Raw genomic sequence first — 97,768 nt, 5'->3', positions numbered from 1 at the left:
GGCATCCCGAACCTCCCGGCGCAAAGCGCGCCAAACTGTTCGCGATGTCCTCGCACACCTGTTCGCGATGTCTCCGGTCCAAACACCCCCTTGAGGGGGAGATGGCCGGCAGGCCAGAGGGGGGTACGCCGGAGCAATCATCGTCACACCTGCAGAATCGAGGAGACAAGCAACTGGGTATAAGGCGCGCGCGGATCGTCGAGGACGCGGTCGGTGAGGCCGCTTTCGACGACGCGGCCGTCCTTCATCACCATCATGCGCTGCGACAGCAGACGTGCCACTGCAAGGTCGTGGGTGACGACGATGGCCGCCAGGCCGAGATCGGTGACCAGGCCGCGCAACAGATCGAGCAGGCGCGCCTGCACCGAGACGTCGAGGCCGCCGGTTGGCTCGTCCATGAACACCAGCCGCGGCCCGGTGACGAGGTTGCGGGCGATCTGCAGGCGCTGGCGCATGCCTCCGGAAAAGGCGCGCGGCTCGTCGTCGATGCGGTCTTCGTCGATCTCGACACGCGACAACCAGTCGACCGCGGTGGCGCGGATTTTTCCATAGTGGCGGTCGCCGACCGCCATCAGCCGCTCGCCGACATTGGCGCCGGCCGACACCGTCATGCGCAGCCCGTCGGCCGGGTTCTGATGGACAAAACCCCAATCGGTGCGCATCAGGAAGCGGCGCTCGGCCTCGCTCATGCGGTAAAGTTCGCGAAACTGGCCGCCGCGCATCCGGTAGCTGGCGGTGCCGGAGCTGGGCAGCAGTCGAGTTGACAGGCAGTTGAGCAAAGTCGTCTTGCCGGAACCGGATTCGCCGACCACCGCCAGCACTTCGCCCGACCAGAGGTCGAATGTGACGTTCTCGCAGCCGACGCGCGAGCCGTAGAATTTGGACAGCGCCGAAACGCGCAGCAGCGGTTCGTCTGTCATTGCGCCGGCTCCGTTTTTCCTGGGGCAAGATGGGTCTCGGGCGCGAGATGGCCGCAGTGGCCTTCCGCGCGCCGCCTCTCGCAATAATCGGTATCGGAGCAGACGAACATGTGGCCGCCATGGTCGTCGAGGATGACCTCGTCGAGATAGACGTTCTCGGCCGCGCACAGCGCGCAGGGCTGGTCGAAGGTCTGCACCTCGAACGGATGGTCCTCGAAATCGAGGCTGACCACATCGGTGAAGGGCGGCAGCGCGTAGATGCGCTTTTCGCGGCCGGCGCCGAACAATTGCAAAGCCGGCGAACGGTGCATCTTCGGATTGTCGAATTTCGGCGTCGGCGAGGGATCCATCACATAGCGGCCCTCAACCTTGACCGGGTAGGCGTAGGTGGTGGCGATGCGGCCATGCCTGGCGATGTCTTCGTAGAGTTTTACATGCATCAGACCGTATTCCTCCAGCGCATGCATCTTGCGCGTCTCCGTCTCGCGTGGTTCGAGGAAGCGCAGCGGTTCGGGGATGGGCACCTGATAGACCAGCACCTGGCCGGCACTCAGCGGATATTCGGGAATGCGGTGGCGCGTCTGGATGATGGTCGCCTTGGCCGTCTCGGTGGTGACGGCGACATTGGCGACCTTCTTGAAGAAGGCGCGGATCGAAACCGCATTGGTGGTGTCGTCGGCGCCCTGGTCGATGACCTTGAGCACATCGTCCGGGCCAATGATCGAAGCGGTGACCTGCACGCCGCCGGTGCCCCAGCCATAGGGCATCGGCATTTCGCGCGAGGCAAACGGCACCTGGTAGCCGGGGATGGCAATGCCCTTGAGGATGGCGCGGCGGATCATCCGCTTGGTCTGCTCGTCAAGATAGGCGAAGTTGTAGGTGGCGATGTCCGCTGGTTGTGCACTCATTCCGCTGCCTCCCTCTTTTCTTCGGCCTTGCCGGCATTTTCGCGGGCATCATGCTCGGCGCGCATGCGGCGCACGAGGTCGAGCTCGGCCTGGAAGTCGACATAATGCGGCAGCTTCAGATGCTCGACGAAGCCGGTCGCCTGGACATTGTCGGAATGCGAGATGACGAACTCCTCGTCCTGCGCTGCGGCGATGACATCCTCACCCAACTCCGAGGCGCGCAGCGCGCGGTCGCATAGCGCCATGGCCATGGCCTTGCGCTCGCTCTGGCCGAAGACGAGGCCATAGCCGCGGGTGAATTGCGGCGGCGCCTTGGCCGAGCCCTTGAACTGGTTGACCATCTGGCATTCGGTGACGCGGATGCTGCCGAGCGGCACGGCAAAGGGCAGTTCCGGCACGTCCAGTTCCAGTTCGACCTCGCCGATGCGAACCTCGCCGACGAAGGGATGGTTGCGCGCGTAGCCGCGCTGGGTGGAATAGCCGAGCGCCAGCAGAAACCCCTCGTCGCCGCGCGACAGCGCCTGCAGGCGGATGTCGCGCGCCATCGGGAATTCGAGCGGCTCGCGGGTGATGTCGCCGAGGGTATGATCCCCAGGCATGTCGCCGTCGGGCTCGATCAAGCCTTCGCGGGCGAGGATGGCCGAGACGCGCGGCATGGCTTCCGCCTCGCCTGCGCGCTGCTCCGGTTCGGCGACATCGCCGCCGGCGGCGAGCTCGGGATCGAGCAGGCGGTGGGTGTAGTCGAAAGTCGGGCCGAGCAGCTGGCCGCCGGGCAGGTCCTTGTAGGTCGCCGACACCCGTCGCTCGACCAGCATCGTGCCGGTGTCGATCGCCCTTGTGTAGCCGAAACGCGGCAGCGTCGTGCGATAGGCGCGAACCAGGAAGATCGCCTCGATCATGTCGCCGCGCGCCTGGACGATGGCGAGTGCCGCCAATTCCCGGTCGTAGAGCGAACCTTCGCTCATCACCCGGTCGACGCCGAGCGCCAGCTGCTCGACGATCTGGTCGAGGCGAAGTGCGGGCACCGAGCGGTCGCCGCGCCGGCGGTCGGCGAGCAGTTTGTGGGCGTTGCGAATGGCCGCTTCGCCACCCTTTACCGCGACATACATCCTATGCCTCCATCGTCTTGATGCGCGTCGTGCGCGGCAGGCAGGCAATTGCTTCGGACGTGGCGAGGATGATGTCGACGCCACGCGGAAAACGCTGGTTGTTCTGCTTCCATTGCTCGACGAAATGGCGCGGCATTTGCGCCGGCGCGATCGTCGCCGTCTTCTCGATGCCCGGGCCTTCGAGCAGCAGCGGAGCGCCGGAGACAAGATCGCTGACCTCGAGGATCAGCGTCGTGGAGCGATCGGGATAATCCTGGGTGCCTTGCGAAAACCCGTCGAGCGCCATCATCTCGGCCGGCGTGGCGATCAGCGCGAAATGCGCGTCGGCCGGGGTGTTGGCCAGCGGCGCGCCGGTATGAAAGCCAAGCCAGGATTTCACCGTCGCTGAAGCCTGCAAGGCGTGGTCGAGCCAGAGCGGCGTGTCGTTATCGCACAGCGCCAGCGCAACGGCCCCGGCGGTGGCCGACAGCGGCACCGGGGGGTGGGCGAGGGCCGGCAGCGGCTGCACACTGCCTGGCCGCGCCATCGCGTCCATCACGGCACGGAATACGATCTGGGCATTGAATACCGGATCGGCGAAGCCGCCTTCAATGGATTGAGTGGCGATATCCATCAGTCTTCTCCGCGCACCATGGTGAAGAAATCGACCTTGGTCGCCGCCGTCTCGGCGCGGCGCTGTTCACGCGCCTTGGCCAGTGCCGCCTGCAATGGCGCAACGATCCTGATCTCGACCTCATTGCGGTGGGCCGGGTCCTGCCACAGCGCATCGGCGATCGCCGCCAGCCTTGCCTTCTGCTTGTCGCGACCAAGTGCGTAGCAGTGGCCGACATGGCCGGACGCAAGCCGCACCGTGGCACGGGTGACCGTCGCCTCGCCGACATTGAAAGGGGCACCACCGCCGCCGATGCGGCCGCGTACCGTAACCAGGCCGGTTTCGGGGCCACGCAGAAGTTCCGCTTCGCAAGGCAGGCCGGTTTCGTCCCACAGGCGGACGATGTCTTCGCCGGCCGATTGCGCCAGCGTCGCCATCACGGCCTTGCGCTCGGCCTGCTCTCGCGCTTCCCGTCCTCGCATGGCCGTACTCCTCGTTTGCGTGAATTTGTCTATTGATATAGACAACTATACAAATTATACTCGTTATCTAGCGCGTGTCCATGACGGGCACGTGACACCGGCCAAAAGATCGGCGCAAAGAATTGGGGCGGGAGATGATCGGACAAGCCAACCGCATCGAGCGGCGCAGCGGTGTCGCGCTGTGGCGGCAGATCGCCGACCAGATACTGCATTCGATCGCCGTCGGCGATTTTCCCGAGAATGCCGCGCTGCCGCCGGAGATCGCGTTGGCCGGACGCTATGGCGTCAACCGCCATACGGTGCGTAGCGCTATCGCAGCGCTGGTGCAGGAGGGCGTGCTCAGGGCGGAGCAGGGGCGCGGCACCTTCGTGCTGTCGCGCAAGCGGCTGTCTTATCCGATCGGCGCTCGCACCCGCTTTTCCGAGGGATTGCAAGGACAGGCGTCCGAGCGGCATATCACCTTGCTCGCGTCATCGGTCGAGCCGGCCAACCGTCGTGTCGCAGAGGGCTTAGGCCTTGCGACGGGCGCCGATGTGATACGCCTGGAAACGCGCGGCGAAGCCGATGGAATGCCGGTGTCCCGCGCTGCCGGCTGGTTCGATGCCAAGCGCTTTGCCGGCATCGATGCCGCCATGGCGGAAACCGGTTCGATCACCGCATCGCTGGCACGTTTCGGCATCGACGACTATCTCAGGCAATCGACCGTGCTGTCGGCGCGCCATGCCGATGCCGCCGACCTTGCTGACCTCGACCTGCAGCCCGGCGCCATCGTGCTAGTGACGGTCGCCGTCAACGTCACGCCCGACGGTCAGCCGATACAGTTTTCGGAGTCGCGCTTCCCGGCCGAGCGGATCGAGCTCAAATTGTCGGCGCTCTGAGATACGGCAGCCCTGGCATCATCCGACTTGAATGACGGCCTTGATCAGGCCGGACTTCTCATGCGCCCAGCGGGCGAGGTCGTGCGGCGTCTCGCCAAGCGTGGTGCGGTGGGTGACCAGCTTTGCCAGCGGCAGCGCGCCGTTGCGGATCGAGGCGGCGACATGGTCGAAATCGGCACTCAGGGCGTTGCGGCTGCCGATCAGCATCATCTCGCGCTTGTGGAATTCGGGATCGGAAAAGGCGATGTCGTCCTTGACGACGCTGACCAGGACCAGCGCCCCGCCGTGCGCGACATGGGCGAAGGCCGACTGCACCGACCGGGTGTTGCCGGTGGCATCGAAAACCACGTCGAAGCCGTCGCCGCCGGTTGCTTCCCGCACCAGGTCGGCAGCAGCGCCCCGCGAGCCGTCGAGGGTCGCGAAGCCGAGTTCGCTTTCGGCGAAACCCAGCCTCTCCGCACTCATGTCGAGCAGCATCACGTCTAGCCCGGCGATGCGGGCGAACAGCGCCGTGCCGAGCCCGATCGGGCCTGCACCGATGACCAGTGTGCGCGCACCTGGATCAGCGAGCGAGCGCCGCACGGCATGGGCGCCGATCGCCAGGAATTCGACGGCGGCGGCATCGGCCAGTGACAGGCCGTTTGCCGGATAAAGATTTTGCGCCGGCACCAGGATCTGCTCGCACATGGCGCCGTCGCGGTGGACGCCGAGCACCTCGATCCTGCCGCAGCAATTCGGCTTGCCTTGCCGGCAGGCGATGCATTTGCCGCAGGCGAGATAGGGATTGACGATCACCGCTTCGCCGACGGCGAGATCGACGTCCTCGCCAACCTCGATCACGGTGCCGGAAACCTCGTGGCCCATGATGCGGGGATAGGCGAGGAACGGGTGCTTGCCTTCGAAGATGTGATAGTCGGTGCCGCAGATGCCGACATGGCTGACGGCGACCAGCGCCCAGCCGGCGGGGGGCGCGCCAGGCGCCGGACGATCTTCGAGGACAAGTTCGCCGGGCGAGCGGCAGACGACGGCTTTCATGCTTCAATCCAGTCGGTTCATGGCACTGCCGGCCCTGCTGTGGCGAGGCCGGCGATTGTTGGGAGGCGGTCTATTTGCCGCGGCGGCGCAGCCCGTCGAAATAGACGATGACGATGATCAGCACGCCGGTGATGATGCGCTGCCAGAAGGCGTTGACGTTGAGCAGGTTGGCGCCGTTGTTGATGGTGGCAAGGATGAAGGCGCCGAGCAGCGGTCCGTGCACGGAGCCGACAGCGCCGAACAGCGAGGTGCCGCCGATCACCGAGGAGGCGATCGCCTGCAATTCCCAGCCCTCGGCCTGCGTCGGATTGCCGATGCCGATGCGCGACGCGAGCAGCACGCCGACGAAGGCCGCACACAGGCCCGACAGCGTGTAGGCCATGTAGATGGTGCGCTGGACGTTGACGCCTGACAGGCGCGACGCCTCGGCGTTGGAGCCGACCGAGAACAGATAGCGGCCCCAGCGGCTGTGGTGCAGGAAGATGTAGGCTGGGATGCCGACCAGGATCACCATCCAGAACAGATTGGGGACGCCGGCGAAGGAACTGCGCGAGAACGTCTGGAAGGCGTCGTTGTTAATCGAGATCGAGTTGCCGTTGGTCATCAACAGACCGATGCCGCGCAGCGAGGTCAGCGTTGCCAGGGTGATGATGAAGGGCGGCAGGCCCATCTTGACGATGCCGAACCCATGGAACATGCCGATGGCGACGCCGACCAGCAAGGTGATCAGGATGGCGAGGAAAACCGGTGTGCCGGCGTTGATCAGCATCGCGACGATGACGGTGGCGAAGCCGACCACGGCGCCGACGGAAAGGTCGATGCCGCCGGTGATGATGACGAAGGTCTGGCCGACCGCCAGGATGGCGATCATCGACCCTTGCCGCAACAGGTTGGAGATGTTGTTGGCCGAGGCGAAGCTCGGCGTCGCCACCGACAGGATAATCCATAAAAGAACCAGCAGCGCCAGCAGTGTCAGCCCGAACAGGGCGTTGTAGTTGCGTTTCGGCCTTTCGGCAGCGATCGCCTCGGTGCTCATATCTTCCCTCCCGGTTTTTCTTGTTTCTCGGCCAGCGCCTGGGTGAGGATCTCCTCGTGGTCAGCGGTACGAAAGCCGTGCGTGGCCACCAGCTTGCCGCGCCGGAACACGTGCAGCGTGTCGGCGAGTTCATAAACCTCGGGCAGGTAGGACGAGATCAGGATGATGCCGGCTCCCTTGGACAACAGCGCGCCGAACAGGCGGTAGATCTCGGCCTTGGTGCCGACGTCGACGCCGACAGTCGGCTCGTCGAAGATGAATAGCTTGGCGCCATGGGCGAGCCATTTGCCGATGACTATCTTCTGCTGGTTACCGCCGGACAGGCTGGAGGCCAGCGCGCCGCGCGTCGGCGTCTTGATGCGCAGGTCGGCGATCTGGCGATCGGCTTGCGCCTTTTCCTGCGCGCGGGAGATCAGCAGATTGCTGGAGATGCGCTTGTAGATCGGCAGATTGAGGTTGAGTCCGACCGGCAGGTTGAGGCAGAGGCCCTGGTCGCGGCGGCTTTCCGGGGCCAGCGCCATGCCGAGCCTGATCGCGTCGTGTTCGGAATTGACCTTGACCTCCTTGCCCTCCCAGAGGATATGGCCGGCCGATTTGCGGTGCCGGCCATAGAGCGTGGTGACGAACTCGCTGCGCCCGGCGCCGATCAGGCCGTAGAGGCCGACGATCTCGCCGGCGCGGACGGACATCGAGACATTTTCGAAACCCTTGCCGGACAGGTTCCTGGTTTCGACGATGGTCGCGCCGGGGGTGAAATGCTCCTTGTGGTAGACCTGCTCGATCGAGCGGTTGATCATCATCTTGACCAGCTCGGCGTCATTGGTCTCGGCAATGTTCCTGGTGCCGACCAGCGTGCCGTCGCGCAGCACCGAGACGCGGTCGGCGAGCTCGAACACTTCTTCCATGCGATGGCTGATGTAGATGATGGTGACGCCTTCGCCCTTCAGCCGGCGAATCAGCGTGAACAGCTGGTCGGCCTCCTTGCGGGTAAGATAGGCGGTCGGCTCGTCGAAGATCAGGAATTTGGTGCCGCGCACGGTGGCGCGGGCGGCGGCGATCAACTGCTGCTGGCCGATGGTCAGGTCACCCAGCATGACATGCGCCGGCAGGTCGAAGCCGAGATCGTCGATGATCTTCTGCGCCTGCCTGATCATCGCCCGCTGCTGCAGGATGCCGAAGCGGGAATCCTCCTCGCCGAGGAACATGTTGGCGGCGACGGTGAGATGGCGGCACAGGACGACTTCCTGATGCACGGCATTGATGCCGAGCGCCATCGCCTCATGCGGCGTTGCCAATGCGGCAGGTTTGCCCTCCCAGATGACGTCGCCGGAGGTGCGCGGCATGACGCCGGTAAGAAGCTTGATCAGGGTGGATTTGCCGGCGCCGTTCTCGCCGACGATGGCGTGGATCTCGCCGGCCTTGAAGGCGAGATCGACCGGCTTCAGCGCATGGGTGCCGGGATAGCGCTTTTCCAGCCCGCGGAGTTCGAGGATGGTCCTGCCCGGTTCCAGCGTTGGGGCCGGATGGAGTTCCTGCGCCGTCGACATCATGACAATCCTCCCAGATTGGCCCCCAAAGATTGGCCTCGCGATTGGCACGAGTGGGATGTTTCCGGGGCGAAAAGGCCCCGGAAACAGTTCACTTGCGGCTATGCTCAGTCGAGCTTCGGGTTGAGCAGCGCGTCGATCTTCGGATCCTTCATGTTGGCCTTGGTAACCAAATTAGCGCCCGTGTCGACATTGGCCTCGACCTTCTCGCCCTTCGAGGCGGCGAGCGCCGTCTTGATGCCGTCATAGCCCATCCGGTACGGATCCTGAACGACGAGAGCCGAAATGACGCCGTCGTTGAGGAACTTGATCAGCTTCTCGTCGCTGTCGAAACCGACCAGCCCGACCTTGCCGGCAAGACTGTTCTCGGCGATCGCCTGACCGACGCCCTGCGCCATGATCAGGTTGGAGGCGAAGATGCCCTTGAGGTTGGGGTTGGCGGTGATCAGGTCGGTGGCGATGTTGAGGCCGGTGGTGGCTTGGCCGTCGGCGTATTTGTCGGCGACCAGCTTGAGGCCCGGATATTTGGCAGCGAGCTGTTCCTTAAAACCCTGGGCGCGCTGTTCGAGCGAGCCGGCGCCCGGAAGCGCGGTGATCAGGGCGACGTCGCCCTCGACCTTGCCGCCATTGGCTTCGCCGATGGCTGCGGCAAGGCCGTCAGCGGCAACGCGGCCGCCCTGGATGTTGTCGGTGGTCAGGAATGAGGTGAAGGCCTTGGAGTCGGCGCCGGAGTCGATACCGATGATCTTGACCTTGGTGGCGGCCTCGTCGATCGGCTTGCCGAGCGCCTTGGCTTCGGTCGGCGCAATGACGACGGCCGCCGGGTTGCCGGCGACGGCATTTTCAAGGATCGAGATCTGGCCGTTGACGTCGGTCTCGGCCTGGGCGCCGAGCTCCGGCACGTTGACGCCGAGGTCCTTGCCGGCCTTGCGGGCTCCCGCCAGAACGATCTGCCAGTAGAAGGACGTGGTGTCCTTGACGATGATCGGAATGGTTGCGTCGGCCGCGGATGCCGGGGCCGAGTGCATCACGCCGGCAAGCATCGAGGCGGCTGCGAGTGCCACGAAGGCGCGGCGGTTGAGAATGCTGGTCACGAATTTCATTAGGAGTCCTCCCTAAGTCGCCCGGTGAATGTTACGGAAGCTCCATTCGGATGGCGCGGCCCAAACGGAACTTTATCAATAAAAAACATTTACCGCATTTTGATAGTGCATCACCTCGGTCGGCGCAAGCGATGTTTGATGGCCGCTCGAATGGCTGGGCGGGAAAGCTTGCTCCCTCGGAACTCCGCTGCCAATCTCCTCCAATATGTCGCATGGAATATTAATTCCATCGTCCAGTCAATATGGAATGTTCATTCTTTTTCGGGAGCGTTGGAACTGTGACGCCTGGCCATCACGTCCGGCGTTCGCGAGTATTGCGCATGTCCGGCTTAGAGCGTCGCTCCGAGATGCCAAGGCACGAACTCGTTGTCGCCGTAGCCGAACTCCTCGCTCTTGGTCTTGCGGCCCGAAGCCGTCTCGACGATCAGTTCGAAGATCTCGCGGCCCATGCCGGCGATGGTCTTTTCGCCCGAGGCGATGACGCCGCAATTCACGTCCATGTCCTCTTCCATGGTGTGGTACATGGTCGAGTTGCTGGCGACCTTGATCGACGGCGTCGGCCGGCAGCCGAAGCAGGAGCCGCGGCCGGTGGTGAAGACGATGACGTTGGCGCCGCCCGCCACCTGGCCGGTGGCCGAGACCGGGTCGTAGCCGGGCGTGTCCATGAACACCAGCCCGTGCCCGGTGACCTTTTCGGCATAGCCGAAGACGCCGTTGAGCGGCGTCTGGCCGCCCTTGGCGACCGCGCCGAGCGACTTTTCCAGGATGGTGGTCAGGCCGCCGCGCTTGTTACCCGGTGAGGGATTGTTGTCGATCGATGCGCCATGCTTGGCGACGTGGTCTTCCCACCATTTCACATAACCGTCGAGCTTGGCGGCGATCTCGGGGGTTGCGGCGCGATAGGCGAGCAGGTGCTCGGCGCCGTAGATCTCCGTTGTCTCGGAAAGGATGCCGATGCCGCCGACGCCGGCCAGGATGTCGACCGCGGCACCCAGCGCCGGATTGGCGGTAATGCCGGACATGCCGTCGGAGCCGCCGCATTGCAGGCCGACGACGATCTCGCTGACCGGGATCGGCTCACGCTGAAGCTTGCCGACCTCCTCGGCGATCTCGGCCAGCACGACCAACGCCTTCTCGACCGATTTGCGCGAGCCGCCGGCTTCCTGGATGTTGAAATGACGTTTTCCCGCGGCAACGCCCTTCTGGCCGTAGAGGGTGAGCTGGTTGACCTCGCAGCCGAGCCCGACCATCAGCACACCACCAAAATTCGGATGACGGGCGTAGCCGGCCAGCGTGCGGTGTAGCACCATCATGCCGTCGCCGGTGGCGCTCATGCCGCAGCCCTGGCCGTGGACGATCGGGACGAAGCCGTCAATGCCGGGATATTGCGGCAAAAGCGTGCGGTTCGCCGCGTCGGCGATGGCGTGGCAGACGGTGGCCGAGCAATTGACGCTGGCGAGAATGCCAATGAAGTTGCGCGTACCGGCGCGGCCGTCGGCGCGGCGGTAGCCCATGAAGGTGCGGGCGCGGTCGGCCTCGGTCGGATGCACTGCCTCGCTCGGCGGCACCACCGGCAAACGCCCGCTTTCGAAGACCAGATTGTGCGAATGGACATGCTCGCCGGGCGCGATGTCCTGCGTGGCGCGGCCGATCGCCTGGGCGTATTTGACCACGGCCTCGCCGGCCGCAATCGGCTTGATCGCCACTTTGTGGCCCGGCTCGATCACTGCGGCGGCGACGGCGCCGCCCGGCAGCACGGTGCCGATCTCGATGCGGCCATTGGCGACCGCGACATTGTCGGCGGGAGACAGAAGAATGCTGTTTGCGGCGTTCACGGGAGCTTCCTGGGTGTGTTCCTGGGTGCGCGAGCGGATTGACACGCGGCTCTTAACATATAATGTCTTTTATCGTGAAAAAACATTTTTGCGTCAATTGTTTTTTCGCCAGAGCGCGACGCGTCTTTTGGATGCGAGAAGTAGGCTCTACAACCAAAACTAGCGTTGCGCATGATGTTTTCCGAAAAGGTACCGGTTTCATGCGCGAGAAACGCTTCACACTGGCCGCAAACGCCGATGCGCCACGGGGCAGGGGATGTCGAAGAGCAACAACGTTTACAAGGACGCCTATAATCGCGGTCTGAGGCTGCTCGACGAAACCAGGAGCCTGCCTTCGGAGCCGGAGCTGGGTACGCTGCTCGGCGTCAGCCGCACGACGGTCCGCACTATCCTTGCGCGCATGGAAGAAACCGGGCTGATCGACTGGAACAAGCGCAGCAAGACGGTCCTGCGCGAACCACGACCGGACGATTTCTTCCCCGAGGAAGAAACCGACACGCTGGCCGAGATCATCGAGCGCTCCTTCATGCGGCGGCTGCTTGCCAGCGGTGCCGAAGCCGGCATGCAGATCAACGAGCTCGAACTGGCGCGTGAGATCGGCGTCGGCACCACCAGCGTGCGCGAATTCCTGATCCGCTTCTCGCGCTTCGGGCTGATCGAGAAGCGCCGCAACAGCCACTGGGTGCTGAAAGGCTTTACCCGCGCCTTCGCGCTGGAGTTGACCGAAATCCGCGAGATGTTCGAACTGCGCTCGGCCGCAGCCTTTGCCGCTCTGCCCGAGGACAGCCCGGTGTGGACCGACCTCGACCGCCTGGAAGACGAGCATCACCGGCTGGAGCGCGAGATCGCCGTGCGCTTCAACGAATTCTCCGAGCTAGACGAGCGCTTTCACCGGCTGATCCATCGGGCGTCGCACAACCGCTTCATCGTCGATTTCTACGACGTCATCGCCATGATCTTCCACTACCACTACCAGTGGAACAAGGCGCAGGAGCGCGAGCGCAACGAAGTCGCGGTCCAGGAGCATCTCGCCTATATCGCCGCGCTCAAATCGCGCGATCTCGCCAAGGTCGACGCCGCCTGCCGCAAGCACCTGAAATCGGCCCGCCAAACGCTGCTGACGTCCATTCCCGAGGGCAGGCAGCCGCAACGCGCGTGATTGTGTTGTGTTGCCGCAGCAACGTTTTGGCGATTTTCCGGCCGCCGGCTCCGTGCTAGAGAGCTGACGTTGCTGCGTGAAGAGGCTGGTTCTTGACCATACGCCGGAGACGATGGAGCATGCCGGTCGCGTTCGCCGCGGCGTGGCTTTTCATGCTCCAGTCGATATTCGGCGCGTTTGCTTCCGGCGTCGCGCCGAACGCCTCGCAATTCGATGCTTTTGGCAACACGATCTGCACCCATGACGGTGCGGCGCAACTCCCCGCCGGCGATCCGCATCAGCAGCACATGCCGGCTTGCTGCATGCTTGGCTGCAATCTCGTTTCGGCGGTCTACGCGCCGCTGGATGCAGGCGGGAGCCTGGCTCGCAGCCTTTCCATCGAAACCATCGCCTTTTTCCTGCCGGCCTTCCGGCATCGCGATTTCGCCCGCGCCCGCACTCCGTCCAATCCGCGTGCACCACCGGCGACGGCCTGATCCGTTCTGGTTCGCGCCGCGCAACGCTTTGCCGGCGCGTTTATCGACATCGTTCGCGACCGGCCATCGGCGCGATCCCCTAAAGTCCACGGAGCAATCATGTCTCACTCTTTTCGCGCTGCCGCATCCAGCCGCAGGCGCTTCTCACTGGGTAGTTTCGAGCAGCGTCTCGGCATCGCCCTTTGCGTTCTTGCCCTCCTGTTCGCCAGCGCCCAGACGGTGTTGGCACACGAGTTCAAGCTTGGCGATCTCGAGATCGGGCACCCCTGGTCGCGCGCCACACCAGCCGGCGCCAAGGTGGCCGGCGGCTACTTCACCATCACCAACACCGGCAGTGCGGCGGATCGCCTGCTGTCGATCACCTCCGACATTTCGGCCAAGGCCGAACTGCACGAGATGGGCGTCAGCAATGGCGTCATGACCATGCGGCCGGTCACCGGCGGCCTCGAAATCCCGGCTGGCGGCAAGGTCGCGCTGGCGCCTAACGGCTATCATTTGATGTTCATGGATTTGAAGCGGCAGCCCAAGGAGGGCGAAACGTTCTCCGCCACGCTGACCTTCGAAAAAGCCGGGCCCGTGCAGATTGAATTCGCCGTGCAAGGCATCGGCAGCGCGGCGCCCCAGGACGACGACTGACTTGGCCGCTTCGAGAGGTACCATCATGAAGAAATCTCTTTTGCCCGGCTGCGTGCTTCTTGTCCTCGGGACCAGCGCGGCCTTTGCCCACATCACGCTCGAAACGCCGGAGGCGGCGGTGGGCTCGACCTACAAGGCGGTTCTTCGGGTGCCGCATGGCTGCGAGGGCAAGGCAACGACCGCCGTGCGCGTGCAGATCCCGGAAGGGGTGCTTTCGGTCAAACCGATGCCGAAGCCGGGTTGGACGCTGCAGGTCAAGAACGGCAAATACGAGAAGTCCTATCAGCTCTACGGCCAGGCAGTGACCAGCGGCGTCAAGGAGGTCGACTGGAGCGCCGGCAGCCTGCCGGACGAATTCTACGACGAATTCGTCTTTCGCGCGACACTGGCGGCGGATCTGCCGGCAGGCCAGATGCTGCATTTCCCGGTGGTGCAGGAATGTGACGGCGTTGCCGATCGCTGGATCGAAATTCCGGCGGCCGGGCAGGCTGAGGACGCGCTGGAATTTCCGGCGCCCGGCCTCAAGCTGCTGCCGAAGAAGTGATCCTTACGCGGCGCGCTCTATCCGAAAGAGCGCGCCGCTGTCTTTGTGGCGGTGACATGAGCGCGGCATCCATCGTGCGAACGGCCTGCACAACCGGCCGGCTTGCCATCGGCCTGCTGGCCGCGATTGTGCTGCTTGCCACCATTGCCGCGCCAAACGCAGCCTTCGCCCATGCGGCGCTGATCAAGGCCGAGCCGGCTGACGGTGCGGTGCTGGCGCAGAGCCCGTCGCAGATGTCGCTGACCTTCAGCGAGCCGGTTTCGCCGCTGGTGCTGACACTGGTGCGGCCCGACGGGACGTCGATCCCGCTGAGCTCTTTCCGGCTCAGTGGCCAGACTGTCGAGATCGACAATCCGCAGGCGCTGACGTCGGGCACGCATGTGCTGAGCTGGCGGGTAATCTCCGCCGACGGCCATCCGGTCGGCGGCTCGGTGCTGTTCTCGGTCGGTGCGCCGAGTGCTGCGCCGGCCGCCTCCGAAGCTGTCGACCGGGCGCTTCGAACGGCGATCTGGATCGGCAAGGTTTTTCTATACATCGGCCTGTTTTTCGGTGTCGGCGGTGCCTTTGCGCTAGGCTGGCTGGCGCAAGGCGGCCGATCCGGCCAGAACATGATCGTCGCCGCGATCCTGTGCGGGCTGGCCGCCGCACTTTTGTCGCTCGGTTTCCAGGGGCTGGATGCACTCGGCGCCCCGCTTGCCCGGCTGGCGCAGCCGGTCATCTGGCAGACCGGGCTTGGAACCAGCTTCGGCTGGACGGTGCTGATCGCGCTGATGGCGCTCGGCCTGAGCCTATTATCGCTGGTCATGCCGCCCGCCGACGCAAAGCCGCTGGCCTTGGCCGGACTGGTTGGCGTTGGCGCAGCACTTGCCGCCAGCGGGCATGCCAGTGCCGCCGAGCCGCAATGGCTGACCCGGCCGATGGTGTTTCTGCACGCCACTGGTATCGCGATTTGGTCCGGGGCGCTGGCGCCGCTCGGTCTTGCCTTGAAACGGCAGCCGGACAAAGCCGGGCCGTTGCTGCGCCGGTTTTCGCGAGCGATCCTGTTCGTCGTGGCCGTGCTTGCGGCAGCCGGCATCGTGCTCGCCGCTATCCAGGTGCAGACGCTGCCGGCGCTGGTCCACACCGCTTATGGCCGGCTGCTGCTGATCAAGCTGGTGCTGCTCGTCTTTCTGTTCACGCTTGCCGCCGTCAACCGCTTTAAGCTCACGGCCCCGGCCGAGGCAGGAAATACCGAGGTCCAGAGGCGGCTGGCCCGCTCGATCGCCATCGAGGTGCTGATCGTGGTGGCGATCTTCGGCGTTGCCTCCGGCTGGCGCTTCACGCCGCCGCCGCGCGCGCTGGCTATCGCCGCCGCACAGCCGGCATCGGTCCATATCCACACGCTGCAAGCGATGGCCGACCTCAGCATTGCGCCCGGCCACGCCGGGCCTGTTGCCGCCTCGATCTTCATCATGACCGGCGATTTCGGCCCGCTCGACGCCAAGCAGGTGACGCTGGTGCTGTCAAAGCCCGATTCCGGCATCGAGCCCATCAAGCGCCCGGCGACCAAGCCCGGCGACGGCACCTGGCGCGTCGACGATCTCGTCATTCCGGTCCCCGGCCGGTGGACGGCGCGGCTCGATATCCTGGTCTCGGATTTCGACATGGTGAAGATAGAGGCGCCGATCGACATCAGGCCGTGACGAGAGCGCTGGCCCACGCAAGACAATTCGGCGAGGCGGTTGACGCGGCCGCGAACCCCCGTCAATCATCGTCATCAAGAATGGGCATCCAACCCAATCGCCGGCTCAAACCAACAAGATCCGAAAGCAGGGAAGAAACAATGGAAAAAGCCGAAATCGGCCTGATCGGCCTTGGCACGATGGGCTCCAACCTGGCGCTCAACATCGCCGAGAAGGGGCACCGCATCGCCGTCTTCAACCGCACGGCGGCGCGCACCGATGCCTTTGTCGAAAATGCCGGCGCGCTCAGGGATAGGGTGGTGCCTTGCTACAGCCTCGAGGAACTGGCCGCCGCGATCCGGCCGCCGCGGCCGATCATCATCATGGTGCTGGCCGGCAAGCCGGTCGACGAGCAGATCGCAGCATTGCGCTGCGTGCTGTCGGCCAACGACATCGTCATCGACGCCGGCAATGCCAATTTCCGCGATACGATGCGGCGCTTCTCCGAGCTTACCGATTCGGGCCTGACCTTCATCGGCATGGGCGTGTCCGGCGGCGAGGAGGGCGCACGCCACGGTCCCTCGATCATGGTCGGCGGTACCGAAGAGTCCTGGAAGCGCGTCGAAAAAGTGCTGACCGCGATCTCGGCCAAGTTCAAGGGCGAGCCTTGCGCGGCGTGGCTTGGCACCGACGGCGCCGGCCATTTCGTCAAGACCATCCACAACGGCATCGAATATGCCGACATGCAGATGATCGCCGAGATCTACGGCATCTTGCGCGACGGGCTCGGCATGGGGCCGAAAGAGATCGCTGAGGTGTTTTCCCAGTGGAACACGGGCAGGCTCAATTCGTACCTGATCGAGATCACCGCCAAGGTGCTGGCCGCCGACGATCCCAAGACCGGCAAACCGGTGGTCGACATCATCCTCGACCGCGCCGGCCAGAAAGGCACCGGCAAATGGTCGGTGATCGAGGCGCAGCAGCTCGGCATCCCGGCCACCGCGATCGAGGCGGCTGTGGCGGCACGCGTACTGTCGTCGATCAAGGACGAGCGGCTTGCCGCCGAAAAGGTCTATGCCGGCGGCGTGAGCAAGATTTCCGGAGACAGGGACGCCCTGCTCGCCGATCTCGAGCTGGCTCTGTTTGCTGGCAAGATCGCCGCCTACGCGCAAGGCTTCGCGGTGATGAGCGGCGCGTCGAAGGAATTCAACTGGAACCTGCCGATGCCGGTCATCGCCAAGATATGGCGGGCCGGCTGCATTATCCGCTCGCAATTGCTGGATACGATGGCGGAGGCCTTCGGCGGCGGCGGCGCAGCCACCAACCTGTTGATGGCGCCGGCTTTCGTCTCATTGATGCAGGAGGCGCATCCGTCACTTCGCCGTGTCGTCGCAAGGGCGGCCGAAGCCGGCTCGCCGGTGCCGGCCCTGTCATCTGCACTTGCCTATTTCGACAGTTACCGGCAGGGCCGCGGCACTTCGAACCTGATCCAGGCGCAGCGCGATTTCTTCGGCGCGCACGGCTTCGAGCGCATCGATGGGCAGGGCGCTTTCCATGGGCCCTGGGGGAGCGGAGCGGGCGGCTAGCGCCGCGACTTGGACCTAGAGTCCAATTTTGCGGTTGTCAGAAGGCAGATATCTCCAGCCACCAACTGGGTGTCGGTTCGCGCCAGGAACCTGCTATGCCGGTAGAGACGATTGACGGTCTCATCGGTATCGGCGGAGCCGCGAATCTGTGGTAAGCCGCCGCTCAACCAACCAAAGGACGACACCTGTGAGCGAACCGACCGTGGCCCAGGCGACCGAAAGTATCTATGCCTCGCTGCGGGCGGATAATGCCGACATCGACGTACATATCGCGACGCTTAAAGCGGCGCTGACACGAGAAGGGATAAAACAGGCGGTGTTCGATCCGACCAAGTTGGCGCAGAACAACCGCTCGGGGCGCAAGTTGATGCAGGCCTATTTTCGGCAGCGCGGCGTGAGCGTGAGGTTTTCGGACTAGTAGAGCCGCGCGCGGGTGATCTCAAGCGCGCCGTTGGGAGTTCTCGGGCCGGTCCGGCGGTTCGCCATCTGGACGTCGGGACTGCGCCTCAAGTCGGACGTTGAGTTCTCAATTCCGCTCGCTGTAAGCAGCCCTTCGAAGAAATGAAGTCAGCTTCGCTCGACCAGATCGATGAGTCGCAAGTAGCGAGGGTCTGAGGTTAGCGCCGGATTTGTCTCGGCGACTACAGCCAGCACTTTCGGCAACTCGTAGGGTGGCCGAGTGATGACCTGGGGCGTGACGGCGTTCATCAGATCGAGAGTCGCTTCGGGGAAGCGTGTCGTGAGCGGTTCTTCATCGTTGATCTCTCGGGTGAATCGATAGAACGGATGGTCATTCGTCTCCACAGGCACCAAGAACTTCTTCACGGCTCCATACACGGCTGGAAAGCTGTCGCCTGTGTCATCGAGAAGGCCAATCCAAGCTCTCATCGACGCCGAGGTGCGGAACCTGCGTTCCCTGGGCCAGACCTCGTTGATGAACGGGACGACAAGCTCGGTCCAGCCATTTTCGTTTTTCTGGCCAACCTCACCAAGCCAGAAGATGAACCGGTTCCGAGACTCATCAGCCATGGACCGCAGCACGGTGCGCATCTCTCGTCTGGTCAAACCGTCTGGCTGATCAGGGCGAAAGACACGCATGAAGCCGAGCCACTGCGCCGCAACATTCGAGAGGTCAGGATCCCAAGAAAATCCATCGATCCATGGGAAGAGGTCAGTCAGCAGAGGCTTGATGATCTCTGCTAAAGGCGGCCATGGCACTTGTCCGCCGTGAAGGAACCCGTTCCATGCCGGTTCCGAGGCTGGGTGATCGAACGCCAACATGGGAATGAGGCGTTCCTGGGCCCAAATGGGATCGACGTATACGAGCCAGTTCAGTCTCCTCATCGCAATCGACACAGCGTGATCCGAACCGTCACTAGGTGCTGCGAAGAGGCGCTCGACGCGAATCTTGATGTACTCGGCAATCAATGATCCTGCTTGTTGGGTCTCTTCAGGCACAGCATGGAAAAGCGCCTCTGTACACATTCCCAGGGGGCCGTTGATTGCATGATCGACGGTTCGCCTAGACCGTTCGACGATTTCGTCGCCTTGGCGAACCTCACCAAGACCACTCTCTGCGGCGTCCGCTCCACCGCTCAGAATGCCGTCAACGATGTGATCGTAGACGGGCCAACCAAGACCATCGTCGAACTCAAGCACCGACACGAGTTTCTGTTCGAGCCAACGCCCCAGGGTGTGTCGCAACTCCGCGATCACGCTATGCGGCAGTCGGGCCAGCCTGTGGAGGAACACACGTCTCAGCCGAGGTGAGATATCCTCGGGCAGATCGTCAATCATGGACGACCAGAACGTCTGTGGGTATTCGCCCGCCTTTCCGGCGACGGTCAGCGCAGACAGCGCCGTCGCCGGTCTGGTTTTCACAAGCCCGGTGAACGAGCGCTTCTCGGTGAAGCTGCCGAAGTCGCGCTTGAAGTCATCCTTTGCCCGAGGCACGATCTCGTTTACTGGAAGGTCCAGAAGCGCGTCCGGCGTCTCATCTGTCCCGACCCAGCCAACATGCGAGCCTCTTTGGGTGACCGTCGAGGTCGCCCACCCATCGTTCCATCGCGGAATGCCTTCTATGATATCTACGAGCCGAGCCATATGGTCGGCTGAAAGAACGCAACCCTGTAGTTCAAGGTATCTGCCGTACCGTGCTGCGAACCCGTCTCGTACGGCGAGATACTCTTCATCTGACCAATGGGAGAGTTGATCAGGACCGGCCAGAATGCGCTCGGTCAGTCGATCCTGGTGCTCCGGCGAAAATTCGGGCCACCTGTCCGCAAGTAGGAACAGAAACTCCCGGACGACATCGATGTCCCAGAACGATGCCTGATCGAAGGCCAGCACGGCCTCGGCAACGTGGTCGGCATCGAAGACGTGACTTTTGGCGAAAGCATACAGCTTGAGTTTGCGGAAGAAGTACCTGTCCGATTCAGGCCAGGTCGTGGCGTGGGCATTGGCCAAATCTGGTCGACGGTCAGCGATCCGGTCGAATAGCTGGATGAACAACGTCATGGCTTCCGACGCTTTCGCAACGTGTTCTCGGCCATTGACCTCTCGGTCTGGGTAACAGGTGGGCGTCTGAAAGTAGACCGTCTCGATATCCGCGAGCAGGCCGGAGGCAACGGCAAGCTGGTCTTCCAGGATGCCGAACACTCGAGGCAATGCCTCATTAGGCACCTCTAGGTGCTCGTTATGCCGTTCAAGAAACTTGATCTCGAACTGGCCAAGATCACTGAGACGGATGTCGTCCCAAGTTGCCGTCGGCGGTCTGGAACTGCCGAGGCCAAACGCAGGTCTGATATCGACCCTGGGAGTGGAGGCTTGTCGAAGATCGCGCAGAACGCTGGACGTCCAGCCTTCGATGGCAATCCTTTTCTTAAGGTCGAACCAGTTGCCGTCCCAATGGCGGTTACGAGGGTCGCGATGGTGCTCTAGAATCAAATTCCAGACATGGCGAGTACGCTCATGGAGGGCCGCTGAATGTTCAATACGCCATTCGATTTGTTGCAGCAGTCGCGGATGCAGCCCGTTTTGGCGGATGGCCCACCACGCCAACACAGGGCTGTTGATAGACTTACCTATCCAGGTGATGAGATGCCATAGTCTGACCGGGATTGCCTCAAAGCCATCGGCTTGCCTTCCACCGAGGCGATGGAGCTCGTGCGGATTGTCATCCCCTGGCCGCCAAACAAGAAGGTTGTCGTTGCTGACGCCTTGCCGACGATCCTCTTCCGAGATGTTTTCCAAATCGTCATTGAGCCCATAGGCAAGTCTTGGATCGAACGTCTCAGCGTGTTTTCCGTAGCCACTGCTCTGCTTAGCAGACCGAACGTTCGCATCCATTACGCATACCCATTCCGGATGGGGTGCGGGTTCGGTTTCTGAGAATAATCTTGTGCCCTGCACGGAACGAAGCACATGGGCAACTTGACCGCGTTGGTGAGGAGCTATCTCCTTCGGGTCCTGTCGGCCGGCCGCTATCACGGATGCCCGCCATTGACGTGGATCGTCGGCGCGATCTGCCCAAGCTTCCATCGTTGTCCACAGATGGGCATGATCTGTATACGCTATGGCCGTTACGCCTCGATCAAGCCACTTGGCTTCGATATCTTCAGGCGACCCCCGATCAAACGCATAGAGACGAGAGCGATCATAAAGCCCGTCGTGGTTGAGCCCCTGGAGCAGATATCTGATCGGCGGGTCCTCGGCCTGATAGCCAACAAGGACTACGGTGTAGCGGCTCAGCAAGTTTCTGATGAAATTGGTCGCCCATCCTTCAGAAAGATAAGCGCGACCGAAGTCTGCGCTACTCAATACATAGGGATGATGTGCGGAACTTACGTCTGATAACCTGCCATGCAGGTAAGTGATGCCCTCTATCGTCGTTCCGAAGGCAAGGTCAGGGAATGCGGGAGGGACGTGGTAGATCATCTCTCCGGCGGGCGTTCCTGTTTCGAATAAAAGATCGAAATTGGTTGTGACGATCTGCGGCGCGCCGCTCTGGTTCGAGGATATCCGTTTGATTAGACGGTGCTCTCGTCCAACCTCATCGGCTGATGGGGGAGCACTGAGCCGTTCAGTGACTAGAGCGTTCACCTCGTCCTTGCCGTACTCCTGGTGTAGCAGGTTGAAGATTTGATCCAGCGGCACATTCGCGCCCGACGGGTCATCCAGCCACGGCTGGAAAGCGGACATGATCTCTGTGTCCTCGGGAGGATCGAAGAATTCGATTACATGTTGGGTGAGACCGATGAAACTGGGCATACCCGAGGGCAATGAAACACCCGCCCCGCAAAGGAACACGACGCGACCAGCGTCAGCTCGTTCTAAAAGGATGTCAGGTATGGCGGGTCCGTCGGAATGGAATCTCATGGCCCCATAATATCGACGGCAGTTGTGGCTGCCAAATATTCAGGTGCAACGGTGGAGGTCCGATTCAATGACATCCTCTGCCGCAAGCTGCCAGTCAGCTCACGGCCCCAAGGTAGCCAGTCAGCAGCGCGCATTTTGCAGCCAAGTGGAATCACTTGGCGTCGCAGAAATGCGGCTAAGACAAATAGATGGAGCCCAGTTCAATTTGAACATATCCCGCTCTAATCGGAGCGGCGATAGGCCTGCACTTCGCCCGGCTCGCTCAGGCTTTGCAGGGTGCCGGGTGCGGCGCCGCCGATCCAGCCCAGCACCGAGCGGGCGAGTTCGGCGCCGGCCAGCCGGAAGTTCTCGTTGACGACCAGCAATTCGCTGCGAAACAGGTGCAGAAGCTCCGACGATTGTTTGGACACCACATCGACATCGCGGCCAAGCTTGAGGCCGGCGTCTTCGATGCCGGCGACGATGGCGAGCGTCGCGGCGGCGGCGCTGCTGATGAAACCGTCCGGGCGGTTTTCGCGGCGCATCAGCTGCGCGGTCCGCATTCTGATCTGCTCGATCGAATGATCGATCGAAACGGTGTTGAACGGAATCTCGCTGGCGCCGACCTCGCTCAGCGCATCGGCAAAGCCGGCGAGCGTGTGGCCGTGATAGGTCAGCTCGACCGGCGGCGCCAACAGAGCCAGGCGGCGGCGGCCGAGGCCGGCCAGATGGCGCACTGCCTCGGCTGCGAAAGCGTAATTGTCGAAATCATGGTAGGGATGGATCAGCCCCATATCGGTGCGGCCATGCGTGGCAAAGGGGATGCCGCGCTCCAGCATATAACGGGCCCTCGGATCGTTCGGCTGCGTGCGCGAAATGATGACGCCGTCGGCTGAACCGGTTTCCACGAGGTAGCGGATCGGGTCGAGCGGATCCTGCGAGCGCGAGTAGGGTGTCACGATCAAATGGTAGGGCGTGTCGGCTATGACTTCGGAAACGCCGTAGATGATATCCGAGACAAAGCTCATGATCTCGTGCTCGGTGTTGAGCACCAGGCTGATGACATTGGTCTTGCCGGTGCGCAGGCGGACGCCGGCACGGTTGGGCCGATAACCGATCTGCTTGGCGACAAGCTGGACGCGCCGCCTGGTCTCGGCGCCGATCTCGGGCGCGTCCTTCAGCGCGCGCGACACGGTGGTGACGCCCAGCCCGGTCATGAAGGCGAGCGTCTTTAGTGTCGGCCGGCCCGGGCCCGACGCTTCGTCGGCCTTCTCTTTTTGATGCCTGTTCATTCATCCCGCCCCGTCAGGCGCATAGCAGTTGCCGGGCAGGCCGGCAATCGGCCGGCCGCGGGTTCGCCGCGGGCCCTCACTGAATGAAACCGCTATATACTGAAACGTTACAGATTGTCACGACCATCGCCATATCACTGGTGTCAGATGCAGAACGAGCGGTGCTGCAGTCGGTGCAAAACCGTGATTGGAACGGGCTTTTCCGATTTTTTGGCGTCGCAGCATTCCATTTTGCAGTGCAACCCCTCTTGTTGCGATGCGGTAGGCCGACGCGCCGTGCGATTTTATTCGCGCTTCGAAAAAACTTGATGCCACCTTCGCCTGAGGGGTTGCGCGCCTCAAGCAATTGCCGTATCGAAAATCTGTAACGTTTCAGATTCTGGGAGGAACGAAATGCGATACCAACTCATGACTGCTGCGCTGGCTGCGACGGTCGCGCTGCAATTTGCCGGCCCGGCGGCCGCGACGGATCTGGAAGTCACCCATTGGTGGACCTCCGGCGGCGAGGCGGCAGCGGTCGCCGAACTCGCCAAGGCTTTCGACGCAACCGGCAATCACTGGGTTGACGGCGCCATCGCCGGCTCCGGCGGTACGGCGCGGCCGATCATGATCAGCCGCATCACCGGCGGCGACCCGATGGGCGCGACCCAGTTCAATCACGGCCGGCAGGCGGAAGAATTGGTGCAGGCCGGGCTGATGCGCGACCTCACCGATCTCGCCACCAAGGAAAAGTGGACGGAAATCGTGCAGCCGAAGAGCCTGCTCGACGGCTGTACCCTCGACGGCAAGATCTATTGCGTGCCGGTCAACATCCACTCCTGGCAGTGGCTGTGGCTGTCGAACGCGGCCTTCGAAAAAGCCGGCGTGCCGGTGCCGAAGAACTGGAATGAATATGTCGCTGCCGCGCCCGCGCTTGAAAAGGCAGGCATCCAGCCGCTAGCGGTCGGCGGCCAGCCCTGGCAGGCCTCCGGCGCTTTCGACGTGCTGCTTGCGGCGGTCGGCGGCACCGACGCCTTCCTCAAGGTCTACAAGGACAAGGACGCGGAATTCGCCGCTGGGCCCGAGGTCGCCAAGGTCTTCAAGGCCGCGGACGACGCCCGCAAGATGGCCAAGAACACCAATGTGCAGGACTGGAACCAGGCCACCAATCTGGTCATCACCGGCAAGGCGGGCGGCCAGATCATGGGTGACTGGGCGCAGGGCGAGTTCCAGGTTGCCGGCCAGACCGCCGGCAAGGACTATACTTGCCTTCCGGGCCTCGGTCTCAACGAGGTCATCGCCACCGGCGGCGACGCTTTCTACTTCCCGCTGCTGAAGGATCCCGAAAAATCGAAGGCACAGGAAGTGCTGGCCCACACGCTGCTCGATCCCAAGACGCAGGTCGCCTTTAATCTCAAGAAAGGTTCGCTGCCGGTGCGCGGCGACGTCGACCTCAAGGCGGCGAACGACTGCATGAAGAAGGGGCTCGAAATTCTCGCCAAGGGCAATGTCATGCCCTGGACCGACCAGCTGCTTTCGCAGGATACGCAGAAGCAGAAGGAGGATCTTTTCTCCGAGTTCTTCGCCAAGCAGGACATGACCGTGGAAGATGCGCAGAAGCGCTTCGCCGCCATTGTCGGTTCGGCCGATTGAGCGATCGACCAACCACTTCACTCCCGCCCCTGCGAGCGCAGGGTCGGGAGCTCGGGTCAAGGCCTCTTGACCCTCCGGCCCTTACCCGATCCAGCGCGGCTGTGCAGATGAGCAAGAGCGAACGCCCTAGCCAACTCTTTCGCAACCTCAATGCGAAGATCGCCTCGATCCCAATGATCCTCACCGCGCTGGTGATCTTTGTCGGCGGCAGCGCGTGGACGGTGCTTTATTCCTTCACCAGTTCGAAGCTGCTGCCACGGCTGAATTTCGTCGGGCTCGACCAGTACTACCGGCTGTGGTCGGTGCCGCGCTGGCTGGTCTCGATCGAGAACCTGCTGATCTACGGCGTGCTGTCGCTGCTGTTCTCGCTGGTGATCGGCTTCCTGCTTGCCGCCCTGCTCGACCAGAAGATCCGGTTCGAGGACACGTTCCGGACCATTTTCCTCTATCCCTTCGCCCTCTCCTTCATCGTCACCGGTCTCGTCTGGCAGTGGTTGCTCAACCCCGAGTTCGGTGTCCAGGGAGTGGTGCGCAGCCTCGGCTGGACGAGCTTCAGCTTCAATCCGCTCTATGATTCCAGCATCGTCATCTACGGCATATTGATCGCCGCTCTCTGGCAGGGCACCGGGCTCATCATGTGCCTGATGCTGGCCGGCCTGCGCGGGATCGACGAGGATATCTGGAAGGCAGCGCGGGTCGACGGGATACCGACCTGGAAGACCTATCTGTTCATCATCATACCGATGATGCGGCCGGTCTTCATCACCACGCTGGTCATCATCGCTGCCGGTATCGTCAAGATCTATGACCTGGTTGTCGCCCAGACCAGCGGCGGGCCCGGCATCGCCTCCGAAGTCCCGGCCAAATATGTCTATGACTACATGTTCTTCGCCCAGAACCTCGGTCAGGGGTTCGCCGCCTCGACCATGATGCTGCTGTCGGTGATCATCGTCATCGTGCCGTGGGCCTATCTCGAGTTTGGAGGCAAGAAGCGTGTCTGACCATACCGTTTCCTTGCCGGCCGGCGCCGGCGGGCTCGAAGCCTACGGGCCGAGCGGGCCGAAGCCGCGGCATATGTTCTCGCGCCGCAACATCTTCCTCTACGGCACGCTGATCGTGGTGGCGCTCTACTATCTTTTGCCGCTCTATGTGATGGTGGTGACGTCGCTCAAAGGCATGCCCGAGATACGCCTCGGCAACATCTTCTCGCCGCCGATGGAGATCACCTTCGAGCCATGGGTCAAGGCCTGGTCGAGCGCCTGCACCGGGCTCAACTGCGACGGGCTGTCGCGTGGCTTCTGGAATTCGGTGCGCATCACGATCCCGTCGGTGATCCTGTCGATCGCGCTCGCCTCGGTGAACGGCTATGCGCTTGCCAACTGGCGCTTCAAAGGTGCCGACACCTTCTTCATCATCCTGATCGTCGGCGCCTTCATCCCCTATCAGGTGATGATCTATCCGATCGTCATCATCCTGCGCGAAGTCGGCCTTTACGGCAGCCTCAGCGGCCTGGTGATCGTCCATTCCATCTTCGGCATGCCGATCCTCACACTGTTGTTCCGCAACTACTTTACCTCCATGCCGGAGGAGCTGTTCCGGGCAGCGCGTGTCGACGGCGCCGGCTTCTGGGGCATTTATTTCCGCATCATGCTGCCGATGTCGCTGCCGATCTTCGTCGTCGCCATCATCCTGCAGGTGACCGGCATCTGGAACGACTTCCTGTTCGGCGTCGTCTACACCCGCCCCGACACCTATCCGATGACGGTGCAGCTCAACAACATCGTCAACTCGGTGCAAGGCGTGAAGGAATATAACGTCAACATGGCAGCCACCATCCTGACCGGCCTGGTGCCGCTGATCGTCTATTTCCTGTCTGGAAAATTGTTTGTGCGCGGCATCGCCGCCGGCGCGGTGAAAGGATGATGGCGATGAACGCAAACGGCAGCATTGCGGCAAACGGCACCAGCGTCTCGATCCAGAACCTGTCGCTGAATTTCGGTGCGATATCGGTGCTGCAGACGCTCAACCTCGATGTTGCCGAAGGCGAATTCATCGTGCTGCTCGGCCCGTCCGGCTGCGGCAAGTCGACCTTGCTCAACTGCATTGCCGGGCTGCTCGACGTTTCCGAAGGCCGCATCTTCATCAAGGGCAAGAACGTCACCTGGGAAGAGCCCAAGGATCGCGGCATCGGCATGGTGTTCCAGTCCTACGCGCTCTATCCGCAGATGACGGTGGAGAAGAACCTGTCGTTCGGGCTGCGCGTTGCCGGCCTCGCCAAGGACGAGATCGCCAAGCGCATCGCCCGGGCCGCCGAGATCCTGCAGATCGAACCGCTTTTGCATCGCAAGCCGGCGGCGCTGTCCGGCGGCCAGCGCCAGCGCGTGGCGATCGGGCGCGCACTTGTGCGTGACGTCGATGTCTTTCTGTTCGACGAACCGCTCTCCAATCTCGACGCTAAGCTGCGCGCGGAATTGCGCGTCGAAATCAAGCTGCTGCATCGCAAGCTCGAGAACACCATGATCTACGTCACCCACGACCAGATCGAGGCGATGACGCTGGCCGACCGTATCGCAGTGATGAAGGGCGGCGTCATCCAGCAGCTCGATGCGCCGCAGACCATCTATAACCGGCCGGTCAACCGGTTTGTCGCCGGCTTCCTGGGTTCGCCGGCAATGAACTTCCTCGACGGCAGACTGGAGCAAGCGGCAGGCGACTGGCACTTCGTCGCCGAAGATGTGCGGATACCGCTTGCCACCTATGCTTTCGAGAAGGACCCGGTGCCAGGGCCGGCCGTGTTCGGCATCCGCCCCGAGCACGTGGCGTTCAACAGCGGCACGGGATGGCCGTTCGCAGCCACGGCAAATGTCGAGGTCGTCGAGCCCATGGGTTCCGACACGCTGGTCTGGCTGAAGCTCGCCGGCCAGAATTTCACGGTGCGGGTGACAGCCGAGCGCACGCCAAACAACGCCGAGGCGGTCGGCATCGGTTTTGACCCGATGCGCGCCTCGCTTTTCGACGCGGCCACAGGTAACCGCCTCTAGAGCATGATTTAGCCTCCCAAGACTCTTCTACTCCCGCAAGACTCATCCCCCCAAACTAACCATCCACAAGAAAACGGACAGAGACGATGAACTGGTCATTCCAACTTTACAGCGCCCGCAATTTCCAGCCCTGGGAGGGCGTGCTCAAGATGCTGGGGGAGCTTGGTTACAGCCAAGTCGAAGGGTTCGGCGGCGTCTATGACGATCCCAAGGCGTTCCGTGCCGAGCTCGACAAAAACGGGCTCGCCATGCCGACCGGGCATTTCTCGATCGACGCGCTCGAGAAGGATTTCGACGGCGTGCGCAGGACGGCCGACGCGCTCGGCATCACGCTGCTCATCTGCCCGTTCCTGAACGCCGAGTTCAGGCCGGCCGACACAGCCGGCTGGCGCGGTTTCGGCGAACGCCTGGCCAAGGTCGGCGAGACGGCCAGGAAAGCCGGCTATGGCTTTGCCTGGCACAACCATGATTTCGAGTTCAAGGCGCTTGCCGACGGCTCGGTGCCGCAGGACCATATCCTGTCCTCCGCGCCCGACATCGGCTGGGAGATGGACGTCGCCTGGGTGGTGCGCGGCGGCGTCGATCCGCTGCCCTGGATCGAGAAGCACGGCAAGCGCATCGTCGCCGTCCATGTCAAGGACTTGGCCAAGCCGGGCGAGGGCCTCGACGAGGACGGCTGGTCCGACATCGGCCACGGCACCATCGACTGGCCCGGCCTGATCAAGGCGCTACGCGCCAAAAGCGCCGCAAAATACTACGTCATGGAACAGGACAATCCCAACGATATCGAGCGCTTCGCCCGCCGCTCGATCGCAGCCGCCAAGACCTATTAGGAGCACATCAGCATGGCAACAAAACTTGGCATCGGCGTCATCGGCTGCGGCAACATCTCGAAGGCGTATTTCTCGCTGGCGCCGCTGTTTCGCGGCATCGAGATGCGCGCCTGCGCCGACATCAACATGGAAGCGGCGAAAGCGCGGGCAAAAGAGTTCAAGCTGCGCGCCGAGACCGTCGAGGGGCTGCTCAAGGCCGACGATATCGACATCATCGTCAACCTGACCATTCCGGCGGTGCATTACGAGGTGTCGAAGCAGATCCTCGACGCCGGCAAGCACGTCTATTCGGAGAAGCCCTTCGTGCTGTCGGTCAAGGAAGGGCTCGACCTGAAAAAACGGGCGGAAAGCAAGGGGCTGCGCATCGGTTCGGCGCCCGACACCTTCCTCGGCGGCGCGCACCAGCTTGTCCGCGACCTGATCGACACCGGCAGGCTCGGCAGGATCACCAGCGGCACCTGTCATGTGATGAGCCATGGCATGGAGCACTGGCACCCCAATCCGGACTTCTTCTTCCAGCCGGGCGCCGGGCCGGTGCTCGACATCGGACCCTATTACATCACCAACCTGATCCAGCTGATCGGGCCGGTGAAGCGGGTCGCCGCCTTCGCTTCGATCCCGATGACGGAACGCATCATCAGCTCGAAGCCGCGCGCCGGCGAAAAGATCCCGGTCTCCACGCCAACGACGATCCACGGCGTGCTGGAATTCGAGAACGGCGCCGTGGTGACGCTCAACACCAGCTGGGATGTCTGGAGCCACGGCCACGCGCCCATGGAGCTCTATGGCGAGGCGGGCACGGTGTTCGTGCCGGATCCGAACTTCTTCGGCGGCGAGGTGCGCTACACCGATGCCGCCAAGCCGGTGAAGAAGCTGCCGAAATGGCCGCATCCGTTCGGCGTGCCCAACGAGATGCATTCGCAAGGCATGATGGCCAACTACCGCACCGCCGGTTTGGCCGACATGGCGATCGCGATCAGGGAAGGCCGGCCGCACCGCTGCTCGATGGAACTGGCGCTGCATGCCGCCGACGTCATGACCGGCCTGTTGCGTTCGGGCGAGACCGGAAAGTTCGTCGCCATGCAGACCAGCTGCGAGCGGCCCGCGGCACTCGGCGTCAAGGCGGCGAAGGAGCTGCTGGCGAAGCAGAAAACCAAGTAGGCGGCGCGCCGCCCAAGCACCGCAAAAAGCCTCTCCCCGTTTGCGCGAGGAGAGGCTAAGGGTGGCAAGCTCGACTGCCCCACTGTCGCGGCGGCAGCTGTCGGCTCGTTTCGATATGAGGATTTCCCATGCCGTATGTTCCCGCCGAAAACCGCTACGAAAAGATGGTCTACAATCGCTGCGGGCGGTCCGGCCTGAAGCTGCCGGCGATCTCGCTTGGGCTGTGGCACAATTTCGGCAACGACACGCCGCATAGAACCAAGCAGGCGATCGCGCGCAGGGCGTTCGATCTCGGCATCACGCATTTCGACCTCGCCAACAATTACGGCCCGCCGCCCGGCTCGGCGGAGCAGGCGTTCGGCGAGATCCTGCGGACGGACTTTACCGGTTATCGCGACGAGCTGATCATCTCGACCAAGGCCGGCTACGAAATGTGGGCAGGGCCTTATGGCGAATGGGGCGGCCGCAAATATGTCCTGGCCAGCCTCGACCAGAGCCTGAAGCGGATGGGGCTCGACTATGTCGACATCTTCTATTCGCACCGCTTCGACCCCGACACCCCGCTGGAGGAAACGATGGGCGCGCTCGATCACGCGGTGCGCTCGGGCAAGGCGCTCTATGCCGGCATTTCCTCCTATAATTCGCAGCGCACCCGCGAGGCCGCCGACATATTGAAGCAGCTCGGCACGCCTTGCGTGATCCATCAGCCGAGCTATTCGATGCTCAACCGCTGGGTCGAGGATGATGGCCTGCTCGATACGCTGGAGGGGCTTGGTGTCGGCTCGATCGTGTTCTCGCCGCTGGCGCAAGGCATGCTGACCGACAAATATCTCGGCGGCATCCCCGACGGCAGCCGCGCCAGCCAGGGCAAGTCGCTGCGCCCGGCATTCATCAACGACAAGTCGATCACCAATATCGAGGCGCTGAACGTCATCGCCCGTCGCCGCGGCCAGACGCTGGCGCAGATGGCGCTGGCCTGGGTGCTGCGCCGGGGCAGGGTGACGTCGGCGCTGATCGGCGCCAGCCGGCCGGAACAGGTCGAGGATTGCGTCGGCGCGCTGAAGGCGCTCGACTTCAGCGATGCCGAGCTCGCCGAGATCGACACCTTTGCCCGCGAGTCGGACATCAATCTCTGGGCGGCATCGGCCGAGCGCAAGGGGCCGCCGAGGAAGTAGGCGACGACGGTCTGCGGTCCGGTTTCATCGAAAAGACGCGGCAGCGCGAACTGGTAGCTGTCTTCGACACGGTGGCCAGCGGCTAACTTTCGGCTGCCTTGAGGTTCCGCGCGGCTTGCTCGAGCGTCGCCCTGTCGTTGCCCAGCCTGTCGATCAGCTCTTGCGCCTGATCACCGGTTATCCCGGTGCGCATCGCCAGTGCCTCGACCGTCAGAACGTCGGAGCTGGCGATCGTTCCCGCCGGACCGTCCGCGTCGTCGAGGCCAAGCTGTTGCTTCGCCTGCTGCCAATGACGCTCATGCGCGCCATCCGGGCGGCCCTCGCGCATCCAGATTTCATAGGCTCGCTGCCGAATCTTTTCATGCCGGTCATTGTCCATGACGGTTCCTCCCTTGTGGCGTTTTCACCAACGCGGGGAGCGCCGGAACGATCCGATGTTGATGCCGAATTCGCAGACATGCCGGACAAAAGCCGGTTTCTCACCGAACAAACACCGGACATACGCGTTTTGCGGAGGAACCTGCACAGTGGGCCGGCCGTTGAGCCGAGCCTGAGCAAAGGAGATTACAATGGCCGACGAACCGAACGAATCCGCAGCACCGAAGATGACTCAACGTGAAGCTCAGGAAGCCCTGGAGAAGCAGGTCGCGCAGCTGAGGCGCGAGATCAACAAGATCAATCGGACCTTGGCCGAACGCGCGGAAGAGGCGATCGAAGACGCCGGCGGCTGGTATGACAACGCTGCCGAGCGCGCCTCTCGGACAGCACAAGCCCTGCGCAACAGGGCGCAGACGGTGTCGGGCGTGGTCCAGGAGAATCCCGGCACAATATCGTCGGCATTCATCCTCGGAGCGGCCGTAGGAGCGCTACTCGGCCTCACCCTGGCCGCCACAGATCAGCGCCGCGATCGCTGGTTCTAGTCCCGACCCCAGGTTTTTGGGACAGAACCGGGTTTTGGGAAAGAACCAGAGGGATTGCTCCCGCTGTTCATTGGTTCAGCAAATGACACCGGTCAGGGCGTGGCGGGCTTCTGCGCCGTGCCGAGGGCTTTGGGCGCTGCGGGCGCCGCCGTCTTCATCTTCTCCTCGATCCAGCCGGTGTAATTGGCCAGCCGCGTGTAGATGCCGTAGGCGTTCTTGTGGCCGCAGGCGGTGCCGCCGTCGGCCGGACCTTCGCCCCAGCTGACGACGCCGACCTGCACCGGACCATCGGCGCCGGTCACGAACAGCGGTCCGCCGCTGTCGCCATTGCAGGCGTCGCGCTCGCCGCTGGCCGTGCCGGCGCAGATCATGTTGCCGGTAAGCGGATCGGCCATATCGGCTGCAATCGCGTTGGCGGCCGCCTCGATGCCCCTTTCCGAATAACGCATGCGGCGGGCGAGTTCGCCGAGCGCTGCCTTCAAATCATGCGCATAAATCGCCTTGATGCCGCTGTTGCAGGTTGCGTTCGGCTGGAGGTCCAGGTCGGCGACCATCAGTGCGGTGGGAAACGTTCCGTCCTGCATCTTGCCCCAGCCGGCGACCGTCGTCTTGCCGGCGTCTGGTGTCGGCTCACGGGCAATTTTGATGGTCGGGGCATCGGCCGGCGCGGCCAGCCGGATCAAGCCGAGATCGTTGTCCAGCGTCTGCTCGCTGTAGCCCTCGTTGACGATGATCTCCACCGCCTTGTAGCGCTTGCCCTCGCTCAGATCGGTGGCGCCGGTGAGCACGGTGACCACATCAGGCGAAATCGGCTCGCCGTCGTCATTGAGGCAGTGCGCCGCCGTCAGCACCCATTGCGGCGCGATCAGGCTGCCGCCGCAGAACTGCGCATTCGCCTGCGAGGCCGGGCTTTTGTCCAGTTTGCCGGTGGTCAGCAATGCCACCTGGAACGGGTAAGCGCCCTTCTCGGCCTCTTTGCCGCCGTAGACGCGATCGGCGCCGTCGGGGTTCTCCGCCCTGGCCTTGGCCCTGGCCTCGGCCACGCGTTTCATCGGCGAGATCGCCGCCTCCGGCCGAGCGGCCGCGTCCGTGGCATGAACGGATTTGACGGCCGGCAAGGCCGCCGCGATGCCGAGCAGCGCGGCGGCGGCAATCGGTCTGAACCTATGGATGATCTTCACCTCGAACCCCCTGAGACGATGTTCCCGACAGGTCAGTCGCCGACGCATGGTCCACTGAAATGGAACCGGCCGGTGAGATCATGCTCCACGGCGAAGCACGATCCGTCACAAAGCCGAGCACCATTTCTGCTAGTCGTGCTGTCGAGCCAACCCGCCCAAAATCCTATAGCCCCCCACGGGCTATGTGGAAGCAATTTGTCGTTGCCAATGTTGGATTATTTTAGGCAGTATACCGTTGCAGGCATTTTTGGCGGGGACCTAAACTGGCTGCACTGAATAATGGCCCGGTAAAGGCACCGGTAACCAATTTCATTTTTTTGCGCCACCACGATCTCGACAATATTTCTGTATCTTGATCCAGTCCTTGCTGACTTTTGGGAGAGTCTCACCATGACAAAACTGACACATAGCATTATTGCGTCCGCGTTGCTTTCCACCGCAATGTGGGCGGTTCCTGCCTTGGCTGCCGATCCAGGTTCCGCCAATGCCGGCAACGGCGAAAGCATGCGGGATGTAACATCGGGCGATTACAAGCCCGGCCGGGCGAAACCAATCGCCCCGCCGAAACTGACCGACGACGAGGCCAACCGCGCCGCGCCGCTCACCGACGAAGCAACGGCCGTCAAATCCTATGGCATCGTCGGCCGCTCCGCCGATGGCAAGGACATCAAGATTGACCCGAACGAGACGCTGAAGGACCTTGTCATCAAGGACATGAACGCGCCCGCCGACGGGCAGAAGTCCGACAATTCCGGACTGAGCGGAGGCGAAGAGGCTGGCCGTCAGGTGTTCGGCACGGACGACCGCGAGCAGATCAAGAATACCAAAACCTACCCGTTCACCGCGATCGGCTATCTCGAAGGCAAATCGAAGAGCGGCAGCTATGGCAGCTGCTCGGCGACGCTGATCGGCCCGCGCACGGTGCTCACCGCGGCGCACTGCCTCTACAGCCACGAGGACAAGGCCTGGCTCGACGATATCCTGTTCGTGCCGGCTCTCAACGGCAAGACTGCCGACGACGCGCCGTTCGGCGCCTTCACCTATGAAAGCGCTTATGTCATCCAGGGCTTCATCGACAATTACCAGGGCTTTTACGGCTCGGTCGTGCCGTGGGATCTCGGCATCGTCACCCTGAAGCAGGATGTCGGCACCAACCTCGGCTGGCTCGGCTATGCCAATTATGACGACCTCGGCGATTTCACCGCCAACATCATCGGCTATCCCGGCGACAAGCCGATGGGCACGATGTGGAAGGCGACCTGCGAAGTGCACGCCGAAAACATCGCCACCGAGTATTTCCAGTACGACTGCGACACCTATCCCGGGTCGAGCGGCAGCTCGGTCTATGCCTATGACAATGGCTCCAAGCAGCGCGTCATCACCGGCGTGAACGTGGCCGAGAGCCCGGATGCCAATACCGCCGTGCGTCTGAACGCCATCAACGTCCAGTGGATCAACAGCCTGTACAAATAGGCCTGCAGAGTTTCCGCCGCGATCGTCGCGGAAAACCGGCCGGCGGCGGAGCATTTCCGTCGCCGGCTTTCGCATTTTCGGGAATTATCTGGACTGGGCCGAGGGTGGCGCCTGGCGCACATAGTTCTCGATCGGCTGGGCGAAAGTCGGTGAACCGGCCTTGCGCTCCTTATCGATATAGCCGGCAAAATAGCTCCAGAAGGAAGCGGCATAGTCGCGGAAATAGGAGTCGGCGACGTCGCGCGAGCACAGCCTGCCTTCGACGCAGAAGGAAAGGCGGTTGAGGAAATAGACGACGCGGTCGAAATTGTCGCTGAAGTCGGCAAGCGGCATGTCGCCGCCGGTAGCGCTCATCGCTTCGATGCCGATGCGCTGTCTGAACACCTGTTCCTCGGTCGGCGTCGGATTGGCACTGAGCAGATTGCCGTATTTGGCGTTGAGCGCCGCCAGGCGTTGCTTGAGGGCCCGTTGCGCCTGCTGGTAATCCTTGCTTTCCCAGAGCTCGACCAGCGACATCGTCTGCTCGACGCGCTTCTGCTCCTGGTTCGCCAGGAACTGGTAGACCGAAAAGATCAAGGTGAAGATGATCGCCAGGCGCACCAGCAATCCGGACCAGGCATAGACGAGCATGCGCCAGTCGCGATCGGTGAATGGGTTCGCCTCCTTCTTGACCTCGTGATTGCTCACCCACGGCAGGCCTTCGACGGTTTCCGGCAGCGACACCGGCTTCTTTTGCGGTACCGGCGCCGTCACTGCCTGCTGCGTTGCGTTGCCCCCCGCTTTCGTCATCCGCAGCTGTCCAATTCTATGGTGGCGGACGGGTCGAGCACGATGCCCGGGGTCTCCAGCTTCTTCTTCAGGCAATCCAGCTGCGTGCGCGAAACGATGAACTGCAGGTCAGGCTCCACCTGCGCCTTGCCCGGCGACGGCAACGGCTCGACCACGCCGCGCGAGGCGCAGCTGCTGAGATCGACGACAACGGCGGTGTTGCCGGTTTTGGCGATCCGGTCGTACTGGTCGAGAAAGCAGCTCGCCAGTTCGGAATTGATGACGACCTCCTTGGCGCAGAGGCCGCAAGCCTCGTCCGCCGAAGCATTGGCGGCCAGCAACAGCTCGGCGACAAGGCCGGCGGTTGTTGCGCGCCACGAAAATACGATCCTGTTCACGAACGCCCTCACCCGTTCCGTTCGGCCGCCGACAGCGGTGGTCGAAGAATGTTCATTATCAGCCGATTAGGCAAGAGGCCCGGCCGGGCACCTGACCGCGCCTCAGGCGCGCGGCACGGTCTCCATCGGAAAAATCATCACGGCGCCCTTCGACCCCTTGTCGTCGGTCAGCCGCATGGCCGACCGTGTCGCCGGCGCCATGCCGATATCGGCCAGCATGTCGGCGAAGCTTGGCTGTCCCAGTCCGCGCGTTACCGAGACAACGCCCTCTTGCGACAGGAAGCTCAGATCCTGCTTCTCGCTCTGCGGCGGTGCTTCGGTCAAGACGGCGATCATCCGCTCCATGCCGAAGCCGGTGTCGGTGAATTTGAACAGGCCTTCCTCGAGCACGGCGCCTTCGGTCAGGCGCTCGGCAAGAAAATGCTGGATGGAATAGTCGGAGCCGACGTAGAGCACGTTGATGTCGACCAGGTTGGTCGAACCGTTCCTGGCCAGTACGTGGACCTGATCGTCGGGCGAAACACGCGGCACAGTCGACGCTTCGATCGGCTGCAGCGTGTCGCTGTCAAAACGCTTGATCCGGAACTCGACGCTGACCTCTTCCGGCCGATAATCGGAGGCGGCGGCCAGCCTCGACAGGCCAATGGCGCGGAAGATTTTCGTCAGATTCCCTGCGGCGGCCTCGATCAACTTTTCGCGGCCGTCCGGATGAATGACGATCAACGGCGGCTTGCTGCCGCCCTTGAGCGTCATGTCGCCCGAAGCCGGCAGGAACCACAGCGCCGGCGCGTCGGTGGCATCTTCTGCGGCGCCGGCAATGGCGTTCTCGCGCAGCACTGCGAGACGCAGATCTGCGCTCTTGCCCGGCTCGACCAGCGCGATGTGAAACCCTGAGCTCTTCCTGGCCGCCAGTTCGTCGAGAACCGAGTTCGCCAGCGCGGCCTCTTTCTCGAGGCCTTTGGCCGCAGCCGGCCGCGCGACCACGAGCTTGTAGTCGACGGCGAGCTCGGCCAGCCGTGCATAGGCATTGGCGGGGATATCGGCCAGCTTGAGCGCCGGCTTGCCGCCGAACTCGACCGGCTTGACCCGGCTTTCCAGGTTTTTCGCCGACTGAACCTGGAGATAGCCAAGCGCCTCGGACAGCGGCGACAGCGCCGACGGCAATATTGCGAGCCTGCTGCCGGGGGTGAGGCGTTGCAGCAACCCGGCGCTGATCGTGGCTTTGTCGTTCTCGATGACGATCGGCCATTGCATGACCGCGTCTGTCTTGTCGGTGCCGAAGACGCGTGCGTCGAGTTCCCCTTCGAACAGCGGCGTCGGCCGGGTGCGGCCGTCCGCCGAATATTGCTGCAGCACGGCCTGGCCGAGCTGGCGATAGGTGATGTTGGGGTTCTCGGCCAGTTTCGACAGGATGGTGAAGGTGAACAGGCCGAAACGCGGTGCATCGGCCGTGCCCTTGGGCAGCGGCATCTCGGGCGTCGTCTCCACCGTCTGCGCCGCGTAGAAGGCGACCAATTTGCCCTTGGTGGTCGGCTCGGCGCCGGTCGGCGTCAGCTTGAAGGCCGGCTTGCGCTGCCCGTCGTCGTCAAAGCCGCGCGGCGCGGCCGACGCAATCTCGTCGTAGGCTCTCACCGCAGCCGCCCTGGCAGCGTCGTCGCCGCCGACCAGATCGGCGAACTCGACCTTGCGTTCCAGCTCGTCGTCGACCTCGGCGGCGCGCGTCGCCGTGCCGGAATGGCAGCAGTCGAACACGGCCCAGACAAAGGCGCCCTTGTCGCGGATAACGTCGAGCGCGGTGCCGATCTCGTTGTCGACCAGCGCATTGGGCACGCCCTTTTCGCGGTTGACCCATTTGTCGATGTCGGACGGCAAGAAAATCTCGTCGAGGCCGTCCGTCTCGTCGCCCTTGTTCGCTGCCGGCTGCTGCGCGCCGTGACCGGACAAATGCAGGTAGACGAAATCGTCGCGCTGGACCTTGGCGGCAAGATCGGCCAACGCCGCCTTGATCGCCGCATGTGTCGGCGGTCCGTTGGCGCCTTCGACATCCTTGGCGAGCAGCGTGATGTTTTCGGCCAGGAATTTTACCGGCGCGGGCGTGTTCCCCAGGAGGTAATCGCGCACCAGGCCGGCATCGTTTTTCGGTCCGATCAGCCAGTTTTTCTTCGGCAGGTTCGGGTAATCGGTGCAGGCAACAAGCAGCGCATGGTAGGTGCGCGCCGCTGCGAATGCCCGAAACGGCACCAGGCCGGCAGCGGCCAGCGCGGACGTGCCGGCAAGCAGCGTCCGCCGCGTCACTTTGATCATGATTGCTTCCCCAAGCCCGATCGAATTTCCAAGCACGGCCAGCCTGGCCGAGGATTTTGTCAGTATTTTGAATATGGCGCCGCCGGCCAGCCGACCACCGGCTGCGAATAGAAACAGTAGCAAAAATGGCAGTTCGTCGCTATCTCAGTGGAAGAGGTCCGACTGCTTGCGAAATGGCAGCGATCGGCACGGAGCGGCTTGGAACAGGATCATGGCGGCAAGGGATGTACTGACGAAGAACCAGCTTTGCGTTCTCGAGAAGCTCGAGGCCGCCAGCGGCCCGCTCAGCGCCTATACGTTGCTCGACCAACTGCGCGAGCGCGGTTTTCGCGCGCCGCTGCAGGTCTACCGGGCGCTCGACACGCTGGTGAAATCCGGCTTCGTGCACAGGCTCGAAAGCCTCAATTCCTTCGTCGCCTGTGCCGAGCCGCACGACCACAGCCATTCGATGACGGCGTTTGCCATCTGCGACACCTGCGGCCAGGTGACCGAGTTCTCCGACCATGATGTCGGCCACCGGCTCGACGAATGGGTGCGCTCGACCGGCTTCGCCGCCAAGAAGGCGGTGATCGAGTTTCGTGGGACATGTGCGAAGTGTTTGGCCGAGGCGGCTTGAGGCCGGAGCAACGCGGCGAAGGCGGAGCAAGGTCTTCCGAGCCCTCGCCGGGTGTTCCCGGATCGGCTCAGTAGGGAAAGGGTCTCCTTGAGGTATGCCGGATGTGCAGGATCTCAATTGCGTCGGCACGGGCACGATAGAAGACCTTATAAGGGTAGCGGCCTATGAAGAGGACGCGAACGCCAGGGATGTCGGTCGCGTGACCGCTTTCGGGAAATTCGGCAAGTCGCGAAATCCCAGCGTGGATCCGAGAAATGACTGAAAGGGCGCCCTGAGGCGCCCGCTCTTCGAGGTAGTTGAAAATCGCCTCGCGTTCGGCAAAGGCTTGCCGCGTAAATCGGACCTTCATAGCCTGCGGCGGGTGTCGGCCGCGCGAACGGTATCCTCATCTACGAAAGTGCCGTGATCGGCCTCTGCTAGGCCCGCTGTGACCGCGCTGCGCTCTGATTCCGACATCGCATACACGCCAGTCCGCCGCGCCTCGATGACGCGGGCGTAATCAGCAAGCTCCTCCTGGTCTTCGCGAGGCCAAGCTTCCGCATGCCTTACCAGATTCTCAAGTGCCTTGGTGATCATACGGGCACTATAGCATACCGCTGCCGCTCGTGAACCTTGAACCGAACATGGCTCTGTGGCCCGCCTTAATGCGCCTCTTCCCAGTTGTTGGCTGCGCGGGCGTCGACGTGCAGCGGCACCGACATCGATACCGCCGGCATGGCGGCGTTCTCCATGACGTGGCAGACGACCGGGATCGTCGCCTCGACCTCGGCTTCGACCGTCTCGAAAACCAGCTCGTCATGCACCTGCAGCAGCATGCGGGCGGAAAGCCTGGCTTTTTCCAGCGCCTCGTCCATACGGATCATGGCGCGACGGATGATGTCGGCGGCGGTGCCCTGCAGGCGGGCGTTGATCGAGGCGCGCTCGTTGAAGGCACGGACCGAAGGGTTCGACGACCGTATCTCCGGATAGTGGATGCGGCGGCCGAAGATGGTCTCGACGAAGCCGTGCTCGCGGGCATAGGCCTTGGTCGCATCGATATAGTCGCGGATGCCGGGGAAGCGCTCGAAATATTTCTTGATGTAGTCGCCGGCTTCCTCGCGCGCGATCGACAGCTGGTTGGCGAGGCCAAAGGCCGAAATGCCGTAGATGATGCCGAAATTGATCGCCTTGGCACGGCGGCGCACTTCCGAAGGCATGCCCTCGACCGGCACGTTGAACATTTCAGACGCGGTGATGGCGTGGATGTCGGCGCCATCGGCGAAGGCCTGCTTGAGCTGCGGGATTTCGGCGACGTGGGCGAGCACGCGCAATTCGATCTGGCTGTAGTCGGCGGAAACCAGCTTGTTGCCCTTGTCGGCGATGAAGGCCGTCCTGATCTTTCGACCCTCGACGGTGCGCACCGGAATGTTCTGCAGATTGGGATCCGAGGACGACAGCCGCCCGGTCGTCGTCGCGGCAAGCGCGTAGGAGGTGTGGACGCGCTTGGTGTCGGGATGGATGAAGCCGGGCAGCGCATCGGTATAGGTCGATTTCAGCTTGGTCAGCTGGCGCCAGTCGACGATCTTGCGCGGCAATTCGTGGCCTTCGGCGGCGAGGTCTTCGAGAAGCTGCGCCGAGGTCGACCACTGGCCGGTCTTGGTTTTTGAACCGCCGGGCAGACCCATCCTGCCGAACAGGATGTCGCCGAGCTGTTTTGGCGAGCCGATGTTGATGCGTTCGCCGACCAGCTGGTAGATCTCGTCCTCGAGCCGTGCGGCACCCTGTGCCAGTTCGCCGGAGAGCCGCGACAGGATCTGCCGGTCGACGGAGATGCCGCGCTGCTCCATCCGTGCCAGGACCGGCACCAACGGCCGTTCAAGCCGTTCATAGACCGAGACCAGGCCCTTGGCGGCAAGCCGTGGCTTCAGCACCTGCCAGAGCCTGAGCGCGACGTCGGCGTGCTCGGCCCCGTAAGCCGTCGCCTTGCCGAGGTCGGCCTGATCGAGGCCGACGAAGCTTCTTCCCGAACCGGCCAGTTCCTTCAGCGGAATGGTCGCGTGGCCGAGCCATTTATCGGCCAGCGCCTCCAGGCCGTGGCCACCATGGGTGCCGGCCTCGAGCACGTAGGAGATCAGCATGGTGTCGTCATAGGGGCCGATCTCGATGCCGTGACGGCTCATGACGACAAGGCGGTATTTCATGTCGTGCACGATCTTGAGGACGGATTTGTCCTCGAGCAGCGGCTTGAGCAACGCCAGCGCGTCGCGGATCGGGATCTGGTTTTCGACCGCGCCGCCGCCGAGCAGGTCGCCATTGCCGTTTTTATGGGCAAGCGGCACGTAGGCGGCGTGGCCGGGCGCGACGGCCATGGCAAGGCCGATCAGTTCGGCCCGCATCGGATCGGGCGAGGACGTCTTAACGTCGAAGGCGACGATGCCTCTCTCCATCGCCTCGGCGATCCAGGCCTTCAGCGTCGCGGCGTCGCGGATGCAGGTGTAGGCGCCGGTGTCGATCTTGCGGGCGGTGGCAGCCTCCAGGCGAAGCGCCGAAAGCAGGGATGGGGTGTCGCCTTGCTTGGCTGCGGCCGGAGCTTCGAGTGCCGCTTCGTCCGACGGCGGTGCGCTCTCGGCGGCCGCGGGCACGCCAAAACCCATATCGGGGCCATGCGCGGTATCGGCACGCTCTATGGTGACGGGGGTGGCTGGAACGTCGCCGGCGTCGGTTCCGGTCGCTTCGGCCACGCGGCGCGTCAGCGTCGAGAATTCCATGGTCTTGAGGAAGCCGATCAGCCTGGGGCCGTCCGGCGCATGCAACACGAATTCGTCAAGCCCTTCGGTCACCGGCACGTCGTTCTTCAGCCTCACCAGGTCACGCGAAATGCGCGCCTTGTCGGCATTGGCGATGATCGATTCGCGCCGCTTGTCCTGCTTGATCTCGCCGGCGCGGGCGAGCAGCGTGTCGAGGTCGCCGAACTGTTCGAGCAATTGCGCCGCCGTCTTCGGCCCGATGCCGGGCACGCCCGGCACATTGTCGACCGAATCGCCGGTCAGCGCCTGCAGGTCGATCATCTTCTGTGGCGGCACGCCCCATTTCTCGATCACCTCGGGAACGCCGATCTGGCGGTCCTTCATCGGGTCGTACATGGCAACCGTTGGGCCGACCAACTGCATCAGGTCCTTGTCGGAAGAGATGATGGTGGTGTCGGCGCCGGCTTCGCAGGCAAGCCGGCAATAGGTGGCGATCAAATCGTCGGCCTCGTAGCCTTCCGTCTCAAGGCATGGCAGGTTGAAGGCCCTGGTCGCCTGGCGGATCAGGCCGAATTGCGGGATCAAATCTTCCGGCGGCGCCGAGCGGTTGGCCTTGTATTCGGGGTAGAGGTCATTGCGGAAGGTCTTCGACGAATAGTCGAAAATCACGGCGAAATGCGTCGGCACGATGCCGACATCGGTGTTGCGGGCGTCCTGCGTCAGCTTCCAGACCATGTTGCAGAAGCCGAGCACGGCACTGGTCGGCAGCCCGTCGGACTTGCGGGACAGCGGCGGCAGCGCGTGATAGGCACGGAAGATGTAGCCGGAGCCGTCGACAAGGAAGAGATGATCGCCTTTTTTCATGGTACGAGGGAATAGCGCGGCGCAGCGCCGCGGTCCATGCCAAAGGCGGCTTCTGCCAAGGGTTCCGGCAACACCCTGACAAATGGCGTGCGAGCCTGGCCTGCCATGCGGCCTGGCGGGAGCTTTGTTCGCTCACGCCTATGTTACAAAAGTGTAATTTTTGTGCCCTTGAATCGCCACGTTCGCAGACACAGATAAACGCCATCGGCAGTTTTCGCCGAAGTCCGGAGCAAGGCCCGTCCCCCGCCTATCCCGGACACTTGCGGCAGCCTATCCCCCCTCTCCGGGCTGCCGCATCGTTTCGAGTAAAGGCCGCCGTGGTTCCCTCCACCACGGCGGCATTTTTTTGCCTTTGGACAGGAAGCTGTGGCCCAACGGTCGCGGGCTTTCCGTTTCGCAACATGGGCTCTAGATTCGCCGCCAGAATCGAAAGGCCCGCCAGATGTCCGCAGTTTCCCCTGTTCTCGACCGCCTCGACAAGAACTTCGACCAGAGCCTGGAACGCCTGTTCGGCCTGCTCGCCATAAAGTCGATCTCCACCGATCCGGACTACGCCGCCGACTGTCGCAAGGCCGCCGAATGGCTGGTCGCCGAGCTCAAGCTGATCGGCTTCGACGCCAGCGTGCGCGACACGCCGGGGCATCCGATGGTGGTCGCGCATCACGACGGGCCGGCGGGCGCGCCGCATCTGCTGTTTTACGGCCATTACGACGTGCAGCCGGTCGATCCGATCGAGCTGTGGGAAAGCGACCCGTTCGCGCCAGCGGTCAAGGAGATCGAGCCCGGCCACAAGGTGATCACCGGCCGCGGCGCGGCCGACGACAAGGGCCAGCTGATGACCTTCGTCGAGGCCTGCCGCGCGTGGAAGCAGGTGCATGGCGGATTGCCGTGCCGCATCACGATCCTGTTCGAGGGCGAGGAGGAGTCCGGATCGCCGTCGCTGAAGCCGTTTCTCGAGGCGAATGCGGATGAGCTCAAGGCCGATTTCGCGCTGGTCTGCGACACTGGCATGTGGGACCGCGATACGCCGTCGATCTGCGTCTCGCTGCGCGGGCTGGTCGGCGAGGAGATCACGGTGACTGCCGCCGACCGCGACCTGCATTCCGGGCTCTATGGCGGTGCGGCCGCCAATCCGATCCGCATCCTGGCAAAGATCCTGGCCGACATCCACGATGCGGATGGCCACGTCACCATCCCGGGTTTTTATGACGGCGTCGAGGAAACGCCGTCGCAGATATTGCAGTCGTGGCTGTCGCTCGGTGAGACGGCCGAGACCTTCCTCGGCCCGATCGGCCTGTCGATTCCGTCCGGCGAAAAGGGCCGCTCGGTGCTCGAACTGACCTGGGCGCGACCGACGGCCGAGTTCAACGGCATTATCGGCGGCTATACCGGCAAGGGCTTCAAGACGGTGATCGCCGCGCAAGCCTCGGCAAAAGTCTCCTTTCGCCTGGTCCATAAACAGGATCCGGAAAAAATCCGCGCCGTCTTCCAGGCATTCGTCAGGCAGCGGGTTCCGGCCGACTGCTCGGTCGAATTCCACCCGCATGGCGGCTCGCCGGCGATCCAGCTTTCCTACGACTCGCCCTTCCTCGCCAAGGCCAAGCAGGCGCTGTCCGACGAATGGCCGAAGCCGGCGGTGGTGACCGGCAGCGGCGGCTCGATCCCGGTGGTCGGCGATTTCCAGACCTATCTCGGCATGGAATCGCTGCTGGTCGGTTTCGGCCTCGACGACGACCGCATCCACTCGCCGAACGAGAAGTACGAGATGAGCTCCTTCCACAAGGGCCAGCGCTCCTGGGCGCGCATTCTCGAGGCGCTGACACGCTGAAATTGCGCCAGACTCAAGTTTTTGTTGATTTTTCGCCGGATCGCGGCAAGGACGGGCACGGTCCGTCGCGCATCGCTGCACGGGGCCGCGACCGGAGAAGACGATGAGCGACATACGTTTCCACAAAAACGATCTGCCCGGCCTGCTGCATTACGATGTCGGGGCGGTCGCCATCGACACCGAGACGCTGGGGCTGAACCCGCATCGCGACCGGCTCTGCGTCGTGCAGATCTCGCCGGGCGACGGCTCGGCCGACGTCATCCAGATCGCGCCCGGCCAGAAGAAGGCGCCGAACCTCGTCAGCCTGCTCAAGAACCGCAGCATCACCAAGCTGTTCCATTACGGCCGCTTCGATCTCGCCGTTCTCTACAATGCCTTCGGCGTCATGCCGGAGCCGGTGTTCTGCACCAAGATCGCGTCGCGGCTGACGCGCACCTACACCGACCGGCACGGGCTGAAGGACATCTGCTTCGAGCTTCTCGGGATCGGCCTGTCGAAGGCGCAGCAATCATCGGACTGGGCCGCCGAGACGCTGTCGCCCGAGCAACTCGAATATGCCGCCTCCGACGTGCTCTATTTGCACCGGCTGCGCGACGTACTGAGCGCGCGTCTGGCGCGCGACAACCGGACCAGGGAGGCCGATGCCTGCTTCCGCTTCCTGCCGACGCGTGCGAAACTCGACCTGATGGGCTGGGATGAGGAGGATATCTTCGCCCACAGCTAATGGCCTTCATGATAATTCTACTCCGGCGGCCATCTGGCGCAGTTTTCTCCGCTTCCGGTGCTCACGGACCCAAATGTCCGCTGCGCTCCGGTTCTCGAAAACCACGCCATATGTCTCGCCGGAGCGAATTCTCCTAAAGGCCATCGGCCAGGAACCAGACGCTTGTCCCGGCGTTCCGTTCGCTTCACCGGGAGAAATGAAAATGGCTGCCCGAAAATCAATCGAAACGGCACCGAAGGACGGCTCCAAGGTCACCGTCTACTGGCAGGACAGCGACGGCGTGATGAACGAGAGCATCGCGCAATACCGTTCGCTCGACCGGCTGAAGGCGGCAGGCGGCGACTGGGACGAAAGCGACGCTGGCTGGTGGGCCTATACGGACGGCCATACGCAAAGGAAGATCGAGCCGATCAGCTGGCGGCCGGCCTCCGACGATGCGGATGCCGACGACTGAGGGTTGTCGCAACCGCCGAACTGAAGTGATTATTCTGAGGCAACGCGCATTTTGTTCTTGCTTTGTGCCGGCAGCTATGCTACTAATTTCGCTATGGTGCTCATTGGCTCCAACGACCCGCCCGCCGAGGCGGGTTTTTCATTTCCGGCTTTGGCGCTGTCGCGGGCCGCAGCCGTTCGGCAAGCGACTGAATACAGTTTATTTCGATTTTTCCCGACTTAACCCGCCTTTAAACCGCCGCATCTAGTCTTCAACCCCAACGCCATAGGCATGGGGAAGACAGCACAGCGCATGGCGAACCGGAAAGACAGCCGCATCGAGCCCAGCTTCGAGGCATCGCCGGGGGCGAGATCCTCGGCCGGTTTTTCGGTAAGCGAGGAGGACCGCGTCGTGCCGAGCAACCGAAAAGCCGCTGCAAAGCGCAAATCGTCCAGGGCCAAGCCGCCGCGCGGCGGGCGCGGCAAAAGCCGGCGCGGCGTGTTCGGCGTGCTTGCCCGGCTGTTCTACTGGTGCTTCGTGCTGGCCATCTGGGGCGGCATCGCCACTGCCGGCATCGTCGTCTATTACGGCGCGAAAATGCCGGCGGCCACCACCTGGGCCATTCCCGACCGCGCCCCCAACATCAAGATCGTCTCGGTCGACGGCCAACTGCTTGGCAATCGCGGCATGAGCGGCGGCGAGGCCGTCGGCCTGCACGAAATGTCGCCCTATATTCCCGAGGCCGTCATCGCCATCGAAGACCGCCGCTTCTATTCGCATTTCGGCATCGACCCGATCGGCCTTTCCCGGGCCATGGTGACCAACGTGCTGGGCGGGCATTTTTCGCAGGGCGGCTCGACGCTGACCCAGCAGCTGGCCAAGAACCTGTTCCTGACGCCGGACCGCACGCTGGAACGCAAGGTGCAGGAAGTGCTCTTGGCGCTGTGGCTGGAGCACAAGCATACGAAGGACCAGATCCTCGAAATGTACCTCAACCGGGTTTATTTCGGCTCTGGCGCCTATGGTGTCGAAGCGGCCTCGCGCCGCTATTTCGGCAAGAGCGCGCGTGACGTCACGCTGTCGGAGGCCGCCCTTCTCGCCGGCCTGCTCAAGGCGCCGTCGCGGCTGTCGCCGGCGCGCGACCCGAAGGCGGCCGAGCAGCGCTCGCAGCTGGTGCTCGCCGCGATGCGCGACGAGGGCAAGATCAGCGCCAAGGAGCAGACCACGGCGATGAGCGCGCCGGCGACACGCGCGCCGTCCTACTGGACCGGCTCGGAAAACTACGTCGCCGATACGATCATGGAAGAACTGCCCGACCTGATCGGCGACGTGCGCCGCGATATCGTCGTCGACACGACTGTCGACCTGACGCTGCAGAAACTCGCCGAGCAATCGATCCGCCGGCTGATCGACCAGAGCGGCAAGAAGCTCAATGTCAGCCAGGGCGCGCTGGTGTCGATCGACAATTCCGGCGCGGTGCGCGCGATGGTCGGCGGTTACGACTATTCGACCAGCCAGTTCGACCGCGCCTCGGAGGCGCGCCGCCAGCCGGGGTCGGCGTTCAAGCCGTTCGTCTACATGGCGGCGCTGGAATCCGGCCGCACGCCCGACAGCGTGCGCAACGACGCGCCGATCAGGATCGGCAACTGGACGCCCGACAATTACGGCGGCAAATATTTCGGCAAGGTGACGCTGGCGACGGCGCTGGCAAAATCGCTGAATTCGGTTGCCGCGCAGCTGACCATGGAAGTCGGGCCGAATGCGGTGGTCGAGGCGGCGCACCGCATGGGCATCCAGTCCGACCTGACGGCCAACACTTCGATTGCGCTGGGCACCTCGGAAGTGACGCCGCTGGAACTGACCTCGGCCTATGTTCCTTTCGCCAATGGCGGTTACAAGCCGGACATCCATTTCATCCGCCGCGTCACGACGAGCGACGGCAAGGTGCTCTACGAGAACAATGGCGGCGGTGCGCCGCGGGTCGTCAAGCCCGATGTCGTCGGCATGATGAACTCGATGATGACCGGCACGGTCGAGATCGGCACGGCCAGGAAGGCGGCGTTCGCCTGGCCGGCGGCCGGCAAGACCGGCACCAGCCAGAACTCGCGCGATGCCTGGTTCATCGGCTATACCGCCAATCTGACCACCGGCGTCTGGTTCGGCAATGATGACGGCAGCGCGATGAAGAAGGTCACCGGCGGCGCGCTGCCGGCGCAGGCCTGGCACGAGTTCATGGTCGCCGCGCATGAGGGCGTGCCGGTGCGACCGCTGCCCGGAACCTGGAAGTCGACGCCGCCCGACACCATCGTGCCGGACGACATACCGTCCGACACGCCGCCGCCGGCGCCGGTCGCTTCCGTCGGCCAATCGGCGCCGCCTGTGGCAGCTACCCAGCCGGCTTCGCGTCCCGTGCGTCCCGCCGAGACGGTCGATGCCGGCGGCCTGGCCATGCCGGGGGTCGACAGCGCCACCGGATCGATCAAGCACCCGGTGCCGCCCGGCAATGTCGGCGGCCCGGTCAAGAAGCGGCAGACGTCGATCCTGGACATCCTGACAGGCGGCTGAACAACAGGCCCCCTCGCCACCGCTGCCGCGTTCCGCTACATCTCCCGTTTGGAGACCGCGAATGGCAGAGACCGACACCAGAAAGACCATTGTGCTGACCGGCGCCAGCCGTGGCATCGGCCACGCCACGGTCAAGCGCTTTTCACGCGAAGGCTGGCGCGTCATCACCTGCTCGCGCCAGGCCTTTGCCGAGGACTGCCCGTGGCCGGCCGGCCCGGAAGACCATATCAAGGTCGACCTCGCCGACCAGGAGGATGTCGGCATCGCCATCTCCGAGATCCGCCACCGGCTCGAGGCGCATGGCGGGCAGCTGCATGCGCTGGTCAACAATGCCGGCATCTCGCCGAAGCTCAAGGACGGCAACAGCCGCATGAACTCGATCGACACGCCGATGCATGTCTGGCGCGACGTCTTCCAGGTGAATTTCTTTGCCCCGATCATGCTGGCACGGGGATTGTTCAAGGAGCTGGCATCGGCCAAGGGCTCCATCGTCAACGTCACCTCGATTGCCGGCACCCGCGTGCATCCTTTCGCCGGCACCGCCTATGCGACGTCGAAGGCGGCACTCGGCTCGCTGACCCGCGAGATGGCGCATGATTTCGGCCCGCACGGCATTCGCGTCAACGCCATTGCGCCGGGCGAGATCGACACCGCGATCCTGTCGCCGGGCACGGAAAAAATCGTCGAGACCATTCCGCTGAGAAGGCTGGGCACCACGGCGGAAGTTGCCGACATCATCTTCTTCCTGTGCTCGCAGCAGGCGTCCTACGTGACCGGCTCGGAAATCCACATCAATGGCGGCCAGCACGTTTGAGCTGTTGGTTTTGATCAATCGTTGACGCTGCCCCTCATCCCCCTGCCGGGACCTTCTCCCGTGAAGAACGGGGAGAAGGGGCTTGACCGCAACGCTGGCGGGGCAGCGCAGGCTTAGGCTGCCGTGGGCGCTTTCGGTGCTGCCGTCACCACCTCGACGATTCCGCGGGCGATCTCGCGTTCGCCCATGATGACGGTGTCGGCACCAAGGTTTTTGAGGTGCTCGACCTCGGCATCGGAATGGGCGCGGGCGATGATTTCGATTGCCGGATTGGCGGCGCGGGCGCGCAGCACGACCTGCCCGGCCTCGAAGGCGTTGGGAATGGCCAGGATCAGCCGCTTCGCGCCCGCGGGATTGGATGCGGCGAACACGTCGCCACTCGCCGCGTTGCCGGGTACGGTTTCGACGCCTTCGGCCTTGAGTTTCGCCAACGTCTTGTCGGCATCCTCGATGACGAGGAAGGGCAGGGCGGCCTGCTTCAGCGATGTACCGACAAGGCTGCCGACGCGGCCGTAGCCGATCAGGATGGTGTGGCCGGTCAGCCTCGTCCTGGGCGGTGGGCCATCCTCGTTAGCAGGCGCCGCGACCGAAGCCACCTGGCCGGGCTCGGTCGCCGGGCCGATCGGCCTTGCTTCGCCGGACGGCGCCGTCCTGCCGGCGCGTGCTTCCAGCCAGGGTTTCATCCGGTCGACGGCAAGAAACATCAGCGGATTGAGGACGATCGACAGGATGGCGCCGGCGAGGATGAGGTCGCGGCCTTGTTCGGGCAGCAGTTTCAGCCCGACGCCGAGTTCAGCCAGGATGAACGAGAATTCGCCGATCTGGGCTAGGCTTGCCGAAATCATCAATGCGGTTGCGACCGGATAGCGGAAGACGACGACGATAACAAAGGCTGCCAGCGACTTGCCGACAACGATGATGGCCAGCGTCGCCAGGATCGGCCAGCCATTGCTGATCACGCTGAACGGGTCGAACAGCATGCCGACCGAAACGAAGAACAGCACGGAAAAGGCGTCGCGCAGCGGCAGCGATTCCTCAGCCGCCCGGTGGCTGAGCTCGGATTCGCTCATGATCATGCCGGCGAAGAAAGCGCCAAGAGCCAGTGACACGCCGAACAGCTTGGCCGCGCCGAAGGCGACGCCAAGCGCAATCGCAAGCACCGCCAACCGGAACAGTTCGCGCGATCCGGTATGGGCGACGTAGTGCAGGACCCAGGGGATAAGCCGGCGGCCGACCACCAGCATGACCAAGACAAAGGCCGCGACCTTGGCCAGTGTGACGGCGACGACGCCCCAGACGCCGTAGCTCGCCGGCAGCGACAGCAGACCGCTGGAGTGCACCTCCACCTGCTCTTGGCCGCCGAGCACGCCGGCCAATGCCGGCAAAAGCACCAGCGCCAGCACCATCGCCAGATCCTCGACGATCAGCCAGCCGACGGCGATGCGGCCGCGCTCGGTCTCGATCAGCCGCCGCTCCTGCAGGGCGCGCAACAGCACCACGGTCGAGGCCACGGAAAGCGCCAGGCCAAAGACCAGTCCCGCGCCCATCGACCAGCCGAGCATCCAGGCAAGGCCGGCGCCGAGGGCTGTCGCGAAGCCGATCTGCACAATGGCGCCGGGCACGGCGATGGCGCGGACCGACAACAGGTCCTTCAGCGAGAAATGCAGGCCGACGCCGAACATCAGCAGGATGACGCCGATCTCGGCAAGTTCATTGGCGAGGCCGGCATCGGCGACGAAACCCGGCGTGTTCGGTCCAACCAGAACGCCGGCGACGAGGTAGCCTACCAGCGGCGGCACGCGAAAACGGTTGGCAAGTGCGCCGAAGACGAAAGCCAGCCCCAGACCGGCGACGATGGTGGCGATAAGGGGCGTGTCATGCGGCATTGTCTATGGAGCGCCTTCAGGAATCGCGATGTCGGATATGCGCCGTCCAATGGCCGCCGCCTTGGCAGTATGGAGGCTGGGACAGTCGCGAGACAACCCGCAATCCCCATGAAATCGATGGCAAGGCGGCAAAAAGGCGTTGAGCCGGCAAGATTTGCCGCTACGGCGCGCGTGCTCCAGGCAGGCGATTGATACGGAAAAGGGCTTATCCCGTTCGCACAGGCAGATGCTGCTAATTGTGCATTTATAGAACTGGGATTCATCCGTTTAGCAGACCGAAGCGGACCTCGGATGGAAGATGGGTGCGACGCATCAGGCGCGATTCGCCAATCCGTGTCCTGTCAGATCGTGGCAGCCTCCTACTGCGCCACAGACGTTTTTGAAGCCGGGCGCTTGCGGATGAGACAATCTTCGACAAAGACCTCGGGAACCCGGAGAGCCTTGGAGGAAGTATGGTTAAAATCGCCAATACAGCCGCAGAGCACATTGAGAGTTTCCATGCGGCTCTCGACGTGGTCGCGCGGGAGAGAAAATACCTGACCATGCTGGAAGCGTTCCCGCTTCCTGAGACACGCGATTTCGTTTTGAACATGATTAAGCAGCGAAACCCGCATATCGTAGCGACGGAAGGAGACCGTGTTGTGGGATGGTGCGACATCACCCGCCATTTCTTTCCATCCCACGCTCATCGCGGAAGTTTAGCGATGGGAATCATACCCGATTATCGTGGACAAGGATTGGGCCGTCGCCTTATCACCGCCGCCTTGGAAAAGGCTCGGCAAGAAAACTTCGTTCGCGTTGAACTCTCGGTGCACGCCGATAATAGCCGGGCCATAACGCTGTATGAAAAAACTGGTTTTGTTACGGAGGGTGTCCTCAGGCGTGGCGTTTGCATTGATGGTCGCTATTTTGACACCATCTGCATGGCCGTGATGCTCGACGGTCAATGACGATGCTGGCGCATCCCGACCGACGTTTTGTCGCCGTGATCCTGCTAATTAACTTCGGATGTTTTCCGTCGGCGCCAGATCAGCTTTGAACGCTGGCGACCCCCTCTCCCCGTCCTTCACGGGGTCCGGAGGGCGGGCGAGACAAGCGGCTCGCCCAGGAATGGGTAAGGGTGAGGGGAGCGCAAACCTGATGCGGTTGTCCTCGCCTGCCCCAGCCTGGGACCTGCCCCAGCCTAGGATTAGTAAGGAAATTACACGCCGCCGATGCCCGATCAGGTCGCCTGCAGCAGGCTCTCGATATCGGGTATGCTGTGGTTGGTCAGCGTCTTTGGAATTTCGGCCGTTATCTTGTCGGTGACCTCCTTGTGCAGCTTCCTGCGCATGTCGCCCAGCACCGGCGGCGGCGCGATCAGCACGATCTCCTTGAAGCTGCCGCGATGCGCGAGCTTGTAGAGCCTGTCGGCAATCTCTTCGGCAAAACGCTCCTTGCCGAGACGGTGCCAGTCGGTGTCCTCGACCGCACTGCGGTGGACGGAAGGGCCGTCGCTGTAGCGGCCGGGGCGGTCCGTGCCTTGTTCTCGGGTTGCCGGATTTTCCTGCTCCATCTCGTGCACGACCTGAAGGTCGGGATATTGGACGTCTCCACGGTTCTCGAGGAACAGCGCCTTTTCGCCATCTGCCACCACGATCCATAGTCCGCGTTTCAGTCTGACGTTGCTCATGGGGCGCTCCTTTTTTGATTTTTCGAGCCCATCGCCGGGCCTTTGCCGCAGGGGTGTGACCGGGCCTGGGTCCATAGAGCAAACGCGTGCCGAGGCGGGAATGGTCCGGCACTCGGACCCGGTGCTCCGACAGGGGTCGGCGAGAGTGCGGGGCTGCCGTCGATCGCTTGGTCAGGATCCGGCGGCTTAATCTACTAAATTGATAGAATTTAGAAAAATCTGTTTTGTGGTTAGCTCCTCCGGCCGCTAAAAAGGCAGCGGATCAAGGGCTGCAACAGCAGCTTCAATCTGCCCCGCATTTGAATTTGGAATATTTTTCTCTTGGCCTTCATGCTTGCAGAAAAGAGATTGCCTGCTACGAAGCGATGCGCGAGTGGGTGCCTTCTGGTTTTTCGCGCCCCCGCGTAGAACTGACAAACGGTTCCAGGATTCCGCTCGTCATGCCGCAAGCCACGCCCAAGCTCAATGCCTTTCCCGTCTTCATGCGGGTCGAGGGCGAAGCCATAGCCATCGTCGGCGGTGCAGAGGAAGCGCTGGCCAAGGCGCGGCTGCTCGCGCAGTCGAGTGCTGTGCTGCGCATCGTCAGCGATGAAACAAGCCCGGAGCTGCTGGCCTTTATCGCCGAGACGGGGGCCGCCCACATCGCCGACGCCTATGATGCAGCACATCTCAATGGTGCGGTGATGGTGTTTGCCGCCAGCGGCGACGAGGCGCTCGATCGCCGCGTTGCCGGGGATGCGCGCCGGCTGGGCATTCCGGTCAATGCCGTCGACCGGCCGGAGCTATGCGATTTCTTCACGCCGGCACTGGTCAACCGCGCGCCGGTCGCCATTGCCATCGGCACGGAAGGTGCCGGCCCGGTGCTGGCGCAGATGCTGCGCAGCCGCATCGACCGCATGCTGGCGCCCTCGCTCGGGCCGCTCGCGGCGCTCGCCGCATCGTTTCGCGACACCGCCGAAAGACTGCTGCCGAAGGGCAATGCCCGCCGCCGCTTCTGGAGCGATTTCTTTGGCGGCGCGCCGGCCCGCGCTGTCGAGGCAGGCGAGCTTTCGCAGGCGCATGATGCGGCCGTCGGCCTGCTGCTTTCGACAGAACCGGCATCGGGCCATATCGCGCTTGTAGGCGCCGGTCCAGGCGCCGAGGACCTTTTGACGCTGCGCGCCCATCGCCTGCTGATGGAAGCCGACGTGATCGTCCATGACGCGCTGGTGCCGGAGGCGATCGTCGCAATGGGCCGTCGCGATGCCGAGCGCCTGCCGGTCGGCAAGCGCAAGGGCTGCCATTCCAAGAGCCAGGCCGAGATCAATGCGCTGCTGGTCGAGCTTGGCCACGCCGGCAAGCGTGTCGTGCGGCTGAAGTCCGGCGACCCGCTGGTGTTCGGCCGGGCCGGCGAGGAGATGGCGGCACTTCGCGATGCCGGCGTCGCCTACGAAGTGGTTCCGGGCGTCACCGCGGCCTTCGCCGCCGCCGCCGATTTCGAACTGCCGCTGACGCTGCGCGGCGTGTCGTCGTCGATGGTGTTCACCACCGGCCATGATCTCAAGGGAAATTCGCTGCCCGACTGGGCAAAGCTCGCCATTTCCGGCGCGACGGTCGCCGTCTATATGGGCCGCTCGGTCGCCGCCGAGGTCGCCGGCCGGCTGATCGAAGCCGGCCTGTCGCCGGATACGGCCGTCGCCGTGGTCGAGAATGCCAGCCTTGCCAACCGCCGCCGTTTCCACGGCACGCTCGCCGACCTGCCGTCGCTGGAGGCGCGCGCCGACCTCAGCGGCCCGGTGATGACCATCATCGGCGACGCGGTCGCCGGGGCCAATTTCGAACGGTCCGAGCCGCTGGCGGCACACAGGCAGGAAAGCGTGGCGAGTGCTGCCGCGCAAGGAGTGAGCCAATGAAAGTCCTGACCGCGAACCGCCTCGCCGACGGCATAGCCGTCTGGTACGCCAATGGCGGCTGGGCCGAGATCATCGACCATGCCGACATCGCCCATGACAAGGCGGCCGAGGACCGGCTGGAGGCAATCGGCGCCAAGGCCTCCGCCAACAACGAAGTGGTCGACGTCAACCTGATAGACGTGACCGTGGCCAACGGCACGGTCGAAGCGGTCCGGCTGCGTGAAAAGATCCGTGCCGCCGGCCCGACCACCCGCAACGACCTGGGCAAGCAGGCCCGTCCGCAAGCTGCACGCGCGGCATAGATGACACAAGCATGATCCCGATCATGCTCGAACGAAGAAAATAACGGGCGGACGCGCCCGGAAAGACCTGAATATGTACCGTTACGATGAGTTCGACCACGATTTCGTCAAGGCCCGCGTCGCCGAGTTCAGCGACCAGGTCGCGCGGCGCCTTGCCGGCGAGATCACCGAGGACCAGTTCCGGCCGCTGCGGCTGATGAACGGCGTCTATCTGCAACTGCATGCCTATATGCTGCGCATCGCGGTGCCCTACGGCACGCTGAACAGCAAGCAGCTGCGCATGCTTGGCCACATCGCCCGCAAATACGACAAGGGTTACGGCCATTTCACGACGCGCCAGAACATCCAGTTCAACTGGCCGGCGCTGTCGGACATCCCGGCGATCCTGGCGGATCTGGCAAGCGTCGAGATGCACGCCATCCAGACCAGCGGCAATTGCATTCGCAACGTCACCGCCGACCACTTCGCCGGCGCAGCCGCCGACGAGGTTGCCGATCCGCGCCCCTATGCCGAAATCCTGCGGCAATGGTCCTCGGTGCATCCGGAGTTCTCGTTCCTGCCGCGAAAATTCAAGATCGCGGTGACCGGCGCCGAGCGCGACCGCGCCGCCATCCAGACGCACGACATCGGCCTGCACCTGAAGAAGAACGCCGCCGGCGAGCTCGGTTTCGCCGTCTATGTCGGCGGCGGCCAAGGCCGCACGCCGATGGTCGCCAAGAAGATCCGCGATTTCCTGCCCGAAGCGGATCTGTTGTCCTACTGCACGGCGATCCTTCGCGTTTACAACCTCTACGGCCGGCGCGACAACAAGTTCAAGGCGCGCATCAAGATCCTGGTCCATGAGACCGGCGTCGAGGAGATCACCCGCCAGGTCGAGGCCGAATGGCAGGAGTTGAAGGACGCCGAGCTGAGGCTGCCGGAAGAAGACATCCGCGCCATCGATGCCTATTTCGCGCCGCCTCCACTTGTCGACCGGCCGGAAGGCGACGAGGCGGTCAAGCTTGCCCGTCTCGACTCCAAGAGCTTTTCCGAATGGCTGGATCAGAATGTGGTCACCCATCGCCATCCCGACTACGCGGCGGTGACCATCTCGCTCAAGGGCATCGGCGAGACGCCGGGCGATGCCTCCGACAGCCAGATGGAAGCGGTCGCCGACATTGCCGAAAAATATTCATTCGACGAGCTGCGCGTCAGCCACGAGCAGAACCTGATCCTGCCGCATGTGGCGCGTGCCGACCTCAAGGCGGTCTATGACGCGCTTGTCGATATCGGGCTGGCGACGGCCAATTCCAACCTGATCAGCGACATCATCTCCTGCCCCGGCCTCGACTATTGCGCGCTGGCAACGGCGCGTTCCATTCCCGTGGCGCAGGAAATCTCGCGGCGCTTTGCTTCGCTGGAGCGCCAGCGCGACATCGGCGAATTGAAGCTGAAGATTTCCGGCTGCATCAATGCCTGCGGCCATCACCATGTCGGCCATATCGGCATCCTCGGGGTCGAGAAGAAAGGCGCCGAGCTCTACCAGGTGACGCTCGGCGGCTCGGCCGACGAGAACACCTCGGTCGGCGAGATCATCGGCCGCGGCTTCAGTTCGGAAGAGATCACCGATGCCATCGAGCAGATCGTCGAGACCTATCTCGGGCTTCGGCTGGACAGAAACGAAAGATTCATCGACGCCTACCGCCGAGTCGGTCCCGCGCCGTTCAAGGAGGCGCTCTATGCTGGCGAAGCCAAGGCCGCTTGACCGTATCGTCGACGTCGAGGCCGGCATCGCCGCCCAAGCGGCGGGTCTCGACGCGCTCTACGGCCATCTGAAGCCGCTGGAGATCATCGAGCGGTCGACCCGGGAGTTCTTTCACGGCGAAATCGCCGCCGTCTCGTCCTTCGGCGCGGATTCGGCGGTGCTGCTGCACATGATCGCCGAGATCGACCGGACGCTGCCGGTGATCTTTCTCGACACCGGCAAGCATTTCGAGGAGACGCTCGGCTATCGTGACGCGCTGGCCGCCGATTTCGGGCTGAGCGATATCCGGGTGATCAGGCCCGACGATGCGGCGCTGGCAAGGATCGACCCGACCGGCAATCTGAACGAGACCGACACCGACGCCTGCTGCGACGTCCGCAAGGTCGAGCCGCTGGCGCGCGGCGTCGAGCCGTTCCGCGCCTGGTTCACCGGCCGCAAGCGCTTCCAGGCGGCGACCCGGGCAGCACTCCCGGTGTTCGAGGCGGTCGGCTCGCGCATCCGCATCAATCCGCTGGCGCACTGGACGACATCGGACCAGGCCGGCTACATGCGCGCACATGCGCTGCGTGAAAACCCGCTGGTCGCCTATGGCTATCTGTCGATCGGCTGTTTCCCATGCACGCAGCCGGTGCAACCGGGCGACGATGCGCGCAGCGGCCGCTGGGCCGGGCACGCCAAGACCGAATGCGGCATCCACTTGTCGGGGCTGGAAAGGTCGCTGACCGACGCCTCGCTTTAGGGTATATTGATATTCAGCCGGCCTGCAAACGGCGGCTTCCTGCGCTTCCGGCGCTCACGTACCCAAAGTACGCTCAGCTCCGGTTCTCGGAGGCCACACAGTTTGGTCGCTTCGCGCCCGCCTTCGGTTCCGGCTCGGCCTGACCTGAATCTCACGGTGCACTTTAGAATCTTTGGACTTGGGAATTTTCTTGATGAGCGATTTGATAGCCGAAAACGCCATGCGGCTGTGGACACCGGATGGGTTCCGCGAGGACGAGTGGGTTCATGCCGAAAGCGCCGAGGCGCTGGTCGGCAATGGCCGTTTCATCCTGCCGTTGCAGGCGTTTCTCGGCCTCGATCCGGAGGTGCGGCGGTCGGCGAAGGAGCGCATCGGTGTGCTGCTGCAGCCCGGCGATCAGCTCGAGAAGATCGCAGGCCTGCTCGATCAGCTGTCGCTGGTGGCGCTGGCGTTTCCGGCGTTCAATGACGGCCGCTCGTTCTCCAAGGGCGAATTGCTGCGCAGCCGTTATCATTTTGCAGGCGCTATGCGCGCCACCGGGCAGGTGCTGATCGATCAGTTGCCGCATATGCTGCGCGTCGGCTTCGATGAATTCGAGGTATCGCACCCGGTGCTGCTGAAGCGGCTCGAGCAAGGCCGCACCGGCGGACTGCCGCTGTTCTATCAGCCGGCGGTGAAGCCGGAGGCCAAAGGCCCGAAATATTCCTGGCGGCGGGTGCGCGCCGGCTGATCCGCTCCAGAGGGCCAGAAGCCCTATCTGGTCGGACCACATTCCCGATTCAGCCTTTTATTTTGCGCCTCTCCGCCTTAGGATAGGCCCATTATTTCGCGATCCGAATAAATGTGGCCACAAGGGAGGAACCGGGTATGGCTGGCAAGAAGATATTGATGCTCGTTGGCGAGTTCAGCGAGGAGTACGAGATTTTCGTCTTTGAACAGGCCATGCATGCGGTGGGCCACACCGTCCATGTCGTTTGCCCCGACAAGAAGGCCGGCGATATCCTGAAGACCTCGCTGCACGACTTCGAGGGCCACCAGACCTATACGGAAAAGCTCGGCCACGACTACATCCTCAACAAGACGTTTTCCGAGGTCAATCCGGCCGACTACGATGCCGTCTACGCGGCGGGCGGGCGCGGGCCGGAATATATCCGCATCGACAAGCGCGTGCAGGCGCTGGTGCGGCATTTCCATGAGACGGGAAAACCGATCTTCACCATCTGCCACGGCGTGCAGATCCTGATCGCGGTCGATGGCGTGGTGCGCGGCAGGGAAGTCGCGGCGCTGCAATATTGCGAGCCGGAAGTCACGCTGGCCGGCGGCATCTATATCGATGTTGCGCCGACCGGCGCCCATGTCGACGGCAATCTGGTGTCGGCCAAGGGCTGGCCGGGCCTTGCCGCCTTCATGCGCGAATGCCTGAAAGTGCTGGGCACCGAGATCCGCCAGGGCGAGACCCTGATGCGCGACCAGCGCCGGGCGGCTTAAGCTCGGAATGTGGAGCCCGCCGCACCCCTAACGCATGTCGCGCAAAAGTGTCAGCGGTTTTGCGATAACGGCATGCATAAACGACAACCTAAAGCGCGTCGCATGAGGCCGGTCGAGCGCAACGCGCTTTAGGTGCGGCGGTATGCTTTACACGGCCATCCGCGCTTCGCGGAACGATACCAGCTTGCTGCGACTCTCGTCCCACAGCGCCAGCTTGACGCAGCGCAGGCTGTCGAGGAGTGTGACGCGGCCGATCTCACGCAGCTCCGGATAGTCCCTCAACACTTCCGGAAGCCGGTAGCATGGCACCTTGGCCGAGAGGTGATGCACGTGGTGGACGCCGATATTGCCGGTGATCCAGTTCAGCACCGGCGGCAGGTCGTAATAGGACGAACCGTGCAGGGCAGCGTGCTGGAATTCCCACTCGGAGTCCTTTGTCCACTCCGTCTCCTCGAACTGATGCTGGACATAAAACAGCCAGATGCCGGCCGATCCGGCGAGGATGACGATCGGCAAATGCACGACCAGGAACGCGCCTGGGCCAACGAACCAGATGAGCAGCGCGGCGATGACCGCGATGGCGAGATTGGTCGACATCGACGACACCCAGGGGGTGAAACCGCCCCGCATCATGCCCAAGGGCAGTCTCTGCTCGAAAATGAAGATCCATATCGGGCCAAGGCCAAACATCACCAGCGGATGGCGATAGAGGCGATAGGCGAGCCGGCCCCGCCATGACAGTTGCCGATATTCAGCGACGGTCAGTGTCTTGATGTCGCCGGTGCCGCGCTCGTCGAGATTGCCGGCGCTGGCGTGATGGGTTGCGTGGGCGCGGCGCCAGCAATCGTAGGGCGTCAGCGTCAGCACGCCAAGCACACGGCCGATCCAGTCGTCGGCATAGCGATTGGCAAAAAAGGAACCGTGGCCGCAATCGTGCTGGATCATGAAGATCCGCACCAGAAAGCCGGCTGCCGGAAGGATGAGGACCAGACCCCACCAATGGCCATGGGCATAGGCGGCTGAGGACAGTGCCCACAGCGTGGCGAAGGGGATGAGGGTGACGGCGAGTTCGACGGCGCTGCGACGCCTGTCGGGCTTTTTATAGCGCGACAGGATTTTCAACCAGGCGCGCTTGCTGTTTGCCACAGCTTCGGGGGAAATCATGTTCATCATGAAACATAGGCGGAGCGGCGCGCTGCCGCAAGGCGGAGATCACGCAAAGTTACTGCGGGTAAATGTCGCGCGATGGCGAGGAATTGCGGCCGCAATCGCAGGTCGCGTTGCTGGCGACGGTGTCTACCGACGGCGCCCGCCTGCGACCACCTTGGCTTCGACGCCGTCCAGGCGGTCGAGCAATTCCTTCAGACGGTCGGGAATATCGGACTCCGTGCGGAAGGCCGGTAAGGTGCGCAGAAAGCGCTTGGTCGCCTCGGTGCCGAGCTGGCGCCGGATATCGGCGGCGAGCCCGTCGCGTTTTTCGCCATTCCTGCGGGGCATCATCCAAAATCCTGTGTCGGCTTCGAAACTCTTCCAAGGGAGGAATGGTTCCCGCATTGTAGTGTCCCAGCAAGCAAAGCCGTCGGGTACGGTAAAATTTGAATTAAAATCGAAAGGTCTGCGCCGTCCGCCATCAAGCAGCGACAGCGGCTGCAGTATCGCTTGCCCCTTGATTTTTGGCCGCTAAACCTCGATATCGGGCGCAAATCCACACCATTCGAAAATGACGGGAAACGGCGATGAGCGACCAGGCAAAAGACGAACGCGCGCCCGATGAAGCCGAGAAGACCGAGGCTGCCGCGGAGCCAAGGGAAGGTGGCGTCGACGGCGACTATGAAGCGCTTGTGCGGCTTCTGAAGGAAAACGAAGAGCTGAAGGATCGCGCGCTGCGCGTCGCGGCCGACATGGAGAACTTGCGTCGCCGCACCGCCCGCGACGTCCACGACGCGCGCGCCTATGCAGTCGCCAACTTTGCCCGCGACATGCTTTCGGTGTCAGACAATCTGCGCCGTGCGCTGGATGCCATCCCGGAGGAGGCCAAGGCTTCGGGCGATGCCGGCTTCAAGGCGCTGATCGACGGCGTCGAGATCACCGAGCGCGCCATGCTGTCGGCGCTGGAACGCCACGGCGTGAAGAAGCTCGAGCCCGAGGGCGAGAAATTCGATCCGAATTTCCACCAGGCGATGTTCGAGGTGCCCAATCCCGACGTACCGGCCAACACGGTCGTGCAGGTCGTGCAGCCCGGCTATTCGATCGGCGAGCGTGTGCTGCGGCCGGCCATGGTCGGCGTCGCCAAGGGCGGCCCCAAGCATGTCGCAAGCGAAGCGCCAGTCGAGCCGGGGCCGGTCAACGAGCAGGCTGAGAAAGATGCGTGAACTGGGAATAGTGCACCGTTCGGCAGCAACCGCCACCAAAGCGTGAGGGATGATCGACCGCCCCCCAACCTGTCCGAGTTTATCTGGAGTCAATCCAGATTCGCAGGAGCCACTCGCTATTCCCCACTCGCTATTTCATTATTCACCCCATGAACCCGATCGAGCTTCTCGACTATGCCGGCGTCGCCGTCTTCGCGGCGACCGGTGCGCTGGCCGCCTCGCGCAAACAGCTCGACATTATCGGTTACCTGTTTCTGGCTAGCGTTGCCGGCATCGGGGGCGGAACGTTTCGCGACGTCATCCTCAACGTGCCCGTGTTCTGGGTGGGAAACCGCGACTATGTGCTAATCTGTGCAGCGGTGGCGGTCGTCGTCTTCTTCAGCGCACATCGTTTGGAGTCCCGCTACAAATTGCTGCTCTGGCTCGACGCCATAGGTCTTGCCGCATTTTCGGTGATGGGCGCGGCCAAGGGGCTGACGATCACCGGGTCACCTGCAGTTTCGATCGTCACCGGCATGCTCACCGCAACCCTTGGCGGCATTCTGCGCGATCTATTGACAGGCGAGCCTTCGGTGCTCCTGCGACCGGAGATCTACGTTACCGCAGCGCTTGCCGGCGCCGGCCTCTACACACTTGGCGATTTCGCCGGACTGCCGCCGCTTGCGTCGGGCCTAGCAGGTTTCATGGCGGCTTTCTGCGTACGCGGCGGCGCGCTGAAATTCGGCTGGGCCTTTCCGTCCTACAAAAGCAAGCCTGGCCGGCGTCCGGAAGATATTCCCTGATTTAAGGTGTCACGCCGCAAACCGCTGCGCTTCTCCGCCATAATAATTGACGTAGCGGGCACCGATCTCCTTGACCGGCATCACCACGAACACGTCGACCGTCGAGAATTCACGGTCGATGACGCAACCGTCGCCAATGCGCGCGCCGACGCGCAGATAGCCCTTGACCAGCGGCGGCATCGCCGCGATCGCCGCCTTGGTATTGACGGCCTCGATCGGCATCAGATCCATTGAACAATAGCGCCCGGCGACGGCACGCACGTCCCATGATGAATTCGTCCGGCAGTGGTGGGCAAGATAGGTCAGCGCCTCCGCATGTGCCGCCGGCACGGTGCCGTGGAACGACGCGCAGCCAGTCATCACACCGATGCCGTAATGGTTGATGTAGGCCCAGATGCCTTGCCACAGCGCCTCGATGGTGCGCTTCGAGCGGTATTCCGGCAGAACGCAGGAGCGGCCGAGCTCGAGGAAGCGCTGGCCGGGATGCCGCGCGATCAGCTTGGTCAGTTCGAATTCGCCTTCGGAATAGAAGCCGCCGGCGGCCGCGGCAATCTCCTGCCGCAGCAGGCGGTAGGTGCCGACGATGCGGCGATGCTCGGGGCCGGAAAGCGAAGTATCGAAGACCAGCAGATGATCGCAGAGGGGATCGAAGCGATCGGCATCGCGGCGGTCCTGCATCTGGAACAGGTCCTTCCTGGCACCAAGCTCGTCGTAGAACACCCGGTAGCGCACTTCCTGCGCGGCAGCGATCTCGGCCTCGTTGCGGGCGAGCCGCACTTCGAGATTGCCGATGCGGCCGAGCGATGCGCCTTTTATGACGGCATCGGCGTTCCGGCCGACGAGCAAAGGCCCGCTGGCGTTCGGCCGAGCATCACATTCCGGCATGACTGTATGCACGAGTGATTCTCCTTCGAGCCATCCCTCTTGGCACGGGGATACGGTGTAGGTGCAACAGGATTGTGACAGTACCGTGATACGGCTCTGCGGGCAATACTTCGTCGGCTGGGCAATCTATCAACCGTCGATGTTGTGCCTCAGGCGGCCGCTTGCCCTTCGACCGCATGAACCAGGGCATCGGGGTCGAGCGGCTTGGTGACGAAGCCGCTGGCACCGTGAGCGAGCACGGCGTGGCGGGTCTTTTCCTGGCTGTCGGCCGACAGCACCATGATCGGCACCGGCGGCACCGCGGTCTCCTCCTCATGGCGGCGGATGGCGGCGATGGCGTCCAGGCCGTCCATGACAGGCATATGCAAGTCCATCAGCACCACGTCGTAACGGTGCTTGTGGCCGGTGCTGATGACCGCCTCGACGGCGGCCTTGCCGTTGCCGACCACTTTCACGCGATGCCCGGCCTTCAGCAGCGTGGCGCGGGCCAGCATGGCGTTGATGTCGTTGTCCTCGGCTATCAGCACCGACAGGCCGTGCTGGCGGGCGCCAATGGCGTGCCCCGCCTGCGCGCCGCGCCTTTGCAGTTGCGGCTCGGCGATGACCGGCGCGTGGCTGGTCAAAAGCACGCGCAGCAATGTCTCACCGCGCACCGGCCTCGCAAGGAAGGTGGCGTAACCATTGGCACGGAACTCGCCAAGCATGCCACGGTCGGTCGGTGCGATCAGCGTCACTGCCTCGCAATCGGCAAATCCGCTCTGGCGCAGGCGCCTGAGCAGCCTGCCGTCGCTTTGCTCCATGGCAGCATCGATCAGCAGCACGTCGCAGCTCTCGGCGAAAGGGGTGGCCTGGGCGGCGGCGGTGGCCAGATCGACCGTGCCGCCATTGGCGCGAATGGTGCGGGCGAGGGCTTCGGCCTCGACCAGGTTCTTCGACACGATCACCGCATGCCGGCCCGACAGCGCGTCCTGGCGGATCTGCGGCGCCTCGACGGCGGAAATAGCGGGAATCTCGAAGACGAATTCGGACCCCTGGCCAAGCCGGCTTGACACAGAGATAGTGCCGCCCATGGCGGTCACCAGGCGCTTGGAAATGGCGAGACCGAGGCCGGCACCGCCATGCGCACGGGTCGAGGTGCCGTCAGCCTGTTCGAAATCCTCGAATATGCGCTCCATGTCCTCCTCGCGCAGACCGGGGCCGGTGTCGGTGATGGTGAAGCGGATGCGGTCGGTGGTTTCGGTGCGGACGCGGGCGATGCTTGCCAGGACGCCGCCGCTGTCGGTGAACTTGACGGCGTTGCCGATGAGATTGAGCAGCACCTGCCTGACCCTGCCGGGGTCGGCGGTGATCAGCTGCGGCACGTCGGGTTCGACATGACAGCCGAGGCCGATATCCTTGGCAAAAGCCCGCGCCGCCAAAAGCTCGATGACATTGTCGGCGATCTCGCGCACCGACATCGGTTGCGGTTCGGGATCGAAGCGGCCGGCCTCGATCTTGGAGTAGTCGAGCAGGTCCTCGATCAGCGCCAGCAGCGCGCTGGCCGAGGTCGAAATGGCGCCGACATAGGTCCGCTGCTCGGGCGAAAGGCTGGTGTCGGCGAGAAGCCGGGCCATGCCCATGATGCCGTTCATCGGCGTGCGGATCTCGTGGCTGACGGTGGCGAGGAAGCGCGATTTGGCCTGGCTCGCATATTCGGCCCGCTCGCGGGCGGTGATCAGCGAGGATTCGGCGCGCTTGCGAGCGGTGATGTCGCGGGCGATGGCGCGATGCGAAACGGCGCCGCTGTCCTTGTCGCGCACCGACAGCTCGATCCAAGAGAACCAGCGTGGGCCGTCCGGCGTGCGAATGGCGACGTCGGTGGAACTCAGGCATTCATGGTCGGAAAACGCGGCGTCGGGGACGATGCCGACATCGATGCCTAGTTCGGCCAGGGTCTTGCCGGCAAGGTCGCGCTGGTCGGTTTCGACAAGGTCGGCGAAAACCTTGTTGGCGTAGACAATGTGGCCGTCGCGGTCACGATGGACGACGAGATCGCCGAGTGCATCGATCAGCCCGCGAAAGCGCTCCTCGCTCTCCTGCATCTCCCACATGCGGTCGGCCAGCGTCTCTATTTCGGCGCGGCTGCGGGCGGTCGTGGCATCGAGCAGGGCCACCGCGCGGCGCTCGGTGCGCCTGTTGCGCAGATGCATGGCGAGCCCGGCGATGGCTGTCGCCAAAAGGCCGATAGTGATGAAGATCGGCGCCCCGGTCAGATGCGAAAAGCCTGCCAGCACGACAATGGCGACGAGCGTCAGGAAGGGCAGGCCTTCGCGGTTGGAGGCCGGCAGTTCCGGCGCCAGCGGTGGCGCGGCGACAAGCTGCCGTCCTGGCGCCGCGGGGGCCGTCCCGTCGGCCCGTTCGGCTGGTTCCGCCTCTCTGATGCCGGGTTCCGCAATCATACGGAAATCCTGCCAGACAGAGCTTATCGAAGGTTGTGGTTGATCGCTCGAATTTTACCGGTCGCGCTCTTTTTTTCCCTTGGGGGCTCACATATCCACCACCACGCGGCCGCGGATCTTACCCTCGACGATGTCATGCGCGGCGCCGATGATGCCGTCGAAGCCGATGCTCGTCGAAAGGCTGGCAAGCTTTGCGTGGTCGAGATCGGCGCCGATACGGCGCCAGGCCTCGAGGCGGACCGCCTTCGGCGCCATCACCGAATCGATGCCGAGCAGCGAGACGCCGCGCAGGATGAAGGGCGCGACGCTTGCCGGCAGGTCCATGCCGCCGGCGAGGCCGCAAGCGGCAACGGCGCCGCCATAGGAGGTCATCGATAGAACGTTGGCCAGCGTGTGGCTGCCGACCGCATCGACGCCGCCGGCCCAGCGTTCCTTGGCGAGTGGTTTTGCGGGCTGGGCAAGCTCGTCGCGTGAAATCACTTCCGCGGCGCCGAGGTCGATCAGATAGGGGCTTTCGGCAGCACGGCCGGTCGAGGCGATGACGTGATAGCCGAGGCTGGACAGGATCGAGACCGCGACCGAGCCGACGCCACCGGCAGCGCCGGTCACCGCCACCGGGCCGCGATCGGGCACGATGCCGTGGCGCTCCAGCGCGATGACGCAAAGCATGGCGGTGTAGCCGGCGGTGCCGACCGCCATCGCATCATGCGGGCTCATGCCGTCCGGCAACGGCACCAGCCAGTCGCCCTTGACGCGGGCGCGCCCTGCAAAGGCGCCGAAATGCGTCTCGCCGACGCCCCAGCCGTTCAATATGACCTTGTCACCCTTGCGCCAGTCAGGATTGGAAGACGAGATGACGGTGCCGGCGAAATCGATGCCCGGCACCAGCGGCCAGCGGCGGATCACCGGCGCCTTGCCGGTAATTGCAAGACCGTCCTTGTAGTTCACCGTCGTCGCCTCGACCGCGACGGTGACGTCGCCCTCCATCAGGTCTGCCTCGGTAAGCTCGGTCACCGCGACCGACTGGTTTTTCTCGGCGTCACGCGAAACGAGGATGGCTTTGAAGGTTTCGGGCATTTTTTCTCCTCGGGCTTGCAGATCAGAATGTGTGGCGCCAGGCGAGTGAGGTCAATCGCTCGACGCTCCGCGCCGCCAGCCAATGAGTTCGTCGAAGACGACCAGCACCGCACCAACCGAAATGAAGGCGTCGGCGAGGTTGAAGATCGCGAAGGACCAGACCGGCGTATGGAACAGGACATAGTCGATGACATGACCGTAGATTGCGCGATCAATCAGGTTGCCGAGCGCGCCGCCGACGATCAGTGCGAAGCCGATGCGGGCAAGCAGGTGGCCGGGCGGCGTGCGGGCCGCAAGATAGAGCACGAAAGCGACCACCAGAACCGCGACGACCACCAGGCCGGTGTCGCCGAAGGACGAAAACAGCGAGAACGCGATGCCGGTGTTGTAGGTGCGGTACAGCGCCAGGAACGGAAGCAGGTCGAGCCGTTCCTGAAAGGCAAGACCGGTTTCGACTAGGTATTTCACCCACTGGTCGAGCGCTATCGCGGCGACGACCAGAAGAGCATACGGCCTCCAGGACTTCATGGTTTGCAGTTTCACGGTTTGAGATGTCACGATCTGGCGTCCTCCGGGCCGAGCTTCAGCGCGCCGCGCCGGATCTCGAACAGCATGACGCCGGTGGCCACTGCAAGGTTGAGCGAATCGGCGCGGCCGGCCTGCGGTATCCGCAGCAGTTTGTCGCAGCTTGCGGCAAGCTCGTCAGGCAGGCCTTGCTGCTCGTTACCCATCATCAAAAGCACCGGGCCCTTTGAAAAATCGACCGAGCGGTAGTCGACCGCACCCTTCAGGTGGGTGCCGGCGACGAGGCCGGGGAAGCTCGTTCGCCAGGCGAGAAAAGCTTCGGGCGACGCCTTGGCGACCGGCACGGCGAAAATCGAGCCCATGGTGGCGCGCACCGTTTCGACCGAAAAGGGATCGGTGGTCTCGCCGACCAAGATGACGCCCCTGGCCCCGACAGCGTCGACCGTGCGGATGACGGTGCCGAGATTGCCGGGGTCGCGGACGCGGTCGAGCGCCACCCAGACGTCGCCGTCACGGGCGCGGATGTCCTTCAACGGCAGGTATTTCTGCGAGAACACGCCGACGACCATTTGCGGATTGTCGCGGCGGGTGATGGCGACCAGCACTTTTTCCGAAACTTCAAGGACGGTGCCGCCGGCGGCGACCGTGCGCGCCGCGACCTTTTCAACCGCCGTATTGCCACGTCCGGCCTTGGCGAAGACCAGTGTCCTGATCGACCAGCCGAGATCGAGCGCGTCGATGACCAGCTTCAGGCCTTCGGCCATGAAGGCATTCTGCTGGTCACGGAATTTCTTCAGCGCGAGCGCCTTAATGTCCTTGACCAGCGGGTTGGCGAGGCTGGTGACTTCCTTCACCTGCCCTGGCGCGCCCGCGTGCCGTTCGTACGCACTCATTCAGGCCACCCAGCGCGAGAACAGCGAGGTCGAAAGCGCCCGACCGGCAGATTTCTCGCGGATGATCAATTCACCCGACTCGACCGTGCCGCCCATGCCGGCGAAGGTGTCGCGCATCAGGGCATGGATGGCGAAAAAAGAGGCGCGGATCGAATAGGCGGTCAGTACCACGGCGAGCGGCTTCGGCGTCAGGATCGTGCGGCAGATATCGGTCAGCGCCGGCAGGTCCTCGAACAGCTGCCAGACCTCGCCTTTCGGTCCGCGGCCATAGGCGGGCGGGTCGAACAGGATGATGTCGTAGCGGCTGCCGCGGCGCTCCTCGCGTTCGGCGAATTTCACGGCATCGTCGACGATCCAGCGGATCGGCTTTTGCGACAAGCCCGCCATTTGCTGGTTTTCGCGCGCCCAGCCGATCGCCTTCTTGGAAGCATCGACGTGGGTGACCTCGGCGCCGGCACGCGCCGCCACCAAGGAGGCAAGGCCGGTGTAACCGAACAGGTTCAACACCTTCACCGGCCGTTTTGCCGCCGCGATCAGTCCGGCCATGTGGTCCCAGTGCGGGGCCTGCTCGGGAAAGACGCCGACATGGCGAAACGAAGTGAAGCGGCCGAGATAATCTATGCCGTCATGCTTCATCGGCCAGGTCTCGCCGAGCGACGTCTTGGGAAAGCGCCAGCGGCCGATGCCTTCCTCGTCGGTATCGCCGGTGAAAATGGCGTCGGCGCGCTCCCAGTCCCTGGCCGGCAAAGCCTTTTGCCAGATCGCCTGGCCCTCCGGCCGAACGATGCGGTAGGGGCCGTATTGCTCGAGTTTTTCTCCGGCGCCGCTGTCGAGCAACGCGTAGTCCTGATTGGGGCCGACCTCGAGGATCAGCGGCAGATGTTCGGCAGGCAGCGCGCCATCGCGACGGGATAGAGGGCGCGGCGCGGCTTTCGGCTCGGACCGGTTCTGCAGTTTAGGCTCCGAACCGGCGGTCAGGCCGGCGTCGCGCCGCCGCGGCTGCTCCGCCCCGCCCTTCGGGGGCGGGCGGCTGTCGCGGCGTTTGTCGCGAAAAGGTTTCAAGAAGGCGCATCTCCGGACGGCGGCTCGCCGCTTCTGCCACAGCACATTGACCGGCGCAACAAAAGGGCTGCCGACGTGTGCAACCGGATCAGCCGCGCCTGATCGACAGCAGGCCGACTGCGAGCGCTATGAAACCAACGGCCTTGAAGCCGGTGACGACCATATGGCCGGTTTCCCAACTGCTCCGGATACTTTCGAAATTGTCCGGGATCGGTCCAGGCACCCAGGTGGCCAGGACATCGTTTGCCGGTTTGACCAGGGTAAACCACGCCACGAGGGCCATCAGATAAAGCACGGTGGCGGCCAAAATCCACCAGAATGCCGGGCGGTCGCTGCGCAGCATCCAGGCGAGAAGCCCCGGACAGCCGATCGCGGCCACGTCCAGCGGTGCGCCGACAATCGCGAAGAATTGGAACTGAGCGTTGAAGACAGTGGTTTCACGCCAGAGCGAAGGCGGCCAACTGGTCAGCCGCGGCACCGATTCCAGCACATGGGCGAAGGATGGTCCGAGGCTGAGCGCAGCGACGATGACGGTCAAAACCGACCAGAACAACAGGAACCCGCGCATATCCATAGTGGCCAGACAACGGCGTCAGGACGCAGACGTTCCCGTCCGCCACCCATGTCGCTTGCCGCCGAAAGCGCTGGGGCTCTATCGTGATTGAAACCAGGTCATGATTCATGTCCCGTGCTGAACGCCTGCTCGACCTGATCCAGATCCTGCGCCGGCATCGCCGGCCGGTCAGCGGCCGCAGCCTTGCGGGCGAAATGGGTGTGTCGATCCGCACGCTCTATCGCGATATCGCCACGCTGCAGGGGCAGGGCGCGCCGATCGAGGGTGAGGCGGGGTTGGGTTACGTGCTCAGGCCCGGTTTCATGCTGCCGCCCTTGATGTTCACCGATGAGGAGATCGAGGCGATCGTGCTCGGTTCGCGCTGGGTGGCCAAGCAGCCGGACTGGCGGCTTGCGAACGCCGCCACCGACGCGCTGGCCAAGATCGCGGCGGTGCTGCCGAACGATTTGCGCGAAGAGCTCGACGCCTCGACGCTGCTGGTCGGGTCGCGCACCGAGGTCACCGAAGGCATCGATCTCGGCGTGGTGCGGCAGGCCATCCGCGAGGAGCGTAAGCTGAGCTTTGTCTATCGCGACGCCGGCGGCGCTGCCTCCGAGCGCACCGTCTGGCCGTTCGCACTCGGCTTCTTCGACAAGGTGCGCGTCGTCGCGGCCTGGTGCGAGATGCGCCAGGATTTCAGGCACTTTCGCGCCGACCGGATATCCGGCCTCAATGCCACCGAGATGCGCTATCCGCGCCGCCGTCAGGTGCTGCTCAAAGAATGGCGGGCGACGCTCGACACGCCAAGCTAAGGCTGCTGCTCAGTTGAGACTGCTGCCAGAATCTGGCAGTGGCGTACGGTATGCTCCTCCAGTCGAAACGATCTGGAGACCAATTCATGACACCGCCCAATTTCGTCATCCTCTATGTCGACAAGCCTGAGCAAAGCGGCGCCTTCTATAGCGCGCTGCTTGGGCGGCAGCCGGTCGAGACCTCGCCGACCTTCGTGCTGTTCGTGCTCGACAACGGCTTCAAGCTCGGCCTCTGGTCGCGTCACACCGTGGAACCGGCCGCCGCGGCAGCAGGCGGTGGCGCCGAGATCGTCTTTGCGCTGGACACGCCGGAGGCGGTCGATGCCACCTACACCGATTGGGCCGGACGGGGTCTGAAAATCCTGCAGAGCCCGACCGACATGGATTTCGGCCGGACCTTCGTCGCGCTCGATCCCGACAATCATCGGCTGCGGGTTTATTGGCAAAGGGAGTAAGGCAGTAGGGCAGTAGGGGAGTACTGGCGCGGCGCCGCACGATCAGTGCGGTTTCCTACTGCCCTACTGCCCTACGCTTGCGCGATACACGCCAATGCCGGCGGCGAGGTCCTCGAGGGCTGCGCCGACCGACTTGAACAGCGTGATCTCGTCGTCGTTCTGCCGGCCTTTTTTCTGGCCGCGCGTGAGTTCATAAAGGTCGGCGACGATGGCTTCCGGCTTCAACACGCCGGATGCCAGCGGCTGGACGATGTCACCGGCTTCCTTGGTGGCGCCGGCGCGGGTGTCGACATAGACGCGGGCGCGTACGATCGCGTGGTCGTCGCTTTCGCGCATCGCCGGCGTGAAGCCGCCGACCAGATCGACATGGGCTCCGGGCTTCAACAGTGCCCCCTTGATCAGTGGCATGGTGGTGATGGTCGCCGACGATACGATATCGGCCTTTCCGAGTTCGGCGTCGAGATCGCCTGCTGCTTCGGCCGCAAAACCCTCGGCACGCAATTTTGCCGCGACCTTTTCGGCATTGGCCGGCGTGCGGTTCCAGATGCGGATGTTCTTGATCGGACGCACCGCCGAATGCGCCTTTGCAAGGAATGGCGACAGCGCGCCGGCGCCGACCACCAGCAGCCGCGATGCGTCCTCGCGGGCCAGATAGGAGGCGGCCAGCGCCGAGGCACAGGCCGTGCGCCACTGTGTCAGCCTCTGGCCATCGATTAAGGCCTGAGGCTCGCCTGTGGCGCCGTCGAGCAAGAGGTAAAGCCCCATCACCGCGGGCTTGCCGACGGCATTGTTGTCGGGCGACACGGTGACGATCTTGACGCCGATATGGCCATCGGCCGAGGTGCCAGTGGCGTTGAAGTCGGTCCAGGCCGGCATCAAAAGCAGGGTCGAGGCGGCGCCATCGGGCCGCTCGACCGTGTGATGGTGCCTGACCGGCTGCACGGCGCCATCGCGAAAAGCGGCGCGCAACGTCTCGACCAGCCCGGAAAAGGTCAGCGCGCGGTCGACCTCGGCGGCGGAAATGGTCAGCATGAAAGGCTCCGTGGAGAACTAGGCCGGTTGTGCTTCAGGCCCGAGCCGCGGCTCAGTTCGTCGGCTTCGGCAAGGCTGGGCTCTGCGACGCGGTGGGCGCGCGGCTGACCGCCTGACGCAGGTTCTCTGCCTCGGCGCCGCGCTGGCGCGCCAGCTTACGGTAGCGGCCCTGCTTGATCCAGGTCGCCAGGCTGCCGACGATCATGCCGATGGCCAGCGCCAAGAACAGGAAAATGAAGAGCGGCACGGTCAGCGTCAGCGCCGGATTGCCGGGATTGAACGGATCGAGCGTGAAGGCGACCGGTTCGCGGTTGGCGACGGCCAACGCAATCAGGATGACGGCCAGCGGCACGAAAACCACGATGAGGAGAAAGCGATTGAACATGTTTTTCCGTTCGGAAGAAAAGGCGGGAGCGGTGGCGGGCGCCGCGCCTATTTGCCTCCGTTCAGCCTTTCACGCAATTCCTTGCCGGTCTTGAAGAACGGCACCCATTTCTCCTCGACCTCTACGGATTCGCCGGTGCGCGGGTTGCGGCCGGTGCGGGCAGGACGATTTTTCACCGAAAACGCGCCGAAGCCGCGCAACTCGACCCGGTTGCCCTCGGCAAGCGCGTCGGTGATTTCATCGAAGATGGCGCTGACAATGTTTTCGACGTCGCGCAGGAAAAGATGCGGATTACGCGTGGCGATGATCTGCACAAGTTCGGATTTGATCATGAAAAGGCTCCCCGTAAAAGCAGTGCCGCCGAAATTATCAGAATGATTTTATTTGGTTTTTCACTCGTCCCAAGCGGTTCCTCAAGGGTGCCAGACGGAAACGAGACCGTCAAGAAACAAGCGGTCCGCTCCAATTTCGTGAAGGACGTCGCCGCCATGGCCGGCCAGGCCAAGCGCAGCACCGACGGTCTGCGCCATCGCTTTGGAGAACAGGAAACCGCCGCGTTTTTCCGTGTCCTTCCATTCCACCACCTTGAGCTTGGCATCGACACCCTTGCCTGCAAGCCAGTCGATTGCTTCGGCCTCGCCGCCGACCGCGTCGATCAATCTGTTGGTGACCGCCTGCCGGCCGGTGAAGATCGACCCGTCTGCGAGCGCCAGCACCTCCGGCTTGGTCATGTTGCGGCGCTCGGCGACGATGCCGACGAACCAGTCGTAGCTGTCGAGGATGAGCTTGCGGACCATGGCGCGCTCATCGTCATTGGTCGGCTTGAAGGGAGAAGGCGAGGCCTTCAAGGGCGAGGATTTCACCTCCTCCAGCTTGACGCCGAGCTTGTCCATGAGGCCGCTGACATCCGGGTACTGGATCAGCACGCCGATCGAGCCGACGATCGACGATTTGCGTGCGACAATATGATCGGCCGCAGTGGCGATCATGTAGCCCGCCGAAGCCGCGAGCGTGCCGACCTCGGCCACCACCGGCTTGTCGGCGGCGAGCTTGCGCACTGCCTCATAGATCGACTCGCCACCGACGGTGGTGCCGCCGGGTGAATCGATCGACAGGATCACAGCCTTGACGCGCGGCGACTGACGGATTGCCTCCAGCCGCTTGATGAGTTCTTCGTCTTCGGTGATGGTACCTTCGATCTTGACCTTGGCGATGTGGTCGACAGCCGCGCCGGTGAAGTCGTCACCATAGATCCATGCCGAGAAGGCGATTAGCCCGGCTGCTGCGACGATAATCGCCGCAACACGCCAGAATGTCAGCTTGCGGCGCAAGCGGCGGCGGTCGATCAGGTCGTCGGCTCTCAATGCCATGGTCAGCCTCGTAGTCGGTGGGAGCAGATGCTTTTAAAGCAACCATTCGCGGCCGGCTACCGTTTCCTGACGGCCTTGCGCCAAAGGCTGTCTTAGGCATTCGCGGCAAGCCTCAACCTGTCACGTTCTACAGGCTCTAACACTGTGCGCCCATATCTGGTATGAGGTACAGGCTGCGCTGGGGCCATTTTCATTGTACAGGGGCGGCTGTCACATTTTTGCGGTTTTCCTCGGCTTGTGCTTGCTTGAGGGCGCCGGCACCCCACCTATAGGGCGGCCTGGCGGGCAGGGGTTTAGAAGAAGCAGTCATGTTAGCGGGACCAATCGAACCGACCAACACCGAGACGGAGTTGGCTCCCAAGGCCGCAGGCCGGGCGCGGGTCGACGCGTTTGACGTTGCGCAGCGTCATTCGCGCCGGGTCCGTATCCTCAAGCTGGTCGTGCCGCTGGTCGCTGCTGTGATTGCGGTCGCGTTTCCGGTCTATTCCTATCTCATGGCTCCCGCTGCAATCGAGGTGCAGGCCGACGGCGGCGCCTTTGCCGATGGCAAGCTGGTGATGGCCAACCCCAAGCTCAACGGCTTCACCAAACAGAACCTGCCCTATTCGATGACAGCCCTGCGCGCCATACAGGATGTCAGCAAACAAGGCATCATCGATCTGGAAGGCATCAAGGCCAAGCTGCCGATTGCGGCCGACAACACGGCCGCCATCGATGCCACGCACGGCACCTATGATCGCGACGGCAACACGCTCAGCCTGACCAGCGATGTGACCGTGTCGACCACGGATGGTGTGGTGGCAAAATTCAAATCAGTCTATCTCGACATGGGCGAAGGCACTATGAAGACAAGCGAGCCCGTCGATGTCAGCCGCGGCGGGTCGCGGATCAGGGCGGATTCGATGTCGGTCCAGGACAATGGCAAGGTCCTGGTTTTCGAGAACAAGGTGCGCGTCGACATCGATCCCGCCAGTTTGAAGGCGGCAGAGGCAAAGAGCGGAGAGACCAATGCGGTTCAGTAGTTCGGCACGGCGCCTCGCCGCGATTTCGGCGTTGACGCTCGGGTTGCCCTTGGGGCTGACCTTCGGGACGGCGCCGTCGCTGGCGCAATCCAGTGCCACCAGCCAAATGTCCGGCCTCAGGCTGTCGGGCGACAAGCCTATCCAGATCGAAAGCGACAAGCTCGAGGTGCGCCAGGCGGAAAGCGTCGCGGTCTTCACCGGCAACGTCAACGTCGTCCAGGGTCCAACCGTGCTCAAGGCCGGCAAAATGACGGTCTATTACGTCAGGGATGCAGGCGCCGCTAAAGGCGCCCAGCCCGCGGGTGCCGCGGCAATGACCGGATCCGCCAACATCGACCATCTCGAGGTCGACGATAAGGTCTACATCAAATCGGACAATCAGGTTGCTACCGGCGACCGCGGCACCTTCGACATGAAGACCGAAGTGCTGGTGCTTTCGGGCAGCAAGGTCGTGCTCTCGCAAGGCGACAACGTGCTTGTCGGCTGCAAGCTTACCGTGCAGATGAAGAGCGGCCTTGCCCAGGTCGACGCTTGCGGCGGCCGCGTCATGATGTCGATCACGCCGCCGGCGAAGTCTGGAGCAGCGAAACCCTGATGACCGGTATATCGTCGCTGCTGGCGCGTCTTCCAGGGCGCGCCGCCAGCAAACTTGCGGCACCGGCCAGGGTCACCGTCGAAGCGGCAAAGTTCAAGGGAACCTTGATCGCCAAGGGGCTGACCAAAAGCTACAAGGGCCGCAAAGTCGTCAGCGGCGTGACGTTGGGCGTGCGCGCCGGCGAGGCGGTTGGGCTGCTCGGCCCCAACGGCGCCGGCAAGACGACCTGTTTCTACATGGTAACCGGCCTGGTGCCGGTCGATGAAGGCACCATAGAAATCGACGGTTTCGACGTCACGTCGATGCCGATGTATCGCCGCGCCCGTCTCGGCATCGGCTATCTGCCGCAGGAAGCCTCGATTTTTCGCGGCCTGAATGTCGAGCAAAACATCCGGGCCGTGCTCGAAGTCGTCGAAAAGAGCCGCAAGGAGCGTGAGCGCCTGCTCGACGAATTGCTCGAGGAATTCCACATCAGCCATCTGCGCAAGGCTCCGTCGCTGTCGCTCTCCGGCGGTGAGCGGCGACGCCTCGAAATTGCCCGCGCCTTGGCAACCCGCCCCGCCTACATGCTGCTCGACGAACCTTTCGCCGGCATCGACCCGATCGCCGTCGCCGACATCCAGCAGCTCGTGCGCCACTTGACGGCACGTGGCATCGGCGTTCTGATCACCGACCACAATGTCCGCGAGACACTTGGCCTGATCGACCGCGCCTACATCATCCATGCCGGCCAGGTGCTGACCCATGGTCGAGCCGACGAAGTGGTCGCAAATGCCGATGTGCGGCGGCTTTATCTCGGCGAGGGATTTACGCTCTAAGTGCGAAATTCCGGCTCGAGCGGGATTTCCGGCGTAGTCCAGCAGCTTTTTCTTCAATTTTCTGCCTGAAAACGCTCCGACAGGCGAGTTTTACCGCTCCTCGCCTTGACAAGCAAAAGCCGGGCCAGTTTCTATGCTGGCCTGGAAAATTCCTTCCAGCAGTGCGGGTGCGTAGACGGAGCGTTTGAAACCGAACCATGGCGTTGGCGGCAAAACTACAGCTACGACAGTCGCAGTCGCTGGTGATGACGCCGCAGCTGATGCAGTCGATCCGCCTGCTGCAGTTCACCCATCTCGAGCTGGAACGCTTCATCGACGACGAGATCGAACGCAATCCCCTGCTGGAACGCGCCGAACCGCAGGAGGACGCCGCCAGCGACCAGGCGCAGAAGGGCGACGCCGCATCGGAACCGGCTGCCGACGGCGACTGGTTCGAGGCGGAAACGGCATGGAGCGCCGAGGCGATCTCGGAAAAGCTCGATACGTCGCTGGAAAACCTGTTTCCTGACGATCCTGGTACGAGCGAGCGGCTCGGGCCCGACCTGACGGCACAATGGAAATCGGCGTCCGGCAATGGTTCCACCTCTTCCTCCGACGGCTTCGACGTCGCGGATATGGCGGCGGCGGCCATCACGCTGCGCGACCATGTCGGCGAGCAGGTGGCGCTCGCCTTTGCCGATCCGGCGGCGCGCCTGATCGCCGGCGAGCTTGCCGACGGCCTCGACGAGGCCGGCTACATGCGTGCCGATATGGCCGAGATCGCCGCCCGCCTCGGCGCGGACGCCACGGCGATGGCAACGGTCCTGGCGGTCTGCCAGACATTCGAGCCCGCCGGCATATTCGCCCGCGACCTCGCCGAATGCCTGTTGCTGCAGCTGGCCGTGCGCGACCGGCTCGATCCGGCGATGAAGGCGCTGATCGCCAATCTCGAACTCCTGGCACGGCGCGATTTCCAGACGCTGAAGCGGATTTGCGGCGTCGACGAAGAGGATCTGCTCGACATGCTGGCCGAGATCCGGGCGCTCGACCCACGGCCGGGAATGGCGTTTTCGCGCGGTGCCAGCGATGCGATCGTGGCCGACATCGAGGTGCGTGCAGCCAATGACGGCAGCTGGACGGTCGAGCTCAATGCCGAGACGCTGCCGCGCGTGCTGGTCGATCACATCTATTTCGCCCAGGTCACGCCACATGCGAAAAACCAGGCGGAAAAGGATTTCCTTGCCGAATGCCTGCAGAACGCCAACTGGCTCACGCGCAGCCTCGACCAGCGGGCGAAGACCATTCTCAAGGTGGCCTCTGAGATCGTGCGCCAGCAGGACGCTTTTCTCGTCCACGGCGTGCGGCACCTGAAGCCGCTCAACCTGCGCACGGTGGCGGACGCCATCGGCATGCACGAATCAACGGTCAGCCGGGTCACGGCAAACAAATACATGCTGACGCCGCGCGGTGTGTTCGAGCTGCGCTATTTCTTCACCGCCTCGATCGCTTCGTCAGGTGGCGGCGATGCGCATTCGTCGGAAGCGGTGCGCGACCGCATAAAGCAGCTGATCGACGAGGAGAAAGCCATCGATGTGCTTTCCGACGATGCCATCGTGGACATGCTGCGGGAAAGCGGCGTCGACATCGCCAGGCGCACGGTGGCCAAATACCGGGAAGGCATGAACATACCCTCTTCGGTGCAGCGGCGGCGTGAAAAACGCGCTTTGGCCAGCGCCGGCCGTTGATCTCCGGCGGAATTTCCACAGCTTTCGCCCTTCATTGACAAGCGGCGACGAAGTGGCTAGAAGCCCGCCCGCATGGGACGGGCTGGCGAGTGGATTTGAGTTCGCCGATGCCCGCACGAGAGATGGTCCGTCACGATGTAGGCCACGGGACGGCCAAGAAGGCGGCTTGTGATCAACCGGAAAGTTCGGATCTAAAATCGGCGCAAGTGACGCCGCAAAAGCTTGTGCGCGCGGACCACGAGTATAAACTCGGGACAGTTTGAAGCCTGAGCAAGGAAGGTCAGTTTTCAGATGACACTGCGCATATCGGGAAAACACATGGATATCGGCGATGCGTTCCGTACGCGCATCAACGACCGTGTCGGGGAAGTGATCGGGAAATATTTCGATCGGGGCTTTTCAGGGCAAATCGTAGTCGTCAAATCGGGGTCGCGCTACACGGCCGATTGCATGATCCGGCTGGACTCCGGTGCTTCGCTGCAGGCGACCGGCGATGCCCAGGATCCAACGCTTGCCTTCGATACCGCGGCGGACCGTCTGGAAACACGCCTCAGGCGCTACAAGCGCCGGCTGAAGTCGCACAATTCAGGCAATAGCAACGGCGAGCTCACCGACGTCGCCTATACGGTGATGGCGCCGCTTGCCGACGACGAGGAGGACATACCGGAGAATTTCGCGCCGGCCATCGTCGCCGAATCGACCATGACGCTGCGGACCATGTCGGTGGCGTCAGCGGTGATCGAACTCGACACCAAGGACAGCCCGGTCCTGGTCTTCCGCAATGCCGGAAACGACCATCTCAACATCGTCTATCGCCGGCCGGACGGGAATATTGGCTGGATCGACCCGTCCACGGCCAAGGTCGCGCAGGGGTAAAAACCAGCCGCACGCGAGCGTGGGGACTGGCGACGGCAGGCGAACAAGGGATTTCAAGCATGGATCTGAGCGATCTCGTCAGCGTTCCGGCAATCATGCCGGCGTTGAAGGCGAACTCCAAAAAGCAGCTGCTGCAATTGCTGTCCGAAAGGGCGGCGGCGATTTCCGGCATTCCGGAGCGAGAGGTGTTCGACACCATCCTGCAGCGCGAGCGGCTCGGCTCCACCGGCGTCGGCAACGGCATCGCCATTCCGCACGGCAAGCTGGCCGGGGTGAAGCGGATCGCCGGCGTTTTTGCCCGGCTGGAGACACCGGTGGACTTCGAGGCCCTCGATGATCAGCCGGTCGACCTGGTGTTTCTGCTTTTGGCTCCCGAAGGCGCCGGCGCCGACCACCTCAAGGCGCTGTCGCGCATTGCGCGGGTGCTGCGCGACGCCGACACGGTTGCCAAGATCAGGGGCACGCGCGACGCCGTAGCCATCCACGCGCTGCTGTCGGACACACAGGCCTCGCACGCCGCCTGAGGTTTTGATTAAATCCGTTGAAGGGCCGCCGTGAGCGGCCCTGTCCGTTTCCACCAGATCGCTGCGCCGTATTTGTCAGTGGATAACGACGTTAGTGGATAGCGACCGGGGTCAGATCGTTTTCCAGCGCGCCAGCCAGTGCCCGGTCGCGAGCGTCCGAAAGCAGGATCGGCTGGCCATTGGCGGCAAACAGGGCCCACAGTTCCAGCCCGGGCGCGATTTCGCCGAGGCCCGGGAAACGGCCGCGCAGATCGTCGCTCGACACTTTCCTGAGATAGGCGACAGAACCTTCGCCGAGATGGGCGAATTCGCCGCTGGTCATGATGATATTTTCGTTAGTTCTGGTCATTTCAAGCCTCCTTGCCGCGAGATGCCGCTCAAGGCCATCCCGCATGAGAGCTATCGGCAAAAATCAGTCTTTCACCGATATGTTTATTTTTCGTACCAGCCGTTCGGATTCCGGCCGATCGAGATCGATCGACAGAAGGCCGTTCTTCAATTCCGCCGCAATCACCCGCATGCCGTCGGCCAGCACGAAACAGCGCTGAAACTGACGCGCGGCGATGCCGCGGTGGAGGAATTCGCGCTCGGTGTCGTCGTTCTGACGGCCGCGCACGACCAACTGGTTCTCCTCCGTTGTGACATCGAGATCGCTTTCCGCGAAACCGGCGACGGCGAGCGTGATACGCAGCCTTTCGGTTTTGCCGTCGGCACCGCTGAGGCGCTCGATGTTGTAGGGAGGATAGCTGTCACCGGACTTTGCCAACCGCTCCAGCGTCTTTTCCATGGAATCGAAACCGAGGAGAAGCGGGCTGGAAAAAGGCGTCATTCGGCTCATGTTACAGTGTCCTCTCAAGAGCGACATAAAGTGGAAAAACCCGGATGGCATTTTTCCCGATGGTCTTGATATGGTCCGCCGCCCGGCAGACTTCAAGCCGTCACACGTCCCGCCCAAAAAGACTTGCCAAAACAAGGAATTGAAATGCCCCAATCCCGCAGGATCATCATCGACACTGACCCCGGCCAGGACGATGCCGTCGCCATATTGCTGGCGCTGGGCAGCGCCGAGCTGGAGATCGTCGGCATCACCGCGGTGGCCGGCAACGTGCCGCTGAAACTTACCGAAAAAAACGCCCGCAAGATCTGCGAGCTGGCCGGCCGGCCGGACGTCAAGGTCTATGCAGGCGCCATCCGGCCGCTGGCGCGCGAACTCGTCACCGCCGAGGAAGTGCATGGCAAGACCGGCCTCAACGGGCCGCAACTGCCCGAACCAAAGATGAAACTGCAGGACGAGTATGCGGTTGATTTCATCGTTGAGACGCTGATGAACGAGGAGAGCGGCACGATCACGCTGTGCGCGCTCGGGCCGCTCACCAACGTTGCGCTGGCGCTGATCCGCGAGCCGAAAATCGCGCCGCGCATCAAGGAAATCGTGCTGATGGGCGGCGGCTTCTTCGAGGGCGGCAACGTCACGCCGACCGCCGAGTTCAACATCTATGTCGATCCGCATGCTGCCGATGTCGTGTTCAAATCCGGCATTCCGATCGTGATGATGCCGCTCGACGTCACCCACAAGGCGCTGACCACCGCCAAGCGTACGAAGGCCTTCCGCAAGCTCGGCACCAGGGTCGGCACGGCCACCGCGGACATGCTGGAATTCTTCGAACGTTTCGACGAGGAGAAATACGGTACCGACGGCGGCCCGCTGCACGATCCTTGCGTGATCGCGTATCTGCTGAAGCCGAAGCTGTTCAAGGGGCGCAACTGCAATGTCAGCGTGGAAACCGCCTCGGAGCTCACCATGGGCATGACGGTGATCGACTGGTGGGGGGTGACCAAGCGGCCGAAGAACGCCATGGTGATGCGCGACATCGACCATGATGCGTTTTTCGCGCTGTTGCTGGAACGGCTGGGGCGGCTTTAGGGCTGCTCAGTAGTTGAGCAGGCGGTAGGTGGTGGTACCGTCCTGGCGTTGTTGTTCTTCGATCGAGACTTCCGATCCAATCATGTGGGGTGTTTCCACCTCACCATCGACAAATATCCGAGCGTTGCCCTCATAGAGGCGGACTTCATATCTATAATAAAGTCCATGTCCGACGGAACCCCTCGGATTTAGAGGCATCGTCGCAACATCTTCGACGGTGCCTCCTACGAGTTGTGTGCCAGTGATCGGACTGTTCTGCCTGGTTACAATCGGCACAGCGATCGCGAGAGCGAGCGCACACAAGATTGTGATGCCAACAACTCTGTCGCGAAACTCTTCCCGAAGCAAAAGAATGCGGGTTCTAAGAGAAAGATTTGCCGGCCCCATACCTTAGAGTTGAGTAGCATAGGGGCTTTGTTCAAGAGCGATTCCCCGAAAAAGCCATGTCACTCGCGTCACCTTTGAAAACAGCTTATCGATCGATCGTCGTTCAATTTGCAAACCGGTAAAAGACGAAGCCATTGTCGCGCGTGACGCGCTCGATGCCTACGCGCGAGCCGATCAGATGCGGGAGGTCGTCGTAAACGAGGACCGTCGAACCGTTCTCAAGGACCAGCAGATATTGGATATTGCGCCCTTTACCCTGTCCACTTTTGATCGTCGCATCGACCGGGTCGACCGATCGGATCGGACTTGCGTCATTCGCCCATTTGTTCAGAGCCGACGGAACCATCGCCGCGAACAAAGCGATGAACAGGATCACGCCAAACGCGTTCCTTTTCAAATCCGCGTAACTCCACGGCATAGACATGAATCCCCAACTGTTGATCCATGTGGTGGCCTGAAGGCCGACTTTCAATCGGCTTTCCTATTCCAGGATGTTGCTGTTGGCGTCGCCGGGCTCGCGGCCGTTACTTCGCCTTGGAAAAGGCCAGCCACAGGCCGCCGCCGACCAGGAAGCTGCCGCTGATCCTCGACAAGAGCTTGAGGCGGCCGGCCGACAGCAGGCGTCCGGCGCGGCCGGCGGCCAGCGCGTAGGTCGAATCCGAGACTGCGGCGAAGATCATCGCGGTGAGACCCATGACGCCGATCTGTAGTGCGTAATTGCCTTCGGGAGCGATGAACTGCGGAAAGAAGGCGCCGAAGAACACTAGCGTCTTTGGATTGCTGATCGCCACCAGCAGGCCCTGCAGGAAGAAGCCGCCACGTGGCCTTTTTGCCGTTCCGTCGGCGTTCAGCTTGCCTTTCGAGCGGAACATCTGCACGCCCATCCAGATCAGGTAGGCGGCGCCGATCAGCCGGACCCACTCGAACCAGTGGCCCATGCCCGCGATCAGCGAAGTCAATCCGATGCCGACGATGGCGATCATGATGGCTAGCCCGGCCTGGGTGCCGGCGACATTGGCGAGCCCTGCGCGCGAGCCATGGCGGATGCTGTTGGCAATGATCAGCGTCACCGTCGGCCCCGGCACCAGGATGATGACGATGCAGGCGACGACATAGGTGGCGTAGAGTTCCAACGACATTTTTTCCCTCCACAGATGCCGCTCGTGCGGCGCGCTGTCGCGATCAATGCATGGCGATGAGTTGCGTGCAAGCCGGCGAGGCGCCGACAATGCGGAGTTGATTTCAGCAGGCGCCGGCCTGCCATGGCAGCGTTGTCTCATAGGCGGCAGCCGCCCTCAGCACGGAGAGGTCACCGCGCGGCCGCCCGATCAATTGCATGCCCATTGGCCTGCCCCTGGCGTCGAAGCCCGCCGGTACGTTGACCGCCGGGCAGCCGCCCAGCGTGGCGAGCGCTGAGACCTGCATCCAGCGGTGATAGCTGTCCATGGCACGCCCGGCCACTTCCCTTGGCCAGTGGGTGACGACATCGAAGGGAAAGACCTGTGCGGCTGGCAGCGCAATCAGGTCGAAACGCTCGAAGAGCGATAGCAGTATTCGGTGCCAGGACGAGCGCCTCACCGTGGCGGCATGGATCTGCGGCGCGGTGAGGCGCAGTGCATGTTCCACCTCCCACACGGCCTCCGGCTTCAGCAGGCTGCGTTTCGAGGGATCGTCGTAATGCGCCTTGAGCGCACAACCGCTGCTCGCCTGCCGAAGCGTTACAAATGCCTGCCACAGCGCTTCGAAGTCGCATTCCGGCATCAGCGGCTCGGCCTCGAAGGATACACCCGCGAACCGGCCGAGTGCTGCCTCGCAAAGCTGTAGAATGCCTGCTTCAACCGGCAGATGACCTTCGAGATCGCCGAGCCAGGCGATACGCCCGCCGGCCGCCGGCGTTTCCACCCCTTGGAGAAACGAGCCTGGCTTATCATGCGACAGCGGCGCGCGAGGATGGTAGCCGGCCTGCACGTCGAGCAGCAGCGCCATGTCCCGCACCTTACGCCCCATCGGCCCTTCGACGCCCATTTGCGCAAGAAACACATCAAGGTCAGGGCCGGCCGGCACCAATCCCTGCGATGGACGGAAGCCATAGACATTGTTGTAGGCAGCGGGATTGCGCAGGGAACCGCCAAAATCGCTGCCATCGGCAACGGGAACCATGTCGAGCGCCAGCGCGACCGCCGCACCGCCGCTCGAGCCGCCGGCGGTCAGCGCCGGGTCAAATGCGTTGAGCGTCTGTCCGAACACGGTGTTGTAGGTGTTGGAGCCGAGCCCGAATTCGGGAACGTTGGTCTTGCCGATGATGATCGCGCCGGCCTTGCGGACGCGCTCGACGAAGAAGTCGTCTTCCTCAGGCACAAAATCGGCGAAGATCGGCGAGCCGAAGGTGGTTCTCAGGCCTTTTGTCAGCGCAAGATCCTTGATCGCGATCGGCAGGCCGAACAGCGATCCGGTATCTCCACCTCGCGCCAGATGAGCGTCAGCGCTGTCGGCCTCGCGCAGGATGTCGGCACGCTCACGCAATGAAACGATAGCGTTGACCAGCGGGTTCACCGCCTCGATCCTGTCGAGGAATGCCGCGACCACTTCGCGCACCGAAAGCTGCCGGCGCCGGATCTTCCCGGCAAGCGCCACGGCAGACAGGCGGCAGATGTCGCCGGCGGGCGGCACCGCATGCTTGGTCGTCGGGCGCATGGCTGTCATCCGGCTTCAGCCTGTAGATTTCTGCAGAGCGGCATCGACGTCCCTGGCCAGCGGGATGGCCGGCTGTGCACCGGCTTTCAGGCAGGCCAGCGAACCGGCTGCGGCAGCGCGGGCAAGCGCCTGGTCGAGCGGCAGGCCGGCTGCCAGCCCGGCTGCAAAATAGCCGCAGAACGTGTCGCCGGCGCCGACCGTATCGAGCGGACTGATCTTCAGCGCCGGAACCATCAGGAGATCGTCCGGCGTTGCCGCCAGAACGCCGTCCGCGCCAAGCGTGACGACGATGGTGCGGCCGGTTCTCGCGGCATAGTCGCGCATCCGTGCCGGGCGGTCGCGGCCATTCAACGACAGCGCCTCGCCATAGAGGTCGAACTCGGTTTCGTTGGCGACGACATAGTCGGCCTTGCCGAGGAAGCCGGCCGCGTCGCCATGGAAAGGGGCGGTGTTGAGCACGGTGATCGCGGCGGCTGTCCTTGCCGCGTCGAGTGCTGCCTCGACGGTCTGCAGCGGGATCTCCAGTTGCAGCAGCACGACGTCGTCGTTTTTTACGAAAGCCTTGGAAAGGTCACCCGGCACGACCGAATCATTGGCGCCCGGCACAACGGCGATCACGTTCTCGCCGTCGGCGCCGACCATGATCAACGCGGTACCGGTCGAGGCAAAGGTCTCGCCGACGCCGGACAGGTCGATCTTGCCGTCGCGCAGCAGCGCCAGAGCGTCGCTGGCGAAGCTGTCCTTGCCGACCGCGCCGACCATGCGCACCTTGGCGCCGGCGCGGGCGGCGGCCAGCGCCTGGTTGGCGCCCTTGCCGCCGGGGGCAGTAGCGAAACCGGAGCCGCGCACGGTCTCGCCGGGACCGGGCAAGCGGTCGACACTGGCGATGAGATCGAGATTGATGGAGCCGATGACGACGATCAAGAAGTGCCTCCCGCTAGCGCATACCACTCTAATTGCGCGGGAAGCTACTCCGTAAGATCGCTGCTTGTCACCCTAGCGGTCCTTGCATCGCTCCAATCGTTCCATTCGTTGGCTATTCAAGAAGAGACCTGTCCCGCCTCCCAGCCGAGGATGGCGCGTTTGCGGGTCAGACCCCAATGGTAGCCGGTGAGTGCGCCGGACTTGCCGAGAGCCCGGTGGCACGGCACGACGAAGGACATCGGATTGGCACCGACCGCGGCACCGACAGCCCGGCTGGCACTCGGTGCGCCGATGCGCGCCGCGATCGAGGAATAGGTGCAGGCCTGGCCCATCGGAATGCGCAGCAAGGCCTCCCAGACACGGACCTGGAAGTCTGTGCCGATCATGACAACGCGCAGCGGCTGGTCGGCGCGCCACAGCGACGGATCGAAGATGCGCGCGGCATAGGGTGCCGTCGCCGCCATGTCCTCGACATAGGTCGCATTCGGCCAGCGGCTGGACATGTCGGCAAAGGCCGCACGCTCGCCGCCGGGGTCGTTGAAGGCGAGGCCGGCGAGGCCGCGGTCAGTCACCATGATCAGCGCGATGCCGAAAGGCGAGATATGATAGCCGTAGCGGATGGTGAGCCCTGCGCCGCGGGTCTTGTAATCCCCCGGCGACATCGCTTCGTGGGTGACGAACAGATCATGCAGCCGGCCTGGGCCGGACATGCCGAGTTCGAACGAGGTTTCAAGCAGCGGCATGCCGGCATCGAGCAGCTTGCGCGCATGATCGAGGGTGACGGCCTGCAGAAAAGCCTTGGGCGACAGGCCGGCCCAGCGGGTGAACAGCTTCTGCAGCCCGGTCGGCGTCTCGCCGACCTCCTCGGCCAGCACTTCCAACGAAGGCTGGTCGCGATAGTCGAGGCTGATCTTTTCGATGGCACGACGGACGATTTCGTAGTCTCCACCTTCAGGCGTGATGTCTTTCTGAAGGATTGCTGTCGTTTTGAGAGGCATTTGGGCGTTCATGGCAGTATCTCCTTGAGTGCGAATATCGTCCTTCGCGGCGCCGATCACCACCCGAAACTTGCTTTCCCGCGGCATGTACCCAGATAGAGCTGGGCTTTGAATGGGGAGGACGGTCGTGGCTGGTGAAAAAGTAAACCTGACCGGGGCAAAGGAGACTTTGCTTTTGACACTTTACGGCAAGGCGCTGGAGAGCCGGCTGCCCAATTCGCTGCTCAGGGACTACTTTGCCGACGAGGCGGTGCGCAACATCGACTATGATTTCTCACGGCTCAAGGTCGACAACAATCTCGGCGTCGGTCTAGCAATCAGGGCAAAGACGCTGGACGTCTGCGTTCAGGACTTTCTCGCCCGAAATCCTGACGCCATCGTACTGCATCTCGGGTGTGGGCTCGATACGCGCGTATTCCGTATCGATCCGCCAGCCGGCGTGGACTGGTTCGACGTCGACTATCCCGAAGTCATCGACCTCAGGCGCAAGCTCTATCCCGTGCGGGATCACTACCACCTGATCGCTTCGTCGGTCACCGAACCGGGATGGCTGAACGAAGTACCTCGGGATCGCCCGGCCATAGTCGTGGCGGAAGGCCTGACTCCCTACCTGGGCGCCGAAGAGGGGCAGCAACTGTTTTCTCGTTTGGTGGGACATCTTTCGAGCGGCGAACTGGTTTTCGATGCCTATAGTCGCCTGGGCCTGAAGATCATTCGCCTCAATTCCTCCTTCCGCGCCACCGGTGCCGAGGTCCATTGGAGCATCGAGAACCCGCATGAGTTGGAGCGAGCCGTTCCGAAGCTGCGGTTCGTCGAGGACATCCCTGCCTATAAGCCGGAACATGCCGCTCGCATGCGCTGGTTCGCGAAACTGTTTGTTCGCCTTTGGAAATACATTCCAGCATTGCGCAAGATCGGCAGGCTGTTGCGCTATCGGTTCTGAAACGCTGGCTCAGCGCGCCTTAGCGGCTGCCAGAGCGCGCGAAAATGCGGTGGCAAAACTCTCGCGGTCGGCGGGGTTGAGAAAGCCGCCGATCGAGACGGTTTTTCCTTGCGCCTCGACCGCCATTCTGGTGATGCCGATCTCGGCGTGGCGGGCGATCGAAAAGCGCGCCCAGAACGGATTGAAGCGGTGTGCTTCCGATTTGCCTGACGGGGCAGTCTTGCGGATGTCGAGGCTGGTGCGCGACACCGATACCTCCTCGCGAGCCCGGGCGGCACGATAATTGGCGCGGAAGGCGATGTAGACGGCGATCACGTCGAGGCCGAAGAAGCCGAACACCGGCCAGGCGCCGCGCGACAGAAAAAAAGCTCCGGTCACCAGCCAGCCGAACAGCAGGGCGCCCATCAGTATGGCAAAGCCGGTCTTGCCCAGCGACCGGTGCGGTGTCAGCAGCGCCTGGAAAAATGGCTCGTCGGCCTGAAATGAGGCGTTTGTGTCGCTCATTGGGGAATATTATAGGAAGGCAATGACAAGCCCCAAGCCCAAAAACTCTTCTGCGCTAAAAAAAGACCTGTTGCCCGGCCGCCGCGACGGCTCGAACGCCAAGCGGCGTCCGCGGCCCGCAAGATCGCGGGCGCTTTACAGCGCGGCCGAGGTGCATGAGATTTTCCGGCGCTTTTCCGTTCAGCGGCCGGAACCGAGGGGCGAGCTCGAACATATCAACGCCTTCACGCTGTTGGTGGCGGTGGTGCTTTCGGCTCAGGCGACGGACGCCGGCGTCAACAAGGCGACGCGGGCGCTGTTCAAAATTGCCGACACGCCGCAAAAGATGCTGGCGCTGGGCGAGGCCAAGCTCGGCGACCATATCCGCACCATCGGGCTATGGCGCAACAAGGCCAAGAACGTCATCGCGCTGTCGGAGGCGCTGATCCGCGACCATGGCGGCGAGGTGCCTGAGGATCGCGATCAACTGGTCGAGCTGCCGGGTGTCGGCCGCAAGACCGCCAACGTCGTGCTCAATGTGGCATTCGGCCAGCATACGATGGCGGTCGACACGCACATCTTCCGCATCGGTAACAGGCTCGGCCTGGCGCCGGGCAAGACGCCGGAACAGGTCGAGCAAGGTTTCCTGAAGATCATTCCGGATGAATATATGCGGCACGCGCATCATTGGCTGATCCTGCACGGCCGCTATGTCTGCAAGGCGCGCAAGCCGGATTGCCCGGCCTGCGTCATCGCCGATATCTGCAAGGCCAAGGAAAAGACGACCAGCGTGCCTGCACCGCTGGTGGAGATCGCGCCGCTCGGGCCAGGAGAAGCGGCTACTGAGTCAGTGCCCGGCAAGCGACTGTGAAGTTCCTCGCATGTGGCGCCGTCCACGTTCAGGAACTCTCTTCGACAAACACCTCCTCGCGCTTCTTCTTGACCGCGGGGAGAAACACGATGACGAGCACGGCAAGCGCGATGAGGAGCAGGCTGGCGCTGATCGGCCGCGTCACGAAGGTGCTCGGATCGCCGCGCGAGAGGATCATGGCGCGGCGCAGGTTTTCCTCGAGCAGCGGGCCGAGCACGAAGCCGAGCAGCAGCGGCGCAGGTTCGCAGCGCAGCTTGGTCAGGAGGTAGCCAAGCAAGCCGAAGAAGGCGACGGCATAGAGGTCGTAGACGTTGGTGTTGACGCTGTAAACGCCGATCGAGCAGAACGCCATGATGATCGGGAAGAGCACGTAGTAGGGGATGGTAAGAAGTTTCACCCAAAGCCCGATCAGCGGCAGGTTCAAGATGATCAGCATCAGATTGCCGATCCACATCGAGGTGATGATACCCCAAAACAGCGCAGGCTGTTCGATGGCGACATTGGGGCCGGGCACGATGCCCTGGATGATCATAGCGCCGATCATCAGCGCCATTACCGGGTTGGCCGGAATGCCGAGCGTCAGCATCGGGATGAAGGAGGTTTGGGCGCCGGCATTGTTGGCCGATTCCGGTCCGGCGACGCCTTCGATGGCGCCCTTGCCGAATTCCCCGGGATTTTTCGAGACACGTTTTTCGACGGTGTAGGAGGCAAAGGCGGCAAGGATCGCGCCGCCTCCCGGCAGGATGCCGAGCGCCGAACCGATGATCGTTCCGCGCACGATGGGAGCCGCCATGCGCCGAAAATCTTCGCGGGTCGGCATAAGGCCGGAGATCTTTCGGATCAGCACGGAACGCTCATGCTCGTTTTCGGGGTTGCGCAGTATCTCGGCGACGCCGAAGACACCGACCGCCACTGCGACGAAATTCAGCCCGTCGGCATATTCGCGGATGCCGAGCGTGAAACGGGGTGTACCGGTGTAGATATCGGTGCCGACAAGGCCGAGCAGCAGGCCGAGCACGACCATGGCCAGCGCCTTGACGATCGAGCCGTGGGCGAGCGCGACGGACGAGACCAGACCGACAATCATCAGCGAAAAATACTCGGCAGCACCGAATTTCAACGCTATCGCCGTCAGCGGCGGGGCAAAGATGGCGACGAGGAAGGTCGACACCGTGCCGGCAAAGAACGAGCCTATCGCCGCGGTCGCCAGTGCCGCCCCGGCGCGGCCTTTCCTGGCCATCTGGTAGCCGTCGATGGCGGTGACGGCCGACGAGGATTCGCCGGGCATGTTGATGAGAATAGCGGTAGTCGAGCCGCCATACTGCGCGCCGTAATAGATGCCGGCGAGCATGATCAGGGAGGAAACCGGATCGCCGATCTGGAAGGTGATCGGCAACAGCATGGCAATGGTTGCGGTGGCGCCGATACCGGGCAGGACACCAATCAGCGTGCCGAGAAGGACACCGATCAGGCAGAAACCGAGGTTTGCCAAAGATGTGGCCGTCGAAAAGCCGAGTGCGAGATTGTTGAGGAGTTCCATTTCATCTCCTCACAACGACAGTGGCAACCACGGGCCGAAACGCCGGAACGGCAGGCCGAGTGCGTAGCTGAAGATGGCGAACGCGAACAGCGTCAGGCCGGCCGACAGCACGAGCGCGGTCAGCGGCTTCATGCGGCCGCTGGCAAACGATGCGATCAGCGCCGCCAGGAAGATCGATGGGATGAAGCCGAGGCCGCGCACCGTCAGGCCGAAGAAGATCGGAGCAGGCAGGATGAACAGCATGCCGCGCCACGCAATGTAACCGATCGGCTCGCTCTCGAAGCGCACTGCCTCGACTAGGATGACGGCGCCGAGCAGAATGAGCACGATCGCCAGAACCAGGGGGAAATAGCCCGGCCCCATGCGAAAGGCGGTGCCGATTTCGAGGCCCAGCGACTGCAGCGCGAAAAAGACGCCAATAAAGATCAACAGCGCGGCGCATATGCCGTTGGCTCTGTCGATTGCGAAAGGTTTCATGACGTCCTCCCGGCCCGCCTCACGGGCGTGCCGATGCCGGTGTAAAAACGGGGCGCCGGCGGCGCCCCGTTAAAAACCTTTAGTCGGCGTACTGGCCGGCCGCTTCGATGATCGGCTTCCAGCGCGCAATCTCACTTTCCAGCTTGGCCTTGAGCGCGGCCGGCGTGGCATCGGCCTCGGGCGACGGCTTGGTGCCGAGTTCGGCAAATCGGGCGACGACGTTCTGGTCCTTCAGCGCCACCTGCAGAGATTTCGACAGGCGTTCGGTGATCTCGGCCGGCGTGCCCTTGGGTGCATAGATGCCGTGCCAGATGCCGACCTGCACCTGGGGAAGACCGGCCTCTATCGTCGTCGGCACGTCCGGCAGCACGTCTAGCCGTTGCGGCGAGGTTACGGCATAAGCCTTGATCGTGCCGCCCTGGATCTGCTTGGTGGTATTGGTCGTCTGGTCGCACATGATGTCGACCTGGCCGCCGAGAAGATCGGTCATGGCCGGGCCGGTGCCCTTATATGGTACGGTGACCAGCGGCGTGCCGATGGCGCTCATAAACAGCATGCCGCACAGATGCGAGGCGGCACCGATCCCGGCATTGGCAACGGTGATGCTGTCCTTGTTAGCCTTGGCGTAGTCGACCAGCCCCTTCAGATCGGTCGGCTCGAGGTCCTTGCGGCCGACGATGGTCATCGGCACCTCGGTGACGAGGCCGACATATTCGAATGCGTTCAGCGTGTCGTAGGCGAGCTTTCTGTAGAGCGTAGCACTTGTCGCCATGCCGATGTGATGGAGGAGCAGCGTGTAGCCGTCAGGCTCGGCATTTGCGACGCGGCCCGCGCCCAGTGTGCCGCCGGCGCCGCCGACATTCTCGACGATGACCTGCTGGCCGAGGTCCTTCGACATGGCTTCCGCGACAAGACGCGTGACGGTGTCAGTCGGGCCGCCGGCCGAAAACGGCACGACAATGCTGATCGTGCGTTCGGGGTAGGTCTGCGCGCCAGCGGCCGGTGGGTAAAGCATGGCGGCCGCAACGGCAGCCAGCGCGGCGACGAATTTTCTCATCGTGATTCCTCCCAGGATACGAATTACCAACCGCTGCGCGGAGTTCCTCTCAAAACCGAATGTAGATGGAGCAATAACTAGCGCAACCCGACAAATGACAATCAGCCTCGAACGGCAAACTGCACGTTTGTCCGCGCAAATGAGTGGAAAGGTTGGGCCGCGCGATGCCCTTCCTCCGACCTATCTTAATAACCGTAGCCGCGCGCCATCGCCGCCGCGAACACCGGGATCAAGAGGAAGATGAAGGCCTCGGTGCGGACATAGCTGCGAACGGACGCTAGCTCCGCCGCAGGCACCTGGAAGCCGGGACTGGCGCTCGCCTGCCTGTTCCAGGACAGGAATCGGACGGTCGGGATAATCGACAACAGGCCGACAATTGCGAAGGCGGCCATCTTTGCCCAGAACATCCAGTTGTAGACGTAGAATTCCCAGCCCTTGAGACCATAGATGACGCGGCCGATGCCGGCGACGATGATCAGCATGGCGATGATGCCGTAGTGGCGATCGATGCCGACAAGCCGCTTCAGCGTCGCGGCGGACAAGTCGCTGCGGATCAGGACGAACTCGGCGCCGATGATGCCTGCCAGCGAAAACACCAGCAGATGATGGAAGATGGCAAGCACAAGGTCGGTCGTGTCCATGCTGTTTTCCCTCTGTCGGACGGCAGCGCCGGAACCCAACGCGCCTGAACCAGTACTGGAGAAAAACTAACACCGCCTGGCAGGATTCACATCAGCCTGGAAGATGATCTACACAGCCTTGGCTCTTGTTTTTCGCAACGGATTTGGATTTCCCGTCTCGGGCGTGTCGCTGTCCCCACTTTTGGAAGACCTGCACGGGCAACAACCGAGACATGACCATGGCCAGTCCGCATACAATTGTCGCCCCAGTAATTGAGACCTCGCGCACGGTCCTGCGGCCGCACCGGCTTGACGATTTCGACGCCTATGTCGCGATGTGGGCCGATCCCGCCGTCACCCGCTTTATCGGCGGCAAGCCGCGCACGCGGGAGGAAAGCTGGATGCGCTTCCTGCGCCACGCCGGCCTGTGGTCGCTTCTGGGCTACGGCTTCTGGGCGATCGAGGAAAAAGCGACTGGCCGCTTCATCGGCGAGGCCGGCTTTCACGATCTGAAACGCGACATGACGCCGTCGATCGAGGGCATTCCGGAGGCCGGCTGGGCTCTGGTTTTGGGCGCGCATGGCCACGGGTTGGCCAGCGAAGTCGTCGCACGGGTGCTTGCCTGGGGCGACGAGACGTTCGGCGCCGCGAAGACCGTCTGCATCATCGATCCGGAAAACACCGGATCGCTGAACGTCGCGGCAAAATGTGGTTATGGCGAAGTGCTGCGAACCGTCTACCAAGGCAAGCCGACCATCCTGCTGGAGCGGCAACCCTGACGGATGTTGTTTGGCACTGCCTGCCACGTCGTCTTCGGGCGTCCGGTTCGCCAGCCTGAAAATCGTGCAGGCCGATTGTGCCGCATGCGGCGTGTTCTGTCTTTGACAGGAAGACGCAAACTCTGCATGAATTTTATCGAGCGGGTCTGAAGTCAGGCCACGTTTCTGGCAGGCACCGGAGGAGGTGTCGCGATTTGGAGGAATCCCATGCTGAACAGACGCCGATTCTTGATGAGCACCGCGGCAGCAGGTGCTGCCGGACTCGCGGCATCGCATTTTATTCCCGCCTTCGCGCAGGACGCGCCGCAGCTGCAGATTTTCGTGCCAGCGGCGCCGGGCGGCGGCTGGGACCAGACGGCGCGCGCCATGGACCAGGTGCTGCGCAGCGAAAAACTGATCTCCGGCTCGCAGATCACCAATGTCGGCGGCGCCGGCGGTACTGTCGGCCTGCCGCAATTCGTCAACCAGTGGAAGGGCAAGGGCAATGCGCTGATGGTGGCTGGCATGGTCATGGTCGGCGCGATCATCGCCAACAAGGCGGCTAACAACCTTACCGAAGTCACGCCAATCGCCCGCCTTACTGGCGAGTTCGAGGCGCTTGTGGTGCCGGCCGCCTCGCCATTCAAGACTGCGGCCGACTTTGTTGCCGCCCTCAAAGCCGACCCGACGCAGGTTCCGGTCGCCGGCGGTTCGGCTGGCGGCTCGGACCACATCTTGTTCGGCCTCATCGCCAAGACCGTCGGTGTTCCGGCCACCAATCTCTCCTATGTGCCGTTTGCCGGCGGCGGCGAGGCGCTGTCGGCGCTGCTCGGCAACCAGGTCGCGGCCGGCATCTCCGGCTATGGCGAGTTCGCCGAACAGGTCAAGGCGGGTGCGCTGCGGCTGCTGGCCATCTCCGCGGATAAACGCCAGGAGGGAATTGATGCGCCGACGATGAAGGAAGCCGGCATCGATGTCGAGCTGTTCAACTGGCGCGGCGTCTTCGCACCGCCCGGCGTCTCGGACGCCGACAAGGCAGCAATGATCAAGCTGATCGAGACCATGGCCAAGAGCGACGCCTGGGCCACCGAATGCAAGAACCGTAACTGGACGCAGATCCTGCTCACCGGTGACGATTATGCGAAATTCGTCGCCGAAGACACGGCCCGCATCGGGACGATCCTCAAGGACCTCGGCCTGGCGTGATGCTCTCGGCAAGGGGCGGCCTGCGCCCAACCCTTGCCGATTTTCGCCAGCCGCATGGACATACGCGGCGCCGGAGGTGAAACTAGGCCGAGATCGGCCGAGTGAGACCGGTCCAGGGAGAACCGGCCCTCGGGGCTGGCATTGGGAGGACGATGATGAGCACCAGCGACCAGCAGGCGCCGCCGCGCCTTGCAGTGCCCGAACTGCTGATCGGCGTTGGGCTCCTCGCCTGTGCGGGTGCGGTTGCCTGGCAGACGCTGGCAATCCCGGTCTCGCCGCTCTATTCCAAGGTCGGTCCGACCGTCTTTCCCTACATCACCATGACCGGGATGATGATCCTGTCGCTGCTGCTCATCATTGCCGCCTTGCGGGGCGGATGGCAGCCGGAGGACGAAAAGGAGACGCCGACCGACTGGAAGGCGATGGGCATCGTCGCCCTCGGACTGATCGCCAATCTGGTGCTGATCCAGCCGCTCGGCTTTACCGCGGCATCTGTCATCATGTTCGTTCTCATCTGCCACGGTTTCGGCAGCCGGCGTCCGCTGCGTGACGTGCTGCTCGGGCTGATCCTGGCGCTGGCCGCCTATTTCGGCTTTGCCAGGGCGCTTGGCGTCAATATCGGTGCCGGCTTCATCGAAAACCAGCTGAATGCGACCGTCGATTCGATCGTTGCCATGCTGAGGGGCTGACGCCATGGAAACGCTTGGCCATCTCGCGCACGGATTTTCGGTCGCCTTCTCGCCGATCAATCTCATATGGTGCCTGGTCGGCACCACGCTGGGGACTGCCATCGGCGTGCTGCCCGGCCTCGGGCCGGCACTGACCATCGCGCTGCTGTTGCCGATCACCTATCAGGTGGCGCCGGAGGCATCCTTCATCCTGTTTGCCGGCATCTACTACGGCGCCATGTATGGCGGCTCGACGACATCGATCCTGCTCAACACGCCTGGCGAAAGCGCCACCATCGTCACCGCGCTGGAAGGCAACCGGATGGCCCGCTCCGGCCGTGGCGGTGCGGCCCTGGCGACCTCGGCGATCGGCTCCTTCGTCGCCGGCACGCTGGGCACGATCGGCGTTGCCTTCCTGGCGCCGATCGTCGTCAAATTCGCGCTGGCCTTCGGCCCGGCCGAATATTTCTCGCTGATGGTGCTGGCCTTCATCACGGTTTCGGCGGTGCTCGGCTCGTCTTCGGTGCGCGGCCTGACCAGTCTGTTCGTCGGCTTCGTCGTCGGCATGATTGGCGTCGACCTGCAGACGGGGCAGCCGCGCTTCACCTTCGGCATGAGCGAATTGTTGGACGGCGTCGACGTCATCGTCGTCGCCGTTGGCCTGTTCGCCGTTGGCGAGACGCTTTACATGGCCTCGCGCCGCTATGCCGGCAAGGACGATATCGTGCCGTTGAAGGGCTCGCTCTACATGACCGCGGCCGAATGGGCGCGCTCGTGGAAGCCATGGCTGCGCGGTGCCCTGATCGGCTTCCCGATCGGTGCCATGCCGGCCGGCGGCGCCGAAATCCCGACCTTCCTCTCCTATGCGATCGAGAAGAAACTCTCCAGACACAAGGAGGAGTTCGGCACCGTCGGCGCCATCGAGGGCGTTGCCGGGCCGGAGGCCGCCAACAATGCATCCGCGGCCGGCGTGCTGGTGCCGATGCTGACGCTCGGCCTGCCGACCTCGGCGACGGCCGCGATCATGCTGTCGGCGTTCCAGAGCTACGGTATCAATCCGGGGCCGCTGCTGCTGACGACGCAGGCCGACCTGGTGTGGGGGCTGATCGCCAGCCTGTTCATCGCCAATGTCATCCTCGTCGTCCTCAACCTGCCGCTGATCGGGCTCTGGGTGCGATTGCTGAAGATCCCGGCGCCGCAGCTCTATGCCGGCATCCTCGTGTTCGCCACGGTCGGCACCTACGGTATCTCGCAATCGCCGATCGACCTCGTCATCCTCTATCTGCTCGGTGCCGCCGGCTTCCTGATGCGGCGTTTCGATTTCCCGACCGCGCCGGTCATCATCGGCATGATTCTCGGGCCGCTTGCGGAAACGCAGTTCCGCCGCGCGATGACCATCTCGAACGGCGATTGGACGGTGTTCTACAAGCATCCGCTGTCGCTGACGCTGCTGACGCTGGCCTTCATCGGCCTGGTTGGACCGCATATCTGGGCCTACATCGAGCACAGGCGCATGCGTGGACCGGAGCACGTGCCGGGCGATGCCTGAGCTGTTCGTGACGTCATGACAGACCTGCTTTCCGGCATCCGCGTCCTTGACCTGACCAATGTGCTGGCCGGCCCCTATTGCGCCTACCAGCTGGCGTTGCTCGGGGCCGACGTCATCAAGGTCGAGACGCCGCAAGGTGGTGATCTGGCGCGCCAGCTCGGCGCCTCGCCGGAGCTCAACCGGGCGGGCATGGGCGCTTCGTTCCTGGCGCAGAATGCCGGCAAACGCTCGGTGGCGCTCGATCTCAAGCAGGAGGCCGACCGCGAACGCTTCCTCGATCTGGTCGCTTCGGCCGACGCGCTGGTCGAGAATTTCCGCCCCGGCGTAATGGACCGGCTGGGGCTTGGCCATGCCAGGCTGAAGGAGGTCCGGCCAAGCCTTGTCTACTGTGCGATATCGGGCTTCGGCCAGACCGGGCCGATGCGCGACAATCCAGCCTACGACCAGATTATCCAGGGTCTTTCCGGCATCATGAGCATCACCGGTACACCGGAAACGGCGCCGCTGCGTGTCGGCTATCCCGTCGCCGATACGCTTGGCGGGCTGGTCGGAGCCTTCGCCATTACCGCCGCACTGGTCAAGCAGAAGACGACTGGCGAGGGCGCGTTCCTCGACGTGTCGATGCTCGAATGCACGCTTTCTGCGCTCGGCTGGCCGGTGTCGAACTATCTGACGGCGGACGTCGAGCCGCAGCCGATGGGCAATGAAAACATGACGGCCGCACCGTCTGGCGCGTTTCGCACCGGCGACGGCTTGCTCAACATCGCCGCCAACAAGCAAGAGCAGTTCGTCACACTGTGCCGGTTGATCGGTCGGCCGGAGTTGGCGTCGGATGTCCGCTTTGCCGAGCGCGAAACGCGCAAGCAGAACCGCATTGCATTGAAAGCGCTGATCGAGGATGCCTTGGCGAGCGGCTCGGCCGCCGCCTGGGAGGAGACGTTCAATCGCGCCGGCGTGCCGGCAGGCCGGGTGCTGACAATCCCGCAGGTACTGCAAGAGAGACAAGTGATCGAGCGCGGCATGACGGTACGCTTCCAGGCCGTGTCCGGGATGGCTAGGCCGCTGACCGTGGTGCGCGGCGGCTTCATGGTCGATGGCGAGGCACCTTTGCCGAGCAGGCCGCCGCCGGGGCTGGGCGAGCATATGGACGAAGTTTTTGCCAACCTGCCGCCACGCGCCAAGAAAAGAGCGAAGGCATGAGCGGCACGGAAAAGAAGCCATGAGCGACACGGAAAACAAGGCTGGCCGCGCGCGCGGCGAGGAATGGTGGCAGACCGGCATCATCGAGATGCGCCCCGGCGTCATCCGGCTGCGCGGCTATGAAATCCAGGATCTGATCGGTCGCGTCAGCTTTCCGGCAATGATCTGGCTCATGCTGCGCGGCGAACTGCCGAGCGAGGAGCAGGCGGCGCTGCTCGGCATCGCGCTGGGTGCTGCCGTCGACCATGGGCCGCAGGCGCCGTCGATCGCCATCGCCCGCATGGCGATCACGTGCGGCGTCGGCATCAACAGCGCCATGGCATCTGCCATCAACGTGCTTGGCGATGTGCATGGCGGCGCCGGCGAACAGGCGCTTTCCTTCTACGGCGACATCGCCGCTGAAGTGGACGCCGGCGTGCCCCTCACGGGCGCCGTGTCGCTGCGGGTTGGTCATTTCCTTGCTGGGGAGGACGGTTATGTGCCCGGGCTCGGCCATCGCTTCCACCCGGTCGACCCGCGGGCGCCCCGCCTCATCGAGCTGACCCGTGACTTTGCCGCGCGCGGCGTCGTCAGCGGGCGCTTCGCCGATATCGCCGAGATGGTCGAGGCCGAGGTTTCGCGGCGCAAGGGCAAAAAAATCCCGCTCAATATCGACGGCGCCACGGCCGTCATCTACGGCGAGCTCGGCTTCCCGCCGCCGCTGACGCGGGGCCTTTTCGTGCTGTCGCGCTCCGTCGGCATCCTCGCACATGCATGGGAACAGTCGCAGGAGAGCGAACGCAACAAAGGGCCACTGCCGCGCGAATGGCTGTGGGCCTATACCGGCACGCCGGCGCGGCCTCTGCCCGAGGAAGACGATGGCAGTCAGTGAGGCATCGGTTCAAGAGACGGGGGCGGCGGGCGCTGGAAACCAATTCCATCCCGACACAGTTGGG

96 protein-coding genes are annotated in these 97,768 nt (G+C 63.3%); 49 read left to right on the top strand and 47 right to left on the bottom strand.

The features are described 5' to 3' along the window. Positions 1-143: 143 nt before the first annotated feature. Genes phnK through phnG form a run of 5 tightly spaced genes read right to left on the bottom strand, consistent with a single transcriptional unit; the run spans position 144 to position 4,011 of the window. Entirely contained in the window at positions 144-920 is a 777-nt protein-coding gene (gene phnK / locus NKH90_RS07350) for a phosphonate C-P lyase system protein PhnK (RefSeq protein WP_352818408.1), read from the bottom strand. Further along, positions 917-1,828 (bottom strand): alpha-D-ribose 1-methylphosphonate 5-phosphate C-P-lyase PhnJ, encoded by a 912-nt coding sequence (locus tag NKH90_RS07345; protein ID WP_352818404.1) that lies wholly within the window; start codon positions 1,826-1,828, stop codon positions 917-919. Before NKH90_RS07345 ends, phnK begins: the two co-directional genes overlap by 4 nt. Further along, positions 1,825-2,937 carry a carbon-phosphorus lyase complex subunit gene (locus NKH90_RS07340; protein ID WP_352818401.1) on the bottom strand — a complete coding sequence of 371 codons (1,113 nt, stop codon included), beginning with the start codon at positions 2,935-2,937 and terminating at the stop codon, positions 1,825-1,827. The genes NKH90_RS07345 and NKH90_RS07340 overlap by 4 nt, the downstream gene beginning before the upstream one ends. Before the next feature lies 1 nt (position 2,938). Then, on the bottom strand, positions 2,939-3,550 hold the full coding sequence (gene phnH / locus NKH90_RS07335; RefSeq protein WP_352818398.1) for a phosphonate C-P lyase system protein PhnH: 612 nt from the start codon (positions 3,548-3,550) through the stop codon (positions 2,939-2,941). Then, complete coding sequence (gene phnG / locus NKH90_RS07330) at positions 3,550-4,011, bottom strand: phosphonate C-P lyase system protein PhnG (RefSeq protein WP_352539446.1); 462 nt, start codon at positions 4,009-4,011, stop codon at positions 3,550-3,552. The genes phnH and phnG overlap by 1 nt, the downstream gene beginning before the upstream one ends. A gap of 134 nt (positions 4,012-4,145) precedes the next feature. Here phnG and phnF point away from each other — a divergent pair, with 134 nt between their 5' ends. Then, positions 4,146-4,889: a phosphonate metabolism transcriptional regulator PhnF gene (phnF, locus tag NKH90_RS07325; protein ID WP_352818394.1), complete on the top strand. Its 744-nt coding sequence runs from the start codon at positions 4,146-4,148 to the stop codon at positions 4,887-4,889. A gap of 18 nt (positions 4,890-4,907) precedes the next feature. On the opposite strand, the gene NKH90_RS07320 is transcribed toward phnF, so the two are convergent. The 5 genes from NKH90_RS07320 to NKH90_RS07300 all read right to left on the bottom strand — a co-directional run bounded on the left by NKH90_RS07320 (position 4,908) and on the right by NKH90_RS07300 (position 11,445). Next, positions 4,908-5,924, bottom strand: coding sequence for a zinc-binding alcohol dehydrogenase family protein (locus tag NKH90_RS07320; RefSeq protein WP_352818391.1), 1,017 nt, complete (start codon positions 5,922-5,924; stop codon positions 4,908-4,910). A gap of 70 nt (positions 5,925-5,994) precedes the next feature. Then, positions 5,995-6,960 (bottom strand): ABC transporter permease, encoded by a 966-nt coding sequence (locus NKH90_RS07315; protein ID WP_352448376.1) that lies wholly within the window; start codon positions 6,958-6,960, stop codon positions 5,995-5,997. After that, positions 6,957-8,510: a sugar ABC transporter ATP-binding protein gene (locus tag NKH90_RS07310; RefSeq protein ID WP_352474096.1), complete on the bottom strand. Its 1,554-nt coding sequence runs from the start codon at positions 8,508-8,510 to the stop codon at positions 6,957-6,959. The genes NKH90_RS07315 and NKH90_RS07310 overlap by 4 nt, the downstream gene beginning before the upstream one ends. 104 nt (positions 8,511-8,614) lie before the next feature. Further along, a complete protein-coding gene (locus NKH90_RS07305; protein WP_023675208.1) occupies positions 8,615-9,610 on the bottom strand; it encodes an ABC transporter substrate-binding protein in 996 nt (331 codons plus the stop codon). A 329-nt stretch (positions 9,611-9,939) separates the two neighbouring features. Then, on the bottom strand, positions 9,940-11,445 hold the full coding sequence (locus NKH90_RS07300) for a UxaA family hydrolase (protein ID WP_352818387.1): 1,506 nt from the start codon (positions 11,443-11,445) through the stop codon (positions 9,940-9,942). A gap of 256 nt (positions 11,446-11,701) precedes the next feature. Here NKH90_RS07300 and NKH90_RS07295 point away from each other — a divergent pair, with 256 nt between their 5' ends. The 7 genes from NKH90_RS07295 (at position 11,702) to NKH90_RS07265 (ending at position 17,925) form a co-directional block, all read left to right on the top strand. Next, positions 11,702-12,604 (top strand): GntR family transcriptional regulator, encoded by a 903-nt coding sequence (locus NKH90_RS07295; protein WP_352474098.1) that lies wholly within the window; start codon positions 11,702-11,704, stop codon positions 12,602-12,604. A gap of 119 nt (positions 12,605-12,723) precedes the next feature. Then, complete coding sequence (locus tag NKH90_RS07290; protein ID WP_352474099.1) at positions 12,724-13,080, top strand: DUF2946 family protein; 357 nt, start codon at positions 12,724-12,726, stop codon at positions 13,078-13,080. Positions 13,081-13,179: 99 nt separating this feature from the next. Further along, entirely contained in the window at positions 13,180-13,716 is a 537-nt protein-coding gene (locus tag NKH90_RS07285; protein ID WP_352818382.1) for a copper chaperone PCu(A)C, read from the top strand. 25 nt (positions 13,717-13,741) lie between these two features. Further along, positions 13,742-14,260: a YcnI family copper-binding membrane protein gene (locus NKH90_RS07280; RefSeq protein WP_352818379.1), complete on the top strand. Its 519-nt coding sequence runs from the start codon at positions 13,742-13,744 to the stop codon at positions 14,258-14,260. A gap of 56 nt (positions 14,261-14,316) precedes the next feature. Then, positions 14,317-15,942, top strand: coding sequence for a copper resistance CopC/CopD family protein (locus NKH90_RS07275; protein ID WP_352818376.1), 1,626 nt, complete (start codon positions 14,317-14,319; stop codon positions 15,940-15,942). A gap of 140 nt (positions 15,943-16,082) precedes the next feature. Continuing rightward, entirely contained in the window at positions 16,083-17,507 is a 1,425-nt protein-coding gene (gene gnd, locus NKH90_RS07270) for an NADP-dependent phosphogluconate dehydrogenase (RefSeq protein WP_352818373.1), read from the top strand. Positions 17,508-17,694: 187 nt separating this feature from the next. Then, a complete protein-coding gene (locus NKH90_RS07265; RefSeq protein ID WP_352456797.1) occupies positions 17,695-17,925 on the top strand; it encodes a hypothetical protein in 231 nt (76 codons plus the stop codon). Between the two features lie 149 nt (positions 17,926-18,074). Here NKH90_RS07265 and NKH90_RS07260 read toward each other — a convergent pair whose 3' ends face one another. Further along, positions 18,075-21,707, bottom strand: a complete 3,633-nt coding sequence (locus NKH90_RS07260; RefSeq protein ID WP_352818370.1) for an SIR2 family protein — start codon at positions 21,705-21,707, stop codon at positions 18,075-18,077. A gap of 398 nt (positions 21,708-22,105) precedes the next feature. Beyond that, entirely contained in the window at positions 22,106-23,155 is a 1,050-nt protein-coding gene (locus NKH90_RS07255; RefSeq protein ID WP_352818367.1) for a LacI family transcriptional regulator, read from the bottom strand. Between the two features lie 393 nt (positions 23,156-23,548). Between NKH90_RS07255 and NKH90_RS07250 the strand changes: the two genes are divergently transcribed. From NKH90_RS07250 to mgrA, 7 genes are all read left to right on the top strand, one after another. Then, a complete protein-coding gene (locus NKH90_RS07250; protein WP_352456792.1) occupies positions 23,549-24,787 on the top strand; it encodes an ABC transporter substrate-binding protein in 1,239 nt (412 codons plus the stop codon). Positions 24,788-24,894: 107 nt separating this feature from the next. After that, a complete protein-coding gene (locus tag NKH90_RS07245) occupies positions 24,895-25,788 on the top strand; it encodes a carbohydrate ABC transporter permease (RefSeq protein WP_352474879.1) in 894 nt (297 codons plus the stop codon). Continuing rightward, entirely contained in the window at positions 25,781-26,710 is a 930-nt protein-coding gene (locus NKH90_RS07240; RefSeq protein WP_352818362.1) for a carbohydrate ABC transporter permease, read from the top strand. Before NKH90_RS07245 ends, NKH90_RS07240 begins: the two co-directional genes overlap by 8 nt. Before the next feature lie 5 nt (positions 26,711-26,715). Continuing rightward, positions 26,716-27,828: an ABC transporter ATP-binding protein gene (locus NKH90_RS07235; protein ID WP_352448362.1), complete on the top strand. Its 1,113-nt coding sequence runs from the start codon at positions 26,716-26,718 to the stop codon at positions 27,826-27,828. Between the two features lie 86 nt (positions 27,829-27,914). Next, the gene (locus NKH90_RS07230) at positions 27,915-28,661 is read left to right on the top strand and encodes a sugar phosphate isomerase/epimerase family protein (protein WP_352818359.1); all 747 of its coding nucleotides are present in this window, start codon (positions 27,915-27,917) and stop codon (positions 28,659-28,661) included. 12 nt (positions 28,662-28,673) lie between these two features. Further along, positions 28,674-29,822 carry a Gfo/Idh/MocA family protein gene (locus NKH90_RS07225; RefSeq protein ID WP_352818356.1) on the top strand — a complete coding sequence of 383 codons (1,149 nt, stop codon included), beginning with the start codon at positions 28,674-28,676 and terminating at the stop codon, positions 29,820-29,822. A gap of 128 nt (positions 29,823-29,950) precedes the next feature. Then, positions 29,951-30,997, top strand: coding sequence for an L-glyceraldehyde 3-phosphate reductase (gene mgrA / locus NKH90_RS07220; protein WP_352818353.1), 1,047 nt, complete (start codon positions 29,951-29,953; stop codon positions 30,995-30,997). Positions 30,998-31,079: 82 nt separating this feature from the next. Here mgrA and NKH90_RS07215 read toward each other — a convergent pair whose 3' ends face one another. Continuing rightward, positions 31,080-31,376 (bottom strand): DUF2934 domain-containing protein, encoded by a 297-nt coding sequence (locus tag NKH90_RS07215; RefSeq protein WP_352474875.1) that lies wholly within the window; start codon positions 31,374-31,376, stop codon positions 31,080-31,082. 190 nt (positions 31,377-31,566) lie between these two features. On the opposite strand from NKH90_RS07215, the gene NKH90_RS07210 reads away from it, so the two are divergent. Further along, positions 31,567-31,917: a hypothetical protein gene (locus tag NKH90_RS07210; RefSeq protein ID WP_352474874.1), complete on the top strand. Its 351-nt coding sequence runs from the start codon at positions 31,567-31,569 to the stop codon at positions 31,915-31,917. Positions 31,918-32,009: 92 nt separating this feature from the next. On the opposite strand, the gene NKH90_RS07205 is transcribed toward NKH90_RS07210, so the two are convergent. Continuing rightward, positions 32,010-33,098: a S1 family serine peptidase gene (locus tag NKH90_RS07205; protein WP_352818348.1), complete on the bottom strand. Its 1,089-nt coding sequence runs from the start codon at positions 33,096-33,098 to the stop codon at positions 32,010-32,012. Between the two features lie 390 nt (positions 33,099-33,488). On the opposite strand from NKH90_RS07205, the gene NKH90_RS07200 reads away from it, so the two are divergent. Then, a complete protein-coding gene (locus NKH90_RS07200; protein ID WP_352474872.1) occupies positions 33,489-34,571 on the top strand; it encodes a trypsin-like serine peptidase in 1,083 nt (360 codons plus the stop codon). Between the two features lie 84 nt (positions 34,572-34,655). On the opposite strand, the gene NKH90_RS07195 is transcribed toward NKH90_RS07200, so the two are convergent. From NKH90_RS07195 to NKH90_RS07185, 3 genes are all read right to left on the bottom strand, one after another. Then, positions 34,656-35,360: a DUF4760 domain-containing protein gene (locus NKH90_RS07195; RefSeq protein ID WP_352814526.1), complete on the bottom strand. Its 705-nt coding sequence runs from the start codon at positions 35,358-35,360 to the stop codon at positions 34,656-34,658. Next, entirely contained in the window at positions 35,357-35,737 is a 381-nt protein-coding gene (locus NKH90_RS07190) for a hypothetical protein (RefSeq protein WP_352818345.1), read from the bottom strand. Before NKH90_RS07190 ends, NKH90_RS07195 begins: the two co-directional genes overlap by 4 nt. 102 nt (positions 35,738-35,839) lie before the next feature. Next, positions 35,840-38,041, bottom strand: a complete 2,202-nt coding sequence (locus NKH90_RS07185; protein WP_352818342.1) for a caspase family protein — start codon at positions 38,039-38,041, stop codon at positions 35,840-35,842. 211 nt (positions 38,042-38,252) lie between these two features. Here NKH90_RS07185 and NKH90_RS07180 point away from each other — a divergent pair, with 211 nt between their 5' ends. Beyond that, entirely contained in the window at positions 38,253-38,657 is a 405-nt protein-coding gene (locus NKH90_RS07180) for a Fur family transcriptional regulator (protein WP_023675234.1), read from the top strand. A 67-nt stretch (positions 38,658-38,724) separates the two neighbouring features. Here the strand turns inward: NKH90_RS07180 and NKH90_RS07175 are convergent, their stop codons facing one another. The 3 genes from NKH90_RS07175 to polA all read right to left on the bottom strand — a co-directional run bounded on the left by NKH90_RS07175 (position 38,725) and on the right by polA (position 42,247). After that, positions 38,725-39,006, bottom strand: coding sequence for a type II toxin-antitoxin system RelE/ParE family toxin (locus NKH90_RS07175; protein WP_352448351.1), 282 nt, complete (start codon positions 39,004-39,006; stop codon positions 38,725-38,727). Further along, positions 39,003-39,233: a hypothetical protein gene (locus tag NKH90_RS07170; protein WP_352502674.1), complete on the bottom strand. Its 231-nt coding sequence runs from the start codon at positions 39,231-39,233 to the stop codon at positions 39,003-39,005. Before NKH90_RS07170 ends, NKH90_RS07175 begins: the two co-directional genes overlap by 4 nt. A 65-nt stretch (positions 39,234-39,298) precedes the next feature. Beyond that, on the bottom strand, positions 39,299-42,247 hold the full coding sequence (gene polA / locus NKH90_RS07165; protein WP_352818338.1) for a DNA polymerase I: 2,949 nt from the start codon (positions 42,245-42,247) through the stop codon (positions 39,299-39,301). Positions 42,248-42,689: 442 nt separating this feature from the next. Between polA and NKH90_RS07160 the strand changes: the two genes are divergently transcribed. The 5 genes from NKH90_RS07160 to NKH90_RS07140 all read left to right on the top strand — a co-directional run bounded on the left by NKH90_RS07160 (position 42,690) and on the right by NKH90_RS07140 (position 48,611). Beyond that, positions 42,690-44,075, top strand: a complete 1,386-nt coding sequence (locus NKH90_RS07160) for a M20/M25/M40 family metallo-hydrolase (protein WP_352818335.1) — start codon at positions 42,690-42,692, stop codon at positions 44,073-44,075. Between the two features lie 103 nt (positions 44,076-44,178). Then, positions 44,179-44,799: a ribonuclease D gene (locus tag NKH90_RS07155; RefSeq protein ID WP_254816792.1), complete on the top strand. Its 621-nt coding sequence runs from the start codon at positions 44,179-44,181 to the stop codon at positions 44,797-44,799. Between the two features lie 202 nt (positions 44,800-45,001). After that, on the top strand, positions 45,002-45,253 hold the full coding sequence (locus NKH90_RS07150; RefSeq protein ID WP_352469413.1) for a hypothetical protein: 252 nt from the start codon (positions 45,002-45,004) through the stop codon (positions 45,251-45,253). 291 nt (positions 45,254-45,544) lie between these two features. After that, positions 45,545-47,797: a PBP1A family penicillin-binding protein gene (locus NKH90_RS07145; RefSeq protein WP_352818331.1), complete on the top strand. Its 2,253-nt coding sequence runs from the start codon at positions 45,545-45,547 to the stop codon at positions 47,795-47,797. A 61-nt stretch (positions 47,798-47,858) separates the two neighbouring features. Next, positions 47,859-48,611, top strand: coding sequence for an SDR family NAD(P)-dependent oxidoreductase (locus NKH90_RS07140; protein WP_023675240.1), 753 nt, complete (start codon positions 47,859-47,861; stop codon positions 48,609-48,611). A 113-nt stretch (positions 48,612-48,724) separates the two neighbouring features. Here NKH90_RS07140 and NKH90_RS07135 read toward each other — a convergent pair whose 3' ends face one another. After that, positions 48,725-50,497 (bottom strand): cation:proton antiporter domain-containing protein, encoded by a 1,773-nt coding sequence (locus NKH90_RS07135; protein ID WP_352818328.1) that lies wholly within the window; start codon positions 50,495-50,497, stop codon positions 48,725-48,727. 452 nt (positions 50,498-50,949) lie between these two features. Between NKH90_RS07135 and NKH90_RS07130 the strand changes: the two genes are divergently transcribed. Next, on the top strand, positions 50,950-51,447 hold the full coding sequence (locus NKH90_RS07130) for a GNAT family N-acetyltransferase (protein WP_352818324.1): 498 nt from the start codon (positions 50,950-50,952) through the stop codon (positions 51,445-51,447). 272 nt (positions 51,448-51,719) lie between these two features. Here the strand turns inward: NKH90_RS07130 and NKH90_RS07125 are convergent, their stop codons facing one another. Then, positions 51,720-52,169 carry a baeRF12 domain-containing protein gene (locus NKH90_RS07125; protein ID WP_352448343.1) on the bottom strand — a complete coding sequence of 150 codons (450 nt, stop codon included), beginning with the start codon at positions 52,167-52,169 and terminating at the stop codon, positions 51,720-51,722. Positions 52,170-52,609: 440 nt separating this feature from the next. Between NKH90_RS07125 and cysG the strand changes: the two genes are divergently transcribed. The 6 genes from cysG to NKH90_RS07095 all read left to right on the top strand — a co-directional run bounded on the left by cysG (position 52,610) and on the right by NKH90_RS07095 (position 58,334). Then, positions 52,610-54,061: a siroheme synthase CysG gene (cysG, locus tag NKH90_RS07120; protein ID WP_352469416.1), complete on the top strand. Its 1,452-nt coding sequence runs from the start codon at positions 52,610-52,612 to the stop codon at positions 54,059-54,061. Beyond that, positions 54,058-54,363, top strand: a complete 306-nt coding sequence (locus NKH90_RS07115) for a DUF2849 domain-containing protein (RefSeq protein ID WP_352469417.1) — start codon at positions 54,058-54,060, stop codon at positions 54,361-54,363. Before cysG ends, NKH90_RS07115 begins: the two co-directional genes overlap by 4 nt. A 73-nt stretch (positions 54,364-54,436) precedes the next feature. Further along, a complete protein-coding gene (locus tag NKH90_RS07110; protein ID WP_352469418.1) occupies positions 54,437-56,107 on the top strand; it encodes a nitrite/sulfite reductase in 1,671 nt (556 codons plus the stop codon). After that, a complete protein-coding gene (locus tag NKH90_RS07105; protein WP_352448339.1) occupies positions 56,082-56,846 on the top strand; it encodes a phosphoadenylyl-sulfate reductase in 765 nt (254 codons plus the stop codon). Before NKH90_RS07110 ends, NKH90_RS07105 begins: the two co-directional genes overlap by 26 nt. 193 nt (positions 56,847-57,039) lie before the next feature. Then, a complete protein-coding gene (locus NKH90_RS07100; RefSeq protein WP_352539420.1) occupies positions 57,040-57,576 on the top strand; it encodes a DUF934 domain-containing protein in 537 nt (178 codons plus the stop codon). A gap of 137 nt (positions 57,577-57,713) precedes the next feature. Continuing rightward, on the top strand, positions 57,714-58,334 hold the full coding sequence (locus NKH90_RS07095) for a DJ-1/PfpI family protein (protein ID WP_352502643.1): 621 nt from the start codon (positions 57,714-57,716) through the stop codon (positions 58,332-58,334). Positions 58,335-58,481: 147 nt separating this feature from the next. Here NKH90_RS07095 and NKH90_RS07090 read toward each other — a convergent pair whose 3' ends face one another. Both NKH90_RS07090 and NKH90_RS07085 read right to left on the bottom strand, forming a co-directional pair. Further along, complete coding sequence (locus tag NKH90_RS07090; protein ID WP_352818319.1) at positions 58,482-59,504, bottom strand: fatty acid desaturase; 1,023 nt, start codon at positions 59,502-59,504, stop codon at positions 58,482-58,484. 126 nt (positions 59,505-59,630) lie between these two features. Continuing rightward, entirely contained in the window at positions 59,631-59,834 is a 204-nt protein-coding gene (locus tag NKH90_RS07085; RefSeq protein ID WP_023675249.1) for a hypothetical protein, read from the bottom strand. A gap of 236 nt (positions 59,835-60,070) precedes the next feature. Between NKH90_RS07085 and grpE the strand changes: the two genes are divergently transcribed. Together grpE and NKH90_RS07075 are read left to right on the top strand one after the other, a co-directional pair. Continuing rightward, the gene (gene grpE, locus NKH90_RS07080) at positions 60,071-60,706 is read left to right on the top strand and encodes a nucleotide exchange factor GrpE (protein ID WP_023675250.1); all 636 of its coding nucleotides are present in this window, start codon (positions 60,071-60,073) and stop codon (positions 60,704-60,706) included. Positions 60,707-60,855: 149 nt separating this feature from the next. After that, positions 60,856-61,488, top strand: a complete 633-nt coding sequence (locus NKH90_RS07075; RefSeq protein ID WP_352448334.1) for a trimeric intracellular cation channel family protein — start codon at positions 60,856-60,858, stop codon at positions 61,486-61,488. 9 nt (positions 61,489-61,497) lie between these two features. Here NKH90_RS07075 and olsB read toward each other — a convergent pair whose 3' ends face one another. From olsB to NKH90_RS07040, 7 genes are all read right to left on the bottom strand, one after another. Next, the gene (gene olsB, locus NKH90_RS07070) at positions 61,498-62,373 is read right to left on the bottom strand and encodes a l-ornithine N(alpha)-acyltransferase (protein WP_023675251.1); all 876 of its coding nucleotides are present in this window, start codon (positions 62,371-62,373) and stop codon (positions 61,498-61,500) included. Between the two features lie 149 nt (positions 62,374-62,522). Further along, positions 62,523-64,811, bottom strand: a complete 2,289-nt coding sequence (locus NKH90_RS07065; RefSeq protein ID WP_352818315.1) for a PAS domain-containing hybrid sensor histidine kinase/response regulator — start codon at positions 64,809-64,811, stop codon at positions 62,523-62,525. 87 nt (positions 64,812-64,898) lie between these two features. Then, positions 64,899-65,888: an acrylyl-CoA reductase (NADPH) gene (gene acuI, locus NKH90_RS07060; RefSeq protein WP_352469422.1), complete on the bottom strand. Its 990-nt coding sequence runs from the start codon at positions 65,886-65,888 to the stop codon at positions 64,899-64,901. A gap of 51 nt (positions 65,889-65,939) precedes the next feature. Continuing rightward, positions 65,940-66,416 carry a signal peptidase II gene (lspA, locus tag NKH90_RS07055; protein WP_352454178.1) on the bottom strand — a complete coding sequence of 159 codons (477 nt, stop codon included), beginning with the start codon at positions 66,414-66,416 and terminating at the stop codon, positions 65,940-65,942. A 26-nt stretch (positions 66,417-66,442) separates the two neighbouring features. Then, a complete protein-coding gene (locus NKH90_RS07050) occupies positions 66,443-67,306 on the bottom strand; it encodes a TrmH family RNA methyltransferase (RefSeq protein WP_352469423.1) in 864 nt (287 codons plus the stop codon). Beyond that, on the bottom strand, positions 67,307-68,368 hold the full coding sequence (locus NKH90_RS07045; protein ID WP_352818310.1) for an RsmD family RNA methyltransferase: 1,062 nt from the start codon (positions 68,366-68,368) through the stop codon (positions 67,307-67,309). It abuts the gene before it with no gap. Between the two features lie 88 nt (positions 68,369-68,456). Further along, entirely contained in the window at positions 68,457-68,942 is a 486-nt protein-coding gene (locus tag NKH90_RS07040; RefSeq protein ID WP_352818307.1) for a DUF1772 domain-containing protein, read from the bottom strand. A 107-nt stretch (positions 68,943-69,049) separates the two neighbouring features. On the opposite strand from NKH90_RS07040, the gene NKH90_RS07035 reads away from it, so the two are divergent. Together NKH90_RS07035 and NKH90_RS07030 are read left to right on the top strand one after the other, a co-directional pair. Continuing rightward, a complete protein-coding gene (locus tag NKH90_RS07035) occupies positions 69,050-69,733 on the top strand; it encodes a helix-turn-helix transcriptional regulator (protein ID WP_352684488.1) in 684 nt (227 codons plus the stop codon). Positions 69,734-69,819: 86 nt separating this feature from the next. Further along, on the top strand, positions 69,820-70,188 hold the full coding sequence (locus tag NKH90_RS07030) for a VOC family protein (RefSeq protein ID WP_352469426.1): 369 nt from the start codon (positions 69,820-69,822) through the stop codon (positions 70,186-70,188). A gap of 63 nt (positions 70,189-70,251) precedes the next feature. Here the strand turns inward: NKH90_RS07030 and lhpI are convergent, their stop codons facing one another. From lhpI to sppA, 4 genes are all read right to left on the bottom strand, one after another. Further along, complete coding sequence (lhpI, locus tag NKH90_RS07025) at positions 70,252-71,220, bottom strand: bifunctional Delta(1)-pyrroline-2-carboxylate/Delta(1)-piperideine-2-carboxylate reductase (RefSeq protein WP_352818304.1); 969 nt, start codon at positions 71,218-71,220, stop codon at positions 70,252-70,254. A gap of 52 nt (positions 71,221-71,272) precedes the next feature. Continuing rightward, positions 71,273-71,605: a LapA family protein gene (locus tag NKH90_RS07020; protein WP_352703040.1), complete on the bottom strand. Its 333-nt coding sequence runs from the start codon at positions 71,603-71,605 to the stop codon at positions 71,273-71,275. Between the two features lie 47 nt (positions 71,606-71,652). Beyond that, on the bottom strand, positions 71,653-71,937 hold the full coding sequence (locus NKH90_RS07015) for an integration host factor subunit beta (RefSeq protein ID WP_023675261.1): 285 nt from the start codon (positions 71,935-71,937) through the stop codon (positions 71,653-71,655). An 81-nt stretch (positions 71,938-72,018) separates the two neighbouring features. Further along, positions 72,019-72,975, bottom strand: coding sequence for a signal peptide peptidase SppA (gene sppA / locus NKH90_RS07010; RefSeq protein ID WP_352818300.1), 957 nt, complete (start codon positions 72,973-72,975; stop codon positions 72,019-72,021). Positions 72,976-73,283: 308 nt separating this feature from the next. On the opposite strand from sppA, the gene lptC reads away from it, so the two are divergent. From lptC to ptsN, 6 genes are all read left to right on the top strand, one after another. Further along, entirely contained in the window at positions 73,284-73,997 is a 714-nt protein-coding gene (lptC, locus tag NKH90_RS07005) for an LPS export ABC transporter periplasmic protein LptC (protein ID WP_352818298.1), read from the top strand. Next, positions 73,984-74,592 carry an LptA/OstA family protein gene (locus NKH90_RS07000; RefSeq protein ID WP_292664963.1) on the top strand — a complete coding sequence of 203 codons (609 nt, stop codon included), beginning with the start codon at positions 73,984-73,986 and terminating at the stop codon, positions 74,590-74,592. The genes lptC and NKH90_RS07000 overlap by 14 nt, the downstream gene beginning before the upstream one ends. Further along, positions 74,592-75,410 (top strand): LPS export ABC transporter ATP-binding protein, encoded by an 819-nt coding sequence (lptB, locus tag NKH90_RS06995; RefSeq protein WP_292664962.1) that lies wholly within the window; start codon positions 74,592-74,594, stop codon positions 75,408-75,410. The genes NKH90_RS07000 and lptB overlap by 1 nt, the downstream gene beginning before the upstream one ends. 197 nt (positions 75,411-75,607) lie before the next feature. Then, positions 75,608-77,134 carry an RNA polymerase factor sigma-54 gene (rpoN, locus tag NKH90_RS06990; protein WP_352469431.1) on the top strand — a complete coding sequence of 509 codons (1,527 nt, stop codon included), beginning with the start codon at positions 75,608-75,610 and terminating at the stop codon, positions 77,132-77,134. Positions 77,135-77,425: 291 nt separating this feature from the next. Beyond that, positions 77,426-78,010: a ribosome hibernation-promoting factor, HPF/YfiA family gene (gene hpf, locus NKH90_RS06985; RefSeq protein WP_023675267.1), complete on the top strand. Its 585-nt coding sequence runs from the start codon at positions 77,426-77,428 to the stop codon at positions 78,008-78,010. Positions 78,011-78,069: 59 nt separating this feature from the next. After that, positions 78,070-78,534 (top strand): PTS IIA-like nitrogen regulatory protein PtsN, encoded by a 465-nt coding sequence (ptsN, locus tag NKH90_RS06980; RefSeq protein WP_023675268.1) that lies wholly within the window; start codon positions 78,070-78,072, stop codon positions 78,532-78,534. Between the two features lie 91 nt (positions 78,535-78,625). Here ptsN and NKH90_RS06975 read toward each other — a convergent pair whose 3' ends face one another. Together NKH90_RS06975 and NKH90_RS06970 are read right to left on the bottom strand one after the other, a co-directional pair. After that, on the bottom strand, positions 78,626-78,883 hold the full coding sequence (locus tag NKH90_RS06975; RefSeq protein ID WP_023675269.1) for a BQ00720 family protein: 258 nt from the start codon (positions 78,881-78,883) through the stop codon (positions 78,626-78,628). Positions 78,884-78,946: 63 nt separating this feature from the next. After that, positions 78,947-79,372: an Hsp20 family protein gene (locus tag NKH90_RS06970; RefSeq protein ID WP_023675270.1), complete on the bottom strand. Its 426-nt coding sequence runs from the start codon at positions 79,370-79,372 to the stop codon at positions 78,947-78,949. A 144-nt stretch (positions 79,373-79,516) separates the two neighbouring features. Between NKH90_RS06970 and NKH90_RS06965 the strand changes: the two genes are divergently transcribed. Next, the gene (locus tag NKH90_RS06965) at positions 79,517-80,458 is read left to right on the top strand and encodes a nucleoside hydrolase (RefSeq protein WP_352469434.1); all 942 of its coding nucleotides are present in this window, start codon (positions 79,517-79,519) and stop codon (positions 80,456-80,458) included. 490 nt (positions 80,459-80,948) lie between these two features. On the opposite strand, the gene NKH90_RS06960 is transcribed toward NKH90_RS06965, so the two are convergent. The 5 genes from NKH90_RS06960 to NKH90_RS06940 all read right to left on the bottom strand — a co-directional run bounded on the left by NKH90_RS06960 (position 80,949) and on the right by NKH90_RS06940 (position 85,473). Next, positions 80,949-81,317, bottom strand: a complete 369-nt coding sequence (locus tag NKH90_RS06960; protein WP_352469435.1) for a hypothetical protein — start codon at positions 81,315-81,317, stop codon at positions 80,949-80,951. Positions 81,318-81,369: 52 nt separating this feature from the next. After that, positions 81,370-81,984 carry a LysE family translocator gene (locus tag NKH90_RS06955; RefSeq protein ID WP_352469436.1) on the bottom strand — a complete coding sequence of 205 codons (615 nt, stop codon included), beginning with the start codon at positions 81,982-81,984 and terminating at the stop codon, positions 81,370-81,372. Positions 81,985-82,087: 103 nt separating this feature from the next. After that, positions 82,088-83,548, bottom strand: coding sequence for an amidase (locus tag NKH90_RS06950; RefSeq protein WP_352469437.1), 1,461 nt, complete (start codon positions 83,546-83,548; stop codon positions 82,088-82,090). A 6-nt stretch (positions 83,549-83,554) separates the two neighbouring features. Further along, positions 83,555-84,463: a ribokinase gene (locus tag NKH90_RS06945; protein WP_352818293.1), complete on the bottom strand. Its 909-nt coding sequence runs from the start codon at positions 84,461-84,463 to the stop codon at positions 83,555-83,557. Between the two features lie 116 nt (positions 84,464-84,579). Beyond that, complete coding sequence (locus NKH90_RS06940) at positions 84,580-85,473, bottom strand: methylated-DNA--[protein]-cysteine S-methyltransferase (protein WP_352453988.1); 894 nt, start codon at positions 85,471-85,473, stop codon at positions 84,580-84,582. A 115-nt stretch (positions 85,474-85,588) separates the two neighbouring features. Here NKH90_RS06940 and NKH90_RS06935 point away from each other — a divergent pair, with 115 nt between their 5' ends. Further along, entirely contained in the window at positions 85,589-86,404 is an 816-nt protein-coding gene (locus tag NKH90_RS06935) for a class I SAM-dependent methyltransferase (protein WP_352469440.1), read from the top strand. A gap of 9 nt (positions 86,405-86,413) precedes the next feature. Here the strand turns inward: NKH90_RS06935 and NKH90_RS06930 are convergent, their stop codons facing one another. Further along, positions 86,414-86,908 carry a DUF2244 domain-containing protein gene (locus tag NKH90_RS06930; protein WP_023675281.1) on the bottom strand — a complete coding sequence of 165 codons (495 nt, stop codon included), beginning with the start codon at positions 86,906-86,908 and terminating at the stop codon, positions 86,414-86,416. A gap of 22 nt (positions 86,909-86,930) precedes the next feature. On the opposite strand from NKH90_RS06930, the gene nth reads away from it, so the two are divergent. After that, positions 86,931-87,758, top strand: coding sequence for an endonuclease III (nth, locus tag NKH90_RS06925; RefSeq protein ID WP_352469441.1), 828 nt, complete (start codon positions 86,931-86,933; stop codon positions 87,756-87,758). Between the two features lie 28 nt (positions 87,759-87,786). On the opposite strand, the gene NKH90_RS06920 is transcribed toward nth, so the two are convergent. From NKH90_RS06920 to NKH90_RS06905, 4 genes are all read right to left on the bottom strand, one after another. Further along, positions 87,787-89,298, bottom strand: a complete 1,512-nt coding sequence (locus NKH90_RS06920) for a tripartite tricarboxylate transporter permease (protein ID WP_352818289.1) — start codon at positions 89,296-89,298, stop codon at positions 87,787-87,789. Positions 89,299-89,307: 9 nt separating this feature from the next. After that, on the bottom strand, positions 89,308-89,775 hold the full coding sequence (locus NKH90_RS06915; protein WP_352469443.1) for a tripartite tricarboxylate transporter TctB family protein: 468 nt from the start codon (positions 89,773-89,775) through the stop codon (positions 89,308-89,310). 79 nt (positions 89,776-89,854) lie between these two features. Beyond that, entirely contained in the window at positions 89,855-90,832 is a 978-nt protein-coding gene (locus tag NKH90_RS06910; RefSeq protein ID WP_352469444.1) for a tripartite tricarboxylate transporter substrate-binding protein, read from the bottom strand. A gap of 185 nt (positions 90,833-91,017) precedes the next feature. Further along, positions 91,018-91,473 carry a DUF2214 family protein gene (locus NKH90_RS06905; protein ID WP_352469445.1) on the bottom strand — a complete coding sequence of 152 codons (456 nt, stop codon included), beginning with the start codon at positions 91,471-91,473 and terminating at the stop codon, positions 91,018-91,020. Positions 91,474-91,691: 218 nt separating this feature from the next. Between NKH90_RS06905 and NKH90_RS06900 the strand changes: the two genes are divergently transcribed. The 6 genes from NKH90_RS06900 (at position 91,692) to NKH90_RS06875 (ending at position 97,704) form a co-directional block, all read left to right on the top strand. Then, complete coding sequence (locus NKH90_RS06900) at positions 91,692-92,231, top strand: GNAT family N-acetyltransferase (RefSeq protein ID WP_352469446.1); 540 nt, start codon at positions 91,692-91,694, stop codon at positions 92,229-92,231. A 207-nt stretch (positions 92,232-92,438) separates the two neighbouring features. Further along, positions 92,439-93,416, top strand: coding sequence for a Bug family tripartite tricarboxylate transporter substrate binding protein (locus tag NKH90_RS06895; RefSeq protein ID WP_352453995.1), 978 nt, complete (start codon positions 92,439-92,441; stop codon positions 93,414-93,416). Between the two features lie 155 nt (positions 93,417-93,571). Next, positions 93,572-94,105 (top strand): tripartite tricarboxylate transporter TctB family protein, encoded by a 534-nt coding sequence (locus NKH90_RS06890; protein ID WP_352469447.1) that lies wholly within the window; start codon positions 93,572-93,574, stop codon positions 94,103-94,105. A 4-nt stretch (positions 94,106-94,109) separates the two neighbouring features. Beyond that, entirely contained in the window at positions 94,110-95,633 is a 1,524-nt protein-coding gene (locus tag NKH90_RS06885) for a tripartite tricarboxylate transporter permease (protein ID WP_352469448.1), read from the top strand. Between the two features lie 15 nt (positions 95,634-95,648). Continuing rightward, the gene (locus tag NKH90_RS06880) at positions 95,649-96,833 is read left to right on the top strand and encodes a CaiB/BaiF CoA transferase family protein (protein ID WP_352469449.1); all 1,185 of its coding nucleotides are present in this window, start codon (positions 95,649-95,651) and stop codon (positions 96,831-96,833) included. 19 nt (positions 96,834-96,852) lie between these two features. Then, the gene (locus tag NKH90_RS06875; RefSeq protein ID WP_352818284.1) at positions 96,853-97,704 is read left to right on the top strand and encodes a citryl-CoA lyase; all 852 of its coding nucleotides are present in this window, start codon (positions 96,853-96,855) and stop codon (positions 97,702-97,704) included. The last annotated feature ends 64 nt before the right edge of the window (positions 97,705-97,768 follow it).

The organism is Mesorhizobium sp. M0898, from assembly GCF_040319695.1.
In the GTDB taxonomy this organism is placed as follows: Bacteria; Pseudomonadota; Alphaproteobacteria; order Rhizobiales; family Rhizobiaceae; genus Mesorhizobium.
Note: the sequence above shows the minus strand (reverse complement) of the source record. Positions and strands in the feature narration are given on the sequence as shown.

Coding starts and splice junctions, on each gene's coding strand:
- NKH90_RS07245 (WP_352474879.1), top strand. CDS start 24,895: ATGAGCAAGAGCGAACGCCCTAGCCAACTCTTTCGCAACCTCAATGCG.
- hpf (WP_023675267.1), top strand. CDS start 77,426: ATGACACTGCGCATATCGGGAAAACACATGGATATCGGCGATGCGTTC.
- NKH90_RS07145 (WP_352818331.1), top strand. CDS start 45,545: ATGGCGAACCGGAAAGACAGCCGCATCGAGCCCAGCTTCGAGGCATCG.
- polA (WP_352818338.1), bottom strand. CDS start 42,247: ATGAAAAAAGGCGATCATCTCTTCCTTGTCGACGGCTCCGGCTACATC.
- NKH90_RS07130 (WP_352818324.1), top strand. CDS start 50,950: ATGGTTAAAATCGCCAATACAGCCGCAGAGCACATTGAGAGTTTCCAT.
- NKH90_RS07200 (WP_352474872.1), top strand. CDS start 33,489: ATGACAAAACTGACACATAGCATTATTGCGTCCGCGTTGCTTTCCACC.
- acuI (WP_352469422.1), bottom strand. CDS start 65,888: ATGCCCGAAACCTTCAAAGCCATCCTCGTTTCGCGTGACGCCGAGAAA.
- NKH90_RS07345 (WP_352818404.1), bottom strand. CDS start 1,828: ATGAGTGCACAACCAGCGGACATCGCCACCTACAACTTCGCCTATCTT.
- NKH90_RS07315 (WP_352448376.1), bottom strand. CDS start 6,960: ATGAGCACCGAGGCGATCGCTGCCGAAAGGCCGAAACGCAACTACAAC.
- lptC (WP_352818298.1), top strand. CDS start 73,284: ATGTTAGCGGGACCAATCGAACCGACCAACACCGAGACGGAGTTGGCT.
- NKH90_RS07095 (WP_352502643.1), top strand. CDS start 57,714: ATGGCTGGCAAGAAGATATTGATGCTCGTTGGCGAGTTCAGCGAGGAG.
- NKH90_RS07215 (WP_352474875.1), bottom strand. CDS start 31,376: ATGGACAATGACCGGCATGAAAAGATTCGGCAGCGAGCCTATGAAATC.
- ptsN (WP_023675268.1), top strand. CDS start 78,070: ATGGATCTGAGCGATCTCGTCAGCGTTCCGGCAATCATGCCGGCGTTG.
- NKH90_RS07305 (WP_023675208.1), bottom strand. CDS start 9,610: ATGAAATTCGTGACCAGCATTCTCAACCGCCGCGCCTTCGTGGCACTC.
- lhpI (WP_352818304.1), bottom strand. CDS start 71,220: ATGCTGACCATTTCCGCCGCCGAGGTCGACCGCGCGCTGACCTTTTCC.
- NKH90_RS07135 (WP_352818328.1), bottom strand. CDS start 50,497: ATGCCGCATGACACGCCCCTTATCGCCACCATCGTCGCCGGTCTGGGG.
- NKH90_RS07160 (WP_352818335.1), top strand. CDS start 42,690: ATGTCCGCAGTTTCCCCTGTTCTCGACCGCCTCGACAAGAACTTCGAC.
- NKH90_RS07170 (WP_352502674.1), bottom strand. CDS start 39,233: ATGATCACCAAGGCACTTGAGAATCTGGTAAGGCATGCGGAAGCTTGG.
- cysG (WP_352469416.1), top strand. CDS start 52,610: ATGCCGCAAGCCACGCCCAAGCTCAATGCCTTTCCCGTCTTCATGCGG.
- NKH90_RS07320 (WP_352818391.1), bottom strand. CDS start 5,924: ATGAAAGCCGTCGTCTGCCGCTCGCCCGGCGAACTTGTCCTCGAAGAT.
- NKH90_RS07185 (WP_352818342.1), bottom strand. CDS start 38,041: ATGATCAAAGTGACGCGGCGGACGCTGCTTGCCGGCACGTCCGCGCTG.
- NKH90_RS07150 (WP_352469413.1), top strand. CDS start 45,002: ATGGCTGCCCGAAAATCAATCGAAACGGCACCGAAGGACGGCTCCAAG.
- NKH90_RS07105 (WP_352448339.1), top strand. CDS start 56,082: ATGCTGGCGAAGCCAAGGCCGCTTGACCGTATCGTCGACGTCGAGGCC.
- NKH90_RS07310 (WP_352474096.1), bottom strand. CDS start 8,510: ATGATGTCGACGGCGCAGGAACTCCATCCGGCCCCAACGCTGGAACCG.
- NKH90_RS07035 (WP_352684488.1), top strand. CDS start 69,050: ATGTCCCGTGCTGAACGCCTGCTCGACCTGATCCAGATCCTGCGCCGG.
- phnG (WP_352539446.1), bottom strand. CDS start 4,011: ATGCGAGGACGGGAAGCGCGAGAGCAGGCCGAGCGCAAGGCCGTGATG.
- NKH90_RS07100 (WP_352539420.1), top strand. CDS start 57,040: ATGAGCGATTTGATAGCCGAAAACGCCATGCGGCTGTGGACACCGGAT.
- NKH90_RS07250 (WP_352456792.1), top strand. CDS start 23,549: ATGCGATACCAACTCATGACTGCTGCGCTGGCTGCGACGGTCGCGCTG.
- NKH90_RS07260 (WP_352818370.1), bottom strand. CDS start 21,707: ATGTCCGCTTTCCAGCCGTGGCTGGATGACCCGTCGGGCGCGAATGTG.
- NKH90_RS07075 (WP_352448334.1), top strand. CDS start 60,856: ATGAACCCGATCGAGCTTCTCGACTATGCCGGCGTCGCCGTCTTCGCG.
- NKH90_RS06910 (WP_352469444.1), bottom strand. CDS start 90,832: ATGAGAAAATTCGTCGCCGCGCTGGCTGCCGTTGCGGCCGCCATGCTT.
- phnF (WP_352818394.1), top strand. CDS start 4,146: ATGATCGGACAAGCCAACCGCATCGAGCGGCGCAGCGGTGTCGCGCTG.
- mgrA (WP_352818353.1), top strand. CDS start 29,951: ATGCCGTATGTTCCCGCCGAAAACCGCTACGAAAAGATGGTCTACAAT.
- NKH90_RS06900 (WP_352469446.1), top strand. CDS start 91,692: ATGGCCAGTCCGCATACAATTGTCGCCCCAGTAATTGAGACCTCGCGC.
- NKH90_RS07155 (WP_254816792.1), top strand. CDS start 44,179: ATGAGCGACATACGTTTCCACAAAAACGATCTGCCCGGCCTGCTGCAT.
- NKH90_RS07340 (WP_352818401.1), bottom strand. CDS start 2,937: ATGTATGTCGCGGTAAAGGGTGGCGAAGCGGCCATTCGCAACGCCCAC.
- NKH90_RS07225 (WP_352818356.1), top strand. CDS start 28,674: ATGGCAACAAAACTTGGCATCGGCGTCATCGGCTGCGGCAACATCTCG.
- phnH (WP_352818398.1), bottom strand. CDS start 3,550: ATGGATATCGCCACTCAATCCATTGAAGGCGGCTTCGCCGATCCGGTA.
- grpE (WP_023675250.1), top strand. CDS start 60,071: ATGAGCGACCAGGCAAAAGACGAACGCGCGCCCGATGAAGCCGAGAAG.
- NKH90_RS07280 (WP_352818379.1), top strand. CDS start 13,742: ATGAAGAAATCTCTTTTGCCCGGCTGCGTGCTTCTTGTCCTCGGGACC.
- NKH90_RS07115 (WP_352469417.1), top strand. CDS start 54,058: ATGAAAGTCCTGACCGCGAACCGCCTCGCCGACGGCATAGCCGTCTGG.
- gnd (WP_352818373.1), top strand. CDS start 16,083: ATGGAAAAAGCCGAAATCGGCCTGATCGGCCTTGGCACGATGGGCTCC.
- lspA (WP_352454178.1), bottom strand. CDS start 66,416: ATGAAGTCCTGGAGGCCGTATGCTCTTCTGGTCGTCGCCGCGATAGCG.
- NKH90_RS06890 (WP_352469447.1), top strand. CDS start 93,572: ATGAGCACCAGCGACCAGCAGGCGCCGCCGCGCCTTGCAGTGCCCGAA.
- olsB (WP_023675251.1), bottom strand. CDS start 62,373: ATGCCGGAATGTGATGCTCGGCCGAACGCCAGCGGGCCTTTGCTCGTC.
- NKH90_RS07295 (WP_352474098.1), top strand. CDS start 11,702: ATGTCGAAGAGCAACAACGTTTACAAGGACGCCTATAATCGCGGTCTG.
- sppA (WP_352818300.1), bottom strand. CDS start 72,975: ATGGCATTGAGAGCCGACGACCTGATCGACCGCCGCCGCTTGCGCCGC.
- NKH90_RS07110 (WP_352469418.1), top strand. CDS start 54,437: ATGTACCGTTACGATGAGTTCGACCACGATTTCGTCAAGGCCCGCGTC.
- NKH90_RS06950 (WP_352469437.1), bottom strand. CDS start 83,548: ATGACAGCCATGCGCCCGACGACCAAGCATGCGGTGCCGCCCGCCGGC.
- NKH90_RS07175 (WP_352448351.1), bottom strand. CDS start 39,006: ATGAAGGTCCGATTTACGCGGCAAGCCTTTGCCGAACGCGAGGCGATT.
- NKH90_RS07275 (WP_352818376.1), top strand. CDS start 14,317: ATGAGCGCGGCATCCATCGTGCGAACGGCCTGCACAACCGGCCGGCTT.
- NKH90_RS07285 (WP_352818382.1), top strand. CDS start 13,180: ATGTCTCACTCTTTTCGCGCTGCCGCATCCAGCCGCAGGCGCTTCTCA.
- NKH90_RS07140 (WP_023675240.1), top strand. CDS start 47,859: ATGGCAGAGACCGACACCAGAAAGACCATTGTGCTGACCGGCGCCAGC.
- NKH90_RS07255 (WP_352818367.1), bottom strand. CDS start 23,155: ATGAACAGGCATCAAAAAGAGAAGGCCGACGAAGCGTCGGGCCCGGGC.
- NKH90_RS07050 (WP_352469423.1), bottom strand. CDS start 67,306: ATGAGTGCGTACGAACGGCACGCGGGCGCGCCAGGGCAGGTGAAGGAA.
- NKH90_RS06940 (WP_352453988.1), bottom strand. CDS start 85,473: ATGAACGCCCAAATGCCTCTCAAAACGACAGCAATCCTTCAGAAAGAC.
- NKH90_RS06955 (WP_352469436.1), bottom strand. CDS start 81,984: ATGTCGTTGGAACTCTACGCCACCTATGTCGTCGCCTGCATCGTCATC.
- NKH90_RS07180 (WP_023675234.1), top strand. CDS start 38,253: ATGGCGGCAAGGGATGTACTGACGAAGAACCAGCTTTGCGTTCTCGAG.
- NKH90_RS06880 (WP_352469449.1), top strand. CDS start 95,649: ATGACAGACCTGCTTTCCGGCATCCGCGTCCTTGACCTGACCAATGTG.
- rpoN (WP_352469431.1), top strand. CDS start 75,608: ATGGCGTTGGCGGCAAAACTACAGCTACGACAGTCGCAGTCGCTGGTG.
- NKH90_RS06905 (WP_352469445.1), bottom strand. CDS start 91,473: ATGGACACGACCGACCTTGTGCTTGCCATCTTCCATCATCTGCTGGTG.
- NKH90_RS06875 (WP_352818284.1), top strand. CDS start 96,853: ATGAGCGACACGGAAAACAAGGCTGGCCGCGCGCGCGGCGAGGAATGG.
- NKH90_RS06965 (WP_352469434.1), top strand. CDS start 79,517: ATGCCCCAATCCCGCAGGATCATCATCGACACTGACCCCGGCCAGGAC.
- NKH90_RS07235 (WP_352448362.1), top strand. CDS start 26,716: ATGAACGCAAACGGCAGCATTGCGGCAAACGGCACCAGCGTCTCGATC.
- NKH90_RS07065 (WP_352818315.1), bottom strand. CDS start 64,811: ATGATTGCGGAACCCGGCATCAGAGAGGCGGAACCAGCCGAACGGGCC.
- NKH90_RS07125 (WP_352448343.1), bottom strand. CDS start 52,169: ATGAGCAACGTCAGACTGAAACGCGGACTATGGATCGTGGTGGCAGAT.
- NKH90_RS07040 (WP_352818307.1), bottom strand. CDS start 68,942: ATGGATATGCGCGGGTTCCTGTTGTTCTGGTCGGTTTTGACCGTCATC.
- NKH90_RS06920 (WP_352818289.1), bottom strand. CDS start 89,298: ATGGAACTCCTCAACAATCTCGCACTCGGCTTTTCGACGGCCACATCT.
- lptB (WP_292664962.1), top strand. CDS start 74,592: ATGACCGGTATATCGTCGCTGCTGGCGCGTCTTCCAGGGCGCGCCGCC.
- NKH90_RS06970 (WP_023675270.1), bottom strand. CDS start 79,372: ATGAGCCGAATGACGCCTTTTTCCAGCCCGCTTCTCCTCGGTTTCGAT.
- NKH90_RS07015 (WP_023675261.1), bottom strand. CDS start 71,937: ATGATCAAATCCGAACTTGTGCAGATCATCGCCACGCGTAATCCGCAT.
- NKH90_RS07230 (WP_352818359.1), top strand. CDS start 27,915: ATGAACTGGTCATTCCAACTTTACAGCGCCCGCAATTTCCAGCCCTGG.
- NKH90_RS06915 (WP_352469443.1), bottom strand. CDS start 89,775: ATGAAACCTTTCGCAATCGACAGAGCCAACGGCATATGCGCCGCGCTG.
- phnK (WP_352818408.1), bottom strand. CDS start 920: ATGACAGACGAACCGCTGCTGCGCGTTTCGGCGCTGTCCAAATTCTAC.
- NKH90_RS07030 (WP_352469426.1), top strand. CDS start 69,820: ATGACACCGCCCAATTTCGTCATCCTCTATGTCGACAAGCCTGAGCAA.
- NKH90_RS07090 (WP_352818319.1), bottom strand. CDS start 59,504: ATGAACATGATTTCCCCCGAAGCTGTGGCAAACAGCAAGCGCGCCTGG.
- NKH90_RS06885 (WP_352469448.1), top strand. CDS start 94,110: ATGGAAACGCTTGGCCATCTCGCGCACGGATTTTCGGTCGCCTTCTCG.
- NKH90_RS07020 (WP_352703040.1), bottom strand. CDS start 71,605: ATGTTCAATCGCTTTCTCCTCATCGTGGTTTTCGTGCCGCTGGCCGTC.
- nth (WP_352469441.1), top strand. CDS start 86,931: ATGACAAGCCCCAAGCCCAAAAACTCTTCTGCGCTAAAAAAAGACCTG.
- NKH90_RS06930 (WP_023675281.1), bottom strand. CDS start 86,908: ATGAGCGACACAAACGCCTCATTTCAGGCCGACGAGCCATTTTTCCAG.
- NKH90_RS07210 (WP_352474874.1), top strand. CDS start 31,567: ATGGCCGACGAACCGAACGAATCCGCAGCACCGAAGATGACTCAACGT.
- NKH90_RS07290 (WP_352474099.1), top strand. CDS start 12,724: ATGCCGGTCGCGTTCGCCGCGGCGTGGCTTTTCATGCTCCAGTCGATA.
- NKH90_RS07085 (WP_023675249.1), bottom strand. CDS start 59,834: ATGATGCCCCGCAGGAATGGCGAAAAACGCGACGGGCTCGCCGCCGAT.
- NKH90_RS07195 (WP_352814526.1), bottom strand. CDS start 35,360: ATGACGAAAGCGGGGGGCAACGCAACGCAGCAGGCAGTGACGGCGCCG.
- NKH90_RS06975 (WP_023675269.1), bottom strand. CDS start 78,883: ATGACCAGAACTAACGAAAATATCATCATGACCAGCGGCGAATTCGCC.
- NKH90_RS06895 (WP_352453995.1), top strand. CDS start 92,439: ATGCTGAACAGACGCCGATTCTTGATGAGCACCGCGGCAGCAGGTGCT.
- NKH90_RS07000 (WP_292664963.1), top strand. CDS start 73,984: ATGCGGTTCAGTAGTTCGGCACGGCGCCTCGCCGCGATTTCGGCGTTG.